Consider the following 112305-nt stretch of genomic DNA (forward strand, 5'->3'; position numbering starts at 1 on the left):
GTTCGAGGATCCGCATCCGCACGAGCTGGTCTCCCGGCAGCGCACCGATCCGGTGGCTGACCGGGACCGACAGGTCGACCGCCGCGGCAGCGGTGCGGAACTCCCGTTCGAGCTCCCAGAACGCTGCGAGCGGATCCTCGCCGAGGTGGTCGAGGCCGCGGGTGGCCTCGACCTCGGCGGGCGGCTCCTGACGCAGGAGCATCGCATAGCGCGCTCCCCCGCCGACCAGGTGGTTGACCAGCTCCCGATTCGACCAGTCCGCGCAGCCGCTTGCACAGTCGAGGTCGTCCTCGGTGGTGAGCGTGAGCGCCGCAGCCCAGCACGCTTCGGCGCGGTCGAGATGGACGGCGATGACGGGATCGAGCATGCCCTGATTCTCACACGCGGTCCACGCACCGGCCACCCGTTCTCGTCTGCTGGGAACTTGAGCGAAAGCTGTGGGTTTCCTGGCGATTCCGCGCTATGTTGCACTCACGAGCACACCGATGTGAGGAGCCCTCCATGGTCACGGCAAGCGCCGCCGCCGACTATCTGCCTCTGGCCAATGCCCCGGTCCTCTGGATCCTCGCGATGGCCGTCATGGGCGTCGTCGTCATCCAGTCGCTCATCTACATGAACGCGGTGCGGAAGAACGCCGAGTCCGCCGGAATGACCCAGGCCGAGGTGACGACGGCCTTCCGCGCCGGCGGGGTCGCAGCGATCGGACCCTCGCTCGCCGTGGTCCTCGTCGCCGTCGCCCTCCTCCCCCTCTTCGGCACTCCCCCGGTCATCGTCCGCGTCGGCCTCATCGGCTCGGCCGCCACCGAGGTCGCCTCCGCCTCGATCGCGGCCGGGACCATGGGCGCGAACCTCGGCGATGAGACGTTCACCCGCGGCGTCTTCGTCGTCGCCCTCATGGCGATGAGCCTCTCGGGTGCCGGTTGGATGCTCTCGACCCTCATCCTCACCCCGATCTTCAAGCGCAGCTCCCACAAGCTCGAGAAGGTCAACCCGGCGCTCATGTCGATCATCCCCGGAGCCGCCCTGCTCGCGGCCTTCGCCGCCCTGACGTTCCGGGAGATCCCCAAATCGCCGACCCACATCATCGCGATCGCCGCCTCCGCGGTGGTCATGTCGATCTGCCTCATCCTCGCCCACACCCTGCGCCAGTCGTGGCTGAAGGAATGGGCGCTGGGGATCTCCGTGCTCGCCGGACTCATCGCCGCCTACTTCGCCCACTACGCCGGTCTCGGCGTCGCCCCGAGCTGAGGAGAGCACCCATGCCTGCGATCATCACCTCTCCCTCGCATGAGGCCTTCGAGGCCACGACGACGAAGTGGGGGTCGATCACGCTCTTCACCGGCTTCCTCATCGCCACCTCGGTGCCCTTCTACCTCCTCTTCGTCGCGCAAGCCGACATCAGCGTCGGCGACATCCTCGGCGCCTTCCTCGCGGTCTTCGCCGTCTACGGCGTCTTCTACGTCGTCGAACCCCTCACCTACTTCCCCATCCTCGGCCCGGCAGGCATGTACCAGGCGTTCATGATCGGCAACGTCGCCAACAAGCTCCTGCCCTCGGCGATCGTCGCCCAGGACACGATCGGGGCGAAGCCGGGCACCCGCAAGGGCGAGTACGCGGCGACGATGGCGATCTGCGGGGCCGCCCTCATCCACGTCTTCTCCATGGTCCTCTTCGTCGGAGTGCTCGGCACCTGGCTGGTGACGATCATCCCCGAGAACATCACGCTCATCGCCCAGCTCTACATCCTCCCGGCGATCCTCGGCGGCGTCACCGTCCAGCTCATCGTCTCGATGAAGCAGGTGAAGTCGACGATCGTCGCCCTCGCCGTCGCAGCCCTCGTCATCCTCGTCCTCATTCCGGTCGTCCCCGTCCTCGCCCCCGGTGACGTCGCTATCGTGGTCATCGTGACGATCATCATCACGTGGTTCACGAGGAACAAGGCGGTCACCGACGCCCGATCCGGCGACGACGCCGTCGGCATCAACTGACCCGCCCCGACACCCAACCGAGGCGAAGAGACCCCGCACCGAAGAGACAAGGACACCATGTCGCTCAACCCCCGACTGCGCACCGCGATCACCGACACCCTGCCCGAGGCGGTCGACGACTACAAGGACTTCCACCGTTCCCCCGAACTCTCGATGCAGGAGATCGAGACGTCTCGGGCGATCGCGGACTTCCTCTCCGACCTCGGACTCGTGCCGCAGGCCTTCGGCGGCACCGGTGTCGTCGCCGTGATCGAGAACGGCGAGGGTCCCGTCGTCGCCTACCGCGCCGACACCGACGGTCTGCCGATCGCCGAGGACACCGGACTCGACTACGCCTCGACCGCCGAGGGCGTGCTGCCCGACGGCACGGAGACCGCGGTCATGCACGGCTGCGGTCACGACACCCACATCACCGTCGGCCTCCACCTCGCCCGGGCGCTCACCGAGCACCGCGATGCGTGGTCGGGCACTGTCGTCCTCCTCTTCCAGCCCGGCGAGGAGACCGCGGCCGGGGCGAAGGCCATGCTCGACGACGGACTGTGGGACCAGGTCGTCAATCCCGAGGTCGTCTACGGTCAGCATGTCTGGCCCGGTCAGGCCGGTGACGTCTACGTCTCCTCGGGCACTGCGATGGCGATGTCCGATTCCCTCAAGGTCACCGTGCTCGGCAGGCAGGCGCACGGCTCGCAACCGGAGAACGCGATCGACCCGATCGTCCTCGGCGCCTATATGATCACCCGCCTGCAGTCGGTCGTCTCCCGGGAGATCTCCGGCCGCGACACCGCCGTCGTCACCGTCGGGACCTTCCACGGCGGGCTCAAGGAGAACATCATCCCCGATTCCGCGGTTCTCACCCTCAACATCCGCACCTTCGACGAGGACGTCCGAGCCACCGTCCTCGACCGGGTGAGGCGGATCGTGGAGGCCGAGGCGCAGGCCTCGGGAGCCCCGGAGCCCCTCATCGAGGAGATGCACTCGTTCCCCCGCTGCTACAACGATCCCGATGCGACCGCCGCGTTCGTCACCGCCGCCGAGGCGGAACTCGGTGCCGCACACGTCCACGTCGTGCCCGCCGTGACCGGCAGCGAGGACTTCGGGGCCTTCGCCGATGCCCTCGGCGTGCCCTCGGTGTACTGGTTCTTCGGCGGGTACTCCCCGGAGCGACTCAACGAGGACGAACCTCCGGCAGGCAACCACTCCCCGCACTTCGCCCCCGACGACGTGCCGACGACCCTGGAGACCGGTCTGCGGGCCGCGCTCACCGCCGTGCTCAGCCGGGTCGGGAAGTGACCGGCATGGACGAGCTGCGCTGGATGAGCACCCGGGAGCTCGCTGCCCGGATCGCTGCGAAGGAGATCTCCGCCAGGGAGGCGCTTGCCGATCAGCTGCGCCGCATCGACGAGGTCAACCCGGCGATCAATGCCGTCGTCACCCGCGATGACGACCGGGCAATGGCCGAGGCGACCGCCGCGGACGAAGCACTGGCCGCAGGCACGGCGCGAGGACCCCTCCACGGGGTGCCGATGACGCACAAGGACACCCACGACACCGCGGGCATGCGCACGACCTGGGGCTCGCCGATCTTCGCCGACCGGGTGCCGGAGGCCGATGCGCTCATCATCGCGCGGCTGCGCGCGGCAGGGGTGATCACCTCGGGCAAGACGAACGTCCCCGAGTTCGCCGCCGGCTCCCACACCTTCAACCCGGTCTTCGGCACCACCCGCAACCCCTACGACCTCACGAAGTCCGCCTCCGGCTCCTCCGGCGGGGTCGGGGCGGCACTCGCCGCAGGCATTCAGGCCTCCGGGGACGGTTCCGACATGGGTGGGTCGCTGCGCTCCCCCGGTTCGTTCAACAACGTCGTCGGCTTCCGCCCCTCGAACGGCCGGATCCCGCACACGCGCCCCGGCAACCCGTTCGCCTGGCTGGCCCAGAGCGGGTTCATGGCCCGCACGGTCTCCGATGTCGCCCTGCTCATGAGCGTCGGCGCGGGCCCGGAACCGGGCGCACCCGCCTCGCTGCCCGAACCCGGATCCGTCTTCGACCAGCCCGTCTTCCGCCTCGGCGCCGAGGACGAACCGTCCCTGTCCGGGGTCCGCATCGGCTTCAGCCCCGACCTCGCAGGTCTTCTCCCCCTCGAACCCGAGGTGCGCGCGATCGTCGCCGACACCGCCGCCGTCTTCGCCGATCTCGGCGCCGACGTCGATGACACGATCCCCGACCTGCGTGATGCCGACGAGGTCTTCACCGTCCGCCGCGCCCTCGACTTCGTCGGTTCGTGGGGAACGCTGCTCGAGACTGACCGCGAGCGGATGAAGGACTCCGTCGTGTGGAACATCGAGGAGGGACTGCGGCTCACCGGCGCCGAGGTGGTCTCCGCCGAGTCCGCCCGGGCCCGGTTGAGCGAGGAGGTCGACGCGTTCTTCGCAGACCACGACGTCCTCGTCCTCACGACCTGCCAGGTGCTGCCGTTCGACATCGGCATCGAATACCCCACGGAGATCGACGGGGTGCCCATGGAGACCTACCTCGACTGGATGCGGGCGCTGTGCCTGATCTCGGCGACCGGGTGTCCGGCGATCTCCGTGCCCGCCGGCTTCTCGGCCTCGGGACTGCCGGTCGGCGTCCAGCTCGTCGCCCGGCCCGGTGATGACGTCCGCCTCCTCGAGGTCGCCCACGCCTTCGAACAGGCGACTCTGGTGGCGCAGCGCCACCCCGACATCCCGGCCGTGTCCGTCGGAGGGGAATGAGAACGGCCCGTGCGGGGCGCGCAGCGAGGTTCGGCTTGCCTCAGCACTGTTTGCCGAGCCTTCCCACACTGGAATGATTCCAGAAATGGTGTCAGGCTAGTCTTGAAGCAGGCGGCATCCCGTCGCCGGCCGCAGTCATTAGGAGTCGCACATGCACATGAGCCCCGCAATGCAGAAGGTCCTCGGCGAGCAGGTCACGCTCGAGCTCGAGGCCTCGATGGTCTACCTCCAGATGTCGATCCAGCTCGACGATCAGGATCTGCCCGGCATGACCCGGTGGATGCGTGCGCAGTCGGAGGAGGAGCAGGTCCACGCGGCCAAGTTCATCCAGCACTGCGTCGACCGCGGATTCGCCCCGCAGATCGGCGACATCGCTGCCCCGAAGGTCTCGGGATCGCGTCCTCTCGACTTCTTCAAGGCCGCCCTCGCCCATGAGGAGAAGGTCTCCGAGTCGATCCGCAACATCTACCGCACCGCTCAGACCGAGGGCGACATCGACGTCCTCCCGCTGCTCAACTGGTTCATCGACGAGCAGGTCGAGGAGGAGGCGAGCATCTCGGAGATCATCGGCCGCCTCGAGATCGTCGGCGACAGCGGTTCGGGTCTGCTCTCGATCGACAATGCGCTCGGTTCGCGCCACCCGGACATCACCGCCGAGAGCGAGTGAGCTCCTGAGTCCACGGCCGGTCCCCGCTTCGGGGGCCGGCCGTTTCGCATTCGGTGGGAGTTCCCTGTGTGCGGAATGATTTCAAAGTTGAGTGTGTTTGACTCAATGTACAGACTCTCTGAGAAAGGATGCTCATGGCCACTCGCTTCGACCCGATCCGCGATCTCGACCGCTTCTTCACCGAGGTCACCCGGAATCCGAACTCGACGACCCTGCCGATGGACCTCTACCGCGACGGCGAGGTCTTCGTCGCCCAGATCGACATGCCCGGGGTCGACCCGGCGAGCATCGACGTCGATGTCGAGGATCGGACCCTGACCGTGCGTGCTCAGCGCACCTCGCCGGTGGGTGAGAAGGACGTCAAGTGGCTGACCCGTGAGCGCACGACCGGCACTTACGCCCGTCAGCTCACCCTGGGCAACCGCGTGGCCCTCGACCGGATCAGCGCCGACTATCAGGACGGCGTGCTCACGCTGACGATCCCCGTCGCCGAGGAGGCCCGTCCCCGCAAGATCAACGTCAACCACCAGGCCCCGAAGGAGACCGAGGTCGTCGAATCGACCGAGGTCATCGAGACCGAGGAGCGGACCGACTGAGTCCCCCGTCTCCGGATGCCCGGCGGGGCCGCACGATGTGCGGCCCCGCTTCGCATGTCCGCGGGCCCACGGCTCAGAGCCTGTCGAGGACGTAGGCCAGGCACATGTAGGGCAGGTCGACGGTGCCCGAGATCGGGTGCTCCTCGCTGAGGTAGCCGCGCAGATTGGTCTCGACGCGCTCCCTGATCGTCTCGTCCGACCGCAGCCAGTACGAACGCGTGCGCGCGAGGTCGACGATGCCGTCGACGTCGAGCGGGGTCGCGAAGTCGACGACCGCCCTCTCCCGCAGCGCGAATCCGGCGGGTGCGGGCACGTAGGCGGGACGGTAGACATCGCCGGCGTGCATGATCCGGCTCAGCCGCAGCACCCAGTCGACGCGGACGTCGAGCTGATTGATGAGGATGACCAGGCGACCTCCGGGCCGCAGAATGCGGGCGATCTCCTCGGCAGCCGCCGCCTCGTCGAACCAGTGCCAGGCCTGAGCGACCGTGACGACGTCGACGCTGCCGGCGGCAAGACCCGTGTCCTCGGCGGTGCCGAGCCGATACGGTGCGGGGTTGCGGGACAGGGCGGGTCCGTCGGGATCGACGGCGACCACCTCGGCACCGAGGTCGAGCAGCTGCGCCGAGAGGATCCCCGTGCCCGCTCCTAGGTCGCAGACACGCAGCTCGGACCACTCCCAGCCGAGGAGGTCGAGGGCGGCCTGCGGGTAGCCAGGGCGCACCGCATCGTAGCGATGGGCCTCACGGGAGAAGTTCGTCCCGTGGACGGCCCGAGCCCGCGGTCTGACCATGCGGCTTCACTCCCCTGCTCATCCACCCGCGTTCTGCGGGCCTGTCTCGGCATCCCACTCTAGCGGTCGCGCTCCCCCGTTGTGACTAGGATGGGAGGACCGGCAGAGACCACCGCCGACACCTCGGCGAGAAGGAGCATCGATGACCTCAACCCCCGATCTCGAGTCCGAGCTCGAGCAGGCCTCACGTGCGTACGAGGAGTTCGCCTCCCGCGGACTGGACCTCGACATCACGCGCGGCAAACCCGGCAGTGAGCAGCTCGATCTCTCCGATGCGCTGCTCGGCCTGGTCACCGGGGACGATGCGCGCACACCGAGCGGGGTCGACGCCCGCAACTATGGCGGCATCGACGGAATCATCGAACTCCGGGAGCTCTTCTCCCCCCTGCTCAAGGTGCCCGCCGATCAGCTGCTGGCCGGGGGCAACGCGTCCCTGACCCTCATGGGGCAGGCCCTGACCTTCGCCCTCCTCCACGGCACTGCGGTCGACGGCACCCCGTGGGGTGCGGGACCGCACAAGCTGCTGTGCCCGGTTCCCGGCTACGACCGCCACTTCACGCTCGCCGAGTCCCTCGGCTTCGAACTCCTCTCCATTCCCATGGACGACGAGGGGCCGATCGTCGCCGAGGCGCAGCGCCTCGCCGAGGACCCCAGCGTCAAGGGCATGTGGCTCGTGCCCATGTACTCCAATCCCACGGGCATCACGATCACCGAGGAGCGCGCCGCCGAACTCGCCGCGATGCCGGCGGCAGCGCCCGATTTCACGCTGCTCTGGGACAACGCATACGGCCTCCACCATCTGCGGGAGACGCACCCGGAGCCCGTGGACATCCTCAGCCTGTGCGCCGAGGCGGGACATCCCGAGCGCCCGTGGATCTTCGCCTCGACGTCGAAGATCACCCATGCGGGCGCGGGCGTGTCCTTCTTCGGCGCCGGCCCGGAGACGATGCGCTGGTTCATCGCGAACCTCGGCAAGATCGCGATCGGCCCGGACAAGGTCAACCAGCTGCGCCATCTGAGGTTCTTCGGGGATGCCGACGGCGTCGTCGCCCACATGCGCAAGCACGCCGAGATCATCGCCCCGAAGTTCGACGCCGTCCTCGACGCCCTCGAACAGGGCCTCGGCAGCACGGAGCTTGCGACGTGGACGAAGCCCGACGGGGGTTACTTCATCACCCTGACGACCCTCGAGGGCACGGCGGAGAGAATCGTCAAGCTCGCTGCCGAAGCAGGCGTCAAGCTCACCCCGGCAGGGGCGACCCATCCCTACGGGATCGACCCGGCCGGCAACGTCATCCGCATCGCCCCGACGATGCCGAGCCTCGCCGAGGTCGAACTCGCCGCCGAGGGCCTCGTCGCGTGCGTCAAGCTCGCGAGCTACGAGAAGCTGCTGGCCGGATAGGACCTGGCTGCGACGCGAAGGGCACCCGGCCAGGCCGGGTGCCCTTCGTCGTGTGCGGATCTGCGCCGGAACTGCGCCGGTCGCGGTCCTCAGTACTCGTAGAAGCCGCGTCCGGACTTCACGCCGAGCAGGCCCGCATCGACCATGCGGGAGAGGAGGACCGGCGGCTTCGCCGCGGGGTCGCCGGTCTCGGTGTAGATGCTCTCGGCGGCGAAGAGGCAGGTGTCGATGCCGACGAGGTCGGCCAGGGCGATCGGACCCATCGGGTGCGCACACCCCTTGACCATTCCCGTGTCGATGTCCTCCTTCGTCGCCAGCCCCGCCTCGAGCATCCTGATGGCCGAGCACAGGTACGGGATGAGGAGGGCGTTGACGATGAATCCGGGCCGATCGGAGGCCTGGACGGGGGCTTTGCCGAGGACCTCGGTGACGAACGTCGTCGCGGTCTCGGCGACCTCGGGGTCGGTGAGCACCGAGGAGACGATCTCGACGAGCGGCTGCACGGGCGCCGGGTTGAAGAAGTGGATCCCGAGGACGCGTTCGGGCCGCGAGGTGGCCTGGGCGAAGCGGATGATCGGCATCGACGAGGTGTTCGAGGCGAGGATCGCGGTCGGGTCGGTGACGACCTCGTCGAGTTGGGCGAAGATCGCCTTCTTGATGTCCTCGTTCTCGCTCGCGGCCTCGATGACGAGCTGCCGGTCGGCGAGATCGGCGATGTCGGTGGTGAACCGCAGACGCGACAGCGCCGCTTCTGACTCGGCGGCCGAGAGCTTGCCCTTCTCAACGGCCTTGGCCAGGGACTTCTCGATCCGGGCGCGACCGGCGGCAACCGCGTCGTCGCTGACCTCGGAGACGATGACGTCGCAGCCGGACTTCGCGAGCACCTCGGCGATGCCCGCCCCCATGAGCCCGCTGCCGATGACGGCGGTGCGTGCGATGACCATATCGTTCTTCTCCTCGTTGTTCTCAGACTCTGCTGTGTGCGCAGACTCTGCTGTGTGCGGTGCTGTCATGAGGCCAGGAACCACGACGACGAGCGGATCGCCTTCATGGCCTCGCGGCGGCGCTCCCCCGGCAGCGTCTGGATGTAGACCTGACCGTCGAGGTGGGCGATCTCGTGCTGGATCATCTGCGCGAAGACCTCATGTCCTTCGATCTCGACCGGATTGTTCTCCGCATCGACACCGCGGGCACGGGCGAACTCCCACCTCGGGGTGGGGAAGAACAGCCCGGGCACGGACAGGCAGCCCTCTTCGATGTCGCGCAGCTCGCCGCCGACCTCGACGATCTCAGGGTTGATGAGATACCCAGTGCGCCCGTCGAGGTCGTAGCCGAACGCCCGCAGCCCGACCCCGATCTGCGGGGCCGCGACCGCGGCGCGGCCGTCGGGCAGGGAGGTGTCGACGAGGTCCTGGGCGAGAGCGGCCACGGAGTCGTCGAAGACCGTGACGGGGGCGCTGGTGCTGCGGAGCACGGGGTCGCCCCACAGGCGGATCTCGCGCTCAGCCACCGATGACCGCCACGAGGTCGCCGCCCTCGAGCTGAGACACCGAGTCGATCGCGACCCGGGAGACGGGTCCGGCCACCGGGGCGGTGATCGAGGCCTCCATCTTCATCGCCTCGATCGTGGCGATGACGTCACCGGCGTCGACGGTGTCGCCGACTCCGACCTGGAGCGTGACGACGCCCGCGAACGGGCTCGCGACGTGACCGGAGTTCGTCGCATCCGCCTTCTCCGCGGTCTTGACCTCGGATTCGATCGCCCGGTCGCGGACCTGGAGGGGACGCAGCTGACCGTTGAGGGTGAACATCACCGAGCGCATGCCGCGTTCGTCGGTGTCGCCGATCGCCTGCAGGCCGATGAGGAGGTTCTTGCCCTTCGACAGCTCGACCGTGTGCTCATCGCCCGAGGTCAGACCGTAGAGGTACTCGGAGGTCTCGACGACGGAGAGGTCGCCGTAGCTTGAGCGCATACGATCGAACTCCTTCGTCGGTCCCGGGAAGAGGAGTTCGTTGAGCTTCGCCTGACGCTGCGGGCCCGGCTCGGCCAGGGCGGCGGCATCCTCGGCGGCGAGGTCCTCGACGACGGGCTTGTGCGTGCGACCGGCCAGGGCCTTCGTCCGGAACGGCTCGGGCCATCCGCCGGGAGGATCGCCGAGGTCGCCGGAGAGGAAGCCGATGACCGAGTCGGGGATGTCGAACCTGTCCGGATTCTCGGCGAACTCCGCGGGGTCGACTCCGGCGCCGACGAGGTGGAGGGCGAGATCGCCGACGACCTTCGACGACGGGGTGACCTTGACGAGGTGGCCGAGGATGTCGTCGGCGGCTTCGTACATCCGCTCGATCTCCTCGAACCGCTCCCCCAGACCGAGTGCCACGGCCTGCTGGCGCAGGTTCGAGAGCTGCCCGCCGGGGATCTCATGCCGGTACACGCGACCCGTCGGTCCCGGCAGGCCGGATTCGAAGGGCGCGTAGACCTTGCGCACCGACTCCCAGTACGGTTCGAGGTCCTGGACGGCGGTCAGGCTCAGCCCCGTATCGCGGTCGGTGTGTTCGAAGGCGGCGACGAGGGCCGAGAGACTCGGCTGGCTCGTCGTGCCCGCCATCGCCGCCGAGGCGGCATCGACGGCATCGGCACCGGCGTCGGCGGCCGCGAACAGGGTCGCGAGCTGACCGCCTGCGGTGTCGTGGGTATGGACGTGGACCGGGAGGTCGAAGTTCTCCCGCAGGGCGGTCACGAGCTTGGCCGCGGCAGCCGGGCGGAGCAGACCGGCCATGTCCTTGACCGCGAGCACATGCGCACCGGCGCCCACGATCTCCTCGGCCAGCCGGAGGTAGTAGTCGAGGGTGTAGAGCTCCTCGCGCGGATCGAGGATGTCCGAGGTGTAGCACAGGGCCACCTCGGCGATCGTCGTGTCCGTCGCGCGCACGGCTTCGATGGCCGGTCGCATCTGCTCGATGTCGTTGAGCGCATCGAAGATGCGGAAGACGTCGATGCCGGTGCGGGCAGCCTCGTCGACGAAGGCGTCGGTGACCTGGGTGGGGTACGGGGTGTAGCCGACGGTGTTGCGACCGCGCAGGAGCATCTGGAGGGCGATGTTGGGGATCGCCTCCCGCAGCTGGGACAGGCGCTCCCACGGATCCTCGCCGAGGAAGCGCAGAGCCACATCGTAGGTGGCCCCGCCCCAGGCTTCGATGCTCAGCAGCTGCGGGGTCATCCGGGCGACGTGTCCGGCGACGGCGAGGAGGTCGCGGGTGCGCACGCGGGTGGCGAGCAAGGACTGGTGGGCGTCGCGGAAGGTGGTGTCGGTGACAGCGAGCGCCGTCTGCTCCCGCAGCGCGCGGGCGAAGCCCTCGGGACCGAGCTCGAGGAGGCGGTCACGGCTGCCGGCGGGCGGGGCCTGTGCGAAGTCGATCTCCGGCAGCTTCTCAGCGGGACGGAGATGGACCTTCGCCTCCCCGTGCGGCCGGTTGACGGTGACGTCGGCGAGGTAGTCGAGGACCTTCGAGCCGCGGTCGGCGCTCACCCGGGCGTCGAGGAGCTGCGGGCGCTCCTCGATGAACGAGGTCGCGATGTCCCCGGCGATGAACGCATCATCCTCGAGTACGGCCTGGAGGAACCCGATGTTCGAGGACACGCCGCGGATGCGGAACTCCGCGAGCGCCCGGCGGGCACGTGAGACGGCCTGGGCGAAGGTGCGGCCACGGCATGTGAGCTTGACGAGCATCGAGTCGAAGTGTGCGCTCACCGAGGCACCGGCGTGGACGGTGCCGCCGTCGAGGCGGACACCGGCGCCGCCGGCCGACCGGTAGGCGGTGATCGTGCCGGTGTCGGGACGGAACGAGTTCGCGGGATCCTCGGTGGTGATGCGGCACTGGAGGGCGGCGCCCTTGATCCGCATGTCCTCCTGGCGCAGGCCGAGATCGGCCAGGCTCGCCCCGGCCGCGATGCGCATCTGGGAGGCTACGAGGTCGACGTCGGTGATCTCCTCGGTGACGGTGTGCTCGACCTGGATGCGCGGGTTCATCTCGATGAACACGTGCTTGCCCGCCCGCGGGCCCTCGGTCTCGAGGAGGAATTCGACGGTGCCGGCGTTCTGATAGCCCAGCGCCTGCGCGAACTTCAGCGCATCCGAGTGCAGGGCCGCAGCGATCTCGGGATCGAGATTGGGCGCCGGGGCGATCTCAATGACCTTCTGGTGGCGCCGCTGCAGGGAGCAGTCGCGTTCGAAGAGGTGGATGGCATTGGAGTCGTTGTCGGCGAGCACCTGGACTTCGATGTGCCGGGGACGCTGGACGGCCTGTTCGATGAAGACCGTCGGATCGCCGAAGGCGCCTTCGGCTTCGCGCATCGCGGCCTTGAGCGCATCCTCGAGCTGAGAGGCTTCGGCGACCCGGCGCATGCCGCGTCCCCCGCCGCCGGCGACGGCCTTGACGAAGAGCGGGTACTCCATCGACTCGGCGTCGGCGAGGAGCTGGGCGACGTCGGCCGAGGGCTTCGTCGAGTCGAGGACCGGGATGCCGGCGGCACGGGCGGCACCGAGGGCCTGGACCTTGTTGCCGGCGAGTTCGAGCACATCAGCGGCGGGCCCGATGAACGTGATGCCGTTCTCGGCGCACGCGCGGGCGAGATCGGGGTTCTCGGACAGGAAGCCGTAGCCGGGGTAGACCGCGTCGGCACCGGACTCCTTGGCCACCCGGATGATCTCCTCGACGCTGAGGTACGCCCGGACGGGGTGGCCCTCCTCGCCGATCATGTAAGCCTCATCGGCCTTCATCCGGTGTTCGGAGTTGCGGTCTTCGTAGGGGAACACAGCGACGGTGGAGGCACCGAGCTCGTAGGCCGCGCGGAACGCGCGCACCGCGATCTCTCCGCGATTGGCCACAAGGACTTTAGAGAACATCTGTGTTACTCGCTTCTGTATCGATCGCGCAGGCGCGATGCGTCGACGGGCTGTCGAGAGACAACTCTACTCAGTGACCTGTGCCACGGAATGCAGGGGGTCCCCGTTCGGGTGGGCACCCCCTCCTCGGCGTGGTCGGACCTGCCCGATGAGGGCGGATACGTTACCGTAGGAGGGTGCTTGTCCTCAGTATCAGCAGTCTCAAGGGCGGCGTCGGCAAGACGTCGGTGACTCTCGGTCTCGCCTCGGCGGCCTACAACCGCGGCATCCCGACGCTCGTCGTCGACATGGACCCGCAGGCCGACTCGTCGACGGGACTCGATGTGCCGACCTCGACGAAGGTCGACATCGCCGACGTCCTCGCGGCGCCGAAGTCGCAGAAGATCCTCTCGGAGGCGATCATCCCCTCGGGGTGGGTCGGCGACAAGATGGGTCACCTCGATGTCATCTCCGGCTCCCCACGGGCCGCCGAGTTCGACCGCCCCTCGCTCTCCGAGCGCTACCTGCGGCGGCTCGAGGATGCGCTCAGCCGCATCGCGAAGGGCTACCGGCTCGTCCTCATCGACTGCCCGCCGAGCCTCAACGGGCTTACCCGCACCGCCTGGACGGCGAGCAGCCGGGTGGCCGTCGTCACCGAGCCGAGCCTCTTCTCCGTCGCCGCAGCCGACCGCGCCCTGCGCGCGGCCGATGAGCTGCGCCAGCGCGGCACCTCGCAGATCCAGCCGCTCGGTCTCGTCGTCAACCGCGTCCGGGCCGGATCGACCGAGCACGACTACCGCATCGCGGAGATGCGCGAGATGTTCGGTCCCCTCGTCCTCAATCCCCCGCTGGCCGAACGTGCGGTCATGCAGCAGGCCCAGGGGTCGGCTCGACCCATCCATTCGTGGCCGGGCAAACCCGCCGAGGAGGTCGCCTCCTCATTCGACGCCCTCCTCGAGCGGGCGCTGCGTTCGGAGAACATCCGCGGACGCAAAGCCGCGAAGCAGCAGTGACCTCGAACTGAGTCCCGTGGCTGGGCCGCGGCGGACGGGCTCACTCCGGCAGCGCATGACGGCCACCACGACCACGTTGCGACAGCGAAGGCCCCCTCCATTCGGAGGGGGCCTTCGTCGTGGTCTGACTGGTGCGGCTCAGCCGAGCTTCTGCGCCCGACGCTGAGCGAGTTCGTCCATCGCGAAGACCGTCGAGTCGTCCTCGGGGAGGCGTTCGCTGGGAAGTTCGGAGAGGCTGCCCTCGACTTCGTTCCACACCCGGCCCACCGCGATGCCGAACACGCCCTGGCCGCCCTGGAGGAGGTCGACGACCTCGTCGGGGGATGTGCATTCGAAGACGCTGGCGCCGTCGGACATGAGGGTGATCTGGGAGAGGTCCTCGACGCCGCGGGAGCGGAGGTGGTCGACAGCGGTGCGGATCGACTGCAGCCCGACGCCGGTGTCGAGGAGGCGCTTGACGATCTTGAGCACGAGGATGTCGCGGAAGCTGTAGAGGCGCTGGCTGCCCGAGCCGGTGGCGTTGCGGATCGAGGGGGTGACGAGGTCGGTGCGCGCCCAGTAGTCGAGTCGACGGTAGGTGATGCCGACGACCTTGCACACGGTGGGACCGCGGTAGCCGGCCTCCTCATCGAGGACGGGCAGATCGTCGTCGAACAGGAGACCCTGTGCCGCGGACGGCAAGGGCGTCGACTCGACGCTTTCGTGACTTGAGCGGTTCACACCGACTCCTCCTTATAGTCCCTGGGGGAAGTGAGGTCGCGTTGTCGGGCAGAGAATGAAGCCATTCTACCGCTCTTCGCAGCGAACCTACAGTGGGATTCAACAACTCCAAACTATTCTGCCCGGGTCGCGGCGACAAACACCCGAAGGTAACGATTCGCGCGTGTCGCCGTTACCGCAGTATTCGAACACTGCCCATGAGCGTCACGGCACCGTCATTTTGCGGAGTCGGGAGTGGTTCCGTCCTCGGTCTCCTCGGTCGGCTTCTTCGGCTTCGCGGAGGTGAGCAGCTTCGTCTTCACGGTCGAGGCATACGTGTCGACGTACTCCTGACCTGAGAGCCGCATGATCTCGTACATGATCTCGTCGGTGATCGACCGCAGCAGGAATCGGTCGACGGGCAGGCCCTCGTACCGGGAGAAGTCCATGGGCGAACCGAAGACGACGCCGACCCGGCGGAACTTCGGGATGAGACGACCGGCCGGCTGGATCTTGTCAGTGCCGATGATCGCGACCGGGATGACAGGTGCCCCGGATTCGAGGACGAGACGGGCGATGCCGGTCCGGCCCCGGTAGAGCTTGCCGTCGGGCGAGCGGGTGCCTTCGGGGTAGATGCCCAAGGAGTTGCCTTCGCGCAGCACCTTGAGGCCGGCTTCCAGCGAGGCCTGGGATCCCGATCCGCCGCCGCGGTCCATGGGCAGCTGGTTGTTGAGCTTGAAGAACCAGCGCGTCACCGTGCCCTTGATGCCGCGGCCGGTGAAGTAGTCCTTCTTCGCCAGGTAGACGACGGGCCGGGGGGCGAGCAGGGGGACGAAGATCGAGTCCATGAAGTGCATGTGGTTGCCGGCGATGATCGCCGGGCCCTCCGGCGGCAGGTTGTCCAGGCCCCGCACCCACGGACGGAAGAGGATCCGCAGGATGGGTCCGGCCACGACCCGTTTGAGAAACCAGTAGAACACGCGCACCCTTCCATGTCACGACGCTTGGACGTCCCCGGTCATCATATATCCATCTCGGCGCGTCTCGGACCGTCGACGGCGATGCCGCGAAGCCCCGATCGTGGGATGCTGGGAGCATGGAGATCGACTTCGCACCGCTGCCCGCACCGCGCTCCGCGTACTCCCGGATCGCCCCCGACGCCGAGGTCGCGGTCCTCTTCCTCCACGGCATCACAGGTTCGCCGGCCGCGTGGCATCCCATCGCCCGCGCCCTGGCCGCCGAAGACCTCAGCGTCAGCGTTCCCCTCCTCCCCGGACACGGCGGTTCCTGGCAGGAGCTCGCGGCGACGACATGGTCGGACTGGTTCTCCGCCGCCGAGGCGCAGCTGCGCCTGCTTCAGGCCGACCATGACCGCGTCGTCGTCGCCGGGCTGTCGATGGGCGGGGCGCTCAGCCTCGCCCTCGGCACCCTGCCGCAGCCGCCTGACGAGATCGTCGTCGTCAATCCCGCGCTCTTCGTCGACTCCCCGCTCACTCCGCTCCTTCCCGTCCTCAAGCGGTTCGTGCCCTCGGTCGCGGCGATCGGCAACGACATCGCCCACCCCGGGCGGGACGAGTTCGCAGGCGATCGGACTCCGGTGGCCGCGGTCGCCTCCCTCGCCTCGGCGCTGAAGGATCTGCGCACCGACCTGTGGGAGATCTCCTCCCCCGTCACCGTCCTCGTCTCCGGCCGGGACAATGTCGTCGGGCCCCGCAGCCTCCGGGCCCTGCGCGCCGGTCTCGTCCGCCCCCCGCGCATCATCGCCCTGCGCCGCAGCCGTCACGTCGCGACCCTCGACTTCGATGCTCCGCTCATCGCCGAGGCGGTCGCCCGGGCCGCACGCATGCCGGATGCGGTGCCCGGCGGGCGCTCGGGCGGGGAATAGACCGACGTCGGAGATTGCTGATGAATGACATGAACGACGACGCGGACCGCGAGGACTGGCGCGATCACGTGCCCGAATCCGAACGCCTCGGCGACTCCTCGAAGGTCAGCGACAGCCATTGGGACGACCTCGTGGCGCAGATTTCCGAACCCGACGCCGCGATGAGCGAGATGCCCGTCGAGGAGATCCGGGACCGGCTCGAGGCGACGGAGCGGTGGCAGCCGGAGCCTGCCGCCCCCATCGGCTGGCGCACGGCGCCTCCGACGTTCGTCCTCTCCGTGCTTGCGACCTTCGGCGCCGTCGTCCTCCTCATCATCGGGGCCATCTTCTTCCGCCCCCTCCCGACGTGGTTCCTCCTCGTGGGACTGGCCGTCGGCATCGGCGGAGCCGTCGGGCTCTTCTTCCACCTGCCCGGGCAGTCGAAGACCGAGGGCGGCGACAGCGGGGCCTCGGTGTGAGCTCGTGTCAGGGGCGGATGGCAGACTGCTAGCCATGTCCTCTCCGGCCACCCCCTTCGATCGCGCCCCGCACGGTCTCGAGCACACGCAGCTGTCCTTGGCCGACATCGGCACACCCCTCTACGAGGTCACGTTCGTCGTCGTCGACCTCGAGACGACCGGCACCCGGGCGGGATCATCGGAGATCACGGAGATCGGCGCGGTCAAGCTGCGCGGCGGCGAGGTCATCGGCGAGTTCCAGTCCCTGGTCAAACCCGAGCATTCGGTCATCTCCCCGTTCGTCGCCCAGCTCACGGGGATCACGCATGCGATGGTCGACGACGCACCGTCGATCCGCTCGGTGCTCCCGAGCTTCCTCGAATTCGCCGTCGGTGCGGTGCTCGTCGCCCACAACGCTCCCTTCGACATCGGCTTCCTCCGCTCGGCCTGCGAACGCCTCGACTACCACTGGCCGCAGCCGCAGGTCCTCGACACCGTCACCCTCTCCCGTCGGGTCCTCGGCCGCGACGAGGTGCGCAACCACAAGCTCGGCACCCTCGCCGCGCACTTCGGCACCGAGGTCGAACCCGACCATCGCGCGCTCTCCGACGCCCGCGCGACCGGAGAGGTCCTCCACCGGCTCCTCGAGCGCTTCGGCGGGTTCGGCATCACGACCCTCGAAGAGCTCGCCACCGTGCGCCAGTCCGGGTGGGCCAAACGGCAGGCGAAGGCCCACCTGGCCAAGGGAGTGCCCGCCGAACCGGGCGTCTACATGTTCCTCGACGGGACGAGGCGGGTCCTCTACATCGGCAAGTCGGGCAATATGGCCAGACGCGTGCGCGGGTACTTCAACGCCTCGGAGAACCGGGGGCGGATGGCGGAGATGGTCACCGCCGCGCAGGAGGTCACGTGTCTGCCGTGTGCGCACGTCCTCGAGGCCGAGGTCCGCGAGGTCCGACTCATCGGCGAACTCGCGCCCCCGTACAACCGGCGCTCGAAGAACCCCGAACGCAATTCGTGGGTCGTCCTCAGCGACGAGGAGTTCCCTCGGCTCTCCGTCGCCCGGTCGACCTCGGCGCTTGAGCGTTCACCCGCACCCCCGCTGGGGCCGTTCCGCTCGCGGAAGTCCGCGCAGGCGGTCAAGGACCTCCTCGAGACGCTCTTCCCCGTCAAACGGTGCACGGCGAAGGTCACCGTGGCCACCCTCGACCGCCATCGGGCGTGCGTGAGCGCTCAGGTCGGTCAGTGCGGGGGCCCGTGCGCGGGAGTGCACGATCCCGAGGTCTACCGGGAGCGCATTGCCGGTCTCGTCGGCGCTCTGAGCGGTGACTTCTCATCGCTGCGCGCACACAGCGGCGACCGCATGGCCCGGCTCGCCGCCGAAGCCCGGTACGAGACCGCCGCGGAGGTCCGGGACGGCATGCGCACGGCGCTGGCCACGGCGTCCCGCGCGGAGACCGTCGCCCGCCTGGCCGCGGTCGAGGAGATCCAGGCGTGGGCACCGGGCAGTGAGAGCGGTGTCGATCTCGTCGTCATCCGGCACGGGAAGCTCGCCGCCGCCGCGCACCGGTCGACGACCGCGGGCTTGGACTCCGGGTTCGCGGCACTGACCCCGACCGCAGAATGGGTGCCGGCACCGGGTGCCGTCCCGGGGCCGAACGACCCGCTGCCGGAGGAGACGAGGATGCTCGCCCAGTGGCTGGAGTCAGCACAGCTGTGGTCGACGACCGGGGCATGGTCGATGCCGCACCGGGGCGCGGCCTTCCACGCGCAGGCCTCAGGCGCCGTTCGCCTCGGCGATGCGACGTGAGACCGTGACGAGCTGATCGAGCTTGGCCGCACCGAGGCCGGCATCGACGGTGTCCTCGGCGATGCGCAGCTTCGCCGCCACCCGCTCCGTGAACGATCCGACGCCGGATTCGTCGGCGGCGACGAGCGCTGCTGCGGCGTTGATGAGGACGATGTCGCGCACCGGGGACTTCTCCCCGGCCAGCACCGAGCGCATGATCTTCGCGTTGTCGGCCGGACCTCCGCCGCGCAGGTCGTCCTTCGTCACCCGGTCGAAACCGAGGTCGAGGGCGTCGAACGTCGTGTGCTCGACCTCGCCGTGCCGCACCTCCCAGACGTCGTTGACGTCGGTGTTGCTCAGCTCGTCGAGTCCGTCCCGGGAGCGGAAGACGACCGCCTGATGACCGCGCTTGGCCAGGGTGCCGACGACGAGCGGAGCCATCTGGGCGTCGGCGACCCCGATCGCCGTGTGCCGGGCGCGTGCCGGATTGGTCAGCGGTCCGAGGATGTTGAACGCCGTCGGCACGCTGATCTGGCGGCGCACGGCGGCGACGAACTGCATCGAAGGGTGGAAGACGTTGGCGAAGCAGAACGCCAGCCCCACCTCGGCGGCGACGATGCCCGTCTGCTCAGGGGTGATGTCGAATCGGACCCCGAGAGCCTCGAGGACGTCGGCGGACCCCGACGCCGAGGAGGTCGCCCGGTTGCCGTGCTTGACCACGCGCTGACCGGTGGCGGAGATGATCATCGCCGCCGTCGAGGAGATGTTGGCCGTCTTCGCACGGTCGCCGCCGGTGCCGACGATGTCCACGGAGTCCTCGAGCCCCGGCAGCGGCACGGCGTGCTCCATCATCGCGGCGACGAGACCGGCGATCTCGGCGACGGTCTCCCCCTTGGTGTGGTGGGCGGCGAGGAACGCGGCCATCGTCACATCGGGGACCTGGCCGGACATGATCTGGTCCATCGCCCACGAGGCCTGCTCCTCGGTGAGGTCCTGGCCATGCATGAGGGTCATGAGGAGGTCGGGCCAGTTCGCGGCGACGTCCGTCCCGGTCGAGGCGGTCCCGGGGAGGGCGGTCTCCGGGGCTGTCGTACGCGGTGCTTCCGTCATGGCCACGAGCTTTCGATCTGGGGAACATCCACCGCCTCCCAGCAGGGAAGCGGACCTTACCTGCGGCATCCTATCGTGAGTTCGACACGCGGGGTGGACATCACAGTCCGGTGAGATTGCGGCACCAATCCGCGGTTTTCGCTACATCGTGTAGAAATTTCTCCTCCGAAACCTGGGTAAAAGGTGAAAACTCACCCCGAGACGGGTAATAATGGTGGGGTGTCAACTGCCACTGCATCCCAGACAGCGCCAGCACATCCGGTAGTCAATCGCCCGAATGTGACCACGGTGGGCTTCATCGTGTTCCTCGCGAGCGACCTGATGTTCTTTGCCGCGCTCTTCGCCATGTACTTCACCATTCGATCCGTCGTGCCGGGTCTGTGGGACACGCAGACCGAGCTGCTGAACGTTCCGTTCGCGCTCGGCAACACCATCATCCTGGTGTCGTCGTCCTTCACCTGCCAGATGGGCGTGTTCGCAGCCGAGAGGTTCCGCCCGCGGCGGACCGGCGGGCTGTTCAACATCGCCAAGTGGGGCATGATCGAGTGGTTCTACCTGACGTTCCTCCTCGGGGCGGTCTTCGTCTCGGGACAGGTCATGGAGTATGCAGAGCTCGTCCGCGAGGGCCTGTCGATCAGCACCGACGGCTACGGCTCGGTCTTCTACCTGACCACCGGATTCCACGGTCTCCACGTGACCATCGGACTCATCTGCTTCCTGCTCGTCATCGGACGCGCCTACGGAGCGAAGAAGTTCGGTCACCACGAGGCGACCTTCGCGATCTGCGTGTCCTACTACTGGCACTTCGTCGACGTCGTCTGGATCGGCCTCTTCGGCGTCATCTACCTCCTGCAGTAGTTCGCGCCGGGCCACCGGCCGCACGGACACTCGAAACTTCAAGCAAAGGACCAACACGTGAAGCTATTAGCAGATCGCCGCAGGCACCCGATGGCACTCGTCGTGCTGCTCCTCGTGGGCCTGCTGCTGACCGGCGGAGCGTACGCACTCTTCACCCAGACCTCGAGCGCGAATGCCTCCACGGCGGCCAGCGCATCCGACATCGAAGAGGGCAAGAAGCTCTTCGCCGCGAACTGCGCGACGTGCCACGGCCTCAACGCCGAGGGCTCCAAGGCCGGACCCGGCCTCATCGGCGTCGGTGCGGCAGCAGTCGACTTCCAGGTCGGCACCGGACGCATGCCCCTGCAGGCCAACGGCCCGCAGGCCCGTGTCAAGGAACCCCAGTTCAACGATGAGCAGACCGCTCAGCTCGCGGCCTATGTCGGTTCGCTGGGACCGGGACCGGCGATCCCGGAGGCACAGTACCTCGATCCCAAGAAGGGCGACCCCGCTGCCGGCGGCGGCCTCTTCCGCACCAACTGCGCAATGTGTCACAACGTCGTCGGCGCCGGCGGCGCCCTGACACGCGGCAAGTACGCGCCGAACCTGTCCGAGGTCTCGCCCAAGCACCTCTACCAGGCGATGCAGACCGGACCTCAGAATATGCCCATCTTCAACGACGCGAACCTCACTCCCGAGGACAAGCGAGACATCATCTCGTACATCCGGGAAGTGTCGGAGAACCCCTCCCCCGGCGGATTCAAGCTCGGATCCCTGGGACCAGTGGCTGAGGGCCTCTTCATCTGGTTCTTCGGACTCGCCGCAGTCATCGGCATCACCGTATGGCTCTCCTCGAGGGCGAAGTGAGTCCGCAGTTGTCGTTCACCTACCATCACGAGATTAGACGGGGAAATTCATGACCTCGAAAGAGCACTCCGGCGGCGGCAGCCAGCTCGAGGAGCTGAACGGGTTCACCAACCCTGGCCTGCCTGAGCACAAGCCGCGACTGACCGACGCCGACCCGCGTGCCCAGAAGGTCGCCGAGCGCCAGGTGGCGCTGTGGTTCATCGCTTCGATGATCGGCACGATCTGGTTCATCGTCGCGTACTTCCTCTTCCCGCTGGGAGAGTCGATGGAGAGCATCCGCATCCACACCATGATGGTGGGACTCGGTGCGGCCGTGGCGATGTTCAGCCTCGGCGCCGGTGCGGTGCTGTGGGCGAAGAACCTCATGAGCGATCATGAGGGCATCGATGAGCGCCATGACATCAACGGCAGCGAAGAGGATCAGGCGATCGCGCTCGAGATCCTCCACCAGGCCAAGGAGGAGTCGGGCATCGCCCGTCGTCCGCTTCTGCGCAACACGCTCATCGCCGCTCTCGCGATCGCACCCCTGCCGGCGATCCTCGTCTTCCGCGACCTCGGCCCGCTTCCGGGCGATGCGCTGTTCAAGACCCTGTGGGGCGAGGGTGTGCGACTCATCCGCGACCCGGGCGGCATCCCCTCCCCTGATTCGGAGCGTCCGATCAAGGCTGAGGACGTCACGATCGGTTCGGCCTTCCATGTCCTTCCCTCCGGCATCGGCGATGACACGAACGAGGGTCATGCGCTCGACGAGAAGGCGAAGGCCGCTGTCCTCCTCATGCGCATCGATCCCAAGGAGCTCAAAGAGGATCCTGCTCGCGCCGACTGGTCGTACGACGGCATCGTCGCGTACTCGAAGATCTGCACGCACGTCGGCTGCCCCGTGGCGCTGTACGAGCACCAGACTCATCACCTGCTCTGCCCGTGCCACCAGTCGACGTTCGACGTGACCGAGCACTGCAAGGTCATCTTCGGCCCGGCGAAGCGCCCGCTGCCCCAGCTGCCCATCACCGTGGACAGCGAAGGCTACCTGGTCGCGCAGTCGGACTTCCCTGAGCCCGTCGGACCTACGTTCTGGGAGATCAACCACCCATGAGTACTTCACAGCCCACCACACCTGTCGGGAAGCTGGCGGACTTCACCGAATCCCGCGTCGGTGCTTCCAAGCTCGTTCGCGAGTTCGGACGCAAGATCTTCCCCTCGCACTGGTCCTTCATGCTCGGCGAGGTCGCCCTCTACAGCTTCGTCATCGTCGTGCTCTCGGGCACCTTCCTCACGTTCTTCTTCCACCCTGCGATGGGTGAGCTCCACTACGAAGGTCCGTGGGTTCCGCTGCGCGGAGTCGAGATCTCCGAGGCGTACAACTCGACCCTGGCGATCTCGTTCGAGATCCGCGGCGGTCTGTTCATCCGTCAGATGCACCACTGGGGCGCACTGCTCTTCGTGGCGGCGCTCAGCCTCCACATGCTGCGCGTGTTCTTCACCGGTGCCTTCCGGAAGCCGCGTGAGCTCAACTGGGTCGTCGGCGTCTTCCTCGTCATCCTCGCCATGGCTGCCGGCTTCACCGGCTACTCGCTGCCTGATGATCTGCTCTCCGGCAACGGCCTGCGCATCATCGACGGCATCCTGAAGTCCCTGCCGCTGGTCGGAACGTACATCTCGTTCTTCCTCTTCGGAGGCGAGTTCCCGGGCATCGACATCGTGTCGCGTCTCTACACGCTGCACATCATGATCGTTCCCGCGCTGCTCATCGCCCTCATCGGCATCCACCTGATGTTCGTCGTCGTGCACAAGCACACGCAGTGGCCGGGCGCCGGACACACCGAGAAGAACGTCGTGGGCGAACCCGTCCTGCCGACCTTCGCGGCCAAGGGCGGAGGGTTCTTCTTCCTCATCTTCGGTCTCATCTCGGTGATCTCCGCACTCTTCACGATCAACCCGATCTGGAACTACGGACCGTACGACCCCTCCCCCGTCTCCGCCGGCACGCAGCCGGACTGGTACATCGGCTGGGCGGACGGATTCCTCCGCATCGTTCCGGGCTGGTTCGAGTTCTACATCGCCGGTTGGCCGATCTCGTTCAACATCAACAGCTCGGTCATCGTCCTCGGCGGTGTGTTCGGTGCGATGTTCATCTACCCGTTCTTCGAGGCGTGGCTGATGAAGGACAAGCGCGAGCACCACATCCTCGACCGTCCCCGCAACAACCCCACACGCACCGCCATCGGTGTGGCAGGCATCATCTTCTACTGCAACATGTGGGCTGCGGCCTCGGGCGATATCATCGCGGTGTTCTTCCAGATGTCGCTCAACGACATGATCTACATCTTCCGGACGCTCTTCTTCCTCGGACCGATCATCGGCTACATCGTCACGAAGCGCATGTGCCTGGCTCTGCAGCGCAAGGACCGCGAGGTCGCTCTGCACGGTCGGGAGACGGCGAACATCATCCGCCTCCCCCACGGTGAGTTCCTCGAGCGTCACGAGGCGCTCCCGCCGAACAAGCTGTGGAAGCTCACGGCATTCGAGTCGCCGCAGTACGTGCCGGCCGCGCCGAACGCCGACGGCAAGATCACGAAGCTCGAGAAGTTCCGTGCGCGTCTGTCGAAGTTCTTCTTCGAAGATCGCGTCGCACCGGTGACGAAGACCGAGCTCGAGGCCTCGCATCACGACCACGACGCTGTCGAAGGTTCGGATGCGAAGTCGATCAGCCACTGATCGTCCCGCTCTGATGGTCACCTGACTATCGCCGGCTCGTCGAGGGCCCCAGCACACTGTGCTGGGGCCCTCGACGCATCTGTGGGTGGTCTCGGCCGACAACGTGCGCGACCTCGCCCTCGACGTGCAGGAGCTCGCCCTCGACGTGCAGGAGCTCGCCCTCGACGTGCAGGAGCTCGCCCTCAACGTGGACCCACTCTGTCTCTCTCCGCACCGACCACCCTGAGCACCACGTCCTACCCTTGCAAGGGTAGTTTTCCGCGCCGAAGCGTCGTCGCGCTGAGCTTCACCGAGGTTATCGGGCTACAGGTGCGTTATGACCTTCGTTGCCTAAGCGTCGCAGGCACCCTCGCGTGCAACGTGCGTCTGCACCGCCGGCCGGCGCCAGAGAGCATTCTCGAGATAGATCGCATTCCCCCGTCTCGAACGATCACGGCAGGAGTGCATCCCGAGCACACACCACCCTGAGCTCTACGTCCTACCCTTGCACGGGTGGTTCATCGCGGTAGAGCGCCGTCGTACTGAGCTCCACCGAGGTTGTCTCGCTACGCGTGCGTGTCGTCTGTGGGGTCAATGTTCGTCCGTCGTTCAACGGCTGTCCGCCGCCGAAGGGTATGAACGCCCACGCCCGGCCAGAGTTCGCACACGATGGAGCTATGTTGCGTGCAGCATCTCCGAAACGCCAGTGGCAGAGAGGCACTCTTCACCAGCGGCCTCAGAGCAGAGCGGATAGGTCGTCGACGGTCATGCGTCGAACGGGCCCGTAGCGGTGGGCCGTCATGGGTCAGAGTGATGGGCGTGCGGTCGTTGAGTCCGTTGCTGTACCCCAGAACGGGTTCTCGGTGCGATTCTGCGGGCGCGTTCAGTTCCCCCACCGCAGCGCACTCATGGTTAGAGCTAGGTCCTACGTGTGCACGGGTGGTTTATGCGGCTCCAGCGCGGTCGTATGAAGCTTCACCGAGGTTGTCCCGCTAACGGTGCGTTGTCGCGCTTCAGGTGGTTTGTCGGGCTCCGAGTGTGTTCTGCGCTGTGTCGCCGTGCATTACGTAGACGTAATGGGCCGACGCGGCAGCTCGCAATTGTGGTTGCGTACGTCGACATCGGCTGGGGTGGTGCGAGTTCTGGGCGCCCACTGTGGCGGGCGGTGCTGATTGATGACTGGCGGGTGTATGCCGTGGGTTGGGCGCGTGGGATGAATGCAGTGAGGCCCGGACTCTCGGAAGAGTCCGGGCCTCGAAATCTGCGACGTCAGCGACGTCTCAGGAGCGTGAGTCGATCAGTGGGCGAAGCCACCGCGATCGTGCTCGTACGAGATGCCGATCAGAGCGACGATACCGAGCACCGCGCCGAACGGGAAGATCCACCATCCCATGGCGATGCCGTAGAACGAGACCGCACCGGCACCGGCGCAGACGATCGGCCACCAGCTCCACGGGCTGAAGAACCCGTAGTCGGCGTCGGCATCGGAGATCTCGGCCACGTCGTTGTCCTGCGGCTGGCGGCCGACACGACGGTCGGTCAGCCACAGGTAGGTGCCGATCATGATCGACATGACTCCGACGAGCAGCAGCGCCGGGAACCCGACGAGCTCGTTGAAGTTCGTGACGAACCCGTAGACCACTGCCATGGCCATGAAGAACAGGCCGCAGTAGATGAAGACGTTGATCGAAGCTTTCACTTGGCGGTACCTCCGGCAAGCTGAGGTTCGGCGTGGCCGTGGCCGGCGTATTCCAGAAGCTCAGGGTGGTTGACGTCGAATGCCGGGCGCTCCGAGCGGATGCGCGGCAGCGAGGTGAAGTTGTGGCGCGGGGGCGGGCATGAGGTCGCCCATTCGAGCGAACCGCCGTAGCCCCACGGGTCGTCCACGGTGACCTTCGGCGCCTTGCGGGCCGTGATCCACACGTTCCAGAAGAACGGCACCATCGACAGGCCGAGGATGAGCGAACCGACGGTCGAGACCTGGTTCATCCACGTGAAGCCGTCCTGCGGCAGGTAGTCCGCGTAGCGACGGGGCATGCCGTCGACGCCGAGCCAGTGCTGGACGAGGAAGGTGCCGTGGAAGCCGATGAAGAGGATCCAGAAGTGGATGTGGCCGAGCTTCTCGTTGAGCATCCGGCCCGTCCACTTGGGCCACCAGAAGTAGAATCCGGCGAACATCGCGAACACGACCGTGCCGAAGATGACGTAGTGGAAGTGCGCGACGACGAAGTACGAGTCCGAGACCGACTGGTCGAGCGCCGGGCTGGCGAGGATGACACCCGTGAGACCGCCGAAGAGGAAGGTCACGAGGAAGCCGATCGCCCAGACCATGGGAGTCTCGAACGTGATCGAGCCTCTCCACATCGTGCCGATCCAGTTGAAGAACTTCACACCTGTGGGAATCGCGATGAGCATCGTCATGAAGGCGAAGAACGGCAGCGCCACCACGCCGGTGACGTACATGTGATGGGCCCACACGGTCACGGACAGGGCCGCGATCGAGATCGTCGCGAACACGAGCTCCTTGTAGCCGAAGACGGGCTTGCGGCTGAAGACAGGGATGATCTCCGTGATGATGCCGAAGAACGGCAGAGCGATGACGTAGACCTCTGGATGTCCGAAGAACCAGAACAGGTGCTGCCAGAGTATGGGTCCGCCGTTGCCCGGACTGAACACGTGGGATCCGAGTATGCGGTCGGAGGCGAGCACAAGCAGAGCCGCGGCCAGAGGCTGGAAGGCCATGAGCACGAGGATGCCGGTGATGAGGACGTTCCAGCTGAAGATCGGCATGCGGAACATCGTCATGCCCGGAGCGCGCATCGTGATGATCGTGGTGATGAAGTTGACCGAACCGAGGATCGTGCCGAAGCCCTGCAGCGCGAGGCCGAGGACCCAGAGGTTGCCTCCGGCGCCTGGTGTGAATGTCGTATTGCTCAATGGCGCATACGCCGTCCAGCCGAATGCTGCCGCACCCTGCGGGGTGAGGAAGCCGGAGAGGGCGATGAGGCTGCCGAAGAGGTAGAGCCAGAACGCGAAGGCGTTGAGTCGGGGGAACGCGACGTCGGGCGCGCCGATCTGCAGCGGCATGATGACGTTGGCGAAGCCGGCGAACAGCGGTGTCGCGAACATCAGCAGCATGAGCGTGCCGTGCATCGTGAACAGCTGGTTGTACTGCTCCTTCGTCTCGACGATCTGCATGCCGGGCTCGAAGAGCTCGAGGCGGATGATCAGAGCCATCACGCCGCCGACGCAGAAGAAGAAGAACGAGCCGATCAGGTACATGTACCCGATGGTCTTGTGATCGGTCGACGTGATCCAGTCGACGATGATCTTGCCCTTGCTCCGGGGAACCACCGGAGCGTCAAGAGCCGCCTGGTCTGTCATGGCGGTCATTCCTCTGCACCTTCTTTCGGGTACCAGTTGCGATCGTATTCGGGCCCGAGCTGACCGGTGTTGCCCTCGTCTGCCAACGACTTCGTGTACGCGTCGAATTCGGCCTTGGAGACGACCTTGACGTTGAAGAGCATCTCCGAGTGGTACTCACCGCAGAGTTCAGCGCACTTGCCGACGTACTCGCCTTCCTTCTCGGCACGCAGGAACAGGCTCTGATCGTGGCCGGGGATCATGTCGCGCTTCTCGAGGAAGGCGGGGACCCAGAAGGAGTGGATGACGTCACGCGAGTGCAGCTTGATCTCGAGGTCGGTGTTGACGGGCAGGTAGAGGGTCGGAGCCTTCTCACCCGGCTTCTCGGTGCCGTCGAGGTTGACCTGCGTGCCCGCGTAGTAGACGTCCTGATTGACGTAGTTGAAGTCCCATGCCCACTGCTTGGCGGCGACCTCGATGACCTGCGCGCCGGGCGTCCGGTCGTCGGTGGTCTTGGCCATCACCTGGACGTTCTGGAAGAAGAATCCGAGCACGAGGATGACGGGCGTCACCGTGAACAGGATCTCGATCGGCATGCTGTAGCGCATCTGCACCGGCAGACCGCGATCGTTCTTGCGGCGGCGGTAGGCCACGATCGCCCACAGGATGAGGCCCCAGACGATGAGGCCGACGATCATCGAAGCGATCCACGCTCCGTTCCACAGGGCGGTGTAGGCCTCCGTGTGGTTGGTCGCACCCTTCGATTCGAGTGGGAAGAATCCGTTGGCAATCTGCTCTTTCGTGCATCCGCTAAGGAGCGCCGGCAGAGCCAGGGCGCCCAGAATGCCGAGCCGCTTCGCCCAGGACCGTCGCGGTCCTGACTGATTCGGAGAATCCACGTGCAGCCTTTCACAACCATCTTCGCCCTTCGGCAGGCCGAAAGACGAACTCGTACTTTGTCATCTAACAGACTACCGCTACACACGGTAGAAATTCACATGCAGATGTTCATTTGTTGAGAATTAGCTGAGCGCGATTGCCCCGGAGCGCGGATTCAAGCCGCGCAGCGTACTTGAGACCGCTGATCTCCGACACGCCGAGGGTGGCCAGATGTGGTGTCTGCCACTGTGTGTCGATGAGCCACTCCCCCTCATCCGCCGAGGTGACACCGCCGGAGGGGTCGTCGAGGAGGCCGACGAGGTGGGCGAGGGCGGCCTTCGAGGCGTCGGTCTCACGGTGGAACATCGACTCGCCGGCGAAGAGGGAGCCGATCGCCACGCCGTAGAGTCCGCCTGCGAGGCGTCCGTCCTTCCACACCTCGACCGAATGCGCCCAGCCGTGGGCGTGCAGGGAGGTGTAGAGGTCGAGGATCTCCCGGGTGATCCAAGCACCGGCGCGGGAGGGGTCGGCGCACGCCCGGATGACGTCGTCGAAGGCTGTGTCGACGGTGAAGTCGAAGGCGCGCATCGACTTCCGCAGGCTCTTGCTCACCCGCAGGTCCCCGGGCAGGAGCACCCCGCGGCGGCGCGGCGCCCACCAGCCCATGCGTCCGGTGCCGCCGCGTCCGATGCCCATCGGGAAGAGACCGGCCCGATATGCGGAAAGGACCTGGGGTTCCGACGCCGTCGAAGTGACGGCGCGCAGATCCTCCAGGTCCATTTCGCTGTGTGTCAGCGGGCGCTAGACGGAAAGACTCAGTGGAACGAGTCGCCGCATGCGCACGATCCGCCCGCATTGGGGTTGTCGATCGTGAAGCCCTGCTTCTCGATGGTGTCGGAGAAGTCGATGGTCGACCCGTTGAGGTAGGGAACGCTCATCCGGTCGACGATGACCTCGACGCCGTCGAAGTCGCGCACGGCATCGCCGTCGAGGAAGCGCTCGTCGAAGTAGAGCTGGTAGATGAGTCCCGAGCAGCCGCCGGGCTGCACTGCCACACGCAGGCGCAGGTCGTCGCGGCCCTCCTGCTGGAGGAGGCTGCGGACCTTGTCCGCGGCCTCGCCCGAGAGCTCGACCTCGTGCGTGGCGGTGGCTTCGTTCGTCGCTGTCATTGCTGCTCCTTATGTGGTCTTGGGCCCAAGGCTACACCGCGTTCAACATGTGCGGTGCGCAGGCTATTCCCAACTGCCTCTCCCGGTTGCGGGAGTTCCCCGGCGACACCCGTCACCGGGCCGCTGCTCCCGTCACCGGGCGGCGCCCCCGCGCCCAAGGGCGTCGAGCAGGAGCGCCTCGGCGACGATGGCGGCTCTGAAGTCGGGCAGGTACAGGGACTCGTTCGCGCTGTGCGCCCGGGCATCGGGATCCTCGACCCCGGTGACGAGGATCGAGGCCTGCGGGAAGACCTCGAGGAGGTCGGCGATGAACGGGATCGACCCGCCCAGGCCCATCGTCGTCGACTCCGTGCCCCACGCCTGAGTGAGCGCCTCACGGGCGACGGAGACGACGGGATCGTCCAGGTCGGCCTGCCATGGGCTGCCGCCCTCGGTCTCCCCGATCGTCAGCGTCGCCCCGAAGGGCAGGTTCGCCTCGAGGTGCTTCGTCACCGCCGCCACGGCGTTCTCCGGGGTGTCGCCGGGGGCGAGGCGGATCGAGAGCTTGGCCCGCAGGCTCGGCTGCAGGGTGTTCGAGGAGACGTCGACGTCGGGGATGTCGAGGCCGATGACGGTGATCGACGGCTGCGACCACAGACGCGAGGCCAGGGTCCCGGTGCCGATCAGCTCGGTGCCCTCGAGCACTCCCGAGTCCGCCCTGACCGTCGCCTCCTCGTAGTCGATGTCCGTCTCAGGCGTGGACACGAGGCCCTCGACGGCGACCGAGCCGAACTCGTCGTGGAGGCTCGCGAGCACCTTCGTCATCGCGAGCATCGCATCCGGCACGACTCCCCCGTACATGCCCGAATGCACCGCATGGTCGAGCGTGGAGATCTCGAACTCGACCGCGCACATGCCGCGCAGGCTCGTCGTCAGAGCCGGCACCCCCGCCGCCCAGTTGCCGGAGTCGGCGACGACGATGACATCGGCTGCCAGCCTGTCGCGGTAGCGGTCGAGGAAGTTCCGGAAGCTCGGGCTGCCGGCCTCCTCCTCGCCTTCGATGAAGAGACGCACCCCCACGCCGAGGCGGTCGGCAAGCAGCCGCAGAGCCGTGAGGTGGACCATGATGCCGGCCTTGTCATCGGCGGCTCCCCGACCGTAGAGCCGGTCGCCCTTCCGCGTCGCGGTGAACGGCTCCGTCTCCCACGCCTCGGCGCGGCCGGGAGGCTGGACGTCGTGGTGGGCGTAGAGGAGGACCGTCGGAGCTCCGGCAGGCGCCGGCACCGAGGCGACCACGGCCGGGTAGCCCGGCGTCCCGTCCTCGGTGGGGGCGGTGAGGATCTCCGCCTCGATCCCGAGTTCGCGGATCAGCCCGGCGACCGCCTCGGCGCTGGCGGTGACGTTCGCGGGATCGAAGCTCGGCCAGGCGACCGAGGGGATCGCGACGAGGTCGCTCAGCTGGTCGAGGACCTCGTCGAAGATCTCGTCGACCTGGGAGTGGAGGTGGGCAGCATCAGGTGCGGAAGTCGATTCGCTCATGGTCCAACGGTAGTATTCATTCCGTGTTCGGAAGCAAGAAGACTCACGAGGACAACGACTCCTCCCCCAAGACAGACAACGATTCCACGGAGGCGGAGGCGTCGACTCGTGATGCCGAGGCGAAGAAGGGCCGCCCGACTCCCAAGCGGAGTCAGCAGGAGGCCGTGCGCCGTCAGCCGCTGGTCTCGAAGGATCGCAAGGTCGCGAACCAGCGGGCCAAGGATCAGCAGCGCAAGGAACGCGACCGCGCCCGCATCGGCATGATGAACGGGGAGGAGAAGTACCTCACCCGCCGCGACCGCGGACCCCAGCGCCGCTACGTCCGCGACTACATCGACGCGCGCTTCTCGATCGGCGAACTCTTCATCCCTGCCGCGATCCTCATCCTCGTCGTCGCCTTCACCCAGCCCGTGGCGATCCAGCAGTACTTCACCTACGCGGTGTGGGGTCTCCTCGCGCTCGTCATCCTCGACGGCTTCATCCTCAACTACATCCTCAAGGGGCGCCTGCGCGCGAAGTTCGGCACCGTCGAACGCGGCATCCCCTTCTATGCGGTCATGCGCAGCGTCCAGCTGCGGCCGCTGCGCATGCCCAAGCCGCAGGTCAAGCGCCGCCAGTACCCCGAGTGAGCAGGCGGGTCTCCTGGTCGCGGATGATGCGTCCGGGCCAGAAGGGACCCGAGTAGATCATCTCCGAGTAGACCTGGACCAAGTCGGCGCCGGCGGCGAGACGGGCAGAGACGTCGCGTCCGTCGCCGATGCCGCCGACCGAGACGACCGTGAGCTGATCGCCGACCGTGGCCGTGACCAGCCGGAGCACCTCGAGGGACCGTTCGGCCAGGGGACGTCCGGAGATCCCGCCCGCCTCGTGCTTCGCGAACGCCGCTTCGGCTCCGGTGAGCACACTGCGGTCGATCGTCGTATTGGTCACGATGAGCCCGTCGGCACCCGCGCGCGCTGCGAGGTCGCAGATGTCGACGACGTCGTCGTCGCTGAGGTCGGGGGCGATCTTGACGAGCAGCGGCACGTGTCCCAGCGTCGACCGCGGAGCCGTCGCCACCTCGGCGGCGGTGTCGCGGACCGCGGTGATGATCGGCTCGAGGGCGGCCACCGACTGCAGGTCGCGCAGACCCGGAGTGTTCGGTGAGCTGACGTTGATGACGAGGTAGTCGGCGAGGGCGGCGAGCTCACGGGTCGAGGCGACGTAGTCGGCGACCGCATCGGAGGCGGCCACGACCTTCGTCTTGCCGATGTTCACCCCGACGATCGGTCGCTTTCCGGCAGGCAGGGAGTCGATCGCCTTCCGCGCCCGGGTGATGTTGAACGACGCCTGACGCGCACCGTCGTTGTTGAAGCCCATTCGGTTGAGCAGGGCGCGGTTGCGCAGCAGGCGGAAGAGCCTGGGCCGGTCGTTGCCCGGCTGGGCGTGCGCGGTGATCGTGCCGACCTCGATGTGTCCGAAGCCGAGCGTCGAGAGCGCCCGAATGCCGACGCCGTTCTTGTCGAAGCCGGCGGCCAGACCCACCCGGTTGGGGAACGGCAGGCCGAGGACGTCGACGCGGTCACGGGTGCCGCGGGCGAAGATGAGGCGCATCAGCCGGGAGAGTCCGGGGATCCGATCGAGGGTGCGCAGCGCGGTGAAGGAGACGTGGTGGGCGCGTTCGGCGTCCATGTGGGCGAAGACGAGAGAGAAGATGAGTCGATACACGCCCTCAACAATAGGACAGTCCCCGGTGTGGGAGACGGCCGCATCCACCTCGGCGAGCGAATTGGGACTAGGATCGAAGGCAACGCTCAATGACGAAGAAAGGGAACACATGCCCGGTGCCTCCACCCCCTCCAGCTACGCTGCGACGAATCCGACCAAGTCAGGCGATTCCGTCCTCGTCCTCGGCGTCGCCGACGGGTCCGTGCTCGGACTCGATGCGACCAAGGCCGTGCGCGCAGCCCTCGACGACGCCGCGAAGGCGATCGAGTTCACGGGGAAGGCGGGTGCGACCGTGCGCATTCCCTCCCCGAAGGGCGTGAGCGCCGACAGCGTGCTCCTCGTCGGCCTCGGATCCTTCGACCCGTCGACCGACGGCGATGCCGTCGCCGACCGCGAGGCCCTGCGCCGCGCCGCCGGCACCGCGCTGCGGGCCCTGACCGGTGCCTCCTCGATCGCGGTGGCCCTGCCGGTGGCGTCGGCCGAGGATGTCGAAGCCGTCACCGTGGGCGCCGGCCTGGGGGCGTACCGCTTCCTCGCCTACCGCACCGGCGACGACGACACGGTGCCCGGCCCCGTCACCGTGCTCGGACCCAAGGGCAAGGCGTACACCAAGGCCCATGCCGAGGGCGTCGTCATCGCCGAGGCGACCAACCGCGCCCGTGACCTCGTCAACACTCCCCCGCTCGACCTCTACCCCGAATCGTTCGCCCAGACCGTCAAGGACCAGGCGAAGTCGCGCAAGGTCAAGGTCACCGTGCTCGGCGAGAAGGAACTCGCGGCCGGCGGCTACGGCGGTCTCATCGGCGTCGGTCAGGGCTCGACCCGCGGACCCCGCCTGGTCAAGGTCGAATACAGCCCCAAGGGGGCCACCCGCCACCTCAGCTTCGTCGGCAAGGGCATCACCTTCGATTCCGGCGGACTTTCCCTCAAGCCGGCCGCGAGCATGGAGGACATGAAGTCCGATATGGCCGGCGCCGCAGCCGTCGTCGAAGCCGTGTTCGCGATCGCCGACCTCGGACTGCCCGTCAAGGCCACCGCGTGGCTGCCGCTGGCGGAGAACATGCCCGGCTCCTCGGCGCAGCGTCCCTCCGATGTGCTCACGATGCGCAGCGGCAAGACCGTCGAGGTGACGAACACCGATGCCGAGGGCCGCCTCGTCCTCGCCGATGCCCTCACCGACGCCGACGCGGAGAACCCCGACCTCCTCATCGACGTCGCCACCCTCACCGGGGCGCAGATCGTGGCGCTGGGCAACCGGACCTCCGGTGTCATGGGCGCCGAGGCGGTGCGCACGCAGGTAGCCGAGCAGGCGAAGCTCGCCGGTGAGGACATCTGGCCGATGCCGATCCCCGAGGAGATGCTCGCAGGCTTCGACTCGACCGCGGCGGATCTGAAGAACTCGGGACCGCGTCCCGGCGGCATGCTCGCCGCAGCCGCGTTCCTGCGCGAGTTCGTCGGCAAGGACACCGCCTGGGCGCACATCGACATCGCCGGACCCAGCTTCAACACCGGCTCGGCGTTCGGCTACACCCCGGTCGCCGCCACCGGCGCTGCTGTGCGCACGCTCGTGCAGCTCGCCCGGGACGCCGACTGAGACACGTTCGATGCGGGAGTGACGCTCCCCACCTGTGGCGCAACAGACACTGTGTGCTTTCGCGCCTGACGAGAAAAGTGGAAAGATAAGAGGGATAGCTGCCTGAGGCAGGCTTGACCCCAGCTACGAGGAGTAATCCGTGAGTGACTCATTGACCTACGACCTTGTCGTCCTCGGCGGCGGAACCGGCGGCTATGCCGCGGCTCTGCGCGCGGCAGAGCTCGATATGAAGGTCGCTCTGATCGAACGCGACAAGGTGGGCGGAACATGCCTGCACCGCGGCTGCGTGCCGACGAAGGCCCTCCTCCACACCGCTGAGGTCGCCGACTCGGCCAAGGAGTCCGAGACCTTCGGTGTCGACGCCGAGTTCAAGGGCATCGACATCGACAAGGTGCTCGAGTACAAGACGAACGTCATCAACCGCAACTACAAGGGCCTGCAGGGACTCATCAAGGCCCGCGGAATCGACACCTACCTCGGCGACGGCAAGCTCGTCGGCAAGGACAAGGTCGAGGTCAAGGGAGCGGACGAGACCTACACACTCACGGGCAAGAACATCCTGCTCTCGACCGGGTCGACCTCGAAGACGCTCGGCCTCGACGTCACCGACCGCGTGCTCACGAGCACCGAGGCCCTCGAGCTCAAGACGGTCCCGAAGTCGGTCATCGTCCTCGGCGGCGGCGTCATCGGCGTCGAGTTCGCCAGCGTCTGGAAGTCCTACGGCGCCGACGTCACGATCGTCGAAGGCCTGCCCCACCTCGTGGCCAATGAGGACGAGTCGATCTCGAAGGCGCTCGAGCGCGCGTTCAAGAAGCGCAAGATCAACTACAAGCTCGGCGTCATGTTCAAGGGCGTCGAGGAGACCGCCGACGGAGTCAAGGTCACTCTCGAGGACGGCACCGTGCTCGAAGCCGAGTACCTCCTCGTCGCCGTCGGCCGCGGACCCGTCACCGAGGGCTTCGGCTACGAAGAGCAGGGCATCCCGATGGACCGCGGATTCGTCCTCGCCAATGAGCGCCTGCACACCGGCGTCGGCAACATCTACGCCGTCGGCGACATCGTCCCCGGCCTCCAGCTCGCCCACCGCGCGTTCGGTCAGGGCATCTTCGTCGCCGAGGAGATCGCCGGGCTGGGCCCCGTGCCGATCATCGAAAGCGGCATCCCCCGCGTGACCTACTGCGAACCGGAGATCTTCTCCGTCGGACTCTCGGCCAAGCAGGCCGAGGAGAAGTACGGTGCGGACAACGTCGAGACGCTCGAGTACAACCTCGGCGGCAACGGCAAGTCGGTCATCCTCAACACGACCGGCTTCATCAAGGTCATCCGTGAGAAGGACGGCCCCGTCGTCGGCATCTTCGGCATCGGCGCTCGACTCAGCGAGCAGGTCGGTGAGGCGCAGCTCATCGTCAACTGGGAAGCGTTCCCGGAGGAAGTCGCGCAGCTCATCCACGCGCATCCGACGCAGAATGAGGCCCTCGGCGAGGCTCACCTGGCCCTCGCCGGCAAACCCCTGCACTTCCACTCATAAGATCCGAGGAGACGAAAGATATGTCGAATTCCGTGCAGATGCCGGCTCTCGGAGAGTCGGTGACCGAAGGTACCGTCACCCGGTGGCTGAAGTCCGTCGGCGACGAGGTCGAGGTCGACGAACCGTTGCTCGAGGTCTCGACCGACAAGGTCGACACCGAGATCCCGAGCCCCTTCGCCGGTGTGCTCGAGAAGATCCTCGCCGACGAGGACGATGTCGTCGAGGTCGGAGGCGACCTCGCCTACATCGGCGACGGCAGCGGCTCGGCCGAGGCCGAAGTCGCCCCCGAAGAGGAGCCGGCGAGCGTCGAAGCCGGCGCGACCGAGGAGCCCACGGGCGCCGACGAGGCCGCACCGGCCGAGGAATCTCAGGCCGAGGAGACCGCGCAGCCCTCGCCGTCGGAGCAGCCCGCCGAGTCGTCGGCCGCCGATTCCGGTGAGGGCACCGAAGTGACGATGCCCGCGCTCGGCGAGTCCGTCACCGAGGGAACCGTGACCCGCTGGCTCAAGGAGGTCGGTGACGAGGTCGAGGTCGACGAGCCTCTCCTCGAGGTCTCGACCGACAAGGTCGACACCGAGGTCCCCTCCCCCGTGGCCGGCATCGTCCAGGCCCACCTCGCCGAGGAGGACGAGACCGTCGACGTGGGAGCCCCGCTCGCGCGCATCGGCTCGGGCGCCCCGACCGAAAGTGCTCCGGCCAAGGACGAGGCTCCCGCCGAGGCGGCCCCCGCCGAGGAGGAGCCGAAGCAGGAAGAGCCCGCCAAGGAGGAGCCTGCCAAGGAGGAGCCCAAGCAGGAATCGGCACTCGCCGAGAAGCCAGCCGAGGCGCCGAAGCAGGAGACCCAGGCCCCGGCAGCCCAGACTGCACCGGCCGCCCAGGCGGCACCCGCTGCCCAGGCGGCACCCGCCGCACCGGCGAAGTCGGAATCGGCTGCCGCTGACACGGTGGGTGAGAACTCCGCATACGTGACGCCGCTCGTGCGTCGCCTCGCCCGGGACGAAGGCGTCGACCTCTCGACCGTCACCGGCACCGGTGTGGGCGGTCGCATCCGCAAGCAGGACGTCATCGCTGCGGCCGCGAACCGCCCGGCCGCCGCCTCGGCGCCTGCGGCATCCGGTGAGGCGAAGAAGCCGTTCACGCTCGAGATCCCCGAGGAGGCTGCGAAGCTGCGCGGCACCACGGAGAAGGCCTCGCGCATCCGGCAGACCATCGCCAAGCGCATGAGCGAGTCCCTCGAGGCCTCCGCACAGCTGACCCAGGTCATCGAGGTCGACATGAGCCGGGTGGCGAAGCTGCGCAAGGCGAGCAAGGACGCGTTCCTGTCCAAGCACGGCGTCAAGCTCACCTACCTGCCGTTCTTCGCGAAGGCGATCGTCGAGGCGCTCAAGCAGCACCCGAAGGTCAATGCGCAGTACGACCTCGAGACGCAGGAGATCACCTACTTCGACCACGAGAACCTCGCGGTCGCTGTGGACACTCCGCGTGGTCTGCTCGTGCCCGTCGTCAAGGACGCCGGTGACCTGAGCATCGCAGGCCTGGCCAAGGCCATCGACGATGTCGCCGATCGGACGCGCAACAACAAGATCATGCCCGACGAGCTGTCCGGCGGAACCTTCACGGTGACGAACATCGGCTCGGTGGGTGCGCTCTTCGACACGCCGATCATCAACCAGCCGCAGATGGGCATCATCGGCACCGGTGCGATCGTGCGCCGTCCGATCGTGGTCAAGACGGCCGACGGCGAGGAGTCCATCGCGATCCGCGACATGGTCTACCTGCCGCTGACCTACAACCACCAGCTCGTCGACGGTGCGGATGCGGGACGCTTCCTGCAGACGATCAAGGCCCGCCTCGAAGACGGCAACTTCGAGGCCGACCTCGACCTCTGAGGCAGCCCTAACACTGCAGCACCCGTTGGGGGCCGGTCATCCGACCGGCCCCCTTCGGTCATTCACTCCTCGACCACCTCGGCGATCTTCCACACTCCCGAATCGAGGGTGAGGGTGAAGACGACGTCCCGGGCCTCGAAGCTCCTCTTCTCCCCGTCCGCCGTCGCGCTCGTCGACATCCGTGCCGCGGCCGTGACCGTGGACGCGCTGCGCTCGCGCACCTGCACATCCTCGACCGTGATCGCATAGGTCCCACCGGCGAACGCTGTGAGGTCGATGAGCTCATCGGCCAGTGCTGCCGAGGACCCCGGCACCGTCAGTGCCGCCAGGCCCTTCGCATCGCCGGCACCGAGAGCGCGGGCCCGGGCAGCACAGAGTTCGCCGAGGCGGTCCCCGACGTCCGCATCCGACAGCGCCTCCGCGGTCGACGGCGAGGGCGCCGCTGTCGGCGGTCGACCCTCGTCGTTCTCGGGCGAGGCTCCCCCGTCGGTTCGGGTCCCGGCGATCGGCTCCGCCGACGGTGCCTGAGAGTCCGACCACGCACGGGTGATGAGCAGTCCGCCGATGAGGACCACGACCATCGCCGCGGCGATGCCGACCGTCGTCAGGGTGCGGGCACGGAGCCGTTCGCGCACGAAGTCCCTCACGCGCGACCACGCAGCGGTCGGTGTCGTGGCCCCGATTCCAGGCCGACCACGGGTGCCACGACCCTGTGGCCCGTGGTCGGCGCGGGAGTCCCCTGCGCCGCTGCGTGACCGAGCGCCCGACCCGTTGCGTCGCCGCCACGGCGAGTTCTTCACCGCGGCCTCCCGGAGTGCCGCAGGTCCCGACGCGGCGGCACCACCGCCTGCCGCGACTCGTGACGCTGCACCTGCGGCTGTCCGGTCGGGCGCTGTCGACCCCGGCCCTGGATTCGACGGCGCCGGTGTCGCCCGCAGGCGAGCCGTGATCGCCTGCGCCGGATCGAGGTCCCTGGCCGCAGGCACCAAGGGCAGCGGGGTCGGCGCCGGCAGCAGGCTGAGCTGAGGCACCACCTCGGCGAGGACAGCGGTCAGAGCGATGTCCGCACCCGTGCGCGGCGGCGGGACGTCGTCGAAGAGGCCGGCCACGAGACCGCGCAGCTGAGGACTGCAGGAGGCGAGGGCGACGTCGACGGGCAGCAGCGACTCACTCCACGGCGAGCCGTGCGCGGCATGGTAGATGAGCTCGCCCACCGCGCGACGCACCGAGGTCTCCAGCGGATGCCGCACTCCGGGAATGATGCGCGGCCGGCCCTCCGCGTCGAGGCCGAGGCAGGCGAGACCGAGGCGGGCGCTCGGGTCGTCGACGCGCGCGAGTTCATCGGCGAGGCCGCGCACGAGGGTGTGGATCTCGGATTCGGTGAGACCGTGGAAGGCGCGGACGACGTCGAGGACGAACCCGCCGGGCAGGGGCTCGACGAGGAGGACCGAGACCTCCCCGGTCGGCAGGAGCACCTCGGCGGTGCCGAGGGCCGCCTCGCTGCCAGTGTCGAAGCCGTCGTTGACCACGCCCCACACGGACTCCCCGGTGTCGTCCCGGAGGCGGTGGACCACCTCGGCGATCGTGGCTTCGTAATGCCATGTCATAGTCCGTCATCCCCATCGATGAACGATAACTGCAATCAATGTACTTAGATAGTGATTGATGACGTTTGATATGTCAATGACGAGGCTCGGGAAAGGTGTCGAGGGTCATGTTCTGCGCAATTGAACACCCCGAACAAGGGGCATATTGTGGTGGCATGCCACTGGCCACAGAGATTCTCGGGTTCGCACCGGCATTTTCGGACTACCGCCGAACGTGGGACCTGCAGAAGAAGTATCACGAAGACGTGCTCGCCGGGACGCGGGAATCGACGATCCTGCTCCTCGAACATCCGCCGGTCTACACCGCCGGCAAACGCACTGAGGACCACGAGAGGCCCACCGACGGCACCGAAGTCGTCGACGTCGACCGCGGCGGCAAGATCACCTGGCACGGGCCCGGACAGCTCGTCGCCTACTTCATCTACCGACTCAACGATCCCAAAGAGGTCCGCCTCTTCGTCGCCCAGCTCGAGGACTCGATGATCCGCCTCCTCGGCGAATACGGGATCGAGGCGACGACGGTCGAAGGACGGGCCGGGGTGTGGATCCTCGGCGACGGAACCCGCCGCGACCGCAAGATCGGCGCCATCGGCATCCGCATCCACGAAGGCGTGACCATGCACGGTCTGGCCCTCAACTGCAGCAACGACCTCGGCGCGTACTCCTCGATCATTCCCTGCGGGATCACCGACGCCGACACCACGACCATGAGCGCCGAGCTCGGACGCACCGTGACCCCGGAAGAGGTCGCCCCCCGGCTCGACGAGATCCTCCACGAGACCATCACCGCTTAGGAGAACCGACGTGACGATCGCACCTGAAGGCCGCCGCATGCTCCGTGTCGAGGCACGGAACTCGGAAACGCCGATCGAGGAGAAGCCCGCCTGGATCAAGGCCAAGGCCCACATCGGACCCGAATACACCTCGCTGAAGTCCCTTGTGCGCAAGCAGGACCTCCACACCGTGTGCGAGGAGGCGGGCTGTCCCAACATCTTCGAATGCTGGGAGGACCGTGAGGCGACCTTCCTCATCGGCGGCGAGCAGTGCACGAGGCGCTGCGACTTCTGCCAGATCGACACGGGCCGACCCGCGGACTTCGACGCCGACGAACCCCGCCGCGTCGCCGCCTCCGTGGGCGAGATGGGTCTGCGCTACTCGACGATCACGGGCGTGGCCCGCGACGACCTGCCCGACGGCGGCGCCTGGCTCTACGCCGAGACGGTGCGTCAGATCCACGACCTCGACTACGTCGACGGCCGCGGCACCGGCGTCGAACTCCTCATCCCCGACTTCAACGCCAAGCCCGACCAGCTCGCCGAGGTGTTCTCCTCCCGCCCCGAGGTGCTCGCCCACAACGTCGAGACGGTTCCGCGCATCTTCAAGCGCATCCGTCCCGCCTTCCGCTACGAGCGCTCCCTCTCCGTCATCACTCAGGCCCGGGAGGCCGGCCTGATCACGAAGTCGAACCTCATCCTCGGCATGGGCGAGACGAACGACGAGATCATCTCCGCCCTCCAGGACCTCCACGACGCCGGCTGCGACATCATCACGATCACGCAGTACCTGCGCCCCTCCCCCCGGCACCATCCGGTGACCCGGTGGGTCAAGCCCGCCGACTTCGTCATGCTCCGCGACGCCGCCGAGGAGATCGGGTTCCTCGGGGTCATGTCCGGGCCGCTCGTGCGCTCCTCGTATCGTGCCGGTCGCCTCTGGGCGACGGCGATGCGCCACCGCGGCGAGGAGATCCCCGCGCATCTGGCCCACCTCGACAAGCACACGCCCGCCCGCCAGGAGGCGCAGGCCGTCGTGGATATGTTCGGCGGTGGCGAAGAGGTAGACTTGACTGCTGAGCAATGAGTGGTCCCGGACATGCGTCCGGGCGCCCGCCGGCCCGTCAAGAGCAAGTGAGAGAATGAGCGAAGAACCGCGCAAGGGACTGTTCCGCCGCAAGCCCAAGGATCCGAACAAGAAGCCGGGCCGTCTGGCGCAGATGCGCCAGGTCTACGACCTCGCGGCCAAGCACAACAAGGCGACGCCGTGGCTGCTCGCCGCCGCGATTCTCGGTTGCACCCTCGTCGGTCTCATGGCCGGACTCGTCTTCGGCGGCGCGGTCTTCACGACCATCCTCGGCCTCATGGTCGGTCTCCTGCTCGGCATGTTCATGCTCGGCCGCTTCGCCGAGACCGCAGCGTTCGCGCAGATGGAAGGCCAGCCCGGCGCGTTCGGCGCCGTGCTGAACACCGCTCGCCGCGGATACCTCATGGACGAGAAGCCGATCGCCATCGACCCGAAGAGCCGCGACATCGTCTTCCGCTCGACCGGTCGCTCCGGTGTCGTGCTGCTCAGCGAGGGCCCGAAGGCGCGCAGCGCGAAGCTGCTCGCCAAGGAGAAGAAGCGCCACGAGCGCATCCTCCCCAACGTCCCCGTGCACACCCTCCAGGGCGGCAACGAGGACGGACAGCTGCAGATGAAGCAGGTCGTCTCGACCGTGCACAAGCTCCCCCGCAAGCTCAACCGCGCCGAGGTGCTCGCCGTGCGCAACCGCCTCTCGGCGCTGGGCACCCAGGGTTCGCGGCCGCCGATCCCCAAGGGCATCGACCCGAACAAGGCCCGCCCCAACCACAAGGCGATGCGCGGACGCTGATCCGCTGGACGCTGCTCCGCACTGGTTGCGACATCGGCCCCGACTCGATTCGAGTCGGGGCCGATGTGCGTTCGGTGCGTTTCTGTTGCCGCCGAGGTGGTGAGCACGGGCCGCGTGGCGGATGGGGAGCTGAGCGGCGAAGTGCGTCAGAGGCTGAGTGCGTCAGCGGCGGAGGATGACGGTGCGCGCTGCGAGGTCGTGGAGACCGCGGTGGTCGCGGTCGAAGATGAGCGCCGGGAGGACGAGGACGACGAGGGCGGTGCGGATGAGCGCGGGCAGGAACCCGGGCACCCGGCCGTCGAGACGGCGCACCTCGATGCCGAAGAGGCGGTGGCCGACGGTGTAGCCGAGCATGGAGACGAGGAGGATGTTCTCGATCGCGAAGATCGCGGGGGCGAGGAACGGGTTGTTCCAGCCGATCGCGCCGGCGATCGCCAGGCACATGAACCAGTCGACCATGAGGGCGAGCAGACGCCGCCAGGCGGGGGCGATCGAATGCCGACCGGTCTCTGGCAGACCGAGCCTGCGTCCGGGCCAGTCGCCCTCTTCCCTGTTGATCTGTGGGCCCTGCAGCCAGGACCCGAGGTCGTCGCGATTGATCACCCTGCCAGCCTACCGAAGGCGGCGTGGGAGAATCCTCAGGAAACATCCGCGAAACATGACCGTCATCACGGCTTCACTTCTCGACTACTAGGATGGACGGTGGTCAGGGTCAACCGACCACTCGTCTAACTAGGAGACCTAAGTGTTCTCGTCTGCTGAAGAACTCGTCAACTACATTGCGGAGAACGACGTCCGTTTCGTCGATGTCCGCTTCTGCGACCTGCCCGGTGTCGTCCAGCACTTCAATCTGCCCGCCGCCTCGTACGGCGTGGACGAGATCACCGAAGGCCTCCTCTTCGACGGGTCCTCGATCACGGGATTCCAGGGCATCCACGAGTCCGACATGAAGCTGCTCGCCGATGTCGCCTCGGCGTTCATCGACCCATACCGCGAGGCGAAGACGCTCGTGGTCACCCACTCCATCGTCGACCCCTTCACCGACGAACCGTACTCGCGCGATCCCCGCCAGGTCGCGGCGAAGGCCGAGAAGTACCTCCAGTCGACCGGGATCGCCGACACCGTCTACTACGGCGCCGAAGCCGAGTTCTACATGTTCGACTCGATCCGCTACCAGAACTCCCCCGGCCACAGCTTCTACGAGATCGACTCGGTCGAAGCGGCCTGGAACACCGGCGCCGACGAGCCCGGCGGCAACCTCGGCTACAAGACGCCGTACAAGGGCGGCTACTTCCCCGTCTCCCCGCAGGACAAGTTCGCCGACATCCGCGACCAGATGTCGATGACGCTCGAGACCATCGGCTTCGAGATGGAGCGCGCCCACCACGAGGTCGGCACGGCCGGTCAGCAGGAGATCAACTACAAGTTCAACACCCTCCAGCATGCCGCCGACCAGCTGCTCGACTTCAAGTACGTGGTGAAGAACACCGCCGACGAGTACGGCAAGACGGTGACGTTCATGCCCAAGCCGCTCTTCGGCGACAACGGATCGGGCATGCACTGCCACCAGTCGCTGTGGAAGAACGGCGAACCCCTGTTCTACGACGAGAACGGATACGCGGGCCTGTCCGACCTCGCCCGCTGGTACATCGGCGGTCTCATCGAGCACGCTGGTGCCGTGCTCGCGTTCACGAACCCGACGATCAACTCCTACCGTCGCCTCGTGCCCGGCTACGAGGCACCGGTCAACCTCGTCTACTCGGCTCGCAACCGCTCGGCGGCGATCCGCATCCCGGTCACGGGTTCCTCGCCGAAAGCCAAGCGCCTCGAGTTCCGTGTGCCCGACCCGTCGTCGAACCCCTACCTCGCATTCTCCGCGCAGCTCATGGCCGGCCTCGACGGCATCCGCAACCGGATCGAACCGCCGGAGCCGATCGACAAGGACCTCTACGAGCTGCCCCCGGAGGAGGCCAAGGACATCAAGCTCGTCCCGGCGTCCCTCGACGAGGCGCTCGACGAGCTCGAACGCGACCACGACTTCCTCACCGCCGGTGACGTGTTCACGCCCGACCTCATCGAGACGTGGATCCGCATCAAGCGCGAGAACGAGATCGACGTCGCGCGGCTGCGTCCGACCCCGACCGAGTTCGAACTCTACTTCGGGGTGTGAGCCGACACCTCACCGTGCTGCGAAGCCCAGGTGAGGGAATACAGTGGGGGCGTCACGGGTTCCACCCGTGGCGCCCCTGCCGTGTCCACGGACGGGGGCTGAGGACCACCTGCTGCGAGGACGGACTATGACGCATTTCGATCTGCTGGTCATCGGCACCGGTTCGGGGAACATGTTCCTCGACGACCGCTTCGCCGATCTGAGCATCGCGATCGCCGAGGAATGGCACTTCGGGGGCACCTGCCTCAATGTCGGGTGCATTCCCACGAAGATGTTCGTCTACCCCGCGACCCTGGCCGAGCAGGCCGGCCGCGGCGGCCGCTACAACGTCGACACCGCGTTCTCCGGCGTCGACTGGACGAGCCTTCAGGACAGGATCTTCTCCCGCGTCGACGCGATCGAAGCCGGCGGACGGGCCTACCGCAGCGGCGACCGGCAGCCGAATGTCACCGTCATCCCCGAGCACGTCCACTTCACCGCCGAGAAGACCGTGCGCACCGCCTCGGGTGAGGAGGTCACCGCCGATCGCATCGTCATCGCCGCCGGGGCCTCCCCCATCCTCCCGGAGGTCCCGGGTCTCGATGCCGCCCGCGTCGACACCCCGGGCTATCCGATCGTCACCTCGAACTCGATCATGCGTCTGCCGCAGCGTCCTGCGAGCCTGGCCATCGTCGGGTCCGGGGTCATCGCGATGGAGTTCGCACACATCTTCGCAAGCTTCGGCACCGAGGTGACCGTCATCGCCCGCAGCCCCCGACTCCTGCGCAGCATCGACGGGGAGGCCTCGGCCGAGTTCACCCGCCTCTTCACCGCAGACCACAACGTCATCCTCGGTGCGGAGGCGACGTCGTTCCGCGTCGGCGAGGGCTCGGTGGAGGTCACGCTCGAACCCAGCGGCCGGGTCGACGAAGTCGACGTGCCGAACTCCGTGACCGCCGAGGTCGTCCTCGTCGCGATCGGCCGCGAACCCAACACCGAAGGCCTCGGGGTGGCCGAGGTCGGCTACGACGTCGACTCCGAGGGCCGCCTCGTCGTCGACGAGTTCCAGCGGGTCTACTCCGGGGCTGCCCCCGTCCCCGGGGTCTTCGCCCTCGGCGACATCAGCTCCCCGTTCCAGCTCAAGCACGTCGCCAACCACGAAGCCCATGTCGTCGGCGACAACCTCCACGCCGACGTCCTCGCAGGTTCTCCCGGCTCCGCCGCGCTCGACGGCCTGCGCAGAACCAATCACCATGCCGTCCCCGCAGCGGTGTTCACCTCACCGCAGGTCGCGACCGTGGGGATGACCGAGGACGAAGCGCGCGCAGCCGGGCATGACGTCACCGTCAAGGTCCAGAACTTCTCCGACGTCGCCTACGGTTGGGCGATGGCCGACGACCCGGGGATCGTCAAGGTCATCGCGGATCGCGCCACCCGCCGCATCCTCGGCGCGCACATCGTCGGACATGAGGCGACGATGGTCATCCAACCCCTCATCCAGGCGATGGCCTTCGACCAGCCCGCCGACGAGGTGGCCCGTGGGCAGTACTGGATCCACCCGGCCCTGCCCGAGGCCGTCGAGAACGCTCTGCTCGGACTCGACTTCGCCGACCGGTGAGCATCGCCCGGCGGGTCGCGCATCGCCCGCCGCGGGGCATCGCCTGCCGTGCGGACAGGGCGTTCAGAACTCGTAGAAGCGCTGCTCCATGACCGCACGGGCGTGGCGAGTCGCCCGCAGGTAGTCGTCCTCGAGCTCCCGGCCGGCCCCGGCGGGGTAGCCGAGGAGCCGGGCGGTGGCTTCGAGCTCGGAGTGTTCGTCGGGCAGCGCTTCGGCTGTGCGGCCGCGGAAGAGCATCACAGCTGAGCGCACGTCGGTGGCCAGCTGCCAGGCGGCGGCGAGTTCCGCGGCATCCTCGGCGGGGATGAGCCCTGCCTCGGCGGCGACCATGAGCGCCGGCAGCGTCGAGGTCGTCCGCAGTCCCGGCACCGAGTGGGCGTAGCGGAGCTGGAGGAGTTGGACGGTCCATTCGACATCGGAGAGGCTGCCGCGACCGAGCTTGAGATGGCGGCGCTTGTCGGCTCCCTTGGGCAGGCGTTCGTCCTCCATCCGCGCCTTGAGGGTGCGCACCTGGGTGAGCGCCTTCGTCGGCATCTGCGACGGATAGCGCAGCGGGTCGATGAGGGCGGTGAAGTCCGCGGTCAGAGAGTCGTCACCGGCGACGGGGCGGGCGCGCAGCAGAGCTTGGGCCTCCCACGGTTCGGACCACTTCGCATAGTAGGACTGGTACGAGGCGAACGTGCGCACAAGCGGGCCGTTCTTGCCCTCGGGGCGCAGGTCGGCGTCGAGGTCGATGCCTTTGGCGCCTTCGCTCGCCTTGAGGCGCGAGGTCAGCTGCAGGGCGACCTTGTTCACGTGCTTGCTCAGCTTCGCCCGCGCCTCGGCGTCGAGACCCTCGTCGTGGGCACGGTAGACGAACATCGCATCCGCGTCGGAGAAGTAGCCGATCTCCCGCCCGCCCCAGCGGCCCATCGCGACGACGGCGAAGTCGTAGGCGGGGATCGTCTCGTCGTCGAGGTCGAGACGCACGGCCTGCAGTGCCCCGGACACGGCGAGGTCCATGAGATCGGAGAGGTCGCCGGGGACCTCCGCCCGGTCGCCGACGTCGAGGACGTCGCGCAGGGCGATGCGGAGGAGTTCGCGCGAGTAGGTCTCGCGGATCCGAGAGACGGCGGACCCCTGGTGGCGGGAGAGCAGCCCGTCGATCTCGGCTCCGAGGACCTCGGGATCCCGGGCTGCGAGACTCCGGTAGTCGTCGAGCCAGGCGACCGCCGCCGGTTGGCGCAGCAGCAGCTCCGTGGCGTAGCCGGAGAGCGTGAGCACCTCGGCGACGGATTTCGCGGCCAGTCCCGAATCGCGGAGCATCTTGAGGAACCAGCCCGACGAGGACAGGGAGTCGGTGAGGCGACGGAACGACAGGAGCGCGGCATCGGGGTCGACCCCGTCGGAGAACCAGTCGAGCAGGGCGGGCAGGACCTGCTTGATGACCAGTGCGGTGCGCGACATGCCCGTCGTCAGCGATTTGATGTGGCCCAGCGCGCCCTGCGGGTCGTGGTAGCCGAAGGCCCGCAGCCGGTCGGCGGCGGCCTGCAGGCTCGTGCCGCGGTGGTGGGCGTCGACGACGGCGCCGTGGACGCCGACTGCGGCGTCGAGGATGGGCCGGTAGAAGATCTGGTCGTGGAGCCGGGTGACCTGCTTCGAGTAGTCCCGGCGGGTCTCCTCGAGGCGCGCGCCGGACCGGGTGCCGGAGGAGAACACGGAGCGGGCGAGCATCCGCAGCTTCGCCTCGTCGTCGGGGATGAGCGCGTTGCGCAGCATCCGCGGGATCTGCACCCGGTGCTCGACGACGCGCATGAAACGGTAGGCGGCGGAGAACGCGGCGGCGTCGTCCTGTCCGATGTAGCCGTGCTCTCCCAGAGCGGCGAGGGCGAGAAGCGTGTTCGGGGTGCGGATCTCATCATCGCTCTGTCCGTGGACGAGCTGGAGGAGCTGGGCGGAGAACTCGACGTCGCGCAGTCCTCCGCGTCCGAGCTTGATCTGTCGGGGCGCCTCGGCGGCGGGGATGAGGTCGACGACGCGGCGTCGCATCGCCCGGATTCCGTCGATGAAGCCCTCCCGACCGGCCGCCACCCACACCTGCGGGCCGAACGTGTCGGCGAACGCCTCCCCGACCTCGGGGTCCCCGGCGACGGGTCGGGCCTTGAGGAGCGCCTGGAACTCCCAGTTCTTGGCGATGTCGGAGTAGTAGTGCTCGTATTCCGACATCGTGCGCACGAGTGCGCCGGCCTTGCCCTCGGGCCGCAGGGCGGTGTCGACCTCCCACAGCGCGGGTTCGGCACCGGGATCGGAGAGGATCGCTCGCATCCGCTGGGCCATCTCCGTGGCCACCCGGCGCTGCTCGTCGCTCGAGTCGGAGGCGAGGACGAAGACGACGTCGACGTCGGAGACGTAGTTGAGCTCCCGGGCACCGGTCTTGCCCAGGGCGATGACGGCGAGGCGGACCTCGCCGGTCGGGTCGAGCTCAGCCCGCGCTATCGCCAGCGCCGCCTCCATCGCGGCCGCGGCGAGGTCGGAGAGGACGGCGGTGACGAGGTCGACGATCTCCTCCGGCGATTCCGCGAAGAGGTCATCGGCCATGAGGCGCAGAAGCACGTCGCGGTACGCGCGGCGCAGGCGGGCGATCCCGTCGGTGCCGATGTGCTCGGCGCGGGGGGCGGAGGTGTCGGCATCGGCGCCGACGGCCCCGAGCAGGGTGTGCCGCAGCGCGCTCGCGGAGGCCTGCGGGGTGGAGATCATCAGGTACGGGGCCTGTTCGAGCAGGAGACCCAGCGAATCGGGATGGCGCACGAGGTGGTCGACCATCGCCTCGGAGGTGCCGAGGACGCGCAGCAGTCGGGCGAGCAGCGGACGGTTGAGGTCGTCCCCGCTCACGGGCCCCGGGCCGCTGGCCCCGGCCGCTGCGACGAAGGCGGCACCGTCGTCGTCGGTCTGCTCGAGGACGCGGAGGAGGCCGAGGGCCGCCTGCTGCGGGTCGGGGGTGGCCTCGACGAGGTCGACGAACCGGGAGTCGGTGGCCAGCGGCAGCCCGAGGACACCGTCGATGTCGTCGAGGAAGCGATTCGCCGAGGCGGAGGCGGCAGGAGTCCTGGAGGTGATCCGAGCCATCGGTCTACATCGCGGAGAAGTGCTTGCTGAGCTCGTAAGGCGTCACCTGCGCCCGGTACTCCGTCCACTCCTGGCGCTTGTTGCGCAGGAAGAAGTCGAAGACCTCCTCACCGAGGGTCTCGGCTACGAGGTCGGAGCCCTCCATGATCTCCAGCGCTTCGGCGAGGCTGGCCGGCAGCGCACGGATGCCCATGGCCCGGCGTTCGGTGTCCGAGAGCAGCCACACGTTGTCCTCGGCCTCTTCGGGCAATTCGTAGTCCTCTTCGATGCCCTGGAGGCCGGCGGCGAGCATGAGCGCGTAGGACAGGTACGGGTTCGCCGAGGAGTCGAGGCCGCGGTACTCCACCCGAGCCGAGGACGATTTACCCGAGTTGTACTGCGGGACCCGGACGAGTGCCGACCGGTTGCGGTGGCCCCAGCAGATGTAGGAGGGCGCTTCGTGGCCGGTCCACAGCCGTTTGTAGGAGTTGACGTACTGGTTCGTCACCGCGGTGATCTCGGCCGCATGGTGGAGGAGGCCGGCGATGAACTGGCGTCCGGTCTTCGAGAGCTGGTAGGTCGCCCCGGGTTCGAAGAAGGCGTTGTTCTCCCCTTCGAAGAGGGAGACGTGGGTGTGCATGCCGTTGCCGGGATGGTCGGGCATCGGCTTGGGCATGAAGGAGGCGTAGACGCCCTGGGCGATCGCGACCTCCTTGATGACCGAGCGGAAGGTCATGATGTTGTCCGCCATCGTCAGCGCATCGGCGTAGCGGAGGTCGATCTCGTTCTGACCTGGCCCAGCTTCGTGGTGGGAGAACTCGACGGACAGCCCCATCGCCTCGAGCATCGTCACCGCTGAACGCCGGAAGTCGTTGGCGGTCCCGCCGTTGACATGGTCGAAGTAGCCGGCGGTGTCGACGGGCACGGGAGCACCCACCGAACCGTTGCCGGAGTCGAGGTTGCCGGAGCGGAAGAGGTAGAACTCGATCTCGGGGTGGACGTAGAAGGTGAAGCCCTTCTTCGCAGCGGCCTCGAGCGTGCGCTTGAGGACGTTGCGGGGATCGGCCTTCGCCGGCTCGCCGCCGGGGACGTGGATGTCGCAGAACATCCGACCCGTCGGTTCGGTCTCTCCGCGCCAGGGCAGAAGTGAGAACGTCGACGGGTCCGGCTTGAGGACCATATCGGCCTCGTATACCCGGGAGAGCCCTTCGACCGCCGAACCGTCGAAGCCGATGCCCTCGGAGAACGCCCCCTCGAGTTCGGCGGGCACGATCGCCACCGACTTCAGCCCGCCGAGGACGTCGGTGAACCACAGCCGGATGAACCGGACCTCACGGTCCTCGACGGTGCGGAGGACGAACTCTTCCTGCTTCGACATCGATCAGCCGTTCCACTTCTCGTCGGCTTCGTTCCACTCCTCATTGCGCTTCTTAGCCTGCTCGAGGGCGTCCTTGGCCTCGGCTTCGGTGTTGTACGGGCCCATCCGGTGGGTCCAGTCGCTGACGAGCCCCTGTTCGACCTCGCCCGTCGCGGTGTTGAAGTACCACTTCGAGTTCGCTTCGTCGATATCCTTGAACAGTCCCATGGCCAGCCTTCCGTCGTTCGTGTCGTGGTGCCCTGACGGTGTCAGCTTACCGGTTCGCAGGCCTCCTGCCAGGGGTGATCGCCGAGGTGTCGGCCCTGATCGGTGCATGTGAGCTCCGTACCGGGGCAGTCTCCCCCTCGACCAGTCCCGAGAGACTCAGAAGTGTACGTTTCCGTAATTTTTCGCATCGTGGACAACCGATTCCGCAACATTCGCCACGAAATGGGCACGTAAAGGTTTGCCTCCCAGACCTTCAGACGCTTAGAGTGAGATGTACCCTCGACCGCTGCCCCGCACGGTCGGACCTGCCCCGGTCACGGGGCGCCATGAGAGAAGGAATCCAATGCGCATTTCAGTGCCCACAGAGGTCAAGAACAACGAGTTCCGGGTCGCCATCACCGCTGCCGGCGTCCACGAGCTCGTCTCCCGCGGCCACGAGGTCACCGTCCAGGCCGGAGCCGGCGAAGGCTCATTCATCAGCGACGACGAATACACCGCAGCCGGCGCCACGATCGCTCCCGACGCCGCGAGTACGTGGGCCGCCGGTGACATGGTCCTCAAGGTCAAGGAGCCCATCGCCCAGGAGTACGGCTTCCTCCGCAAGGACCTCATCCTCTTCACCTACCTCCACCTCGCCGCCGACGAAGCACTGACGAAGGCGCTCATGGAGGCCGGCACCACGGCCATCGCGTATGAGACTGTGCAGCCCGACGGCGGCGGCCTGCCGCTGCTGGCCCCGATGTCGGAGATCGCCGGTCGCCTCTCGACCCAGGTGGGCGCGCACAGCCTGCTCAAGGCCGAAGGCGGCCGCGGCGTGCTCCTCTCCGGCGTGCCCGGCACCGACAAGGCCAACGTCGTCGTCATCGGCGCCGGTGTGGCCGGCACGAATGCCGCCCGCATGGCGCTCGGCCTCGGTGCCAACGTCGAGGTCATCGACATCAACATCCCGCGCCTGCGCCAGATCGACGAGACCTTCAACGGTGCGATCGCGACGAAGGTGTCGAACAAGTACGAGATCACGAAGTCCCTGTCGACGGCCGATCTCGTCATCGGCTCGGTCCTCATCCCGGGCAAGAAGGCCCCCAAGCTCGTCACCGACGACATGGTCGCGGGCATGAAGGCCGGCTCCGTGCTCGTCGACATCGCGATCGACCAGGGCGGCTGCTTCGAGGGCTCGCACCCGACGACGCATGACGACCCGACCTACGTCGTCCACCAGTCGATCTTCTACTGCGTCGCGAACATGCCCGGCGCTGTGCCCAACACTGCGACCGCCGCGCTGACGAACGCGACCCTGCCGTTCGCCGTCAAGCTCGCCGACCAGGGCTGGCACAAGGCCCTGTCGAACGACGCCGGTCTCGCCCGTGGGCTCAACACCCACAACGGTCACGTGACGAACGACAACGTCGCCGAGGCGTTCGGCCTCGAGGCCGTCTCCGTCGCGCACGCGCTCGCGAACTGAGTCAACCCCGACCGGCTGGTTCACGCTCGGTAGCGGGCCCAGTCGTCGCGAACTGAGGCGCCAGTCGCTGCGGGCGCCGGCTTAGGCTCCGGTCGCAGCCGGCGCCTGAGCGCATACCGCACCGTGGGCGTCTGTTCCTCCCCCTGCACGGGGATGAACAGACGCCCACGGTGCGCTTCGCATTCCTTCGCCGAGGTTGTGCCGCTTCACGTGCACAGTGGTGCCGCGGATGCGCTTGCGCGCTCCGGGTAGGACGTATCGCTTTAGGGATGAAGTGCCACTGCAGGGAGGACGTGAGAGAAAGCGTCCCCGCGGGGACGTCGGCAGGGCCGAGCACGTCCCCGCCGCGGAGGGCAAAACGTCCCCGCGGGGACGTCCCAAGGAGGTGTGTGCCGGAGGCCCTAGGTCTGCTCGCGCATCGTCGTGTGCCGGAAGTGCTCCTCAATCAGCTCCGCGATGAAGGCGCCACCTCGACCTTTTCATCGGAGATCGCCCACTCGCGCTCCCCGATCCGATTGCCACCCACACCAGAGAACAATGTGATCTCTTCCCGGGGGTACCGTCCGAGGGCTGGCTATTCCCGTGCCTCCGACCTGGCCGACCCCGTGGCTTGCAATAACTCAACCGGCGACTCCGCCCGCTCGGCGTCATCATCTCCGAGTTGCAGAACACCGCCCGATTCCGCCTCGCAAGCGCAGTCCCCGCCAAAGTCCTCGCGGACATGCTCGATTTCAGCGTCGCAACCTTCGGGAACTTCGCTCGCTCTCCGGCAGCACCCACGACGACTACTCCGCGCTTCGCGCGTCAAACATCACCACGCGATCACCGTGAGATGATCTCGTCATGCCTGTTGAAGTCGTTCCGTACTCGGAAGCGTGGCCCACGCAGTTCGCGAACGTCGCGGGCGACTTGAGCCGCACGCTAGAGACGCTGCCCGTCGTGTCGATCGAGCACGTCGGCTCCACCTCGGTGCCGGACCTAGCAGCGAAACCGATCCTCGACATCGACATCATCGTGAAGCGGCAGCACGTCGCCGCGGCGCTATCTGCTCTCGCAACGAAAGGTTACGTTCACCGCGGCGATCTCGGCGTGACAGATCGAGAGGCGCTGGAAGCACCGGACGAACATCCGCCACGGAACGTCTACGTCTGCGTGGATGGGACGCTGCATCTGCGCAACCATCTGGCCGTCCGTGACATCCTTCGACGCCGCGCAGACTTCCGTGAGAGATACGGAGCAGTGAAGGTGGAATTGGCTCGCGACCCCGAGATAGACATCACCACCTACATCGCCAAGAAGTCAGATGTCCTCCAGGACGTCCTCGCGGCTTCCGACCTCTCCGACGAAGAGAAAGCGCTGATCCTCAAGCTGAACACGTCGACACGAGCATCGGCGACGCCGGAATAGTACCTACCTGGATAAGGCGCATCCACCGGTAGAACGTCCCCGCGGGGACGTCTACAGGGCCGCCGCCGTGTACAACCGCGAACGACTGCCGTGCGCAACGCCGAACGATCAGTGTCGACGGTCGATGCCGCCTACCGGCTTTCGCGCATCGTCGTCGACCGGAAGTGGTCTTCGCACAGTCGCCCGGCCGCCGCGGCGTCACCGGCGGCGATCGCCTCGACGATCGCGGCATGGTCGATGACCGCACGGTCGAAGAGCTCGTGCGAGAAGGGGTCGTGCCGGAAGCCGGCGTTGATCCGCGTGTCGATGTCGATGGCGATGCGCACGAGCTCGGGGTTGTGACCGGCCCGGGCGATGGCGAAATGGAATCGAGCATCAGCGGTGCGAGCGGCGCTGGCCTCAGGCTGTTCGGAGTAGGCCGCCGCCAAGTCGTAGAGCTCATCGAGTTCGTTGTCGGTGCGCCGCAGCGCCGCGGTGGCTGCGAGGCTGTTCTGGAAGACGGCGCGCGCGTCGAGGAGGTTGCGCCGTTCGGCATGGAACTCCTCGATCCGTCCGGCCATCGGAGCCAGGGTGGCCGGGGCTGCGCTCGCGACGAAGGTGCCGCCGCCGCGACCACGTCGACGTTCGACGACGCCGAGGCGCTCGAGGCGCTCGAGCGCTGCCCGCACACTGGAGCGGGAGACCTGCAGGTCGGCGGCCAGTGCCCGTTCCCCCGGCAGCAGCGTGCCTTCCGGCAGGGCGCCGACGGCGATGCCGGAGAGGATGTGGTCGGCGATCTGCTGCGGGGCGCTGGTGAGGCTGACGACCTCACTGAGTCCGGAGAACTCCTGGCCGGGCAGATCCGAATGCTCGCTCATCGCACCTCCAGTCGCGGTCCCATAGTCTCGTCATCGGTTATGTCCATTCCGAGTCTATGCTTTCCGGTCGCCGGGCTCGGACCCCGGCCGTGCGCGCCGGTGGAATATCGGTGCGCCGGGGCTCTAGAATCGTGACCATCATGACAGCCCATCCTCGTCTCATCACGCCCGGAACGCTCTCCCCCGAACGTCACGTCCCCGCCTCGATCACCCGTCCCGAGTACGTCGGGCGCGCCGACGCCGACGAAGGGCGCGGCGGCAACCACTACACGCCCGAGGAGATCGAACGGGTGCGCACCGCAGGAGGCATCGCGGCCAACGCGCTCGCCGCCGTCGGTGAGATCATCGCCCCCGGGGTCACGACCGATGAGATCGACCGGGTCGCGCACGAGTACATGGCCGATCACGGTGCCTACCCGTCGACGCTGGGTTACCGCGGATTCCCGAAGTCCGTGTGCACCTCGGTCAACGAGGTCATCTGCCACGGCATCCCCGATTCGACGGTGCTCGAGGACGGCGACATCGTCAACGTCGACATCACCGCCTACATCGGCGGCATGCACGGGGACACGAACTACACGTTCGCCGTCGGCGAGATCGATGAGGACTCGCGCCTGCTCATCGAACGCACATGGGAGGCGACGATGCGCGGCATCAAGGCGGTGCGTCCGGGGCGGGAGATCAACGTCATCGGCCGCGTCATCGAGAAGTACGCGAAGCGCTTCGGCTACGGAGTCGTCCGCGACTACAGCGGCCACGGCGTGGGGCGGGAGTTCCATTCCGGGCTCATCGTCCCTCACTACGATGCCGCGCCCGCCCACGCCGAGGTGATGGAGCCGGGCATGATCTTCACGATCGAACCGATGCTCAACCTCGGCACCGAGGCGTGGGATGTCTGGGACGATTCGTGGACGGTCGTGACGAAGGACCGGAAGCGCTCCGCCCAGTTCGAGCACACCCTCGTCGTCACCGACACCGGTGCCGACATCCTCACCCTGCCCGACCCCGCCTCGGCGATCGCCGGCGGCCCGCTGCCCAAGGATTCAGATGACTGACGACACGCCGGCCCGCTTCGCCATCGGCATCGACATCGGAGGCACCGGGATCAAAGCCGCCCTCGTCGACACCGAGACCGGTCAGCTCGCGTTCAAACGCGTCCGAGTCCTCACCCCGAAGCCGAGCACTCCGGATGCGGTTGCCGATGCCATCGCCGAGGTGGTCGAGCTCCTCGTCGCCCGTGCCCTCGAACTCGAGGTCGTCGCCGACCGCGCGGTCCTCGACGCTCTGCCACTGGGCTGCGGTTTCCCTGGGGTCGTGCTCGATGACGAGGTCCACTTCGCGGCGAACCTCGACAAGTCATGGATCGGATCGAACATCCAGGCGATCCTCCGTGACCGCATGGGTCGGCAGTTCTTCATCATGAACGACGCCGACGCCGCGGGTCTGGCGGAGATGGTCTTCGGAGCCGGACGGAAGTATCGGAAGAAGACCGTGCTGCTGACGACTCTGGGCACGGGCATCGGGACGGCGCTGTTCACGCAGGGGCGTCTGGTGCCCTACACCGAGCTCGGCCACATCGAGATGAACGGCCGCGACGCGGAGACCCAGGCGGCGGAGTCGGTCAAAGTCCGTGAGGAGCTCGAGTTCGACGAGTGGGCTGGTCGCCTGCAGCAGTACTATTCGCAGGTCGAGCTGCTCGTCGCCCCGGACCTCATCATCGTCGGCGGCGGCATCTCGAAGCGCCACGACGAGTTCCTGCCGCTCATTTCCACTCGGGCCGTGATGTGCCCGGCGAAGATGTTCAACAACGCCGGCATCGTCGGTGCCGCGATCCTCGCCGTCAACGACGGCAAACCGCGAGTGCGGAAGGGCCTCGGCTGATCGTCACACCAGCCATGTGACTGTTCAGACAATCACGTGACCGGTATTCTGGTCACATGAAATTCGATGAGCCCTTCGGAGGGCTGATCACCGGTGCACGCGGCGCGGTGCTCGCTCTCCTCCTGCGGACCGGCGCCCACCCAACAGGTCGCAGGGTTCATTCGCTTCTCGACGGTGACCACAGCCTGTGGTCGGTGCAGCAGGCGCTCAGAGCCCTCGTCGAGCTGGGAATCGTCGAGCAGACCGCAGTCGGATCGTCGATCACCTACTCGATCAACGAAGACCATGCAACAGTGCCCTCGCTGCGCGGGCTCGTCGATCCCATAGGCATGCTGACCAGGGTCATCGAAGCACACATCGAGACGAATGCTGTCGACGCGGTCGTTCTCTTCGGTTCGACTGCCACCGGAGAAGCGAGCACCGACAGTGACATCGATCTTGCCGTCATCGGCTCCAGTGACTGGGACGAATCCGGTCGTCTGGCTCAGCGCGTGCACGCCGGCATGGGCAACTCGTGTGACGTTCTCGTCTTCACACCGGAAGAGTTCGACGCGGCAGTCAAACGAGGAGAACCCATCGTCAGGGATATCCTTCGTGACGGCATTACGCTCGTCGGTGCTCTCCCCCACCGCGAGCCGCGGGTCGGCTGACAACGCTCAGAACAGCAGAATTCCGCTCGGCTATTCCTGCGCAAGGCGCAGGAATATCTGGACTCGGCGGAGGACAACCTCGTTCTGGAACGCCTCACCGTTGCCAGCGGTGACGCCGTACATGCCGGTATCTGTGCCAAAGACGCTGTCGTCACTGCGCTTTCAGGCGCGACAGGAAAGACGAAGGACCATTCTCGCGCAGCCCGAGAACTGCGAGATGTGCTTGGGGGCCGATCCGTTGCCGCCGACGCCGAGCGGAGCCTGCGACAACTCGTTTCCGCGAAGAGCGAGATCGAGTACGGAACCGGTCTCATGTCTGAGGCAAAAGCGGAGACGCTGGTGCGACGGGCGCGCACCCTTGTCTCGACGGCGAAGGACATTGTGGTGCTGCGGCGCTGACCATGGCCTACAGGGCCTCGGCTGAGGCCTGCGGCCCGAAAGTAAGGGAGGACAGGCCACCGATACGCCGGGTTCTGTCATCGAGTCGGTTGCCCTTCTCGATTGACGGCCATCTATCTGGGACCGATGTCACCACCGGCCTCGAGCGATCCACCCGACGGCTCGGCGAGCAGCCTCGAACGCCGTCTGTCTGATCTTGCTCCGGATGGGGTTTACCCAGCAGCACCGGTCACCCGGCACTCTGGTGGTCTCTTACACCACCGTTTCACCCTTACCCCGCGACCGAGGTCGCGTGGCGGTCTGCTTTCTGTTGCACTTGCCCGCGGGTTGCCCCGGGTGGGCGTTACCCACCATCCTGCTCTGCGGAGCCCGGACGTTCCTCAGCCTTGCGGCCGCGACCGTCTGGTGACCTGTCCTCTCAGGTCAGTCTACCCGTGCGCGACACTGGGCACTGATCCGGCCCGGCGCTCGTGACGAATCCAACAGGCGACCGTCACGACGCGGGTCAGGCCCGCCGAATACGATGGAGTGGTGAAGATCCTCCTCCCGCCGTCCGAAGGCAAGACTCCCCCGGTCACCGGTGACCCGCTCGACCTCACGGCGCTCTCCTCCCCGGATCTCACCGCCAAACGCAAGCAGGTCCTCGGGGCCCTGAAGAAGGTCTCCAAACGCAAGGACGCGCTCACCGCACTCGGTGTCGGGGCATCTCTCGCCGAGGATGTCGCCCGCAATGTCACGATCGACTCCCAACCGTGCGCTCCCGCCCTGCTCACCTACACCGGCGTCCTCTACGAGGCGATGGGCGCCGCCGACCTTGTGGCCGCGGCCGAGACCGATGCGGGAACCGCCGCTCGACTGCGCGATGTCCATGTCTTCTCCGCCGTCTTCGGTCAGGTCGCGGGCCTCGACCCCATTCCCGCCTACCGCCTGGCGATGAAGACCGACCTCGGTCAGCTCGGGCGCCTCTCGACGTGGTGGAAGCCGATCCTCGCGAAGTCCTTCGCCGTCGACCCGGCCGAGGTCATCCTCGACTGCCGGTCAAGTGACTACCGTGCGGCCTGGCCGGGCCCGAACACCCAGGTCGTCACCCTCGGCGCGGTCAAGGACACCGGCACCAAACGCAGTGTCGTCTCGCATTGGGCGAAATTCTACCGCGGTGAGTTCGTCGGCAGGCTCCTGCGCGATGACCGCGGACTCCCGGACACCATCGATGACCTCGTCTCCCGGGCCGGCGAGCACTACGAGGTCGAATTCGCAACCGGAACCGCCTCACGGCCGGCAGCGCTGACGATCGTCCTCCGCGACTGAGCCCTGCTCAGCCCGCCGCTCCCACCGATCGCAGCCCACCGCCTGCGACTATGACCGGCGCAGCAGCACCGCTTCGCACTCCTCGCACGCGTGGACCTCGTTGACGTCCTCGGCCAGCCACGCGTGCCACGTCATCCCGCTGATCTCCTGACCGCAGGCCTGACAGTTCGGGCCCGTGAGCACCGCCGCCCCGGGACCGCCCTGGGCGACATTGCCTTCGAAACGGCGGACGAGGTCGGGCGGCAGATCCGCTTTGAGCTGTGACTCCTGGCTGCCGAGTTCGTCGAGTTCACCGGCGAGAGCGGCCTTCCGGTCCTTGATCCCTGTCTGGACGGTCTTGCCTTCGGCGGTCACCTCGGAGATGCTCGCCTCGACCCCGGCGAGCTCCGTCTGCGCGGTCTCGAGCCTCTCCATCGACTCGAGCTCGGTCTCCTCGAGTTCGGCGACCTTGCCCTCGTGGGCGGCGATCTCCTCCTGCAGGTGGACGAGGTCGCGACTGGTCAGCCCGGTGCCGTCGTTGAGTTCGGCGGTCTTCTTCGCGATCTGCGCGTTCTGCTTCTCGATCGCGGCGCTCAGCTCAGCGTTCTCGGTCTCCAACCCGGCGATCACCTCGGCGACGGAGGACTTCTCCTCACCGAGGGCCTTGTGGCGGCCGATGAGCTCCTGGAGCTTCGGGGCGTCTGCCGGGTGGTCGTGTTCGTGCCGCAGCGCCCGGGAGCGGGCGGTGAGGTCGATGAGCTCGAGAAGTGTGGAGCGCTGAGCGTCGGTGAGGATCATGGTCGGATCCCTTTCAGTAGCGTTCGACCCAGGGATCGGTGTTGACGGCGGAGGACTGGAGGGCGACGGAGAGCCCGCGGTCGGCGAACGCGGTGTCGAGGGCATCCCGGGCCGCTGCCAGCCACACGGATTCCGACGCCCAGTGGGAGACGTCGATGAGCTGCGGTCGGGCCTGTCCGCGGTTGGCGGTGTCGAGGGCCTCCGTGGCCGGATGATGACGCAGGTCGGCGGTGATGTAGACGTCGGCTCCGCTCGCGCGCACCGCGTCGAACAGGGAATCGCCGGCTCCCCCGCACACGGCGACGCGCGTGACCTCGGCGGCCGGGTCACCGCCGATGCGCACACCTGTCGTCGTCGGCGGGAGCCGTTCGGCCAGCGTCCGGGCGATATCGCGCACCGTGCTCACATCGCCGAGGTCGCCGACTCTCCCGATCCCGCGACCGGAGCCGTCGGGGTGGGGCACCAGCGGCTGGGACTCGGTGATACCGGTGAGGGCGATGAGGACGTCGGAGACCCCGCCGAGGGCGGAATCGGCGTTCGTGTGGGCGTTGAACTGGGCGATGCCGTTCGTGATGAGAGTGTGGACCGCCCCGCCTTTGAGACTGCCGGCACTCACCGATGTCACGCCCCGCAGGAGCAGCGGGTGGTGGGTGAAGAGGAGGTCGGCGCCGAGGACGACGGCTTCGGCGATGACGGCGTCGGTGGGGTCGAGGGCGAGGAGGATCGAGCGCACCTCGGCGTCGGGATCCCCGACGGCCAGTCCCACGGTGTCCCAGTCCTCGGCCAGGTCAGGCGGCCACAGGGAGTCGAAGACGTCCACGCATTCTCTCACCGTCGGATACCTCATAGGCCCACCCTAGTCGATGGGCGCCGGCGGGTCGGCGGGGAATCTTCTCACCGAGGTCGTCGACCGCTAGATTGTCACCATGACCACTGATGCGTCACCGACGACGCCCATCCGCCCTGTCTCCTCGACCGTCGCCGACATCGTCCGCCGCAGCGCGGGACGCTTCGGGAACCGCACCGCTATCGAGTTCGCCGACCGCATCTGGTCGTATGCCGACCTCGATGCCGCTGTCACCGGAGTGGCCCGTCATCTGCGGGAGCTCGGCGCGGTCAAGGGCGATCGGATCGCCGCCTACGGGAAGAACTCCGACCTCTTCGCCCTGCTCTACCTCGCCTGTGCCCGGGCCGGCTTCATCCATGTGCCGGTGAACTTCCAGCTCAAGGGCGATGAGCTCGACTACATCCTCGGCAATTCCGGGGCGGAGGTCGTCTTCGCCGACGACGATCTCATCGATGCCGTGACAGCCACCGACAACGGGGCGGCCGCCCAGGTCCGCGCGTTCACCGATATCCTCGCCCCCGCCTCGGCGCCGGACATCGCACCGGTCGGAGACGGCGAATTCGACGTGTACGACGACGATGTCGCCCAGCTGCTGTACACCTCGGGGACCACCTCGGCGCCGAAGGGTGCGGTGATGACGCATCGTGCGCTCGTCCACGAATACCTCTCGTGCCTGACCAGCCTCGACTTCGCCGCCACCGACCGGGTCGCGCATGCCCTTCCGCTCTACCATTCCGCTCAGATGCACGTCTTCCTCATCCCCAATCTCGCCGTCGGGGCGCACAACATCATCGTCCCCGCCCCGGTCCCCGATCAGCTGCTCGCCCTCTTCGAGGAGCGGCAGATCACCTCGTTCTTCGCCGCTCCCACGGTGTGGGTGGCGATCGCGAACAGTCCGGAGCTGCACACCCGGAACCTGGACAGCCTGCGCAAGGCCTACTACGGTGCCTCGATCATGCCCGGACCCGTGCTCGCAGCGCTGCGGGAGCGGCTTCCGGACCTCGGCTTCTACAACTGCTTCGGCCAGTCCGAACTCGGCCCGCTGTGCACGGTGCTGCGTCCCGACGAGCACGATGAGCATCCCGGATCGGCCGGACGTCCGGTCCTCTTCGTCGAAGCCCGGGTCGTCGATGCCGCCGGTGACGATGTCGCAGACGGTGACCTCGGGGAGATCCTCTACCGGTCCCCGCAGCTGTGCTCGGGATACTGGGAGCGTCCCGAGGCGACCGCCGAGGCGTTCGACGGCGACTGGTTCCACTCCGGGGATCTCGTGCGCCGGGATGCCGAGGGCTTCGTCGAGGTCGTCGACCGGGTCAAGGACGTCATCAATACCGGCGGGGTGCTCGTGGCCAGCCGGCAGGTCGAGGATGCGATCTTCGCGATGGACGGTGTCGCCGAGGTCGCCGTCGTCGGCATGGCCGATGAGAAGTGGATCGAAGCGGTCTCCGCGTTCGTCGTGCTCAGGGACGATGCCGGTGACATCGCCGAGGCGGACGTCATCGCCCATGTCAAGGATCGGCTGGCAGGGTTCAAGGTGCCCAAACGGGTGTCCTTCGTGTCCGAACTGCCGAAGAATTCGGCGGGCAAGATCCTCAAACGCAGCCTCCGTGAGGCGTGAGCGTCCTCGCATACACTGCACTAGGGCCAGAACGCTGGCAGCACGAGCGCAGGAAGGGTGCGGATGAGGACTGAGGACAGCACCAGAGGATGGCCGTGGCGCATCCACGGTGACGGGAAGACGATCCGGCCCGGGGAGATCGTCCTCCCCGAGGAGCGGATGACGTGGCCGCGGACGATCGGCATCGGCGCCCAGCATGTCGTCGCAATGTTCGGCGCGACGTTCCTCGTCCCCCTGCTCACCGGCTTCCCGCCGTCGACGACCCTGTTCTTCACCGCGATCGGCACTCTCCTCTTCCTCCTCATCACGAAGGGGATGATGCCGTCCTACCTCGGTTCGTCGTTCGGTCTGCTCGCCCCCATCGGGGCGGTCACCGGGTTCGCGGCCACCTCGGGCGAGAAGCTCGAGTCGAACGCGATGGCCCTCGCCCAGGGCGGGATCATCTCCGTCGGCGTCACCCTCGCCCTCGTCGGCCTCGTCGTCCACTTCGCGGGAGTGCGGTGGATCGAGGTGACGATGCCGCCGGTGGTCACCGGCTCGATCGTCGCTCTCATCGGACTCAACCTCGCCCCGGCCGCTTGGGGGTGGGTGCAGGAGGCGCCGCTGACGGCGGTGATCACGATCGCTGCGATCATCGTCTCCTCCGTGCTCTTCCGAGGCATGCTCGGCAGACTGTCGATCCTCATCGGCGTCCTCGTCGGCTACGGAGCCGCGCTCATCCAAGGGGAGGTCGACTTCTCGACGGTGGCCACCGCGGCGTGGGTCGGCCTGCCGACCTTCCACGCCCCCGCCTTCGACCTCGGCTACCTGGGTCTGTTCCTGCCCGTCGTCCTCGTCCTCGTCGCCGAGAACATCGGTCACGTGAAGTCGGTGGCGGCGATGACCGGTCGCGACCTCGACGGCCTCACGGGGCGCGCGCTCTTCGCCGACGGACTCGCCACGACCATCGCGGGCGCCGGCGGCGGTTCGGGCACGACGACGTATGCCGAAAACATCGGCGTCATGGCGGCGACGAAGATCTACTCGACCGCCGCGTACTTCTGCGCGGCGATCATCGCCCTCATCCTCAGTCTGCTGCCGAAGTTCGGGGAGATCATCGCGACGATCCCACCGGGAGTCCTCGGTGGGGCCGCGACCGTGCTCTACGGGATGATCGGCCTCCTCGGCGTGCGCATCTGGGTGGAGAACCGGGTCGACTTCTCCAACCCGATCAACCTCAACACCGCCGCCGTTTCCCTCATCGTCGCGATCGCGAACTACACGTGGTCACCTGCGGGACTCGAGTTCGCCGGCATCGCCCTGGGCACCGCCTCGGCGATCGTCATCTACCAGGTGATGACGCTCATCGCCCGGTGGCGGGGCACTGCCCCAGTCCCCCGATCCGGCGCCGAGGCGGGGGAACCGGAAGTCACCGACCGGCGTTAGTCTCCCGGTCGGGACGTAGGATCAGCGTCCGGCGTTGAAGACGGTCTGGATCTCCGCGATCTTCCCGCCTTCGAATCGCAGCCAGGTGGCGGCAGGAGTCGACGGTCCGGCGCTGGTCGTCACCACCGACCAGGTCAGGGCGTTGTCATCGTCGGCGAGCTGCACGGCGATGTCGTCGGAGGTCGTCATCGCGCCCATCTCGGTCAGGCCTTTGACGACGTCGTCAGCGCCAGATGCCTGGGCGACGGGGCCGGAGAACGTGACATCGGGGGTGACAAGAGAAGCGAGCGTGTCGGCGTCGCCCTTGGAGAGCGCGGTGTGGAACTGTGCTGCGAGATCTGCGGTGGCCATGAGCGTTGTCCTCCTGAGCGGGTGGTGCACGGAGGTGCGGGGAGTCCCCTCGCACCTGGTGCGATCATGGCAACTTCTCCTGCCGATGACAACAGCTCGGCCGCACTCTCTGCGTTTTGCCAGCGCTGTCGACGAGGTCGATGTGCGCGAGGTAGCCTCGGTCCATGGTCACTCTGTCTGCGCGACTGACGGCGATCGTCGATGCACTGCCGTTGCGGGAGGGCATGCGCGTCCTCGAGATCGGGGGTGCTCCTGGGGCCGCGGCCCGGGCGGTCTCCCAGCGGATCGGGAACGGTCATATCCTCGTCATCGATCGCTCGGCGAAGGGCACGGCCCTCGTCGAGGCTCATGCCGCCGAGGAGATCGCCGCCGGCCGTCTGCGCGTGCGGTGCGTTGCGACTGAGGATTTCGCTCTCGTCCCCGGTGAGAAGCCCTTCGACCTGGCTTTCGCGGTTCGAGTCGGCGCTCTCGACGGGCGTCATCCGAAGGCCGGCGTCCGTGCCAGGCAGCGCATCGCTGCGGCGCTGACTCCGGAGGGCAGGCTCTTCGTCGATGGCGGGACCCCGGTGCGGGAGGTCGACCTCACGGACGCCCGCCGAGCATGAGAGCGGTGGTCGGCTAGGACCGGCGATGCTCCTCGATGTCGTTCGGCGGCAGGTAGTGCAGGAGCCTGTCCTGGTTGACTTCGAGGTTCTTCCGGTCCCAGTCGGCGAGGTCGGCGGCCCGCGCGTAGGTCTCGTCGAGGAAGGTGAGCAGAGTCCCTTCGGGGTCGTCCGAGGTGCGGACCTCGGAGTAGGGCAGGATGTACTCGCCGAAGGACTTATCGAAGCCGCCGGCACTGAGAGTGCCCTCGTAGTAGCCGTCAGGTGCCGGATAGGCGTAGGCGTAGAAGGAGCCTTCATCGCTGCCGCCGGACCAGAAGCCCACGGCGACGTTCTCACGGTCTTCGGCTTCGGCCATCACCCAGGGAGGGCAGTTCGGAGGCGCCGAGGTGCTCGCCGGGGCAGGCCGTCCCGAGTACCGGGTGCAGGAGAGGTCCATCGACCCCCAGAACAGTTGGACGGGGCTGGCCTTTCCGGCGAAACCGGCCCGCCAGTAGGCGAAGACCTTCTCGATCCGCTGCAGCTGCCGCCACCAGGCGCGGACTGCATCCGGATCGTATTCGCGTGGTGTGGTGTCCTCGGCGAAGGGGGTGGCCTGGGGCAGTTCGTTCGGCCATGCCCACACCGTGCATCCGACGCCGAGCTTGAGCAGGGCGCCCATGACGGCGTGGTAGAAGTCGGCGATCGACTGCGGTTTGAGGTCGACGGTTTCGATGTCGCCGGTGTCGGCGCGCAGGACGAAGCGGCTGTCGATGAAGTCGAACTCGGCGTCGAAGGTGCGGTTGCTCTGATGCATGAGGATCTGCGTGCGCAGGCCACGGGCACTGATGTCGTAGGTGACGTTCCACCAGTGGTTGATCAGGGTCGTCGAGACGAGTTCGATCTTGCCGACGATCTGCAGCCATTGGTGCAGGCTCTCCCGGGTGCCGGTCCAGTCGTCGACGCGCAGCTGCGGCCATGCGGTGTCTGTAGCCATCGCTCACCTGTTCTCTTCGTGTGCAGTACGAGTGACGGCACGGGGATTTTCGATCAACTTAGAAGCTGCGCGCTCACCCGTCAAGCATGTGGGCTTCGGCTCTGAGCGCCGGGCACACAGTCAGCTACGTGTCGCTCGTGCCGACCCGGGTGCCAGGGTGAGTCCCAGGTGCCCGGCTTGTGCTGCTTTGGCTTTCTCCGCCTCGGCGGCGCTGATGAGTTCTCGCCGGGCGAGGATCTCGATCCCTGCGTGGATCTCGGCGATCACGCGGACGCGCACTCTCGCCGGGATCTTCGCCACAGCCCGAGAGAGCCGCTGTATCGGGGTCTGCTGCGTTCTCCGGCGTGCGCGCACGGATGCGAACCAGCAGATGAGACCCATGGCCAGACCACAGGCGACGCCGACACCACCGATCCAGCCGTTGATCGGCATCCCCGTCGCCGCTGCTGCCGCAATCGCGATGAGGGCGAGCAGCGCTGGGACGAGGTAGAGGACGGCGACGATGCGCGACCCGCCGCCATCGTCCGAATGACCGGAGTCAAGCAGAAGATCGATCGCAATGAGAACCGCGGCTGCACCGAAGCAGAGTCCGCCCCAGCCGAGTTCGACGACGTCGCCGTCACCGCGCAATACGGGTCCGGCGATGAGCGCCAGACCGAACACGTGCAGTACTATTCCGCCGACGAAGGTGATGAGGATCCAGACAGCGGTGAGTATCCGCAGAAACGGCGGGGTCCCGGGTGGTCTCATCGCATGCAGCGTACTCGGGGGCGCAATCTGCGCATACGCGAGCGCAACGTCTTTGGTTCCGGCCCAGGCACTGCCTTCGAGCCTCCACCAATCGAGAAGATCCCAGGTGCTCGCCGACTCGGCGATGACGACCGTCGCAGACTTCCTCGTCATTCGCTGCTTGGCCATGGATGACATTCAATCACGCGGACTCTCGAGAGTGGTCCGATTGGTGGGCCCAGAGGGACTCGAACCCCCGACCCTCTCGGTGTAAGCGAGATGCTCTAGCCAACTGAGCTATAGGCCCCAACGTGCGAGTTCAGTATGCCATAAGCGCCAGTGCCCACCGAAACCGCCTCGGCCGTCCGGTCGACACCACCTCAACGCTCTGCACGGGAACCATCCACATCGTCCGGATCAGATGAACCCGCACCCGTCTCCTCCAAGCCGGAGTCGGTCGATGTCCCTCCACCTCGGGAGACGAGCAGATTGACGAGGAATGCCACACCCACGCCGATGAGCAGCGGGAACGCCATGGGAACGTCGACGAGGAGGACGAGGATGAGGAGCACCGCGAGCGGTCGCTTCCATCCGACGGCCGTGGTCGCGGCCATGCCCGTGGCCATGGCCGCACCGATCGCGAGCCCAGGCACAAGGACGGCGACGGCACCCCCGATGGCTGCACCGATGAAGACGAGCGGGAAGAACTCACCGCCGCGCCAACCGCTGACCAGACACAGAGTGAGGGCGGCGATCTTCGCGACGGCGACGACGAGCAGGGCCGACCAGTCCCCGGCCTCGGTGAGCATCTGGAGATCGTGGAGCTCGTGGTGGCCGGAGAACCGCACGAGCGGAACGACGGCGGCAAGGGCGGCGAAGAGGACCGTGCCGAGAGCGATGACGATCCACGGGCGGCGGATCCGTGACACCGCACCGTCGATGGCGTGGTGGAGACCGCGGAAGAGAAGGCCGGCCAGCGCCGCCATGACGGCGATGCCGATGAGCCACGGATCGAAATACGGCAGGTCGACCGCGGGCAGCGTGATGGTCGCTCCCCCGGTGTCGGGAGTGAGCCTCATGAACGCGAGGAAGGCGAAGAAGCCGGCGAAACCGGCACCGAGCTGGAGGATCTTGCGCGGTCCGAGCTCATCACCGTCGATGGCGGCGGCTCCCGGGGGTGATCCGTAGAAGCCGCCGAGCGCACCGGCGCTGCCCGCCTCGCCGATCGTGCGACGCATCGCCACGTCCTCACCGATCAGGTGGGCGACGATCGTAGAGAGCTGGGCGACGACGGCGACGATGCCCGCCTCGGGACCGACGGCACCGCCGAACGCGACGGCCACGATTGCGGCGAGAGCAGTGGTGAGGACGGCACGACGTGGGAGGCCGGCAGGGTCACCGGACTGTCTGAGCAGCGTCTGGAGGTCTTCGCTCGGCGCCGCCCGGTCGAGGACGATGAGCAGGGCCCCGCCGAGGAGGATCGTCGTGACGATCTGCAGCGTCGTATTCGTCCCGAACAGCTGTGCACCGGTGTCCCAGATGACCGACTGCAGTGCGGTCATTCCCGTGAAGGTCAGTGCCGCGACGAGTCCGGCGATCCCGCCGTAGACGATCGCGAGCACTGCGAGGCGCGGAGTCACTCCCGGCAGCACCCTCACTCACCGTCCGCGATCGACGCCTCATGGCGGTGCCGGCCGACGAGGCGGGAGAGCTCGGTGGCGAAGAGCCCGAGGAAGACGAGGTCGAAGACTAACACCGCGGAGACGAGGAGTCGCCCGACCTGTCCGATGGCGACGATGTCGCCGTAACCGGTCGTCGTCATCGTCGTCAGGGTGAAGTAGAGGGCGTCGATGCGGGTCTCGATGCCGTCGAACTCGTGGGGATTGTTCGCCGAGACGACGAAGAAGATCGCGGAGAACGTGGCTGCCACGAGCACGAACGTCAAGACGAGCAGGGGCAGGTTGGTATCGGTGCGACGCACACGCAGAAGAGCGAAGCCCAGCGCCAGCAATGCGATGACTGTCGCGATCAGCCGTCCGATCGCGCCCATCTCCGCTTCGGCCAGCGGCACGGTGAAGTAGAGCGCGAGAACGGCGACGGGACCGAGGACGATGCTCAGCCTGCGGACGGTGCCCGACCTCAGCAGTCTCGTCCATGTGCTGCGGTTGTCGGACCGCTCACCGGGGGATGCGGGGCTCACAGCATGATTGTACGGCTCCGGCTGTCTCGGTCCCCGGCACGAAACCCGAGGTGACGGGAACTGTCAGTTAGTCTCGCGCAGGATCCCGGCGGCCACCTCGGCGAAGCGCTCACCGGCGTTCTCATCGTCGATCGCGAAGAGCACACGGTTCTGCTCGATCGCGACCGCCCCCAAGGCGTATGCCATCGCCCCCGCCGAGGCGGTCGCCCCCAACCGCTCCGGGCGCAGCGCCGCCGGGGTGACGTCGGACGGGGCGATCGAATACCCGAGCATGACGATCTCGGCCCCGTCGCGGAACCGCAGGAGGACGTCGCGCAGCGCCAGCACCGTGACGAGCGGATCGGCGGTGACGGGGCAGCGGGCATCGACCTCGGCGCAGATCCGGGTCGCGATGAGGACGAGGAGATCCTGTTTGTTCTTCACGTGCCAGTAGAGCGCGGAGGGCTGGACATCGAGCTCACGGGCGAGTCTGCGCATCGAGAGATCGCCCAATCCGTAGCGCGAGAGCACGTCGAGTGCGGTCGTCGTGATGCTCTCAGCACTGAGCGGCAATGAGACGTTCCTTTCATTTTGCGACCGAGGGCGCACTCGATTTCTCAGAACGCGTTCCCCTCGCTATAGTAGTTGCTGGTCACGGGATATGGCGCAGGTTGGTAGCGCGCCTCGTTCGGGACGAGGAGGTCGTGGGTTCAAATCCCGCTATCCCGACCAAGTGAGATCTCGGGTCATCGCAGTGCGATGGCCCGAGATTTTTTCATCTTCGCCCCGCCGGGTTGAGGCAGCAGCCCTCAGCTCAATGGATTCGCCGCCCACGCAGAGTACTCGGCCGCATGTGTCGCTGAGTTGAGACTTCTCACCCAGTCGTTGACTTCCTCGTCCGGGATACTCGCATCGATAGGCTGAAAGACGACGACCGCCTGAGGCCAGCGCGTGAAGAAACCCTGCGCTTTGAGCGCGAGCATAGCCGTCATCGTCGCGTCCCACACGGCTCTCGACAACCGCCCAGTCTCTGCATTCTGGTTTCGAGCCGCCGTCCATTCCGCAGCCAATCGGGCGTTGGCCTCCTCCAGTGGATCGGGCGCGAGATCGCTGGAGAAAAGCGCCCAATCGCCGATGTAGAACCGATAGTACGCATCGTAGCCGGGGTCCTCGGCAATGAGGTTCTCATAGAACCGTCGCTCGTTGGCGCCGGCAACGAGCGACGAGCCCATGTCATCGGTGTACACACCCACCCCGGTCACTTCACTGGTGGCAGACGACGTCAATGCGCGAAGGGACTCGACGATAGCGGGCTGGAGCAATCGAGCGAAACTCCGGACCCACTCGTCCACCTCGCCTGCAGCGGTCCCGTGCGCCCAGGTCCCCGGTTCGGCTCCCCTGTGCGTCACGGTTCGGGATCGTCCTCCCGTGCGAAGGCGATGGCGATGAGCCGACGCAGCACCGCCTCGTCGATGTCCTCGAGCTTCTTCACGTACACGCATCCCGCGCCCTCGGTGTACGTCCCCAACTGGGGCAGCAGCGCCGCCCCTTCGGGCAGGTCCTTGAGCCCGTAGAGGGAGAGCTGCGCCTTCCGCGGTGAGAACGCCGTCTTCGGCCACACCCCGTGATTGCGCGGGTTGACCGGCGACCGGTACTGATACTCGCCGTAGCCGACCATCGACGGCCCCCACATCACCGGCTCGACCCCGGTCACCTCGGTGAAGATCTCCGCAAGCCGCAGACCGTCGATCCGGCGCTTCTCCGGGGTCGCCGATGCGATGAACTCACGGACGTCCGCCTCGGTCGGTTTCGTCTTCTGCTCAGCCATGAACCGATTATCGCCGAGGCGCCCGCCCCTGTCAGCAGGTCCGCGCGGTCACTTTCTGCCGAAGGTCTTCTCGATGATGTCGAGCAACGCAAGCGCCTCGTCGTAGTCACCGCGCAGCGCCCAATACGGCAGATCGAAGACCTGACCGGATTCGAAGGCGGGGACACGGTTGTAGGGCACCTGATCCCGGAGCGCTGCGACGTTCATCTTCGGCGAGTTGAACCCCACGACGAAGACGGTCTCGCTCCGCAGCACCTCGGGCAGCGTCTCGAGCGAGGGACCGAACATGTCACCGCCGGCGACATAGGGTTCGATGTCGTTCTCTTCGAACAGAGGCGCTGTGACGAACCCGAGAGGCGCAAGCTCCGCGGACAGGCTCTTGCCCTCGATGAGGATGTACGGCGTCTCGGGCTTGTCGAGCGTGAGGAACGAGACCTCACCGGCCGGAACGTCGATCGCGGCCTTCACCTGGGCGACCTTGTCCTCGTAGGCCGTGACGAAGCCGTCGTAGGCGTCCTTCTTCCCCAGCACGTCTGAGGCGATGAACGAGAACTGGTCCTGCCACGTCTGCTTGTCCCCCGAGACGAGGATGGTCGGGGCGATCTCCGTCAGCTGGTCGTAGGCGTCGGCGGCATGTTTGGCCGGGAAGCCGATCCCGCCCGCGATAATGAGGTCGGGATCGGCGTTGACGATCGACTCGAGGTCGAAGCCGTCGTTGCTCCAGGGCAGAAAGGTCGTCCCCTGCGTCTTCGCCTTCTCCGCCCAGAACTGCGAGTACGTCCCCGCGGTGTTCGTCACCTCCGGCGTCGTCGCCACGACCGGCGCGTCGAGGTCGTAGAGGTAACCGGCGAGTGCGTAGTTGAGCACGACGATTCGCTGCGGATCCGCAGGCACCTCGACCGTGCCCTGTTCCGTCGTCACGGACCGTGTGGCCCCGTCCGACCCGGGTGTCGGCGAGTCATCGGCGACGGATTGTCCCGAACATGCGCTGAGCAGGAGGAGAGACAGGGCGGCGAGCACGGCGGCCGCCGCTCGACGCAGGGACGGATGGAACAGACGGAACATGGGCACCTCGGACGCGGATCGGCTGACTAGAATCGGTAACGAAGCACAGCCTAACCAAACCTTCGGACCCGATGACGACAAAGGCGACATGACTCTTCGACCAGCCCGACAGACCCCGCTGTGGGCACCGTCCTCCGGAAGCCCCGTGTCGTTCACCGGCCACGACTTCCATACCCACGACCATCCCCTTCTCGTCCACGTCGTCAGCGGATCCGTCGTCATCGACATCGCTCGCCGAGGCGATCATCCGGACCAACGGATCGTCGCCGACGCCGGAACCGGGGTGTGGCTGGGCACCGGCGTCGAGCATGCCGTGGCCGAGAACCGCGACAGCATCCTCATCGGCCCCAGACTCTCCCCCGGCACACAGCCGCCCAACGGGTGCCTGCGGATCTCCCGCTTCCCGGAGCTCCACGACCTGACGCTGCGCATCCTCGCTGCCTCGCCGCGCTCTGCGGAGGACAAGCATGTCTTCCGTGTACGCCTCGATGCCCTGCTCAACGGTCTGGTCGAGCAGACGTTCGCACTCCCCCAGCCCTCCCATCGCACGGTCGCGGAGATCGTCGAGAGCCCTCTGGCTCTCGTCCTGCCCCTGGGCGAGGTCGCCCGCGCGCACGCGCTCAGTCCCCGCCACATCGAACGGCTCTTCCGCGCCGACCTCGGCCTCAGGTTCGTCGAATGGCGCACCCGGGCCCGACTCAATCGCGCCCTTGCGCATATCCGCGCCGGCGCGACCCTGCGGTCTGCGGCCCGGGCCGTCGGCTATGCCAGTGCCGACGGTCTCATCAAGGCCGCCCAGCGCCGGACCGGCCTCGACCGTGAGGTGCTCGTCGCTGACTTCGTCGGCGCCCTCGAGGCCTGGCACCGCTGACTCCGCTCAGACAGCTCGCATGAGCCGCCGCGGGATTCGGCGCTGTGCGCTCACGCGCCCGGCAGCCAGTCCGTGCCGTCCTCGACCCGGTAGATGAGGTTCGTGCGGGTGTGCGCGACTGCGGGATAGCGGGTGAGGTAGTCGAGGACGAAGGCTTGGACCGCCTCGGTGTCGGGGGCGACGATGTGGAGGAGATAGTCGTCGGCACCGGCCATGTGGTACATGCGCACCACCCCGGGGAACTGCGGGGCCGCCTTCGTGAACGCGTCGATCTGAGCCCGGTCGTGCTGAGCGAGTCGGATCGAGATGAGGGCCTGCAGGGGAATGCCGAGCGCCGAGGTGTCGATGTCGACGCTGTAGCCGCGGATGACTCCGTTCGACCGCAGCCGTTTGAGCCGCAGCGACACCGTCGACTCCGAGATCCCGACGGCCGCGGCCAGAGCGGCACCCGAAGCTCGAGCGTTCTCACTCAGCGCCGCGAGCAGCCTGCGGTCGACATCGTCGAGTTCGATCTTCTGCGACATCGTCTCAGTCGTCTCCTCATCATGGTAGAGCGAGCATAAGTGCTGACGGACGTAGGTCCTGGCCGAAGTCTACGTCGACCACGCTCGGCCGCCGCATCGAGCGTTTCGCCATCTCAGGGGGTCACAACGACCGACCTCCCGGTCCCCGCCGCAGTCGCTGCATCGACGAAGAGTCCGACCCGGTCGGCCAGACGCTCGAGCAGCGCACCGAGCTCTGCGGAGGTGTGTGCGGTGCCGAAGACGTAGAAGTCGGGTCGGACGACGACGATCGGCGCCCCGAGACGCCGGAACCACCGCACATACTCGGCATCGATGTCATTGGCGCTCACCTCGGAGTCGAGGACCGCTTGGCTCAGATGCACACGCTGCATGCCGAGGGCTCGCGCGATCGACTGCTGTCGCTCGTCGAGATCGTCCAGGAAGTCCTTGCGCCCGGACAGCACCGTCCATCCCGTGCCGAGCAGATCATCGGCGAGACCGTCGACACCGCCGCGCACGACGCGGGCCTGCAGGCCGAGGCGACCGAGGACATCGGTACTCATCCCGCCGTCGAGGATCCCCTCCTCGAGCCACGGGAAGACCACCGGCGGCACTTCGCCGGCGAGGAACGCCGCATCCCGGGCAGCGGCTTCGTCCGGGTCGGCAGTGCAGATGACGCGCCCGAGATGCATGGATGCCTCGATGAGTTTGCGGGCGTGGGGGCGTCGTTCGACGGTGTAGGAGTCGAGCAACGCATCGGGCGCGCGCCCGGAGAGCACGAGATCGAGCTTCCAGGCGAGGTTCGCGGCATCGCGCATCCCCGAGCACAGTCCCTGACCCATGAACGGCGGCATGAGGTGAGCGGCATCGCCGAGCAGGAGCATCCGGCCCTTGCGGAAGGTCGAGGCGATGAGCGACCGGAAGGTGTACACCGTCTTGCGCATGAGCGTGGAGTTCTCCGGGGTGACCTTCCACTTCGAGAGAAGCGACCAGACGTTCTCGTCCTGACGCATCTGTTCGGGGTCCTCGCCCTTGTGGAGCATGAATTCCCACCGCGCGGTGTGCCGACCCAACCAGCGGAACGCCGAGGTGGGACGCTTCGGATCGCAGATCTGCGCGGTGTCCTGCATGTCGATCTCCATGTCGGGATCGTGCGGCTCGATGTCGGTGACCAACCACTGCTCCTGGAACCCGAGATCCTCCCATTCGATGCCGGCCTGGGTCCGCACCAGGGAGTTCGCGCCATCGGCACCGACGACATAGCGCGCTGTGATCGTCTTCTCCTCACCCGTGGGCACGAGCTTGCCGTCGATCCGCTCCAGTCTGCGCACGTGCACTTCGACATGGTCGCCGCGATCGACCACGGTCGAGACCTCCCAGCCCAGGTCGATGTTCACGCTGGGATGACGGCGCACCGCCTCGTCGACGGCCTCCTCGAGTTCGGGTTGGAACATGAAGTAGTCCGACTTCCACCCCGAGGGGTTCGGCGAGTCCCAATCGAAGTGGATGAGCACCTCGCCGTCGGCGTTGACCAGGTTGTAGTCGGGCAGAGGAATCGCCTGCAGCCGGAACGTCTCCATGGCCCCGATGGACTGCAGGATCCGCATAGCCTCGTGGTCGAGGTGACCGGCACGGGGCAGACGGTAGGTCTCAGGCCAGCGTTCGAGTACCGCCACGGAATGCCCCCGCTGCCCGAGATACGCCGCGAGCACCTGTCCGGCCGGTCCGTACCCGACCTGGATCACATCGACATCGACGTCAGTCATGGATCAGCTGTCCTGTGAGTTCATTCGCCTGGCCGGTCCCGGTCAGCTCCGTCGCGGCGGCCAGACGTTCGAGCAGCCCGCCGAGGTCGGCCGAATCCTTCGCGAGGCCGAAGACGTAGTAGTCGGGGCGGACGATGACGATCGGCGCACCGACCTGGGTGAACCACCGCGAGTAGTCGGCGTCGATGTCGACGATGCTGTTCTGCGAATCGAGCTCTGCCTGACTGACATGGGCATGGCGCATGCCGAGTGAGTCGATGATCGCCCGCTGCTCCGCACTGAGCTCATCGAGGTAGTCCGCCCGCGAGGACAGCAGCGTCCACCCGGTGCCGAGGAGATCATCGGCCAATCCGTCCCTGCCGTCGATCGCCACCCTGGCCTGCAGGCCCAGCCGGCCGACGACCTCGGTGCTCTCGCCGCCGTCGAGCACGCCCTCGTAGAGCCACGGGAACACCGCAGGCGGGACCTCCCCGGCGAGGAACGCGGCATCGCGAGCGGCCACCTCGTCGGGATCGGACATGCACACGACCTTGCCGAGGTCCATCGACGTCTGGATGAGGGCTCGAGCGTGCGGGCGACGTTCGATGGTGTACGCATCGAGCAGCGCATCCTCGGCGCGCCCGGTCAGGACGAGGTCGAGCTTCCATGCGAGGTTGACCGCGTCCCGGATCCCCGAGGACAGACCCTGCCCCATGAACGGGGGCATGAGATGGGCGGAGTCGCCGATGAGCAGGGTGCGCTCACGGCGGAAGGTCGAGGCGATGAGGGACCGGAAGCCGTAGACCTTCTTCCGCACGATCGTCGCATTCGACGAATCGACTCCCCACCGCGAGAGCAGGGACCAGATCGTCTCATCCTGGGCCATGACCTCGGGGTCCTCCCCGTCGAGGAGCATGAACTCCCAGCGCGCGGTGTGCCGACCGAGCCAGCGGAAGAGGGAGACGGGGCGGGCCGGATCGCAGATCTGACCGGCATCGGGCATGTCGATGACCATGTCCCGGTCGTGCGGTTCGATGTCCGTGACGAGCCAGTCCTCCTCGAAGCCGAGGTCCTCCCATTCGATGCCCACCTGCCGGCGGACGAACGAGTTCGCCCCGTCGGCGCCGATGAGATACCGGGCGGTCACGGTCTTCTCCGCCCCTGTCGGCCTCAGCCCCTCCGCGGTCTTCTCGAGTTGCCGCAGGCGCACCTCGACGTGGTCGGGATGGTTCGTCACGCCGATCGCCTCCCAGCCGAGCTCGACGCTGACGCTGGGATGCCTGCCCACCGCCTCGAGCACCGCCTCCTCGAGTTCCGGCTGGTAGAAGAGGTAGTCCGACTTCCACCCCGAGGGCGTCGGGGCATTCCAGTCGATGTGGAGCAGCAGCTCGCCGGCGGCATTGACCCAGTCGTAGTCGGGGATGGGAATCGCCTGCAGGCGGAAGGTGTCCGTCGCCCCGATCCCCTGGAGGATCCGCATGATCTCATGGTCGAGGTGGCCTGCCCGCGGCAGCGGATAGGTTCCCGGCCATTTGTCGAACGCGGCAACCGAGTGCCCCTGCGCCCCGAGCAGTGCGGCATGCACCTGTCCGACGGGACCGAATCCGACCTGAATGACATCGACATCGACCATGGTTCAACTCCTCCTCGAGCTGGATCATTGCGCTCATCCTATTAAGCATAATGATTATGCTTGTTGACGATAGCAGACCCGATTGCGCGGTCAAGTGATTCGTCGATGGGAATTCTCCGAGACCGGATCGGCAGATCCTGCGACGCAGATCACTTCTCTCGGAGTCCGATTCACGATTCTTTCGCCGATTGCGCTGATCCAGAAGAACCTTGATGGAACCTTGCCCCTCATGGGAGGAACCGGATTGAATTCGGTCATGACCTCACTCCACCCCGAAACCCTCATGGTCCACGGCGGCATGGACGGCCTCACCGAGGCGGGCGTCCACGTCCCCGCAATCGACCTTTCGACGACGAACCCGGTCGGCGACATCGACACCGGCGGCGAATCCTACGAATGGCTCGCCACCGGCCATCCCCTGCGCGAAGGCGACTCCGCCGTCTACCAGCGACTGTGGCAGCCCGGCGTGGCCCGGTTCGAGACGGCCCTGGCCGAACTCGAACACGCCGAGGAGGCCGTGGCCTTCGCGACGGGCATGGCCGCCCTCACCGCAGCGCTGCTCGCCGCCGTCAACGCGGGCACCCCGCACATCGTCGCCGTCCGCCCCCTCTACGGCGGCAGCGACCACCTCCTCGACTCCGGTCTGCTCGGAACCACCGTGACGTGGACGACACCGGAGGCCATCGCCGAGGCGATCCAGGACGACACCGGTCTCGTCATCGTCGAGACCCCGGCCAACCCCAGCCTCGACCTCGTCGACCTCGACGCCGTCGTCGCCCAGGCCGGAGGCGTCCCCGTTCTCGTCGACAACACGTTCTCCACCCCCGTCCTCCAGCGTCCGCTGCGCCACGGTGCCGTCCTCGTCCTCCACAGCGCGACGAAGTACATCGGCGGCCACGGCGATGCCATGGGCGGCATCATCGCCACGAACTCCGAGTGGGCGATGCGGCTGCGCCAGGTCCGCGCGATCACCGGGGCGCTCCTCCACCCGATGGGCGCCTACCTCCTCCACCGCGGACTGCGGACACTCGGCGTGCGGATGCGCGCCGCTCAGTCGACGGCCGCGCAGCTGGCCGAGAGGCTCAGCGCCCATCCGGCGATCGCGAAGGTCCACTACCCCGGGCTCGAAGGCCACGACCCCCAGGGGCTGCTCGGACGTCAGATGTCGGGTCCCGGCGCGATGATCGCCCTCGAGGTCGCCGGCGGCTACGAGGCCGCCCGCGACTTCGTCGAGCACTGCCGCCTCGTCGTCCATGCCGTCTCCCTCGGCGGCGCCGACACCCTCATCCAGCACCCTGCCTCGCTGACGCACCGCCCGGTGACCGCCGAGGCGAAACCGGGTGACGGACTCGTCCGCCTCTCCGTCGGCCTCGAACACGTCGACGACCTGGCCGAAGACCTCTTCTCCGCCCTCGACTCCGTCCGCGCCGCCGCCTGAGCACAGATCCAGCGCGGCCGCCGGTCGCACTCCCGCGTCGCCGCTGATCCGTTTACGGCTCGGCGGCGACGCTGTCCCATCCCCCGCTGTTGACATTGACGCAACGTCAACTTCTAGGGTGGTGGTCATGGACTGGTCCATACAGGAAACAGCGCGGCTGACGGGGACGACGAGTCGAACCCTGCGTCACTACGACGCGATCGGCCTTCTGCCCCCGTCCTCACGGACGGCGAACGGCAACCGGCACTACGACGAGGCGAGCCTCGTGCGTCTGCAGAGGATCCTGCTGCTGCGGGATCTCGGACTGCCGCTCACCCGGATCGCCGAGGTGCTTGAGAGCACCACGGATCCGGTCGCCGCCCTGACGGACCATGTGCGTGCGCTCGGACGCGAGCGAGCGCGCCTGACGAGGCAGATCCGAGCCGTCACCGCGACGATCGAGAGAGTGAAAGCAGGTGACCCTCTCATGGCAGAGGAGATGTTCGATGGCTTCGACCATCGGGAGTACGAAGACGAGGTCCGGCAGACGTGGGGAGACCGCGCCTATGAGACCTCACAGAAATGGTGGACGGGACTGTCCGCGCCCGAACGCAGCGACTGGCAGTCCCGTGCGGCAGCTCTGGCCGATGACTGGACCCAGGGCGCCGAGGCGGGGGTGACCCCGGACTCGCCCGAGGCGCGGGATCTGTCCCGCCGGCACATCGAGTGGCTGTCCTCGGTGCCCGGGACTCCGGCCTCGGATCCCGCCGGCGACACGGACGGCTACGTTCGGGGGCTCGCAGAGATGTACGTCGCCGACCCCCGGTTCGCCGCCACCTACGGAGGCGAGCAGGGAGCGCAGTTCGTCCGCGATGCGCTCGTGTCCTACCTCGACGCGAACTGAGTTCGGAGGCGGTGAGCCCAGTCCCCGCTGAGTCAGTTCAGCACTGCTGGGTCAGGACTGCTGCGCCAGGGCCTGCCGGATCTTCTCGGCGGGCCCTGCCAGCGTCGCCGCGTCGTGCATGGGGACCCGATCGGAGATGTCGAAGTCGGCCATCGACGTCGTCGGCCACACATGGATGTGGACGTGCGGGACTTCGTAGCCGACGATCATCATCCCGATCCGATCGCAGTCGAACGCTGCCTTCTGCGCCCGACCGATCCGGTGGGCGACGTTCATGAGGTGGTCGAGGAGTTCCTCGTCGAGGTCGGTCCATTGCGAGATCTCCGCCCGGGGCACGACCATCGTGTGGCCGGCCGTGAGCGGGGAGACGTCGAGGAACGCCACGCACTGCTCGTCCTCGTAGACGAAGGTGCCCGGGATCTCCCCGTCGATGATCTTGGTGAAGATGGTGGCCATGGTGCGGTCCTCCTCAGTCGGTGGCGGCGGCGATGCGAGCCTCGATCGCGAAGTCACGGGTCTGCGTGCGTGCGACCTGACGGCCACTGACGATCGTACCGCCGGAGGTGATGACGAACACACCGCGTTCGGCCACGCCGTGCTCCTCGTCGAAGACGCCATAGGCCCGCGCGACCTTGCCGTGGGGCCAGAAGTCCGAGCCGAGCGGCAGGGTGACCCCGCGTTCGTCACCCCACGCCGCAAGCGTGTACTTCGAATCCGCGCTCACCGCGATCACGGTGAGCGCGTCACCTGCGGCGTCGGCGTCGTCCTGCACCTCCTGCAGGGCACGGATCTCATCCCCGCACACGGGCGAGAACGCATACGGCAGGAACGCGAGGATCACCGGCCCCCGCTCGGCCGCCTCGGCGAGGTGGAGGAACCGTCCGTACTGATCGGACAGGGAGAAGTCTGGAGCCCGATCACCGGGCCCGAGGATCATGAATAGTTCTTCTTGCCGACGAGGCGGAAGCCCGCCCAGTCCTCGGCCGCGCTCACGGTCGAGGTCACATGCATGCCGGCGGTCGGGGCGGCCTCGGAGATCTCGGCCGGGGTGATGTGGCCGGGGCGGTTGGCCTTCGGGGTGAGCAGCCAGACGACGCCGCCGTCCTTGAGGGTCACCTGCGCATCGACGAGGCCGTCGATGAGGTCGTCGTCATCGGCCCTCCACCACATGAGGATGACGTCGAACACGTCGTCGACGTCCCCGTCCGCGATCTTCTCTCCGATGATGGTCTCGATCGCCTGGCACAGCTGGAGGTCGACGTCGTCGTCGTAGCCGATCTCCTGCACGTAGTCCCCTGACTCGAGACCGAGGTTCTGTCCCAGTTCGGCCGCCAGGGTGGGGGTGGACGATGTCCTTTCAGAAGCGGAGTTGCTCATGCTCTCATTGTTCCGCCCCAGGCCCCGGGGCGCAAATGTCGGCGCGCCCCGATCCCACCAGCACGGATGGGAATGCGGCGCCTGCCGACCTCAGTCAGAGAGATCACAAGCAGACGGGTGAGCGAAGACGGCGCGCGCGTACTACGCTGATGAGTGAATCCGGTGGACTCCGGGACCGATCTGATCCGATCCGATCCCCCTACCCCCGGGCAGAACGCGGCCTGACCACCAGTGCAGGTCGTGGAGCGAAGAGAGGACCACACCGTGGACAATCGGAATCAGGGCGGACCGATACTCAACGGGCTGCCGAGCCAGGTGCCCGACATCGATCCGGAGGAGACAGAGGAGTGGTTGGCCTCTCTCGACTCCCTCATCGACGAAGGCGGCCGCACTCGCGCCCGCTACGTCATGCTGCGGATGCTGGAGCGCTCCCGGCAGAAGCAGATCGGTGTGCCCAGCCTCACGGCCACCGACTACGTCAACACGATCGGCCCGGAGAACGAGCCGTGGTTCCCCGGTGACGAAGAGGTCGAACGCCGCTACCGCCGCTGGAACCGCTGGAACGCCGCGATGGTCGTCCACCGCGCCCAGCGCCCCGGCATCGAGGTCGGCGGCCACATCTCCACCTACGCGTCCTCGGCGACGCTCTACGAAGTCGGCCTCAACCACTTCTTCCGCGGCAAGGACCATCCCGGCGGCGGCGACCACATCTTCTACCAGGGCCACGCCTCCCCCGGCATGTACGCCCGCGCCTTCCTCGAAGGGCGGATGAGCGCCGAGGAGCTCGACGGCTTCCGCCAGCAGCAGTCCCACCTCATCGACGGCAAGCCCGCCGGACTGCCCTCCTACCCGCACCCGCGTCAGCTCGAGCACTTCTGGGAGCACCCGACGGTCTCGATGGGTCTGGGCCCGATGAACGCGATCGCGCAGGCCCAGTTCGACAAGTACCTCCACAACCGGGGCATCAAGGACACCTCCCAGCAGCAGACCTGGGCCTTCCTCGGCGACGGTGAGCTCGACGAACCGGAGAGCCGCGGCATGCTCCACGTCGCCGCCTACGAGGAGCTCGACAACCTCAACTTCGTCATCAACTGCAACCTGCAGCGCCTCGACGGACCGGTGCGCGGCAACGGCAAGATCATCCAGGAGCTCGAAGCGTACTTCCGCGGAGCAGGCTGGAACGTCATCAAGGTCGTGTGGGGACGCGAATGGGACGCCCTGCTGGCCAAGGACCGCGACGGTGCGCTCGTCAACCTCATGAACGCCACCCCCGACGGCGACTACCAGACGTACAAGGGCGAGTCGGGCGGCTTCGTCCGCGACAACTTCTTCGGCCGCGACCCGCGGACGAAGGCGATGGTGGAGAACTACACCGACGAGCAGATCTGGCAGCTCAAGCGCGGCGGCCACGACTACCGGAAGGTCTACGCCGCCTACAAGGCCGCGTTCGAGCACACCGGTCAGCCGACCGTCATCCTCGTCAAGACCGTCAAGGGCTACTCGCTGGGACCGCACTTCGAGGCGCGCAATGCGACGCACCAGATGAAGAAGATGACGATCGACGACCTCAAGCTCGCCCGCGATCACTTCCAGATCCCGATCTCGGACAAGGAGCTCGAGGAGAACCCGAAGCTGCCGCCGTACTACCACCCGGGTCCCGACGCTCCGGAGATCAAGTACCTCCAGCAGCGGCGCGCGGAACTCGGCGGCTACTCGCCGGAGCGCCGCAGCACCTACGTCGACCTCGCCCTGCCCGGCGACAAGGCCTACGAGGCCGGCCGCCGCGGATCGGGCAAGCAGACGATCGCGACGACCATGGGCTTCGTCCGCGTCCTCAAGGACCTCATGCGCGACAAGGAGTTCGGCAAGCGCATCGTGCCGATCATCCCCGACGAGGCCCGCACCTTCGGCATGGACTCGTTCTTCCCGACGGCGAAGATCTACAACCCGCACGGGCAGAACTACATCTCCGTCGACCGCGACCTGTTCCTCGCCTACAAGGAGGCGATGGACGGTCAGCTCCTCCACGTCGGCATCAACGAAGCCGGCGCGACGGCCGCGCTGACGGCGGTCGGCACCTCGTACGCCACGCACGGGCAGCCGATGATCCCGTTCTACATCTTCTACTCGATGTTCGGCTTCCAGCGCACCGGCGACTTCTTCTGGGCCGCCGGCGACCAGATGGCCCGCGGATTCGTCCTCGGCGCCACCGCCGGTCGCACGACGCTCGTGGCCGAGGGTCTCCAGCACGGCGACGGACATTCGCACCTGCTGTCCTCGACGTACCCGTCGGTGATCTCCTACGATCCGGCCTACGTCTATGAGATCTCCCATATCGTCAAGGACGGTCTGCACCGCATGTACGGTCCTGACGACGGCCGGGATCCCAACGTGCTGTACTACCTGACGATGTACAACGAGCCGATGGTCCAGCCGGCCGAACCCGAGGACCTCGACGTCGACGGCCTGCTCCGCGGCATGTACCTGCTCAAGAAGGGGCCCGACAACGGCGGCCCGAAGGTCCAGCTGCTGGCCTCGGGCGTCGGTGTGCCGTGGGCGCTCGAAGCCCAGGAGCTCCTCGACAGCGATTGGGGCGTCTCGGCCGATGTGTGGTCGGTGACCTCGTGGACCGAGCTGCGCCGCGACGGCCTCGCCGCCGACGATGCGCGCCTGCTCAATCCGGACGCCGAACCGCGCATCCCGTACGTCACGGAGAAGCTCCTCGAGGGCGAAGGCCCCGTGGTGGCGACCTCGGACTTCATGCGTGCCGTGCCCGACCAGATCCGCCAGTACGTGCCCAACCACTTCACGTCGCTGGGCACCGACGGCTACGCGATCTCGGACACCCGGCCCGCGGCCCGTCGCTACTACCTCGTCGACGGTCCCTCGATGGCCACGCAGGCGCTCATCTCGCTGGCCGACACCGGAGTGATCCCGATCGCCAAGGCCGCCGAGGCGGCGAAGAAGTACCAGCTCGACGATCCACGTGCGGGCGCCTCCGGGTCGACGGAGGGTGCCGGCGCCTGAGCCCCGAGCACTGAGGCCACCGCGCTGAGCCATGTGCTCAACCGGATGCGGCCGGAGTCACTGCGACTCCGGCCGCATTTGTCCTTTCTCACCGAAACTTGTGCGTTTCTGACAAGCGGATTGTCGCCGAGGCCTTAAGCTGGAGTCCATGAGTTCCGACACCGAGACGCTGCGCCGCCGCGCTGAGACGGGACGACGCCTGCGCGCAGGGGTCGGAGTCCTCTCCACCGTCACCCTCCAACGCCTCGACGCCCGCCTGCCCTGGTATCGCTCGATGGCGCCGTCGGACCGGTCGTGGGTCGGCCATCTCGCCCAGTCGGGCATCAGCTCGTTCATCGACTGGTATCGGCAGCCCGACACGGATCTGCGGGTGGTCAGCGAGATCTTCAAGTCCGCGCCCCGCGACCTCATCCGCGCCATCAGCCTCCAGCAGACGCTGCAGCTGCTCAAGGTCGTCGTCGAGGTCGTCGAGGAACGGGTGCCCGACATCGCCCGCACCGCCGAGCAGTCGGCGCTGCGCGAGGCCGTGCTCATCTACTCCCGCGAGATCGCCTTCGCCGCCGCCGACGTCTACGCCCGGGCCGCCGAGGCCCGCGGCAGCTGGGACGCCCGGCTCGAGGCGATGGTCGTCGACGCCCTCGTCCGCGGGGACTCCGTCGACGAGCTCGCCAGCCGCACCGCGGCCTTCGGCTGGCAGTCGGAGGAGCCGGTCACCGTCCTCGTCGGACGCGCCCCGCAGCGCTCGGCGAAGAAGGGCGTCGACGTCATCCGCCGCAAGGCCCGCAAATGGGCCGAGGACGCCCTCGTCGGCGTCCACGACAATCGTCTCCTCATCGTCCTCGGCGGAGTGAGCGACCTCGACACCGCCGTCGAGGACCTCTCCGACTGCTTCGGTCCCTCCGAGGTCATCGTCGGACCCAGCGTGCCGAGCCTCGCCGAGGCGGCCACCTCGGCGAAGGCGGCGATCAGGGCGCTCAAGGCGGCCACCGCCCGCCCCGACTCCCCCCGCCCGGTCAAGGCCGACGAACTCCTCCCCGAACGCGCACTCGCCGGCGACGCCGTGGCCCTGAGCGAACTCATCTCCCGCTACTACGAACCGCTGACGACCGGCACCGGTCAGCTGCTCAAGACCGTGAGCGCCTACGTCGAATTCGGGTCCTCGCTCGAGGCCACGGCCAAGGCGCTGTCCGTCCACCCCAACACCGTGCGGTACCGGCTGCGGAAGATCACCGAGGCGATCGGCCTCGACCCGACCGTGTCCCGCGACGCCTTCGTCATCCACATCGCCTTGGTGTACGGGCGACTGTCAGATGCCGGGCTATTGTCGTCTCGCGACAAAACGCCGTGACCGACTTGGTCCATCCGTTAGATTGAACAGCGACATCGAACGAAAAGAGAACTGAGTGCTAGTCATCACCTGCCCGGGCCAGGGCGCCCAGAAGTCAGGCTTCCTCGCCTCCTTCCTTCAGCTGCCGACGTTCGCAGCACAGATCGATGAACTCTCCGATGCCTCCGGCATCGACCTGCGTCTGCACGGCACCGAATCGGACGACGAGACGATCAAGGACACCGCACTCGCACAGCCGCTGCTCGTCGCCGCGGCCATCGCCTGCGCGGCCGAACTCGGGGTGACCCCCGACATCGTCGCCGGGCATTCCGTCGGGGAGATCGCGGCCGCGCAGATCGCCGGCATCCTCTCCCCCGCCGATGCGATGCGCTTCGTCGCCGTCCGCGGCACCGGCATGGCCGAAGCCGCGGCTGCCACGCCCACCGGCATGTCCGCCGTCGTCGGCGGTGAGCCCGCAGACGTCCTCGCGGCGATCGCGGACGCCGGTCTCACCCCCGCCAACGTCAACGGCGGCGGCCAGACCGTGGCCGCAGGCTCCCTGCCCGACCTCGAGACGCTCGCGGAGAATCCGCCCGAGCGCGCCCGCGTCATCCCGCTGCCCGTCGCCGGTGCCTTCCACACCGAGTACATGGCTCCCGCTGTTCCCGCGCTCACCGAGACCGCCGCCTCACTGAGCGTGAGCGACCCGACGACGCCGATCCTCACGAACGCCGACGGTTCGGTCGTCACCGACGGCAGCGCCTACGTCGATCTCCTCGTCTCCCAGGTCACGAACCCGGTGCGCTGGGACCTGTGCCAGGAGACCCTGCTCGCCCAGGGTGTGACCGGGCTCATCGAACTCGTCCCCGGCGGCACGCTCACCGGCATCGCCCGCCGCGCGATGAAGGGCGTCGAGACGTTCCCCATCAAGTCCGCCGCCGATCTCGACGGTGCGCGTGAGTTCGCAGCCGCTCACGCCGGAGCAGAAGGATGACCACCATGCCCACACTCAAGACGGCCGAGCTCGGCCGGTTCTCGAAGATCGCCGGGATCGGCGCCTACCGTGCCGAGAACCTCGTGACCAACGACGACATCGCCGGTCCCATCAACTCCTCCGACGAGTGGATCCGCCAGCGCACCGGCATCGTCACCCGCCGCCGCGCGAGCAAGGACGTCGGCGTCCTCGAGATGTGCGAAGAGGCAGCCCTTGAGGCGATCGCCTCGGCGGGGCTCAAGCCCGAGGACATCGGCGGCGTCATCATCTCCACGGTGACCTTCCCCTACTTCACCCCCTCGGCCGCGGCGGCCCTGACCGACCGCATCGGCACCGGCCCGGTTCCCGCCTGGGACATCAGCGCCGCGTGCGCCGGGTACTGCTACGGCATCGCCCAGGCCGACGCCCTCGTGCGGGCGGGCACGATGGACAATGTGCTCGTCATCGGTGCGGAGAAGCTCTCCGACGTCATCGACCCCACGGATCGGTCGATCTCCTTCATCCTCGGCGACGGCGCCGGCGCCGTGGTCGTCACCTCGGCCGATGAGCCGGGAATCTCGAAGACCGTGTGGGGGTCGAAGGGCGAGAACTGGTCGACGATCCGCATGACCGATTCGCTCATGGACGTCCGCGACGACCGTGACCTGCCCTTCCCGACCCTGCGTCAGGACGGTCCCACCGTCTTCCGCTGGGCCGTGTGGGACGGTGCCGAGGTGGCGAAGAAGGCACTCGAGGAATCGGGTGTCGAGGCCGCCGACCTCGCCGCATTCATCCCCCACCAGGCGAACATGCGCATCATCGACGAACTCGCCAAGCAGCTCGGTCTGCCCGAGTCCGTCGTCATCGCCCGTGACATCGCCGACAACGGCAACACCTCGGCGGCGTCGATCCCGTTGGCCACCGAACGCCTCCTGCGCGAGCAGCCCGAACTCTCCGGCGGGCTGGCCCTGCAGATGGGATTCGGCGCTGGCCTCGTCTACGGCGCACAGGTCGTCCGGCTCCCCTGAGACCGCGCATGCGCGGAAAACCCTCCGCGGATGTCCTAAGATATTCGGCGGGACACTCGTCGATATGGTTCCGATCCGACCGGGGAACTCCCGGTTGTCTTAAGAAAGTAGGAAAGAAATGGCATTCACCGAAGCTGAAGTCCTCGCCGGACTCGCAGAGATCGTCAACGAAGAGACCGGCCTGGCCGTCGAGGCCGTCGAGCCGAGCAAGTCGTTCACCGACGACCTCGACATCGACTCCATCTCGATGATGACCATCGTCGTCAACGCCGAGAAGAAGTTCGGCGTGAAGATCCCGGACGACGACGTCAAGGACCTCGTCACCGTTCAGGATGCCGTCGACTACATCAACAAGGCCCAAGAAGCCTGAACCGCTTGGACGCACACGGCCCGTCCACCGACGGGCCGTGTCCCACACTATCGACGAGGTTTTGACCATGACACCAAAAGTTGTCGTCACCGGTATCGGTGCGGTGACACCCTTGGGCGCCACGGCCGAGGAGACCTGGCAGGCACTGCTGGCCGGTCAGTCCGGCGTGCGCACCCTCGACAACGACTGGGCCGAGAAGTACCGCCTGACAGTCGACTTCGCCGCCACAGTCGACCCTGAGGTCGTTCCCGAGAAGCTCAAGCGCGTCCAGGCCAAGCGCCTCGACCCCTCGAGCCAGTTCGCCCTCATCTCCGCCCGTGAGGCGATGGAGGACGCCGGGCTGACCGAGACCGACCCCGACCGCACCGCCGTGTCCTGGGCGACCGGCATCGGCGGCGTGTGGACGCTGCTCGATGCGTGGGACACGCTCAAGGAGGAGGGTCCGCGCCGCGTGATGCCGCTGACCGTCCCGATGCTCATGCCCAACGGCCCCGCGGCCGCGATCGGCATGGAGTTCAAGGCCCGTGCCGGTGTGCAGACGATGGTCTCGGCCTGCGCGTCGTCGACGGAGAGCCTCGGCCACGCCTACGACCTCATCGCAAACGGCGACGCCGACATCGTCATCGCCGGCGGTTCGGAGGCGGCGATCCACCCGATCACGCTGGCGGCGTTCAACTCGATGCAGGCGCTCTCGCGCCGCACGGATTCGCCCGAGACCGCGTCGCGTCCCTACGACGTCGACCGTGACGGCTTCGTCATGGGCGAAGGCGCCGGTGCGCTCATCCTCGAGACCGAGGAGCATGCCAAGGCCCGGGGGGCGAAGATCTACGCCGAGGTGGCCAGCTGGGGCATCTCGAACGACGCCTACCACATCACCGGCAACGAGCCCGAGGGCAAGTACGCGCTGCGGGCGATGGAGGAGGCGCTCGAGGCCGGCGGTCTCACCCCCGCCGACATCAAGCACGTCAACGCCCACGCCACGTCGACCCCGGTCGGCGACATCCCCGAGTCCGTGGCGATCGCCGAACTCCTCGGCGATCATGTCGAGGACACGCTGGTCAGCGGCACGAAGTCGATGACCGGTCACCTCCTCGGCGGTGCCGGTGCGGTGGAGGCGATCTTCACCGTCAAGGCGCTGCAGACGCGCACGGCTCCCCCGACGATGAACATCACCGAGGTCGATCCCAAGGTGGCCATCAACATCGTCCGCGACACCCCTGCGGAGCTGCCTGAGGGCGACATCGCGGCCCTGTCGAACTCCTTCGGGTTCGGCGGTCACAACGCGGTGGTCGCGTTCAAGTCGGTCTGATCCGACAGCCGATCACCGAGGGCCCCAGCGCGTGCGCTGGGGCCCTCGCCGTGTCTGCGCTCAGCGCTGTGCGGGCGACTGCGTGTCGAGCGTCGTCCGGTACTCCACCCAGGCGCGCGCAGCGTCGCTGAGTCCGTCCGTGGTCAGTTCGCCCGAGCGGAGGAACGCCGTGGTCCGGTGGCTGCTCATCTCCGCCCGCACCGCTTCGGGGTCGCCTGTGCGCACGAGTTCGGCGAGCCGGCGGTGCCGGGCCGCCCGGTCGGCCAGGCTCTCTGCGGACGCCCTGGCGCGACGGTTGAGCTGCATGAGCAGCCCCAGCGGGTAGAGGATGGTCTCGAAGGCCGCGGTGAGCCGCGCGTTGTCGGCGAGGGCGATGAACGCGCGGTGGAAGTCGAGGCTGTCGGGCACGCAGGCCGCTTCGTCGCCGTTCGCCGCTCCGCGTTCGAGGGCGTCGACGGCGGTCATGAGCCGCTCGACCCGGGCCGGTGGGGCGGGCACGCCGAGGTCGACGGCGAGGTCCTCGAGATGCTCGCGCAGGGTGATGATCTCGTAGGCGTCTTCGAGGCTGAGGGTGACGACCCGGGTGCCGGCGCCGGGCACATGGGTGACGAGTCCGTCGTGTTCGAGGTCGCGCAGCGCCTCCCGCAGGGTGGCACGGCCGACGCCGAGTTCGTCGGCCAGGGTCTGTTCGGAGATGTGCTCGCCGAGGGCGAGCTCACCGCGGAGGATGCGGGCGCGCAGGGCCTCGAGCGCCAGGGCCACGGCGCTGGCCGGTCCCCCGATAGTCGTGCCGACGCGGCGTCCGCGTCCCGCTGTCGTCCTCATGGGGCCTCCGTCGTCTCCAGTGCCCGGTGCGGGACGATGACCGGGCGACCGGTCACCGGATCGGTGAGGATCGCACTGTCGATCCCGAAGACGTCCCTGATGACGCTCGGCGTCAGTGTCGACTCCGCGGGGCCTTCGGCGGCGATCCGACCGTCCTGCACGGCGATGATGTGGTCAGCGTAGCGCACAGCCATCCCGAGGTCGTGGAGGACCAGGATCACCGTCATGCCGCGGGAGCGCTGGAGGGCGGTGACGGTCTCGAGGACGTCGATCTGGTGGGCGACATCGAGGTAGGTCGTCGGTTCGTCGAGGAGGAGCAACGACGGGGATTGCGTGAGGGTGAGGGCGATCCACGCCCGCTGCCGTTGGCCGCCGGAGAGCGTCCCGAGCCCCCGTTGTCCCATGTCAGCCAGTCCGGTCGCCGCCAGCGCCTCGTTGACGATCCGTTCGTCGGCCGCCGACCACTGGTCGTACCAGCGCCGGTGCGGGTCCCGCCCCCGGGAGACGAGGTCGGTGACGGTGAGGTTCGCCGGAGCCTCGGGGGCCTGGGGCAGCAGTGCGACGTCCTGGGCGAAGGCGCGCGGTCGGATGCCGGAGATCTCCGCGCCGTGACGGAGGACCGAACCAGTGCGCTCCTGCAGCCGGGCGAGCGTGCGCAGCAGCGTCGACTTCCCAGAGCCGTTCGCCCCGATGATCGCCGTGGTCCGATCCGCGGGAATGGTCAGCGAGAGGTCGTGGAGGATGTCCCGACCGCCGAGGCGGACCCCGACATGGTGGAGTTCGAACGCCGGATTCGTCACAGCGTGTCCTTTCCCCGGCGGACGAGCAGCCAGATGAGGAAGGGCGCGCCGACGACCGCGGTGATCGCGCCGGTGGGCAGGAGGATGGGTGAGGCCAGGGTGCGGGCGAGCAGGTCGCTGCCGAGGACGATGGCGGCCCCGATGAGCGCCGAGGCGGCCAACGGCGGGCGTGGAGCGAGGGCTGCGCGGTGGGCGATGTGCGGGGCGACGAGGGCGACGAACCCGATCGGTCCGGCCACCGCTGAGGCCAGAGAGGCGAGGACGACGGCGATGAGGAGGAGTCCCCCACGGCTGCGCGCCACATCCTGACCGAGGGCCGAGGCGAGGTCCGCACCGAGGTGGAGCCCGGGGATCCTCGTCGAGGCCGGCACGAGGATGACGGTGACGACGAGGAGGGTGAGACCGGCGAGGACGACTTCGACGGGGCCGCGTCCGTTGAGGGAACCGGCGAGCCAGACGTTGGCCCGGGCCGCCTCGTCGATGCTTGCGGTGATGAGCATCCAGCTCGTGAGTCCGGAGAACAGCGCCGAGGTGCCCACCCCGATGAGCAGCATCTGCAGGCCGCCGCCGGAGGCGGTGCGGAGGATCGCTGCGACCGTGAGTGCGGCGAGCAGTCCGCCGGCGACGGCTGCGACGGAGGTTCCGAGACCGGCCAGGAGGGTCGGCATCGCCGAGGCTGCGGCTCCGGTGCCGCCGAAGACGATGACGGCGACCGCTCCGGCGCCGGCGCCGGCGGTGACGCCGAGGAGGTCGGGACTGGCGAGGCCGTTGCGCGTCGTCGTCTGCACGATCGCCCCGGAGAGGGCGAGCATCGCCCCGACGAACAGCCCGAGGAGCGTGCGGTTGGCCCGGAGTGTGAGCACGACGAGCTCCTCCTGCGGGGTGCCGGTGCCGAGCAGGGCCGCCAACACCCGGCCAGGGCTCACGGTGATCTCACCGATGCCGAGCGAGAGGAGCGCAGCGGTGAGTGCGGTGAGTCCGGCGATGAGCGTGACCGCAACGGTCCGGGGTGACCACCGCAGCGACACGGGCCCGGCGCGCAGGGCCTGCGGGGCCGTCAGCCTCGGCGGGGCGCTCATGACCGGCTCCGGAAGAGGCGGACGACGAGGACGAGGAAGACGGGCCCGCCGATGACTCCCAACACGATGCCCACCGGCAGTTCGGCAGGGGCGACGAGGACCCGACCGAGGATGTCGGCGCCGAGGACGAGGGCGGCGCCGAGCACGGCGGAGAGCGGCAGGAGCCTTGCGTGGCCGGGTCCGACGAAGCCGCGGGCGATGTGCGGGGCGACGAGTCCGACGAAGCCGAGGGAACCGACGAGCGCGGTGGCACCGCCGACGAGGAGGGTGACGCTGAGGAGTCCGATGAGCTGCACGGGCAGCAGTCGCCGGCCGAGGGAGCGGGCGGTGTCGGCACCGAGGGCGAAGGCGTCGAGGGATCTCGCTTGAGCGGCCACGAGCACCGCCCCGGCGAGCATGAGCGGGGCGACGACGGCGAGGGAGTCGAGGCCGCGGCCGCCGGCGAGGGAACCGACGGTCCAGAAGCGGTAGACGTCGAGGGCCGCGGCGTGGAGGAGCAGGATGATGCCGGTGACGGCGGAGAGCAGGGCCGAGACGGCCGCTCCGGCGAGGACGAGGGAGGCCGGTGAGGCGTCCCGGCGCCGCCCGGCGAGCACTCCGATGATCAGCACGGCACTCGCGCCGAGCGCAGCACCCAGGTAGGCGAACCGCAGGTACTCTGCGGGTGTGGCGAAGCCGAGGACGCTGATGCCCACGACGACGGCCAGTGAGGCTCCGGCCGTGACGCCGAGGAGTCCGGGGTCGGCGAGCGGATTGCGCGTGTGCCCCTGGATGACGACGCCGGCGACGGCCAGGGCCGCTCCCCCGAGGAGGCCGTTGAGGGTGCGGGGAATGCGCTGTTCCCAGACGATCGCCGCGGCCTCCGCGGTGCCCTGACCGGTCAGGGCGGCCGCGACCGTCGGCAGGTCGAGGGATCGGGCACCGATGAGCACGCTCAAGCCGACAACGGCTGCGAGACCGAGTGTGCAGAGAACCAGTGACCGGTCGGGCGGACCCGGGCGCACCGTCGCCGGGGCGGGCGCGAGGACGCCTGTGGTCACAGTGTCTTGAGCAGCTGTTCGATGACGGTGAGGTTGTGTTGGGCGGTCAGGGCCGCGCCTTCGTGTGTCTGCTTGTCTCCGCGGGTGACGTTTCCGTCCTGGAAGGCTGGCAGCTGCTTGACGAGGCTGTTGCCCTGGAAGTCGTCCCACACCTGCTTGTCGTTGATGAGGGCGACGACGGCGTTCGCATCGGCGAAGCCCTCGACGGTCTGTTCGGGACTGAAGGCGACCTCCTTGCCGTCGATCGCGTCCTGGAACGCCTTCGAGGGGGTGGCGCCGAGGTCGCGGAGGTTGATGGAGAGCAGCCGGTTGGGCCGGACTTCGAGGCTTTCGCCGTTGTAGCTGAGCGGGACGAAGGTGTTCTCGCTGAGGACGGGCCCGTACTGGTCCTTGAGCGCCGAGACTCGCGTGGAGTACTCCTTGATGAGCGTCTGTGCGCGATCCTCGGTGCCGGTGGCTGCCGCGACGAGTTCGAGGTCGTCCTGCCAGGTGCTCGTGCTCTGGTCGCCGATCGCGATGACCGGGGCGATGGCCTCGAGCTCGGCCCGGATGGGTTCGACGTCCTCGGCGCGGGAGACGATGAGGTCGGGGGCAGCGCCGATGATGGCCTCGAGGTTGATCTCGTCGGCGAGGAAGAGCTCTTTCGCACCCTTCTGTTGGGCCGCTTCCAGGGCGTCGGCCGTCGGGGAGGTGAGGTCGAGGGATCCCTTCTCCTCGTAGGGGTAGCCGGTGAGCGGAAGCCCGAGGGAGAGGACGATGTCGAGGTCGCGTCGTCCTTCGAGGACGACGACGGAGTCGATATCGGTGGGCACCGACACCTGGCCGAGCGTGGTCTCCACGGTCCTCACCGATCCTGTGGTCGACTCGGCCGCGGCGGTACCGCAGCCGGTGAGAAGGGCAGGAACAAGGGCGAGGGCGGCGATCATCCGCGGCGTCATAGTCATGGAAGTTATCCTAACCTTACCCAGTCGACTGTAAAGATGACGCTCGTCACACGACGACAGCGGGCGCGTCGGAGGCGATGACGTGCCCGCTGTCGGTGGTGCGGATAAGGGTGCCCGGACGGGCGGAGGCTCAGCCGACCTTCGTCAGCCAGCGCACGGGTGCGCCTTCACCCGCATGGCGGAAGGCGTCGAGTTCTTCGTCCCAGGCTTCGCCGAGGGCCAGGGCCATCTCGTGGGCGAGCTTCGCGGGGTCGCCGCCGGCGCGTTCCATGACGGAGCGGATCCGGTCCTCGGGGACGAGGATGTTGCCGACGGAGTCGGTGACGGCATGGTAGATGCCGAGGTCAGGGGTGTGGCTCCAGCGTCCGCCGTCGACGCCGGCGGAGGGTTCCTCGGTGACTTCGTAGCGCAGCGAGTCCCATCCGCGCAGGGCGGATGCGATGCGGGAGCCCGAGCCTGCGGGCGCGCGCCAGCAGACTTCGGCGCGCACCAGGCCGGGCGCTGCCGGCTGGGGTGTCCAGTCGAAGCGTGCCTGTGCACCGATTGCCCCGCCCGCTGCCCATTCGATGTGCGGGCAGAGCGCGCGAGGTGCTGAGTGGACGAAGAGTACGCCCTGTGTCATATCCATTGTGTGCCTCCTACCTCGGATACGTCTTCCCCAACGACCCGAAAGGAGGTACACCGCTCATGATAGTGCACGATGAGGTGTGAGCCAAGTAGCGAAATGCCTGTTCACGTGGGGTTGCGGGCAACCAAGCGTATCGACACCGTGGCAGGCTGACCGCTTACCCTCACCGTCCCGACGAGTGGCTCCTGACCGCCAGCACGATCCCGGTTCCGGCCGCGACAAGTGCGGCGATTCCCGCGATGGGGAAGATCACCTCGGCGGGGCCGCCGTACACGTTCGCGTCGCGCTCCATGCCTGCGATGGTGCCGGTCGCAACGGCAACGCCGAACAGCGGGATGAAGACTGCCAGGGCTATATAGGATCCCAGTCGTGTTCTGGTCATAGGAGATCTGCTTTCACTCGGGAGTCAGGGGAACTACAGGAGCCTATTCGAGACGGGCGGTCGGTCGCAAAACGTCGATAGTCCATCTGCTCTTCACCTACGCGACCCCGGATAGCACATGGTGCAAGTCTTGCCGCGTCTCTCGACGATGCACGAGCCGCGAGGTGTAGGCGGAGAGGGCGAGAGCAGCCCGGAGTAGACAGGCAGACTCGCGGAATGTCTGCAAGAGGAGCCGCCTGCGGCTTGGAGCTATGTCATCGATTTGAGAAAAGAGTCGACCCATTGCCAACATTCAATCACGACAACGCAGCAATACCAGCCTCATCAGCACCACACTCATCGGTCCCAGCAGACGCACAATCAGAACGAGTGATGGCAAAACCCCTGCCGCCAGCCGGAACGACTCATCCGCCCCTTCCGCCCCAAGGGCTGATACGAAATGATCGCGCGATATACGGATAGGCGAAAGCGCAGACTATCGAAAACGGTACGATCAACCAGAACGTCGCATCAATACGTGAAAACACCAGCCAATTCAAAATGAATCCCAAAGTTACACAAACCGACAAGTAAATCAGAAAGAACCAATACCACTTCATCTTTACACGCGAGCACCTGTTCATAAAGTACCCTCATCCCCTTCTTACGTTTCGCCCAGAACCTTGAGTAAAACAATTCCGAGAGACACTGAACCTATAATCTGAACTGGCCGCTATCGTTTGACAATCTTCATAACTGAAGAGCTGAACCCGAGGTGGGGTGCACAGCATTCAGGTTGACGCACGCCACGGCCTGGGTGTCTCGGTCGGCGGGTCAGTGGATGAGGATCTGCGTCGCCGTCGTCGACTGCCACTTCATCGTCATCACGAGCTGCGATTCGTACATCGAGACGCATCCGGCGGTCTTCATCGAGGCGGTATTGGCGTGGAGGAAGATCGCTGAGCCCTTCCCTGGTGTGCGTGCCTCGTTGTAGCCGATGACCTGTGCATATTTGTAGGGCTTCGGCTGGTAGAGCGCCTCGCCTCGGTAGCCCTTCGACTTCCGCTGCATCGTGTTGTAGCCGCCCTTCTTCGTCGCCTTGCCGTCGACCCACACATGATCGCGAGTGACCTTCGTCCACGACTTCCTCAACCCCGGGTTCGACGCGGTTCCGAAGCCGTTGCGCATCCAGAAGACGCCTTTCGGCGTCTTGCCGTCGCCTTCGCGCTTGTTCGCCGTGGTCCCGGCGTAGCCGAGTCTCGCGCCGTAGGGTCCCTTGTCCCGGATGTAGCGCTTGCCGGACTTGCGGCACAGGTAGACGTCGGCTTTGAGCGTCGAGCGCTGCTTGACCTCGATGACCTTGCCAGCGGCGACCGCACGGTTCTTCTCGACACCGGTGCAGTAGGCGGTCTTCGCCGAGGCGGGGGCGTCGCCGGGCATCGGCGCGAGGCCCAGTCCTGCTCCGAGAGCGAGGACCGAGGCGGTGACGACGAGGCGTGTCAGGGCAGTGGGGATCGACACAGAGGTCTCCTGGGAGTGGGGATGGCGCACGAGGCGCTGCCGGCAACGGCGGGGACCGCGTCCAGAGCAGACAGTGCCCCCGGTCGGACTTGAACCGACGACCAAAGAATTATGAGTTCCCTGCTCTGACCAGCTGAGCTACGGGGGCGAGCCGAGACCAGAGTAGCACCGGAGGTCGTCTGCCTCCGATTCCGGTCGGATCGCGTCCCGGTGGCGGGAGCTCAGCCCGCCGAGGTGGTCGGGGAGATCCGGGTGAGCACGCTCCTAGCCGCATCGACGCACGTGTAGCGCTCGGTGGTGATGTAGACGTCGTACTCGGTCTGACCGTCGCTGCCCGGATCATTGCGCTTCGAGGCGGCGACGAGGCCCGACCAGTCAGGTCCGACGACGACGACGCCGTGCTCCTTGCGCATCGGATCGGAGGCGTCGACGACTCCCCCGCGCACCCCGGGCACGGGCGGAACCGTGAACCCGCCGGAGATCATCGCGGTGAGTCCGACGGTGTCGCGGATGCGCTCGTAGCGGTCGTAGGTGGCCTGCGAGAACGTCGTCTCCTCACCGAAGACCCCGAGCGTGATCGTCGCAGCCCCCGAGGCCAGGGCCCGTTCTTCGAGGGCGGCGATCTGGGCGATGAGCAGTTCGCGGTTCATCACCAGGGGTTCGCGTCGCAGCCCCTGCGCGATCGAGTACGGGGTGCCGAGCGCCGGCAGGTTCCGCGAATGGTGATCGGCGAGTCCGTCCTCGACGGGCGGTGCCACGGGTGCGGGTTCGCGGGTGGCCCGCCCGAAGTACGGTCCCGACATGAATCGGGCACCGAGCGCCTGCACCCGGTCGAGGTCGTCCTCGGTCGTCACACCCTCGGCGAGGATGACAGCCCCCGTACGTTCGAGGTGGGCGTGGAGGAGACGGTTGAGTTCGGCGAGCTGCGCGTTGCACTCGACGGTGAGGACGTCAGGGTGGAGGCCGACGACGGAGGGGTTGACGAGCGGCACGAAGGACGTGCTGCGCAGGTCGGGACCGACCGAGGACATGCCGACTCCCCAGCCCATCGACCTTGCCTGCCGGACCGAGCGGAGCACCGAGGCCGGCGACGAGGACACCCGGGAGGCGTCGAGTTGGAGGATGACGGACCGGTCGGGTTCGGCGGTGCGGTCCTCGAGGGTCGCGAAGGACTCCTCCTCGGCGTGGAGGAAGAGGCGGTTGGCGTTGGGCAGGCCGGCCGCCTCGGCGGTGCGCAAGGCGGTGGCCCGCAGCGAGGCGTCGATGTCGCCGATCATGTCCGAGGCATGCATGGCCTCGCGCAGATTCTCCGATTCCGCATGCCCGAGGGCGGGGTCGCCGACAGGGGCCTGGAGCACCTGGTAGCCGATGGTGTCGAAGGTGAACGAGTCGACCACGGGTGCGAAGTAGGTTTCGATCCCTCCGGACCGCACCAGCTCCTCGAGATCAAGGTCCTGGTCGTTCGCCGTCTGGGCCACCGTCTGTCCTTCCCTGTGGGTTCGTGCGTTCACAGTCTTCCACAACGGCACACCGACGATTGTCTGAATTCGGTAACATTATTCCGCTCAGAGCTGAGGCCCACGACCTCTCCTGACCTCGGCGATCCCGACGATCCCCGCCACGGAGACGACAACGGCGATTGACGCGAATGCGGTGACGAGACCGAGGTCCCACCCGCTGATGGCGACGATGGCGAAGGCGAGGGCGGTGATGATCGCCAGGCCCATCGAGGTGCCGATGCGCTGCCCCGTCTGCAGCACTCCGCCGGCGGATCCCGCGTACTTCAGCGGGACCTCCTGGAGGGTGAGCGTCTGGTTGGGGCTGATGACCATTCCCTGGGCGAGGCCGACGAAGCTGAGGGTGAGCAGCAGCCACCATTCGCTGCCGATGCCCCGGGAGAGGAGGCCGACGACGAGGGCGGAGGAGAGCAGGCCGAACAGGCAGGTGACGATGCCCCAGACGACGAGCTTGCGCCCGAACTGGAAGACGAAGCGTCCCGAGATGTCGGCGGAGACGGCTGAGAGCAGGGCGGCGGGCAGACCGATGAGGCCGGCAGCCAGGGCGGTGTGTCCGAGTCCGCGCTGCATGTACATGGCCACGAGCACCCACACGCTCGTCACACCCATGAAGTAGAGGGCGATGATGATCGAACCGCTGCTGAAGCTCCGGATCGAGAAGAGATCGAGATCGACCATGGGGAACCGGCCGCGGGCAGCGTATGCGCGCTCCCACCGTGTCCACCACCAGATGACGCCGAGGCCGATCGGCAGCGCCACCCAGACGAACCAGCCCACGGACGATTCGACGAAGGGCAGGAGGACGAGGAGCACACCGAGTCCGAGGAGGATCACCCCGACCGGGTCGAGGTCGTGGCGGTGGCGTCTGGCCGGGTCAGCGTCTCCCGCCGAGGCGGCCGCCGCCTCGGCGTCGGGACCGGGATCCGTCCCCCGCTCCCCCGCTGCGGCTGCCGCATCCTCCTCGACGGGGTCGGGGTCGGCTCCGGCGACGGGATGCCAGGCGGTCTGCGGCAGCCAGGTCTTGGCGAATATCGCGGCGAGGATCGCGAAGGGGACGTTCACGAGGAAGGAGGCACGCCAGCCGAGGTCGTCGCCGAAGACGGCGATGAAGACGCCGCCGAGCACGGGCCCGATGGCCACGGACAGCCCGACGATCGTGCCCATGAGTCCGAAGGCGCGGCCACGCTGGGGACCTTGGAAGTACTGCTGGAGGAGGCCGACGACCTGCGGGTTGAGCAGGCCGGAGCCGAATCCCATGAACACGCGGGCGATGTTGAGGGTGAGCGGTTCGGGGGCGAGTCCGGCGACGAGGGAGGAGAGGCCGAAGAGGCTGACGCCGAGGATGAAGAGCTGCGCGCGACCGAAGACGTCGCCGGCGCGGCCGGCGGCGACGAGGACGACGCCGAAGGACAGTGCGTAGCCGGTGAGCACCCACTGCAGCGCCGAGGTCGACGCGCCGAGGTCGGCGGCGATCGCGGAGAGGACGACGTTGATGATCGACACCGACAGCAGGGACATGAAGAGCGGGACGAGGGCGACGAGGAGGATCCGCTTCTGCACCTGAGTCATTCCGCCGCCTGCCGCCATTCCCTCACCTCTCGTCGTCATCGCAGGCGCGACGTCATCGTCGGGCCTGCTCTGGCGATGATAGTCCCTGATCGCCGACACAGCGGCAGGTGATCAGCGGTTGACCGTCAACCCGCCCTGCGGCATCGTGCTCTCACCCACCGGCATCTTCGCGATCGGCACTGTCGTCGCGTTCTTCGCCTGGAAGCGCAACCGCCGACGGGATGCCGAGCGCCGGACAGCGACGGGCACTCAGACCCAAGCCTGAGTGCCCGCGGCGTCTCACACCGGGTAGCCGGTGACCGGGCCCTCCCAGTTCGGCTTCCACCCGAGGGCGGGAGCGACGTGCTCGGCGAAGGACTGGAGCACGTGGAGGTTGTAGTCGACGCCGATCTGGCTGGGGATCGTGAGCATCACGGTGTCCGCGGCCTCGATCGCCGGATCGGCCTTGAGCTGCTCGATGAGCACATCCGGTGCCGCGGCATAGGTCTTGCCGAACGTCGAGCGGGTGTCGTCGATGATGCCGATCTGGTCGCTGTCCTCCCGGGAGCGGCGACCGAAGTAGAGGTCGTCGAGATCCGTGGTGATCGGGAAGATGCTGCGACTGACCGACACCCGTGGGGTCCAGTCGTGTCCGGCTTCCTTCCAGGCGTCGCGGAACTTGTCGATCTGCGCCCGCTGGAGGTCGCCGAAGGAGTCGCCGGTGGCCTCGGTGAGCAGGGTCGAACTCATGAGGTTGACGCCCTGCTCGGCTGCCCACTCCCCTGTCGCCGCCGTGCCGGCACCCCACCAGATGCGCTTGTCGAGACCCGGAGCGTAGGGTTCGATCGCCAGCCGCGCGCCGGGACCGAACTGCGCCGGATCGGCCGGGGCGACCTTGTCGCCGCGCACCGCGTCCATGAACTTCCCGAACTTCGCACGGGCGATCGTCGCACCCTTGGCGTCGTCGGCGTCGAGGTAGCCGAACGACTCCCAGCCCCGTTCGGCCGGCTCCGGTGATCCCCGGCTGACGCCGATGGCCACCCGACCGTCGGAGAGGAGATCGAGGGCCGCCGATTCCTCGGCGAGGTAGAGGGGGTTCTCATAGCGCATGTCGGAGTTATAACACTCGACGACCTCCCTCCTACTTCCTCGTCCGGGCAGCGCGGAGACCGTTGAGGATCACTATCACCTCGGCGATCTCGTGCACCAGCACCACCGCGGCCAGCCCCAGCACGCCGAACAGGGCCAGCGGCAACAGGGCGGTGATGATCAGCAGCGACAGGATGATGTTCTGATTGATGATGTGCCGACCGCGACGGGCGTGGTCGAACGCCCGCGGGAGGAGCCGCAGGTCGTGGCCGGTGAAGGCGACGTCGGCGGACTCGATCGCGGCGTCGGAGCCGGTCGCGCCCATCGCGATGCCGATGTCCGCGGCGGCCAGGGCGGGGGCGTCGTTGATGCCGTCGCCGATCATCGCGACCGAGCCGTGCCTGCCCAGTCCGCTGATCGCGGCCGCCTTGTCCTCCGGGCGCAGCTCGGCGCGCACGTCCTCGATCCCGGCCTGCGCGGCCAGCGCCCGGGCGGTGCGGGCGTTGTCGCCGGTGAGCATGGTCATCCCGACGCCCTGGGCGGCGAGGGTGCGGACCACCTCGGGGACTTCGGGTCGCAGCTCGTCGCGGACGCCGATCGCGGCGACCGGGACGTCGTCGCGGTGCACGATCACGACGGTCATGCCCTGCTCCTCCAGGCCGGCGACCTGGTCCTTGAGCGTCCCGGCGTCCAGCCAGCGGGGGCTGCCGACGGTGACCCGGGCCCCGTCGAGGGTGCCCTCGATGCCGTGCCCGGCCTGCTCGGTGACCTCCAGGGCGGCGGGGGCTCCGGGTGCGGCGGCGGTGATCGCGGCGGCCAGCGGGTGGGTGCTGTGCTGCTCCAGGGATGCCGCCCAGGCCAGGGCCTGCGCCTCGGTCACGCCGTCGGCGGTGAGGACGGCGGTGACGGCGGGCTCGTTGCGGGTGAGGGTGCCGGTCTTGTCGACGGCGACGTGGCGGATCACGCCGAACCGCTCGAACACGGCACCGGACTTGATGATCACGCCGAATCTGCTCGCCGAGCCGATCGCGGCGACGACGGTCAGCGGGACGGAGATCGCCAGCGCGCACGGCGACGCGGCGACGAGCACCACGAGGGCTCGGGTGATCCACAGCTCCGGGTCGCCCAGCAGCGAGCCGATGATCGCGACGAGGGCGGCGAGGATCAGCACGCCGGGCACGAGCGGCCGGGCGATGCGGTCGGCCAGGCGGGCACGGTCGCCCTTCTCGGCCTGCGCCTGCTCCACCAGCTCCACGATCGTGGTCAGCGAGTTGTCGGTGCCCGCTGCGGTCGTCTCGACCTCCAGGGCACCGGCGGTGTTGATCGCCCCGGCCGACACCGCGTCGCCGGGCTCGACCTCCACCGGGATCGACTCCCCGGTGATCGCCGAGGTGTCCAGGCTCGACCGGCCCGTCCGGACGATCCCGTCGGTCGCGATCCGCTCACCCGGACGCACGAGCATCAGCTGACCAACGGCCAGATCCTTCGCGGCGACCTCCACGGGCGCGCCGTCCTGCCGGATGGTCGCGGTCTCCGGGACCAGCTTGAGCAGCGCCCGCAGCCCGCCGCGGGCGCGGTCCATGGCCTTGTCCTCCAGCGCTTCGGCGATGGAGTACAGGAACGCCAGCGCCGCGGCCTCCTCGACGTAGCCGAGGATGACCGCGCCGACCGCGCTGATCGTCATCAGCAGCCCGATGCCCAGCTTGCCCGTGAACAGCTTGCGGATCGCGCCGGGCGTGAACGTCGACGCACCCAGCAGCAGGCCGATCCAGAACGCCACCAGCGCCGGGATCTCCGCACCCGTCCATTCCAGGACCAGGCCCGTGCCGAACGCTACGCCGGAGAACACCGGGACCATGATCCCGCGGTCACGCCACCACGGACGCTCCCGCTCCTCCTCGGCCTCCTCGCCGACCCGGGTCTCCGGCTCGTCGCAGCCGCACGCCGCGCTCACGCGCCCGCTCCCGTCCCACAGCAGCCCGGCACCGTGCACTCGGCGTCCACGCACGGCGCGTGCTCGTCCACGGCCAGCGTCACGTCCACCAGCGCCGTGAGCGCCGCCGCGAGGTGCGGGTCGGCGATCTCGTAGCGCGTCTGCCGACCCTCGGGCTCGGCGACTACGATCCCGCAGTCGCGAAGACAGGTCAGGTGGTTCGACACGTTGGAGCGCGTCAGCTCCAGCTCGCGCGAGAGCACGGCCGGGTAGCTCGGCCCGTCCAACAGGGTCATCAGGATCCGGGAGCGCGTCGGGTCCGCCATGGCCCGGCCGAGCCGGTTCACGACGTCGAGGCGAGAAGCAATGGTCAGCATGCACTGAACTATACAGCAGGCACTGACCTATTGTCACTCTGTGGAGTTCTGCCGCACGCGCTCCGCGCGCTTGCCCTCGGGAGCTGGGGTCACCTCCGCCAGCGGGGCCATGTCGGCATCCCGCGGCCCCTCCACGTCTCCGCCAGGCCGACGATCCAGCGGGCGGAGGCGAAGAGGGCGTAGCCGGCACTGGCGAGACCAGCGCTGACCACGAGCCAGCGCCCGATGCCGAGCCACACGCTCCCGTCCACGTCCAGCGCCCACTGAGCACCCGTGATCAGGCCCGCTACGGCCATCCAGACGCCCGCGACCAGCATCGCGAGCGGCACGAGCGCGAGGAGCATCGCGGCGGCGGCGCTCCAGAGCTGGCGCGCCTCGACCTTCGCCGTCGCGGCGATGACCCTTTCGGCCCGCTCGTTCGCGGCGTCGAGGTTCGCCGTCATCGTGGCCGAGGCCTCCCCGGCGACCTGTTCGACGGCCTTCTGCACGCGCTCCTCGGTGCGCTTCTCGATCCGCTGCACGGCACCGCCGACCCTGCTCACGAGCGCCCTGCTCTCGTCGGCCTGTGCCTTGAGCGCTTCACATGCTGCGGTCGTAACTGTGTGATTCCTCTGCGCTTCGACGATCAAGCTCTGCGAGGCGCTCTTCAGCTTCTCGCCGTCGAGACTCTGCGCGAATTCGCCGAGCGTGCTCGCGATCTCGCTCTGCCTGCTCGCGATACTCGCGATCCTCTCGGACACGTCGCTGGAGGGCGAGGAGGTCGACGGCGGGGCCGTGATCCGCTCCAGCCGCCTCGTCGTCTCCTCGTCCATGACCTTCACGAACCCCGCGAGCTTCTTCTGCTGCTCGGCCAGCCGGTCGAGCCTCGCATTCTGCGCCTCGACGGCGGCGAGGATCGAGGTCAACGCCTCCATCGTCTCCGGACTGCCGAGCTGCTGCCGCTGCTCGTCCTGCGCGTTCTGCTGCTTCAATCGATCGAGCGCTGCGCTCATGGTCCTGCTCCTTCTGCTGCTGGTGGTAGTCGAAGAACGCCTGCGCGCCCTCCGGGGTGAAGTCCGCAGAGAGGGCGCTCGTGCGCTTGCGGCGCTCGGCGCGCCCGGACTCGCCGCGGCGGTCCTCGATGTAGAGCGTCCACGTCTCCTTGCCGACGTTCTTGCCCCGCTTGCTGACGGCGGTGTGCAGGCGCATCCGCGGCACCCGCTCGTCGTCGCCGAGCCGCTGGTTCTGCTCCTCGATCACCGCTTCGAGACCGGCCTTATCCACCGCGCGGGGATCGGCCAGGGCTGCGCTCATACGGTCGCCCATCTCACGGTCGAGCCCACCCTCAGCGAAGTCCTCGCGGCGCAGCTCCCAGTCCTTCGGCGCGTGCTCCAGCCGCTTCACGACCGAGAGGCCGTGCTCGCGCATCAGCTCGTCGTTCGCCGACTGCACGCCCCGCTGGTTCCCGGCCTTGCGGTCGTGGAACGTGCGGTAGTCGCTGAGCGCCTTCCCGGTCCGGTTGTTGTGGTTGATGACCAAGATGTGGTTGTGCGGCTTGCGGCCACGTCCATCCACATGCGTCAAGACGAGGCAGTCCGAATCCGGGTGCATCCTCTTCGCCAGCAGGTAGCCCAGATCATTCACCCGCTGCACGTCCTCCGGGCTCTTCGGGTCGAACTCCTCATCGCTGAAGCTCTGCCTGTAGTGCAGCGCCTCGACGTCGCGCTTCGTGTGCTGCGTGAGCGCGCGGGCGCGCGCCGAGAACGCTCCCGGGCCTCCCGGCACGTCGCACGTGACCGCGACCCCGCGCTCGTCCTCCTTGCCCCGGATGTAGCGCTCCGTGTCCGCGGCGCTCGTGCTCGGGCTGTAGTGCGTGGTGCTCATGAGACCGTCCGATCACCGAGCAGGGCGCGGACCTCGCGCAGCAGCTCGATCAGCTCGGGCACCTCCGCCGACAGCGCCACCGCCTCACCGGCCCGTGCACGGCGGTCCAGGTCGTTGACGTTGATCGCCAGCGGGCGCACCTGCGCGGCCAGCTCCCGGGCGTCCGCCGAGGCCTGCGCGCGCGTCTCGACCCCGAGCAGGCGTGCGGCCACGGCGGCGTCCAGCTCCTCGCTCCGAGAGGCGTGCAGGGCATCGCGCACGACGCTCCGCACCCACGTGCTCGGAGCCAGCCCGAGCCGCTTCGCACGAGTGCGCAGCGCCCCGAGCGTGGCGTCATCGAAGCGGGTATCGAGCCGCCCGCCGCTGCCACGACGACGCTTCGCGCCGCCGTGACTCTGCCGCACAACCTCCGCATCAGCCCGACCGGTGCTCACCGGGGAGTCGGCCTGCTGCTCCACCTGTACGCCAGAGTGGCAAGCAGTAGCCCCGTCGGACACATCGCTGGCGCTCGTGCCCTCCGTGGCTGCTTGCGAGGGGGCTCCGCCCCCTTCGATCCCCTGGAAGTGTCCATCGAGCTCGGTGCTCATGCCGCACCTCCGATCAGCGCCATCGGCACGTCTGGGCTGCGCACCGCGAGACCGCCCAGCAGCTCGGCGACCGCGCCGTCCGCGTCGTGTTCCGCCGAGGTCTCGGGACCGTAGGTCAGTTCCCGCGACCCGGCGTTCTGGTGGTACGCGTTGCCGTACATGCCGGGCGTGTGCGCGGCGGCCGGAACGCTGCACTGGTGCCACTCGTAAGGCTCGATCTTCCCGATGTGCTGCACGAGGTACCGGTTGATGTCATCGGCGCGGAAGACCTTCACCACGGACGCCAGGCGACGGATGAACTGGTCCAGCGCCTCGTCCACGTTGCCCTTCTGTCGGGCGTAGTAGAAGAACTCGACGGGTTCGATGGTGGCCGTGATGACGATGAGCCGCGGGGCCACCTCCCCCTTGTTCCTGTAGCGAGCCTTCGCCGGAGAAGCGTTGAACGGATCGAGCAGCAGCAACCAGTCGTTCGCGTCCATCGCCGAGGCCCGCAGATCGTCGAGCAGCAGCACTTCCTCCCCGCGCCAGTCATCGAGCGGGTTCCCCGTCGCGGCCCGGTAGACCTGCCACCGCTCGCCGTGGGCGTTCACCGAGTCGAGCGCTGCCGTGATGAAGTCCGTGGCGAACCGCGTCTTGCCGATCCCGGCATCCCCGTGGACGAACACCACGTGCGTCGAGAACTCCCCGGCGCGGAGCTTCGCCGCCGCCCGGTACGCGCGGCGCTGGCCGTAGGCCGACAGAGCGTCGTCGATCTCCCGCTGATGCCGGGAGTAGATGTCGAACAGCTCATCGGTGAGCATGATCTGATCGCGCGTGACCTCTCCCTGGAGCACGCGCTCACGCATGTCCTCGAAATTCTGGGCGACGACCTTCTTCTTCACGTGCGCGCGACCCTTGAGCCACGTCTCCCGGCGCTGGGCATCGATGCCGAGGTAGTCCGGCCCGCGCACCGTGGCGACCTCCGACGGCGCGTACTGGTGCTTGTCCGCGTACTTCACGTGCGTCAGATACGACAGCATGTTGTCGAAGGCGTACCGCCCGCGACCGGGCTTCTCGACGTACTGAGGCTCGACGCCGATGCCGAACGCGAGCCGATCCAGCGGGGCGCTTTTCGCGCGGCTGGCGAACTTGATGACCGCGTGCAGGTGCTCGGGCTTCGGCTCGACCACGAGCGCCTTCTCCGTGTCGCTCCAGACCTCGCGCTCGTCCTTGTCGTGCACGATGCCGTAGGCCTCGATGACCTCGCAGCCGATGGCCTCGAGCCGCTGCACCACGTAGGCGAGGATCGTCTCGGCTCCCTGCCGGAGCAGCGCGGCACCGTTCGCGTCCTCGGCGGCCCAGGTCCAGTACGACGGATCGAGGTACTGCGTGAGCCCGATGCTCGTCGGGTTGTTCTCCTGCTTAGCCACGGCGACTACCCCCACCGTGGGAGGCGCGACGACTCTCAGAGGGAGTCCGGCGCCTAAATGACCCCCTATTGACCCCCAAATGAGACCCCAAATGATCCCGCGTGGCCGCGTGACGGAGCGAGCGCAGAAACGCCTTCTGACCAGGCGTGTTGTTGCAAGGCGCGGCAATCGACAAGCCCTTGCCGCGCCCGTAGGAACGAATGAGGGTCTCAGAACTCTTGGAGTTCACGACGACGGGCATCCCGCCTTCGGCGGGTGCCAGGCCAGGCCCTCCGGGCGGGGTCAGGTCGGCGGGAGCGGTGCTGGGGTTGCGGGCGTCGGTTCGCATCAGCGACCACCGCCCTTGCGGTAGCGCTTGATGACGGCCTGATGGGTGACGCCGAGGGCGTCGCCGATCCTGACCCAGGTCACCCCGTCGGCGCGAGCATCGGCGACGGCGATCTCGACGGCCTCCTCCAGCACGGAGCGAAGCACGCCGAGGTCGTAGAGGCGGGCCTCCGCGTCGGCGAGAGCGGGATCGCCCAGACGCCAGTGGAACGCCTCGACGTGATCGAGGGCGGCAGCATTCGCAGTCATCAGCGACCACCGCCCATCACGGAGGCGACGGCGGCGCGCTGACGCGGGGTCAGCGGCGTGTTGGCCAGGCGCTCACCGGCACGGCGACCGGCGGCACGGGCGACGGCGATGACGGGATCGAGCCCATCAGACTGCGGAACGGGGGTCGAGTCCTGGGCGATCCCAGGACGGTCCAGCGCGGAAGCGCGGGGAGCGTCGATAACGACAGACATCGGAAGACCTCAGACATGAGTGTGCTTCCGGTTCCCCGCCACCGTAGTTGGGCTGTTTGACCGGCTACTCATCCGGGAGCAGAACCCCGCGCTTCAAAGTCGCGGCCCCGGTGGGATCTTCTTGTCTGTAACCATTCTCCCATGACTCGACTCACCATTGCAATGACGAGTCGAGCCATGAGTCAGTCGCGTCTCGGCTCTATCCGAATGAGATCGGGGTCGAACTTCACGTGACCAGGAACGATGGGCTCGATGGTCACCGTCACCAGTTCGTCCACGAGCATCCGGCGACGGTCCACGTCCAACTCCTTCCACTTCGACTCGACCACCTCGCGGCGCTCCGCGGTGCCGACCGGCTCGTCAACGTCCGCGAGCAGCTTCGCCGCCACCGACACCGATCGGTCGAGCAGCTCCGCGTCGATCTCGTCGATGCGAGCCTTCACGTCGTTGATCGCCGCGGTGATCTCCAGCACGGGCTGGTGGATGTCGCGCAGCAGCGGGCTCAGCTCCTTGACGCGCTCGGCCAGGGCGTTCCGCTCGGTCAGCAGCTCTTCGCGGTCCGGCCCAGCGTCTTCCTGCGGCATCACGAGGTCGTGCACGTCCGCCGAGGACAGTCGGGTGAGCACCGCCTCGGTGACCATCGCGTCGACGGGCTCGCGCTGGCGGGTGAGGTGGAACTGCTCACCGCAGCGGTACGTCGGCTGCTTGCGGCTGTTCGTCCCTGAGACGAGCGTCGCGCCGCACTTCCCGCACAGCCCGATCGTGGACAGGAGGTACTTCGGTTGGTTGCCCTGCCTCGCCGACCTCCGCACGTTGTCCTCCAGCTTCGCCACCGCAGCCCGCCATGTCTGTTCGCTGACGATGGGCGGGAACCCCTCGCCCTGCACCGGGTACAACTCGCCCGAGTCGTAGTGCTTGATGTAGCCAGCGTAGAGCGGATTCGCCAGCAGGTACCGCACGGCATCGACGGAGAACTCCGACCCGCGCGCGGTGAGGTGTCCGGCCTTGTTCAGGTCCTCGCGGATGCGACGGATTGACAGCGACGGCTCGCCGAGGAACGCGTCGAAGGCCCGCCGAACCGCGTTGGCCTCTTCCTCGATCAGCTCGCCCTCCCGCGTCCAGCCGAACGCCTTCCAGGTGGACGCCGGTATGCCCTCGGCACGTCGGCGCTCGTTCGACCGGATCTGACGCTCGGCCTTGCGACGTGCCTCGAACCGGGCGAGAGCGGCGAGCATCGTCGCCCGGAACTCGCCGTCCGCCGTCGAGAGGTCGATCTCGCCGTCCACCGTGACGACCCGCAAACCGAGGTCGATCAGCGTGTTCAAGTCCTTCGTGCTGCGCAGCAAGCGGTCCATGTCCACGGCGACGACCATCGAGAACCGACCCGCCCGGGCGTCGTTCAGCATCTCGGCCCACCGAGTGCCAGCGCGGCGCTTCTTCGTCGCCGACACCGCGTTGTCGTCGTAGACCTCGACGACCTCCCAGTCCTTCGCCTCGGCCAGCGCCCTGATCTTCCGCAACTGGGTCTCGACAGTCCACCGGTCGCCCTTGCGGTCCAACGAGGCGCGGACGTACGCCGCCACCTCGTTCGTCTTCCTCAGCGATACCAGTTCGACCATGCAACCAAGCTTACGTCAACGAGTGTTGCAACCTCGATATGTGCTACCGCATGTCGATGACGCCGGTGCCGACCTCGATGTTCTTCGTCCGGGCGGCGATCGCGCTGAGCAGCGGCATGGGCGAAGCGGCCTGCTTCGCGAAGTGGTGGACACGGAAGTATGCGCCGTTGACGCCGATCTCGTCGGCCCCCACACCGATCTCCACGGCCTGCTGGAGTGCTTCCTTCGCGCCGTACTCTCCGGGGGCGCTGCCGGGGCCGTAGTGGCCGAAACTGAGGAATCCGAATGCCTTCATACTCACGACAACCGGGTCGGGCCATCAGTTATTCCGTCAAGTGAGAGCGGAATGCCGATCACCAGGAACGATGAGCTGGGACCACGACGGTGCCACGACTGAATGTGTGTCTGCCCGGGAACGACGAAGGCCCCGTCGCGGACGACGGGGCCTTCTCCTGCTCCCCCGGCTGGGCTCGAACCAGCGACCCTTCGATTAACAGTCGAATGCTCTGCCAACTGAGCTACGGAGGAATGTGGCAGCGACCTGCGCACGAGAAAACAGCATAGCAAAGGTCCGACCACCCCGGCAAAACGAGGGCGTGTGCATTGGCTCACATGCACGCATCCGACCTCCGGGTTGCCCCACCTCGGCGGGATGGGAATCCGCACATTCGCCCGAATCTGAGGGTCTTCTCGGCTACCGCGCGGTACGATCGGTGGAGACCCCGAGCCCATCCCCGACGGAAGCAGCACACGTGACGATAGTGGCCATCGCCCTCGCCGTTCTGGCAGCCGTGGCCCTCGCGCTCGGGGCCCTCTACCAGCATGACGCGGTGGCCGATCAGGACAACTCCCACAACGGCCTGAGCTGGGAGCACTTCAAGGAGCTGCTGGGCAACCGGAAATGGCTGCTCGGACTCTTCATCTTAGGACTCGGCACCCTGGGCAACTTCCTCGCACTCGCGCTCGCCCCCGTCATGGTCGTCCAGCCGATCGGCGCGTTCTCCCTCATCGTCTCCGTCCTCCTCGGCGTCCGCTACCGAGGACTCAAGGTCAACCGCCGCCTCGTCCAGTCCGTCGTCTGGTGCACCCTCGGCGTGACCGTCTTCGTCGCGCTCTCGGCGACGACGGCACGGACGCAGGTCCACCTCGGCGCCGATGCCATGCCCCTGGTGTGGATCACCGGGATCATCGTCGTCATCGGCCTGGTCATCATGATCTTCTTCAAGCATGCGCCCCAGCTCGTGCTCATCACCGCCGCCGGCCTGCTCTTCGCGTGCGTGGCGACCAACGCCCACCTCGTCAGCGTCCAATTCCTGCGGGCAGGCATCGAGAACGTCACGTGGCAGAACGTCGTCGCCCTCATCGCCGCCGCCGCCTTGGGCTCGTGGTACGTCCAGAACGCGTATGCGGCCGGCCCGCCGGAGATGGTCATCGCCGGGCTCACCGTCGTCGACCCGATCGCCGCGGTCATCCTCGGCTCCGTCGTCCTCGGCGAGGCGAAGGAAGCCCCCTTGTGGCTCATCATCGTCATCACGATCACAGGATTGGTCGCGTGTCTCGGGGTCGTTGTATTGTCTCGGTATCATCCCGATGTCCGAGACCGCGAGAACGCCCGCCGCGACGCCCGCAGAACAGACCAGCTGACCGACACCGAGGAGTGTTGAACCCTGTCCGCACAATCTCCCACCCCCGCACGCCGCATCCTCATCCCCACCGAGACCTACGCCCCTGAGGTCAACGGAGCGGCGAAGTTCGCCGAACGACTGGCAGCGGGACTCGCCGCTCGCGGCAACGACGTCCACGTCGCGTGCCCCTCGGCCACAGGCACCCCCTCGGTCTCCGTCGAGAACGGCGTCACCGTCCACCGGCTGACCTCCCACCGCTGGATGCTCCATCCGACGTGGACGATCTGCATGCCGTGGGAGACGAAGCCGGAGATCGCCCGTCTCCTCGACACCCTGCGCCCCGACATCGTCCACACCCAGGCGCACTTCGTCATCGGCCGCTACGCGTTCTCCGAATCGATCCGCCGCGGCATCCCCGTCATCGCCACCAACCACTTCATGCCCGAGAACGTCCGCCCCTACCTGCGCGCGCCCAAGCCCCTCATCGACGGCGGCACGGCCCTGGCCTGGTGGGACCTGCGGAAGAAGTTCCAGTCCGCGGACTTCATCACGGTGCCCACGCAGCTCGCCGCCGATCTGCTCACGCAGAACGGCTTCACCTCCCCCATCCGCGCGGTCTCCTGCGGCATCGACCTCGAACGCTTCTCCCACCTCCAGGATGAGGAGCATGCGCCGGGCCTCGGTGACGGCGACGCCCCACGGGTGCTCTTCGTCGGCCGTCTCTCGGCGGAGAAGCACGCCGACGACATCGTCCGCGCCGTCGCGAAGACCGACCCGGCGCTCGGCCTCGAGGCCGACATCGTCGGCGGCGGCGACCAGGAGGAGCCGCTCAAGGCGCTCGCCGCCGAACTCGGCATCGCCGACCGCATCCACGTCCTCGGCAAGGTCAGCGACACCGAGCTCATGGACGCCTACGCCCGGTGCACGTTCTTCTGCATGCCCTCGACCGCCGAGCTCCAGTCGATCGCCACGCTCGAAGCACTGGCCTCCCGCAAACCCGTCGTCCTCGCCGATGCGGTGGCTCTGCCGCACCTCGTGCGCGACGGCGTCAACGGCTACCTCTTCCCGCCCCGCGACATCGACGCCCTCGCCGACCGGTTCACCCGGATCTGCACGCAGACCGACGCCGAACGCGCGGCCATGTCCAAGGCCTCCCTCGACGTCGTCGCCGTCCACGACATCGAGTACACCCTCGACACGTTCGAATCGATCTACGCCGAGGTCATCGCCGGCGCCGTCGACTCCGCCGCCTGAGCGGTCCGGCTCAGGACCGCCGCCCGAAAGACTGAGCTCAGCGCCGCCGCCTTAGAGACGGGATTCAGGGACTCGGTGCGGTGCCGTCGGCGAACGTCGAGGCGTCCGCGGCTGTCGGTGGCAGGAACACGCTCGGTTCCCGCCGCAGCTGCGCGAAGTCGACACCGTCGACGAGGTCGTCGATCGTCGCCCACGGACGATCCCCGAGGTCCACTCCCCCGTCGCCGCCGAGCGACCGCCACACCCACGCGTAGACGTCCGCCGTGCTCCAGCCGAGCGCGGTGAGTTCTTGGGCGGTGACAGCGCCGTCGCGTTTGGCCAGCCTCGCCCCGGATTCGCCGAGGACGAGCGGGACATGCAGCCACGACTGCTCCGCGGCGCCCAGCAGTCCGCCGAGGTGGGCCTGCCGGGGCGCCGATGACGCGAGGTCGTCGCCCCGGACCACTTCGTCGATGCCGCTGGCGGAATCGTCGACGACGACGGTGAGGTTGTAGGCGTACACACCGTCCCCGCGACGCAGCACGAAGTCATCGACCGGGGCCGTGATCGTCCCGAGCAGACCGTCGGCGACGGTGATCTCCGCGTTCTCCGTACGCAGGCGCAGCGCCGGCTGCCTGCCTGCGGCAGCGAGCTCGGCACGTCTGCGGACTCGCTCTGCCTCGCCGAGGCTGCGACAGGTTCCCGGGTACGCTCCGGGCGGCGCATGGGGTGCCGAAGGAGCCTGTTGGATGTCCCGGCGCGAGCAGTAGCACTCGTAGACGAGTCCCGCCGCGGACAAGGTCTCGACGGCCGCGGCGTAGCGGTCGAGGCGCTGCGATTGGACGAGGGGCTCCTCGTCGGGGACGACGCCGAGATCGGCGAAGACCCTCAGCTGCGCCGCGGCCGCCCCGGCCCGCACCCGGTCGAGGTCTTCGATGCGCCAGAGGAAGCGCCTGCCGGTCTGACGGGCTCGGGCATACGCGAGCAGACCGGTGCGGATGTTGCCGATGTGGAGGTCACCGCTGGGGCTGGGAGCGAATCGGCCGGCCGGCCCGCTCACTTCGCCGACACGAGGTCGGCGTACTGCGGGAAGCGTTCGAGATAGTCCTGAACGTACGTGCACTGCGGCACGATCGTCCCGCCCTCGGCCCGGATCTCGTTGAGCGCGAGGGTGACGAGGGTGCGGGCGAACCCGCGCCGGGAGTACTCCTCGGAGATGATCGTGTGCTGGAGCTCGAGCGCACCGGACTCGGTCTGCCGGTAGGCGAGGAATCCGATGAACGCCTCATCGTCGGCGCTGAAGAGCTCGAAGCGGTCCCGGTCGCGGTTGCGTCGCATCGTCACCGGGGTGGCACTGAGTTCGGGTTCCATCCTCACGTCCTCATCATCGCACGGGTGCCGTCGTCAGTCCTTCGCCCTCGACGTCGGCTGTGGTCTTGCGCTGCAGCCTGCGTTCGAGCCACCGTGCGAAGCCGGCGACGATCATGTTGATGACGATGAACAGCGCGGCCCCGACGATGAACGTCGGCAGGAGGTTATTGTACTCACGGCCGATGAGGTTGACCTGGTAGAGCAGGTCCTGATAGGTGACGATGTAGCCGAGCGCCGAGTCCTTGAGGAGGACGACGATCTGGGCGATGATAGTGGGCATCATGGCCCGCAGGGCCTGCGGCATGAGGACGAGGCTCATCACCTGGCTCGGGCGCAGCCCGATCGCCATCGCAGCCTCCCGCTGTCCTTTGGGCACGGCGAGGATGCCGGCGCGGATGATCTCGGCGAGCACCATCCCGTTGTAGAGGGTCAGGCCGATGACGACGGACCAGAAGGGTCCGATCGTCTTGCCGAAGAGGAGGAACGTCGCGAAGATGAGCAGGAGCACGGGCACGCCGCGGAAGAACTCGAGGACGATCGTGCCCGGGACCGAGATGAT

At 67.6% G+C, this 112305-nt stretch carries 108 protein-coding genes, 4 tRNA genes, 1 other RNA gene and 1 pseudogene (2 of these 114 cut by a window edge); 48 read left to right on the top strand and 66 right to left on the bottom strand.

The genetic code is table 11. The features are described 5' to 3' along the window. Nucleotides 1-367 carry the 5' portion of a maleylpyruvate isomerase family mycothiol-dependent enzyme gene (locus AAHA49_RS04880; RefSeq protein ID WP_342037420.1) on the bottom strand. Its footprint begins 200 nt before the window's first position, so only the first 367 of its 567 coding nucleotides appear in the window; its start codon is at nucleotides 365-367; its stop codon lies beyond the left edge, outside the window. A 134-nt stretch (nucleotides 368-501) separates the two neighbouring features. Here AAHA49_RS04880 and AAHA49_RS04885 point away from each other — a divergent pair, with 134 nt between their 5' ends. The 6 genes from AAHA49_RS04885 to AAHA49_RS04910 all read left to right on the top strand — a co-directional run bounded on the left by AAHA49_RS04885 (nucleotide 502) and on the right by AAHA49_RS04910 (nucleotide 6001). Further along, nucleotides 502-1248, top strand: a complete 747-nt coding sequence (locus AAHA49_RS04885) for a DUF5058 family protein (RefSeq protein WP_342037421.1) — start codon at nucleotides 502-504, stop codon at nucleotides 1246-1248. Nucleotides 1249-1259: 11 nt separating this feature from the next. Then, nucleotides 1260-1988: a hypothetical protein gene (locus tag AAHA49_RS04890; protein ID WP_342037422.1), complete on the top strand. Its 729-nt coding sequence runs from the start codon at nucleotides 1260-1262 to the stop codon at nucleotides 1986-1988. Between the two features lie 57 nt (nucleotides 1989-2045). Next, a complete protein-coding gene (locus AAHA49_RS04895) occupies nucleotides 2046-3278 on the top strand; it encodes an amidohydrolase (RefSeq protein ID WP_342037423.1) in 1233 nt (410 codons plus the stop codon). Between the two features lie 5 nt (nucleotides 3279-3283). Then, nucleotides 3284-4738, top strand: a complete 1455-nt coding sequence (locus tag AAHA49_RS04900; RefSeq protein ID WP_342037424.1) for an amidase — start codon at nucleotides 3284-3286, stop codon at nucleotides 4736-4738. Nucleotides 4739-4889: 151 nt separating this feature from the next. Further along, a complete protein-coding gene (locus tag AAHA49_RS04905; protein ID WP_342037425.1) occupies nucleotides 4890-5405 on the top strand; it encodes a ferritin in 516 nt (171 codons plus the stop codon). Between the two features lie 134 nt (nucleotides 5406-5539). Further along, nucleotides 5540-6001, top strand: coding sequence for an Hsp20/alpha crystallin family protein (locus tag AAHA49_RS04910; protein WP_339391662.1), 462 nt, complete (start codon nucleotides 5540-5542; stop codon nucleotides 5999-6001). 73 nt (nucleotides 6002-6074) lie between these two features. Here AAHA49_RS04910 and AAHA49_RS04915 read toward each other — a convergent pair whose 3' ends face one another. Then, nucleotides 6075-6794: a class I SAM-dependent methyltransferase gene (locus tag AAHA49_RS04915; RefSeq protein WP_342037426.1), complete on the bottom strand. Its 720-nt coding sequence runs from the start codon at nucleotides 6792-6794 to the stop codon at nucleotides 6075-6077. 142 nt (nucleotides 6795-6936) lie between these two features. Between AAHA49_RS04915 and AAHA49_RS04920 the strand changes: the two genes are divergently transcribed. After that, entirely contained in the window at nucleotides 6937-8196 is a 1260-nt protein-coding gene (locus AAHA49_RS04920) for an aspartate aminotransferase type Ic (RefSeq protein ID WP_342037427.1), read from the top strand. An 89-nt stretch (nucleotides 8197-8285) separates the two neighbouring features. Here AAHA49_RS04920 and AAHA49_RS04925 read toward each other — a convergent pair whose 3' ends face one another. The 3 genes from AAHA49_RS04925 to AAHA49_RS04935 form a co-directional block, all read right to left on the bottom strand. Continuing rightward, entirely contained in the window at nucleotides 8286-9140 is an 855-nt protein-coding gene (locus AAHA49_RS04925) for a 3-hydroxybutyryl-CoA dehydrogenase (RefSeq protein ID WP_342037428.1), read from the bottom strand. Nucleotides 9141-9205: 65 nt separating this feature from the next. Then, entirely contained in the window at nucleotides 9206-9706 is a 501-nt protein-coding gene (locus AAHA49_RS04930; protein WP_339391666.1) for a peptide deformylase, read from the bottom strand. Then, nucleotides 9699-13100 (bottom strand): pyruvate carboxylase, encoded by a 3402-nt coding sequence (locus tag AAHA49_RS04935; RefSeq protein ID WP_342037429.1) that lies wholly within the window; start codon nucleotides 13098-13100, stop codon nucleotides 9699-9701. Before AAHA49_RS04935 ends, AAHA49_RS04930 begins: the two co-directional genes overlap by 8 nt. A gap of 176 nt (nucleotides 13101-13276) precedes the next feature. On the opposite strand from AAHA49_RS04935, the gene AAHA49_RS04940 reads away from it, so the two are divergent. After that, a complete protein-coding gene (locus AAHA49_RS04940) occupies nucleotides 13277-14092 on the top strand; it encodes a ParA family protein (RefSeq protein ID WP_339391668.1) in 816 nt (271 codons plus the stop codon). Nucleotides 14093-14230: 138 nt separating this feature from the next. On the opposite strand, the gene AAHA49_RS04945 is transcribed toward AAHA49_RS04940, so the two are convergent. Both AAHA49_RS04945 and AAHA49_RS04950 read right to left on the bottom strand, forming a co-directional pair. Then, complete coding sequence (locus AAHA49_RS04945; protein WP_095375580.1) at nucleotides 14231-14812, bottom strand: MerR family transcriptional regulator; 582 nt, start codon at nucleotides 14810-14812, stop codon at nucleotides 14231-14233. Nucleotides 14813-15027: 215 nt separating this feature from the next. Beyond that, complete coding sequence (locus AAHA49_RS04950; protein ID WP_342037430.1) at nucleotides 15028-15771, bottom strand: lysophospholipid acyltransferase family protein; 744 nt, start codon at nucleotides 15769-15771, stop codon at nucleotides 15028-15030. A gap of 116 nt (nucleotides 15772-15887) precedes the next feature. Here AAHA49_RS04950 and AAHA49_RS04955 point away from each other — a divergent pair, with 116 nt between their 5' ends. Genes AAHA49_RS04955 through AAHA49_RS04965 form a run of 3 tightly spaced genes read left to right on the top strand, consistent with a single transcriptional unit; the run spans nucleotide 15888 to nucleotide 18923 of the window. After that, complete coding sequence (locus AAHA49_RS04955) at nucleotides 15888-16676, top strand: alpha/beta hydrolase (RefSeq protein WP_342037431.1); 789 nt, start codon at nucleotides 15888-15890, stop codon at nucleotides 16674-16676. Nucleotides 16677-16696: 20 nt separating this feature from the next. Further along, the gene (locus AAHA49_RS04960; protein ID WP_342037432.1) at nucleotides 16697-17134 is read left to right on the top strand and encodes a hypothetical protein; all 438 of its coding nucleotides are present in this window, start codon (nucleotides 16697-16699) and stop codon (nucleotides 17132-17134) included. Between the two features lie 34 nt (nucleotides 17135-17168). Next, nucleotides 17169-18923, top strand: a complete 1755-nt coding sequence (locus tag AAHA49_RS04965; RefSeq protein WP_342037433.1) for a DEDD exonuclease domain-containing protein — start codon at nucleotides 17169-17171, stop codon at nucleotides 18921-18923. Here the strand turns inward: AAHA49_RS04965 and trpD are convergent. Next, entirely contained in the window at nucleotides 18891-20012 is a 1122-nt protein-coding gene (gene trpD / locus AAHA49_RS04970) for an anthranilate phosphoribosyltransferase (protein WP_095375585.1), read from the bottom strand. The two genes, AAHA49_RS04965 and trpD, sit on opposite strands and share 33 nt — an antisense overlap. A gap of 219 nt (nucleotides 20013-20231) precedes the next feature. Here trpD and ctaE point away from each other — a divergent pair, with 219 nt between their 5' ends. From ctaE to AAHA49_RS04995, 5 genes are all read left to right on the top strand, one after another. Further along, the gene (gene ctaE / locus AAHA49_RS04975) at nucleotides 20232-20870 is read left to right on the top strand and encodes an aa3-type cytochrome oxidase subunit III (protein WP_438501752.1); all 639 of its coding nucleotides are present in this window, start codon (nucleotides 20232-20234) and stop codon (nucleotides 20868-20870) included. 57 nt (nucleotides 20871-20927) lie between these two features. Next, a complete protein-coding gene (gene qcrC, locus AAHA49_RS04980) occupies nucleotides 20928-21716 on the top strand; it encodes a cytochrome bc1 complex diheme cytochrome c subunit (protein WP_342037434.1) in 789 nt (262 codons plus the stop codon). Between the two features lie 49 nt (nucleotides 21717-21765). Next, nucleotides 21766-22809 carry a cytochrome bc1 complex Rieske iron-sulfur subunit gene (gene qcrA, locus AAHA49_RS04985; RefSeq protein ID WP_009375716.1) on the top strand — a complete coding sequence of 348 codons (1044 nt, stop codon included), beginning with the start codon at nucleotides 21766-21768 and terminating at the stop codon, nucleotides 22807-22809. Next, nucleotides 22806-24431: a cytochrome bc1 complex cytochrome b subunit gene (gene qcrB / locus AAHA49_RS04990; protein ID WP_342037435.1), complete on the top strand. Its 1626-nt coding sequence runs from the start codon at nucleotides 22806-22808 to the stop codon at nucleotides 24429-24431. The genes qcrA and qcrB overlap by 4 nt, the downstream gene beginning before the upstream one ends. Nucleotides 24432-24516: 85 nt before the next feature. Continuing rightward, a complete protein-coding gene (locus AAHA49_RS04995; protein WP_342037436.1) occupies nucleotides 24517-24657 on the top strand; it encodes a hypothetical protein in 141 nt (46 codons plus the stop codon). Nucleotides 24658-25707: 1050 nt separating this feature from the next. On the opposite strand, the gene AAHA49_RS05000 is transcribed toward AAHA49_RS04995, so the two are convergent. From AAHA49_RS05000 to AAHA49_RS05025, 6 genes are all read right to left on the bottom strand, one after another. After that, a complete protein-coding gene (locus AAHA49_RS05000; RefSeq protein ID WP_342037437.1) occupies nucleotides 25708-26109 on the bottom strand; it encodes a cytochrome c oxidase subunit 4 in 402 nt (133 codons plus the stop codon). Further along, nucleotides 26106-27803, bottom strand: a complete 1698-nt coding sequence (gene ctaD / locus AAHA49_RS05005) for an aa3-type cytochrome oxidase subunit I (RefSeq protein WP_339391677.1) — start codon at nucleotides 27801-27803, stop codon at nucleotides 26106-26108. Before ctaD ends, AAHA49_RS05000 begins: the two co-directional genes overlap by 4 nt. Further along, the gene (gene ctaC, locus AAHA49_RS05010) at nucleotides 27800-28672 is read right to left on the bottom strand and encodes an aa3-type cytochrome oxidase subunit II (protein ID WP_137826136.1); all 873 of its coding nucleotides are present in this window, start codon (nucleotides 28670-28672) and stop codon (nucleotides 27800-27802) included. The genes ctaD and ctaC overlap by 4 nt, the downstream gene beginning before the upstream one ends. 109 nt (nucleotides 28673-28781) lie before the next feature. Then, the gene (gene aat, locus AAHA49_RS05015) at nucleotides 28782-29432 is read right to left on the bottom strand and encodes a leucyl/phenylalanyl-tRNA--protein transferase (protein ID WP_137826135.1); all 651 of its coding nucleotides are present in this window, start codon (nucleotides 29430-29432) and stop codon (nucleotides 28782-28784) included. Between the two features lie 35 nt (nucleotides 29433-29467). Continuing rightward, nucleotides 29468-29821: a HesB/IscA family protein gene (locus AAHA49_RS05020; RefSeq protein WP_339391679.1), complete on the bottom strand. Its 354-nt coding sequence runs from the start codon at nucleotides 29819-29821 to the stop codon at nucleotides 29468-29470. 132 nt (nucleotides 29822-29953) lie between these two features. Further along, a complete protein-coding gene (locus tag AAHA49_RS05025) occupies nucleotides 29954-31339 on the bottom strand; it encodes a dipeptidase (protein WP_342037438.1) in 1386 nt (461 codons plus the stop codon). 23 nt (nucleotides 31340-31362) lie between these two features. On the opposite strand from AAHA49_RS05025, the gene AAHA49_RS05030 reads away from it, so the two are divergent. Continuing rightward, a complete protein-coding gene (locus AAHA49_RS05030) occupies nucleotides 31363-31968 on the top strand; it encodes a DUF3043 domain-containing protein (RefSeq protein ID WP_339391681.1) in 606 nt (201 codons plus the stop codon). Here AAHA49_RS05030 and AAHA49_RS05035 read toward each other — a convergent pair. Continuing rightward, a complete protein-coding gene (locus tag AAHA49_RS05035) occupies nucleotides 31943-33046 on the bottom strand; it encodes a quinone-dependent dihydroorotate dehydrogenase (RefSeq protein WP_342037439.1) in 1104 nt (367 codons plus the stop codon). The two genes, AAHA49_RS05030 and AAHA49_RS05035, sit on opposite strands and share 26 nt — an antisense overlap. Before the next feature lie 109 nt (nucleotides 33047-33155). Between AAHA49_RS05035 and AAHA49_RS05040 the strand changes: the two genes are divergently transcribed. The 3 genes from AAHA49_RS05040 (at nucleotide 33156) to sucB (ending at nucleotide 38057) form a co-directional block, all read left to right on the top strand. After that, the gene (locus AAHA49_RS05040; RefSeq protein ID WP_342037440.1) at nucleotides 33156-34640 is read left to right on the top strand and encodes a leucyl aminopeptidase; all 1485 of its coding nucleotides are present in this window, start codon (nucleotides 33156-33158) and stop codon (nucleotides 34638-34640) included. A gap of 139 nt (nucleotides 34641-34779) precedes the next feature. Continuing rightward, nucleotides 34780-36168: a dihydrolipoyl dehydrogenase gene (gene lpdA, locus AAHA49_RS05045; RefSeq protein ID WP_342037441.1), complete on the top strand. Its 1389-nt coding sequence runs from the start codon at nucleotides 34780-34782 to the stop codon at nucleotides 36166-36168. Between the two features lie 20 nt (nucleotides 36169-36188). Beyond that, entirely contained in the window at nucleotides 36189-38057 is a 1869-nt protein-coding gene (gene sucB / locus AAHA49_RS05050) for a 2-oxoglutarate dehydrogenase, E2 component, dihydrolipoamide succinyltransferase (RefSeq protein ID WP_342037442.1), read from the top strand. Between the two features lie 62 nt (nucleotides 38058-38119). On the opposite strand, the gene AAHA49_RS05055 is transcribed toward sucB, so the two are convergent. Next, the gene (locus tag AAHA49_RS05055) at nucleotides 38120-39664 is read right to left on the bottom strand and encodes a hypothetical protein (protein WP_342037443.1); all 1545 of its coding nucleotides are present in this window, start codon (nucleotides 39662-39664) and stop codon (nucleotides 38120-38122) included. Nucleotides 39665-39819: 155 nt separating this feature from the next. Here AAHA49_RS05055 and lipB point away from each other — a divergent pair, with 155 nt between their 5' ends. From lipB to AAHA49_RS05070, 3 genes are read left to right on the top strand one after another with little or no spacing between them, the layout of a single operon-like run. Further along, the gene (lipB, locus tag AAHA49_RS05060; RefSeq protein ID WP_339391687.1) at nucleotides 39820-40458 is read left to right on the top strand and encodes a lipoyl(octanoyl) transferase LipB; all 639 of its coding nucleotides are present in this window, start codon (nucleotides 39820-39822) and stop codon (nucleotides 40456-40458) included. Between the two features lie 10 nt (nucleotides 40459-40468). Next, nucleotides 40469-41521: a lipoyl synthase gene (gene lipA / locus AAHA49_RS05065; RefSeq protein WP_339391688.1), complete on the top strand. Its 1053-nt coding sequence runs from the start codon at nucleotides 40469-40471 to the stop codon at nucleotides 41519-41521. 55 nt (nucleotides 41522-41576) lie between these two features. Beyond that, a complete protein-coding gene (locus tag AAHA49_RS05070; protein WP_339391689.1) occupies nucleotides 41577-42308 on the top strand; it encodes a DUF4191 domain-containing protein in 732 nt (243 codons plus the stop codon). 162 nt (nucleotides 42309-42470) lie between these two features. On the opposite strand, the gene AAHA49_RS05075 is transcribed toward AAHA49_RS05070, so the two are convergent. Then, a complete protein-coding gene (locus tag AAHA49_RS05075) occupies nucleotides 42471-42911 on the bottom strand; it encodes an RDD family protein (protein WP_342037444.1) in 441 nt (146 codons plus the stop codon). 142 nt (nucleotides 42912-43053) lie between these two features. Here AAHA49_RS05075 and glnA (AAHA49_RS05080) point away from each other — a divergent pair, with 142 nt between their 5' ends. Together glnA (AAHA49_RS05080) and AAHA49_RS05085 are read left to right on the top strand one after the other, a co-directional pair. Further along, entirely contained in the window at nucleotides 43054-44478 is a 1425-nt protein-coding gene (gene glnA, locus AAHA49_RS05080; RefSeq protein WP_342037445.1) for a type I glutamate--ammonia ligase, read from the top strand. A 127-nt stretch (nucleotides 44479-44605) separates the two neighbouring features. Continuing rightward, a complete protein-coding gene (locus AAHA49_RS05085) occupies nucleotides 44606-46075 on the top strand; it encodes a mycothione reductase (protein ID WP_342037446.1) in 1470 nt (489 codons plus the stop codon). A 63-nt stretch (nucleotides 46076-46138) separates the two neighbouring features. Here AAHA49_RS05085 and AAHA49_RS05090 read toward each other — a convergent pair whose 3' ends face one another. From AAHA49_RS05090 to AAHA49_RS05100, 3 genes are read right to left on the bottom strand one after another with little or no spacing between them, the layout of a single operon-like run. Beyond that, nucleotides 46139-49180, bottom strand: coding sequence for a bifunctional [glutamine synthetase] adenylyltransferase/[glutamine synthetase]-adenylyl-L-tyrosine phosphorylase (locus AAHA49_RS05090; RefSeq protein ID WP_342037447.1), 3042 nt, complete (start codon nucleotides 49178-49180; stop codon nucleotides 46139-46141). Nucleotides 49181-49184: 4 nt separating this feature from the next. After that, a complete protein-coding gene (gene glnA, locus AAHA49_RS05095; RefSeq protein WP_342037448.1) occupies nucleotides 49185-50537 on the bottom strand; it encodes a type I glutamate--ammonia ligase in 1353 nt (450 codons plus the stop codon). 3 nt (nucleotides 50538-50540) lie between these two features. Beyond that, nucleotides 50541-50744: a hypothetical protein gene (locus AAHA49_RS05100; protein WP_339391695.1), complete on the bottom strand. Its 204-nt coding sequence runs from the start codon at nucleotides 50742-50744 to the stop codon at nucleotides 50541-50543. A gap of 343 nt (nucleotides 50745-51087) precedes the next feature. Between AAHA49_RS05100 and ald the strand changes: the two genes are divergently transcribed. After that, the gene (gene ald, locus AAHA49_RS05105; RefSeq protein WP_339391696.1) at nucleotides 51088-52206 is read left to right on the top strand and encodes an alanine dehydrogenase; all 1119 of its coding nucleotides are present in this window, start codon (nucleotides 51088-51090) and stop codon (nucleotides 52204-52206) included. 843 nt (nucleotides 52207-53049) lie between these two features. Further along, the gene (locus tag AAHA49_RS05110; protein WP_342037449.1) at nucleotides 53050-53613 is read left to right on the top strand and encodes a GrpB family protein; all 564 of its coding nucleotides are present in this window, start codon (nucleotides 53050-53052) and stop codon (nucleotides 53611-53613) included. 131 nt (nucleotides 53614-53744) lie between these two features. On the opposite strand, the gene AAHA49_RS05115 is transcribed toward AAHA49_RS05110, so the two are convergent. Continuing rightward, nucleotides 53745-54470: a FadR/GntR family transcriptional regulator gene (locus AAHA49_RS05115; protein WP_342037450.1), complete on the bottom strand. Its 726-nt coding sequence runs from the start codon at nucleotides 54468-54470 to the stop codon at nucleotides 53745-53747. 140 nt (nucleotides 54471-54610) lie between these two features. Here AAHA49_RS05115 and map point away from each other — a divergent pair, with 140 nt between their 5' ends. From map to AAHA49_RS05135, 4 genes are all read left to right on the top strand, one after another. Next, nucleotides 54611-55525, top strand: a complete 915-nt coding sequence (map, locus tag AAHA49_RS05120; protein ID WP_339391699.1) for a type I methionyl aminopeptidase — start codon at nucleotides 54611-54613, stop codon at nucleotides 55523-55525. Continuing rightward, nucleotides 55518-56351, top strand: a complete 834-nt coding sequence (ppgK, locus tag AAHA49_RS05125; protein ID WP_342037451.1) for a polyphosphate--glucose phosphotransferase — start codon at nucleotides 55518-55520, stop codon at nucleotides 56349-56351. Before map ends, ppgK begins: the two co-directional genes overlap by 8 nt. Before the next feature lie 194 nt (nucleotides 56352-56545). Further along, nucleotides 56546-57001, top strand: a complete 456-nt coding sequence (locus AAHA49_RS05130; protein WP_342037452.1) for a nucleotidyltransferase domain-containing protein — start codon at nucleotides 56546-56548, stop codon at nucleotides 56999-57001. A 36-nt stretch (nucleotides 57002-57037) separates the two neighbouring features. Further along, on the top strand, nucleotides 57038-57400 hold the full coding sequence (locus AAHA49_RS05135; RefSeq protein WP_342037538.1) for a hypothetical protein: 363 nt from the start codon (nucleotides 57038-57040) through the stop codon (nucleotides 57398-57400). A gap of 47 nt (nucleotides 57401-57447) precedes the next feature. On the opposite strand, the gene rnpB is transcribed toward AAHA49_RS05135, so the two are convergent. Then, an RNA gene (gene rnpB, locus AAHA49_RS05140) (RNase P RNA component class A) lies at nucleotides 57448-57814 on the bottom strand. Nucleotides 57815-57931: 117 nt separating this feature from the next. Between rnpB and AAHA49_RS05145 the strand changes: the two genes are divergently transcribed. Beyond that, entirely contained in the window at nucleotides 57932-58708 is a 777-nt protein-coding gene (locus AAHA49_RS05145) for a YaaA family protein (protein ID WP_342037453.1), read from the top strand. Between the two features lie 48 nt (nucleotides 58709-58756). Here the strand turns inward: AAHA49_RS05145 and AAHA49_RS05150 are convergent, their stop codons facing one another. Then, a complete protein-coding gene (locus AAHA49_RS05150; protein WP_342037454.1) occupies nucleotides 58757-59485 on the bottom strand; it encodes a zinc ribbon domain-containing protein in 729 nt (242 codons plus the stop codon). 13 nt (nucleotides 59486-59498) lie between these two features. Further along, nucleotides 59499-60332, bottom strand: a complete 834-nt coding sequence (locus tag AAHA49_RS05155; RefSeq protein WP_342037455.1) for a Nif3-like dinuclear metal center hexameric protein — start codon at nucleotides 60330-60332, stop codon at nucleotides 59499-59501. A 79-nt stretch (nucleotides 60333-60411) separates the two neighbouring features. Between AAHA49_RS05155 and AAHA49_RS05160 the strand changes: the two genes are divergently transcribed. After that, nucleotides 60412-61950 carry a fatty acyl-CoA synthetase gene (locus AAHA49_RS05160; RefSeq protein ID WP_342037456.1) on the top strand — a complete coding sequence of 513 codons (1539 nt, stop codon included), beginning with the start codon at nucleotides 60412-60414 and terminating at the stop codon, nucleotides 61948-61950. 63 nt (nucleotides 61951-62013) lie between these two features. After that, nucleotides 62014-63375, top strand: a complete 1362-nt coding sequence (locus tag AAHA49_RS05165) for a uracil-xanthine permease family protein (protein ID WP_342037457.1) — start codon at nucleotides 62014-62016, stop codon at nucleotides 63373-63375. 21 nt (nucleotides 63376-63396) lie between these two features. Here the strand turns inward: AAHA49_RS05165 and AAHA49_RS05170 are convergent, their stop codons facing one another. Further along, complete coding sequence (locus AAHA49_RS05170) at nucleotides 63397-63726, bottom strand: nuclear transport factor 2 family protein (protein WP_342037458.1); 330 nt, start codon at nucleotides 63724-63726, stop codon at nucleotides 63397-63399. Nucleotides 63727-63890: 164 nt separating this feature from the next. Between AAHA49_RS05170 and AAHA49_RS05175 the strand changes: the two genes are divergently transcribed. Next, a complete protein-coding gene (locus tag AAHA49_RS05175; RefSeq protein WP_342037459.1) occupies nucleotides 63891-64331 on the top strand; it encodes a methyltransferase domain-containing protein in 441 nt (146 codons plus the stop codon). A gap of 13 nt (nucleotides 64332-64344) precedes the next feature. Here AAHA49_RS05175 and AAHA49_RS05180 read toward each other — a convergent pair whose 3' ends face one another. The 6 genes from AAHA49_RS05180 to AAHA49_RS05205 form a co-directional block, all read right to left on the bottom strand. Beyond that, nucleotides 64345-65304: a DUF5996 family protein gene (locus AAHA49_RS05180; protein ID WP_342037460.1), complete on the bottom strand. Its 960-nt coding sequence runs from the start codon at nucleotides 65302-65304 to the stop codon at nucleotides 64345-64347. Between the two features lie 120 nt (nucleotides 65305-65424). Continuing rightward, a complete protein-coding gene (locus AAHA49_RS05185) occupies nucleotides 65425-66222 on the bottom strand; it encodes a hypothetical protein (RefSeq protein ID WP_342037461.1) in 798 nt (265 codons plus the stop codon). A gap of 41 nt (nucleotides 66223-66263) precedes the next feature. Further along, nucleotides 66264-66340 (bottom strand) — tRNA-Val (locus AAHA49_RS05190). Between the two features lie 73 nt (nucleotides 66341-66413). Continuing rightward, on the bottom strand, nucleotides 66414-67673 hold the full coding sequence (locus tag AAHA49_RS05195; protein WP_342037462.1) for a chloride channel protein: 1260 nt from the start codon (nucleotides 67671-67673) through the stop codon (nucleotides 66414-66416). Nucleotides 67674-67687: 14 nt separating this feature from the next. Then, complete coding sequence (locus AAHA49_RS05200; RefSeq protein ID WP_342037463.1) at nucleotides 67688-68233, bottom strand: ion channel; 546 nt, start codon at nucleotides 68231-68233, stop codon at nucleotides 67688-67690. Nucleotides 68234-68296: 63 nt separating this feature from the next. Then, entirely contained in the window at nucleotides 68297-68785 is a 489-nt protein-coding gene (locus AAHA49_RS05205; RefSeq protein WP_342037464.1) for a TetR family transcriptional regulator, read from the bottom strand. Nucleotides 68786-68867: 82 nt separating this feature from the next. Between AAHA49_RS05205 and AAHA49_RS05210 the strand changes: the two genes are divergently transcribed. Continuing rightward, nucleotides 68868-68944, top strand: a tRNA-Pro gene (locus AAHA49_RS05210). A 77-nt stretch (nucleotides 68945-69021) separates the two neighbouring features. Here the strand turns inward: AAHA49_RS05210 and AAHA49_RS05215 are convergent. The 3 genes from AAHA49_RS05215 to AAHA49_RS05225 are packed head-to-tail and all read right to left on the bottom strand — an operon-like array spanning nucleotide 69022 to nucleotide 71105. Beyond that, complete coding sequence (locus AAHA49_RS05215) at nucleotides 69022-69714, bottom strand: DUF4303 domain-containing protein (protein WP_342037465.1); 693 nt, start codon at nucleotides 69712-69714, stop codon at nucleotides 69022-69024. Then, complete coding sequence (locus AAHA49_RS05220; RefSeq protein WP_342037466.1) at nucleotides 69618-70040, bottom strand: DUF1801 domain-containing protein; 423 nt, start codon at nucleotides 70038-70040, stop codon at nucleotides 69618-69620. The genes AAHA49_RS05215 and AAHA49_RS05220 overlap by 97 nt, the downstream gene beginning before the upstream one ends. 48 nt (nucleotides 70041-70088) lie before the next feature. After that, nucleotides 70089-71105, bottom strand: coding sequence for an ABC transporter substrate-binding protein (locus AAHA49_RS05225; RefSeq protein WP_342037467.1), 1017 nt, complete (start codon nucleotides 71103-71105; stop codon nucleotides 70089-70091). Nucleotides 71106-71193: 88 nt separating this feature from the next. On the opposite strand from AAHA49_RS05225, the gene AAHA49_RS05230 reads away from it, so the two are divergent. Further along, on the top strand, nucleotides 71194-71976 hold the full coding sequence (locus AAHA49_RS05230) for a helix-turn-helix transcriptional regulator (protein ID WP_342037468.1): 783 nt from the start codon (nucleotides 71194-71196) through the stop codon (nucleotides 71974-71976). A gap of 50 nt (nucleotides 71977-72026) precedes the next feature. Here the strand turns inward: AAHA49_RS05230 and AAHA49_RS05235 are convergent, their stop codons facing one another. The 3 genes from AAHA49_RS05235 to mhpA (AAHA49_RS05245) form a co-directional block, all read right to left on the bottom strand. Then, nucleotides 72027-72500, bottom strand: a complete 474-nt coding sequence (locus tag AAHA49_RS05235; protein ID WP_339391718.1) for an Lrp/AsnC family transcriptional regulator — start codon at nucleotides 72498-72500, stop codon at nucleotides 72027-72029. A gap of 113 nt (nucleotides 72501-72613) precedes the next feature. Then, nucleotides 72614-74245, bottom strand: coding sequence for a bifunctional 3-(3-hydroxy-phenyl)propionate/3-hydroxycinnamic acid hydroxylase MhpA (mhpA, locus tag AAHA49_RS05240; protein WP_342037469.1), 1632 nt, complete (start codon nucleotides 74243-74245; stop codon nucleotides 72614-72616). Continuing rightward, the gene (gene mhpA / locus AAHA49_RS05245) at nucleotides 74238-75857 is read right to left on the bottom strand and encodes a bifunctional 3-(3-hydroxy-phenyl)propionate/3-hydroxycinnamic acid hydroxylase MhpA (RefSeq protein WP_342037470.1); all 1620 of its coding nucleotides are present in this window, start codon (nucleotides 75855-75857) and stop codon (nucleotides 74238-74240) included. Before mhpA (AAHA49_RS05245) ends, mhpA (AAHA49_RS05240) begins: the two co-directional genes overlap by 8 nt. 256 nt (nucleotides 75858-76113) lie before the next feature. On the opposite strand from mhpA (AAHA49_RS05245), the gene AAHA49_RS05250 reads away from it, so the two are divergent. Beyond that, entirely contained in the window at nucleotides 76114-77295 is a 1182-nt protein-coding gene (locus AAHA49_RS05250) for a trans-sulfuration enzyme family protein (RefSeq protein ID WP_342037471.1), read from the top strand. Nucleotides 77296-77422: 127 nt separating this feature from the next. Further along, nucleotides 77423-78178 carry a MerR family transcriptional regulator gene (locus tag AAHA49_RS05255; protein ID WP_342037472.1) on the top strand — a complete coding sequence of 252 codons (756 nt, stop codon included), beginning with the start codon at nucleotides 77423-77425 and terminating at the stop codon, nucleotides 78176-78178. 51 nt (nucleotides 78179-78229) lie between these two features. Here AAHA49_RS05255 and AAHA49_RS05260 read toward each other — a convergent pair whose 3' ends face one another. From AAHA49_RS05260 to AAHA49_RS05270, 3 genes are read right to left on the bottom strand one after another with little or no spacing between them, the layout of a single operon-like run. Continuing rightward, nucleotides 78230-78634: an HIT family protein gene (locus AAHA49_RS05260; RefSeq protein WP_342037473.1), complete on the bottom strand. Its 405-nt coding sequence runs from the start codon at nucleotides 78632-78634 to the stop codon at nucleotides 78230-78232. 13 nt (nucleotides 78635-78647) lie between these two features. Next, nucleotides 78648-79115, bottom strand: coding sequence for a redoxin domain-containing protein (locus AAHA49_RS05265; RefSeq protein WP_342037474.1), 468 nt, complete (start codon nucleotides 79113-79115; stop codon nucleotides 78648-78650). After that, nucleotides 79112-79555, bottom strand: a complete 444-nt coding sequence (locus AAHA49_RS05270; RefSeq protein WP_339391725.1) for a DUF3052 domain-containing protein — start codon at nucleotides 79553-79555, stop codon at nucleotides 79112-79114. The genes AAHA49_RS05265 and AAHA49_RS05270 overlap by 4 nt, the downstream gene beginning before the upstream one ends. 264 nt (nucleotides 79556-79819) lie before the next feature. On the opposite strand from AAHA49_RS05270, the gene aceE reads away from it, so the two are divergent. The 6 genes from aceE (at nucleotide 79820) to fabF (ending at nucleotide 87589) form a co-directional block, all read left to right on the top strand. Next, complete coding sequence (gene aceE / locus AAHA49_RS05275; protein ID WP_342037475.1) at nucleotides 79820-82582, top strand: pyruvate dehydrogenase (acetyl-transferring), homodimeric type; 2763 nt, start codon at nucleotides 79820-79822, stop codon at nucleotides 82580-82582. A gap of 148 nt (nucleotides 82583-82730) precedes the next feature. Next, a complete protein-coding gene (locus AAHA49_RS05280) occupies nucleotides 82731-83930 on the top strand; it encodes a PucR family transcriptional regulator (RefSeq protein WP_342037476.1) in 1200 nt (399 codons plus the stop codon). 55 nt (nucleotides 83931-83985) lie between these two features. Further along, a complete protein-coding gene (locus tag AAHA49_RS05285) occupies nucleotides 83986-84903 on the top strand; it encodes an ACP S-malonyltransferase (RefSeq protein ID WP_342037477.1) in 918 nt (305 codons plus the stop codon). Between the two features lie 5 nt (nucleotides 84904-84908). Further along, nucleotides 84909-85910 (top strand): beta-ketoacyl-ACP synthase III, encoded by a 1002-nt coding sequence (locus AAHA49_RS05290; RefSeq protein ID WP_339391729.1) that lies wholly within the window; start codon nucleotides 84909-84911, stop codon nucleotides 85908-85910. A gap of 118 nt (nucleotides 85911-86028) precedes the next feature. Beyond that, nucleotides 86029-86280, top strand: a complete 252-nt coding sequence (locus tag AAHA49_RS05295; protein WP_009375612.1) for an acyl carrier protein — start codon at nucleotides 86029-86031, stop codon at nucleotides 86278-86280. 67 nt (nucleotides 86281-86347) lie between these two features. Then, a complete protein-coding gene (gene fabF, locus AAHA49_RS05300; protein WP_342037478.1) occupies nucleotides 86348-87589 on the top strand; it encodes a beta-ketoacyl-ACP synthase II in 1242 nt (413 codons plus the stop codon). Between the two features lie 60 nt (nucleotides 87590-87649). Here fabF and AAHA49_RS05305 read toward each other — a convergent pair whose 3' ends face one another. From AAHA49_RS05305 to AAHA49_RS05355, 11 genes are all read right to left on the bottom strand, one after another. After that, the gene (locus AAHA49_RS05305; protein ID WP_342037479.1) at nucleotides 87650-88414 is read right to left on the bottom strand and encodes a GntR family transcriptional regulator; all 765 of its coding nucleotides are present in this window, start codon (nucleotides 88412-88414) and stop codon (nucleotides 87650-87652) included. After that, complete coding sequence (locus AAHA49_RS05310) at nucleotides 88411-89214, bottom strand: ABC transporter ATP-binding protein (RefSeq protein ID WP_342037480.1); 804 nt, start codon at nucleotides 89212-89214, stop codon at nucleotides 88411-88413. Before AAHA49_RS05310 ends, AAHA49_RS05305 begins: the two co-directional genes overlap by 4 nt. Continuing rightward, nucleotides 89211-90293, bottom strand: coding sequence for a FecCD family ABC transporter permease (locus tag AAHA49_RS05315; protein WP_342037481.1), 1083 nt, complete (start codon nucleotides 90291-90293; stop codon nucleotides 89211-89213). Before AAHA49_RS05315 ends, AAHA49_RS05310 begins: the two co-directional genes overlap by 4 nt. Next, on the bottom strand, nucleotides 90290-91333 hold the full coding sequence (locus AAHA49_RS05320; protein WP_342037482.1) for a FecCD family ABC transporter permease: 1044 nt from the start codon (nucleotides 91331-91333) through the stop codon (nucleotides 90290-90292). The genes AAHA49_RS05315 and AAHA49_RS05320 overlap by 4 nt, the downstream gene beginning before the upstream one ends. Further along, complete coding sequence (locus tag AAHA49_RS05325; protein WP_342037483.1) at nucleotides 91330-92277, bottom strand: ABC transporter substrate-binding protein; 948 nt, start codon at nucleotides 92275-92277, stop codon at nucleotides 91330-91332. The genes AAHA49_RS05320 and AAHA49_RS05325 overlap by 4 nt, the downstream gene beginning before the upstream one ends. Before the next feature lie 130 nt (nucleotides 92278-92407). Continuing rightward, on the bottom strand, nucleotides 92408-92899 hold the full coding sequence (locus tag AAHA49_RS05330; protein ID WP_063250473.1) for a DUF3145 domain-containing protein: 492 nt from the start codon (nucleotides 92897-92899) through the stop codon (nucleotides 92408-92410). Between the two features lie 169 nt (nucleotides 92900-93068). Then, entirely contained in the window at nucleotides 93069-93287 is a 219-nt protein-coding gene (locus AAHA49_RS05335; protein WP_342037484.1) for a hypothetical protein, read from the bottom strand. An 813-nt stretch (nucleotides 93288-94100) separates the two neighbouring features. Next, a complete protein-coding gene (locus AAHA49_RS05340; RefSeq protein ID WP_342037485.1) occupies nucleotides 94101-94787 on the bottom strand; it encodes a hypothetical protein in 687 nt (228 codons plus the stop codon). A gap of 74 nt (nucleotides 94788-94861) precedes the next feature. Beyond that, a tRNA-Ile gene (locus tag AAHA49_RS05345) sits at nucleotides 94862-94935 on the bottom strand. A 73-nt stretch (nucleotides 94936-95008) separates the two neighbouring features. Then, entirely contained in the window at nucleotides 95009-96265 is a 1257-nt protein-coding gene (locus tag AAHA49_RS05350; protein ID WP_339391738.1) for an EAL domain-containing protein, read from the bottom strand. Nucleotides 96266-96352: 87 nt separating this feature from the next. After that, nucleotides 96353-97873: an MFS transporter gene (locus tag AAHA49_RS05355; protein ID WP_342037486.1), complete on the bottom strand. Its 1521-nt coding sequence runs from the start codon at nucleotides 97871-97873 to the stop codon at nucleotides 96353-96355. A gap of 118 nt (nucleotides 97874-97991) precedes the next feature. Here AAHA49_RS05355 and AAHA49_RS05360 point away from each other — a divergent pair, with 118 nt between their 5' ends. After that, on the top strand, nucleotides 97992-98138 hold the full coding sequence (locus AAHA49_RS05360) for a hypothetical protein (protein ID WP_342037487.1): 147 nt from the start codon (nucleotides 97992-97994) through the stop codon (nucleotides 98136-98138). 14 nt (nucleotides 98139-98152) lie between these two features. Here AAHA49_RS05360 and AAHA49_RS05365 read toward each other — a convergent pair whose 3' ends face one another. From AAHA49_RS05365 to AAHA49_RS05420, 12 genes and pseudogenes are all read right to left on the bottom strand, one after another. Beyond that, complete coding sequence (locus AAHA49_RS05365) at nucleotides 98153-98962, bottom strand: LLM class flavin-dependent oxidoreductase (protein ID WP_342037488.1); 810 nt, start codon at nucleotides 98960-98962, stop codon at nucleotides 98153-98155. Nucleotides 98963-98993: 31 nt separating this feature from the next. Beyond that, nucleotides 98994-100895 carry a heavy metal translocating P-type ATPase gene (locus AAHA49_RS05370; protein ID WP_223399776.1) on the bottom strand — a complete coding sequence of 634 codons (1902 nt, stop codon included), beginning with the start codon at nucleotides 100893-100895 and terminating at the stop codon, nucleotides 98994-98996. Next, nucleotides 100892-101251: a Cd(II)/Pb(II)-sensing metalloregulatory transcriptional regulator CmtR gene (gene cmtR / locus AAHA49_RS05375; protein WP_223399569.1), complete on the bottom strand. Its 360-nt coding sequence runs from the start codon at nucleotides 101249-101251 to the stop codon at nucleotides 100892-100894. Before cmtR ends, AAHA49_RS05370 begins: the two co-directional genes overlap by 4 nt. A gap of 89 nt (nucleotides 101252-101340) precedes the next feature. Further along, nucleotides 101341-102243, bottom strand: a complete 903-nt coding sequence (locus tag AAHA49_RS05380) for a hypothetical protein (RefSeq protein WP_342037489.1) — start codon at nucleotides 102241-102243, stop codon at nucleotides 101341-101343. A gap of 409 nt (nucleotides 102244-102652) precedes the next feature. Beyond that, nucleotides 102653-103114 (bottom strand): annotated as a pseudogene (locus tag AAHA49_RS05385) (relaxase/mobilization nuclease domain-containing protein); the annotation flags it as partial. Continuing rightward, nucleotides 103111-103701 carry a hypothetical protein gene (locus AAHA49_RS05390; RefSeq protein ID WP_342037490.1) on the bottom strand — a complete coding sequence of 197 codons (591 nt, stop codon included), beginning with the start codon at nucleotides 103699-103701 and terminating at the stop codon, nucleotides 103111-103113. The pseudogene AAHA49_RS05385 and the gene AAHA49_RS05390, both read right to left, overlap by 4 nt. Next, nucleotides 103698-105110 (bottom strand): Rep family protein, encoded by a 1413-nt coding sequence (locus AAHA49_RS05395; protein WP_342037491.1) that lies wholly within the window; start codon nucleotides 105108-105110, stop codon nucleotides 103698-103700. The genes AAHA49_RS05390 and AAHA49_RS05395 overlap by 4 nt, the downstream gene beginning before the upstream one ends. A gap of 327 nt (nucleotides 105111-105437) precedes the next feature. Continuing rightward, nucleotides 105438-105686, bottom strand: coding sequence for a hypothetical protein (locus tag AAHA49_RS05400; protein WP_094426308.1), 249 nt, complete (start codon nucleotides 105684-105686; stop codon nucleotides 105438-105440). Then, nucleotides 105686-105898, bottom strand: coding sequence for a hypothetical protein (locus tag AAHA49_RS05405; protein WP_342037492.1), 213 nt, complete (start codon nucleotides 105896-105898; stop codon nucleotides 105686-105688). Before AAHA49_RS05405 ends, AAHA49_RS05400 begins: the two co-directional genes overlap by 1 nt. A 182-nt stretch (nucleotides 105899-106080) precedes the next feature. Continuing rightward, on the bottom strand, nucleotides 106081-107517 hold the full coding sequence (locus tag AAHA49_RS05410; protein WP_342037493.1) for a recombinase family protein: 1437 nt from the start codon (nucleotides 107515-107517) through the stop codon (nucleotides 106081-106083). Nucleotides 107518-107560: 43 nt separating this feature from the next. After that, nucleotides 107561-107812, bottom strand: a complete 252-nt coding sequence (locus tag AAHA49_RS05415) for an LLM class flavin-dependent oxidoreductase (RefSeq protein ID WP_342037494.1) — start codon at nucleotides 107810-107812, stop codon at nucleotides 107561-107563. Between the two features lie 160 nt (nucleotides 107813-107972). Continuing rightward, nucleotides 107973-108045: transfer RNA gene (locus AAHA49_RS05420), tRNA-Asn, on the bottom strand. Between the two features lie 224 nt (nucleotides 108046-108269). Between AAHA49_RS05420 and AAHA49_RS05425 the strand changes: the two genes are divergently transcribed. After that, nucleotides 108270-109181, top strand: coding sequence for a DMT family transporter (locus AAHA49_RS05425; protein ID WP_342037495.1), 912 nt, complete (start codon nucleotides 108270-108272; stop codon nucleotides 109179-109181). A gap of 42 nt (nucleotides 109182-109223) precedes the next feature. Beyond that, nucleotides 109224-110396: a glycosyltransferase gene (locus AAHA49_RS05430; RefSeq protein ID WP_342037539.1), complete on the top strand. Its 1173-nt coding sequence runs from the start codon at nucleotides 109224-109226 to the stop codon at nucleotides 110394-110396. 64 nt (nucleotides 110397-110460) lie between these two features. On the opposite strand, the gene gluQRS is transcribed toward AAHA49_RS05430, so the two are convergent. The 3 genes in view from gluQRS to AAHA49_RS05445 are tightly spaced (at most 13 nt apart) and all read right to left on the bottom strand, a layout consistent with a single transcriptional unit that may run on beyond the window. Next, nucleotides 110461-111435, bottom strand: a complete 975-nt coding sequence (gene gluQRS / locus AAHA49_RS05435) for a tRNA glutamyl-Q(34) synthetase GluQRS (protein WP_342037496.1) — start codon at nucleotides 111433-111435, stop codon at nucleotides 110461-110463. After that, nucleotides 111432-111746, bottom strand: coding sequence for a GNAT family N-acetyltransferase (locus AAHA49_RS05440; protein WP_342037497.1), 315 nt, complete (start codon nucleotides 111744-111746; stop codon nucleotides 111432-111434). Before AAHA49_RS05440 ends, gluQRS begins: the two co-directional genes overlap by 4 nt. A 13-nt stretch (nucleotides 111747-111759) precedes the next feature. Beyond that, nucleotides 111760-112305, bottom strand: the 3' portion of a protein-coding gene (locus tag AAHA49_RS05445) for an amino acid ABC transporter permease (protein ID WP_342037498.1). The gene runs 297 nt beyond the window's last position; only the last 546 of its 843 coding nucleotides appear in the window; the start codon falls outside the window, past its right edge; its stop codon occupies nucleotides 111760-111762.

Source organism: Brevibacterium ammoniilyticum, from assembly GCF_038429965.1.
Lineage (GTDB): Bacteria > Actinomycetota > Actinomycetes > Actinomycetales > Brevibacteriaceae > Brevibacterium > Brevibacterium ammoniilyticum.

Excerpts from the sequence above, each read along its gene's own strand:
- AAHA49_RS04885 (WP_342037421.1), top strand. The coding sequence starts at position 502 with ATGGTCACGGCAAGCGCCGCCGCCGACTATCTGCCTCTGGCCAATGCC.
- AAHA49_RS04890 (WP_342037422.1), top strand. The coding sequence starts at position 1,260 with ATGCCTGCGATCATCACCTCTCCCTCGCATGAGGCCTTCGAGGCCACG.
- AAHA49_RS04895 (WP_342037423.1), top strand. The coding sequence starts at position 2,046 with ATGTCGCTCAACCCCCGACTGCGCACCGCGATCACCGACACCCTGCCC.
- AAHA49_RS04900 (WP_342037424.1), top strand. The coding sequence starts at position 3,284 with ATGGACGAGCTGCGCTGGATGAGCACCCGGGAGCTCGCTGCCCGGATC.
- AAHA49_RS04905 (WP_342037425.1), top strand. The coding sequence starts at position 4,890 with ATGCACATGAGCCCCGCAATGCAGAAGGTCCTCGGCGAGCAGGTCACG.
- AAHA49_RS04910 (WP_339391662.1), top strand. The coding sequence starts at position 5,540 with ATGGCCACTCGCTTCGACCCGATCCGCGATCTCGACCGCTTCTTCACC.
- AAHA49_RS04915 (WP_342037426.1), bottom strand. The coding sequence starts at position 6,794 with ATGGTCAGACCGCGGGCTCGGGCCGTCCACGGGACGAACTTCTCCCGT.
- AAHA49_RS04920 (WP_342037427.1), top strand. The coding sequence starts at position 6,937 with ATGACCTCAACCCCCGATCTCGAGTCCGAGCTCGAGCAGGCCTCACGT.
- AAHA49_RS04925 (WP_342037428.1), bottom strand. The coding sequence starts at position 9,140 with ATGGTCATCGCACGCACCGCCGTCATCGGCAGCGGGCTCATGGGGGCG.
- AAHA49_RS04935 (WP_342037429.1), bottom strand. The coding sequence starts at position 13,100 with ATGTTCTCTAAAGTCCTTGTGGCCAATCGCGGAGAGATCGCGGTGCGC.
- AAHA49_RS04955 (WP_342037431.1), top strand. The coding sequence starts at position 15,888 with ATGGAGATCGACTTCGCACCGCTGCCCGCACCGCGCTCCGCGTACTCC.
- AAHA49_RS04960 (WP_342037432.1), top strand. The coding sequence starts at position 16,697 with ATGAATGACATGAACGACGACGCGGACCGCGAGGACTGGCGCGATCAC.
- AAHA49_RS04965 (WP_342037433.1), top strand. The coding sequence starts at position 17,169 with ATGTCCTCTCCGGCCACCCCCTTCGATCGCGCCCCGCACGGTCTCGAG.
- trpD (WP_095375585.1), bottom strand. The coding sequence starts at position 20,012 with ATGACGGAAGCACCGCGTACGACAGCCCCGGAGACCGCCCTCCCCGGG.
- qcrA (WP_009375716.1), top strand. The coding sequence starts at position 21,766 with ATGACCTCGAAAGAGCACTCCGGCGGCGGCAGCCAGCTCGAGGAGCTG.
- qcrB (WP_342037435.1), top strand. The coding sequence starts at position 22,806 with ATGAGTACTTCACAGCCCACCACACCTGTCGGGAAGCTGGCGGACTTC.
- ctaD (WP_339391677.1), bottom strand. The coding sequence starts at position 27,803 with ATGACCGCCATGACAGACCAGGCGGCTCTTGACGCTCCGGTGGTTCCC.
- aat (WP_137826135.1), bottom strand. The coding sequence starts at position 29,432 with ATGGACCTGGAGGATCTGCGCGCCGTCACTTCGACGGCGTCGGAACCC.
- AAHA49_RS05020 (WP_339391679.1), bottom strand. The coding sequence starts at position 29,821 with ATGACAGCGACGAACGAAGCCACCGCCACGCACGAGGTCGAGCTCTCG.
- AAHA49_RS05025 (WP_342037438.1), bottom strand. The coding sequence starts at position 31,339 with ATGAGCGAATCGACTTCCGCACCTGATGCTGCCCACCTCCACTCCCAG.
- AAHA49_RS05040 (WP_342037440.1), top strand. The coding sequence starts at position 33,156 with ATGCCCGGTGCCTCCACCCCCTCCAGCTACGCTGCGACGAATCCGACC.
- sucB (WP_342037442.1), top strand. The coding sequence starts at position 36,189 with ATGTCGAATTCCGTGCAGATGCCGGCTCTCGGAGAGTCGGTGACCGAA.
- AAHA49_RS05055 (WP_342037443.1), bottom strand. The coding sequence starts at position 39,664 with ATGACATGGCATTACGAAGCCACGATCGCCGAGGTGGTCCACCGCCTC.
- lipB (WP_339391687.1), top strand. The coding sequence starts at position 39,820 with ATGCCACTGGCCACAGAGATTCTCGGGTTCGCACCGGCATTTTCGGAC.
- AAHA49_RS05070 (WP_339391689.1), top strand. The coding sequence starts at position 41,577 with ATGAGCGAAGAACCGCGCAAGGGACTGTTCCGCCGCAAGCCCAAGGAT.
- AAHA49_RS05085 (WP_342037446.1), top strand. The coding sequence starts at position 44,606 with ATGACGCATTTCGATCTGCTGGTCATCGGCACCGGTTCGGGGAACATG.
- AAHA49_RS05090 (WP_342037447.1), bottom strand. The coding sequence starts at position 49,180 with ATGGCTCGGATCACCTCCAGGACTCCTGCCGCCTCCGCCTCGGCGAAT.
- glnA (WP_342037448.1), bottom strand. The coding sequence starts at position 50,537 with ATGTCGAAGCAGGAAGAGTTCGTCCTCCGCACCGTCGAGGACCGTGAG.
- AAHA49_RS05100 (WP_339391695.1), bottom strand. The coding sequence starts at position 50,744 with ATGGGACTGTTCAAGGATATCGACGAAGCGAACTCGAAGTGGTACTTC.
- ald (WP_339391696.1), top strand. The coding sequence starts at position 51,088 with ATGCGCATTTCAGTGCCCACAGAGGTCAAGAACAACGAGTTCCGGGTC.
- AAHA49_RS05110 (WP_342037449.1), top strand. The coding sequence starts at position 53,050 with ATGCCTGTTGAAGTCGTTCCGTACTCGGAAGCGTGGCCCACGCAGTTC.
- AAHA49_RS05115 (WP_342037450.1), bottom strand. The coding sequence starts at position 54,470 with ATGAGCGAGCATTCGGATCTGCCCGGCCAGGAGTTCTCCGGACTCAGT.
- map (WP_339391699.1), top strand. The coding sequence starts at position 54,611 with ATGACAGCCCATCCTCGTCTCATCACGCCCGGAACGCTCTCCCCCGAA.
- ppgK (WP_342037451.1), top strand. The coding sequence starts at position 55,518 with ATGACTGACGACACGCCGGCCCGCTTCGCCATCGGCATCGACATCGGA.
- AAHA49_RS05150 (WP_342037454.1), bottom strand. The coding sequence starts at position 59,485 with ATGATCCTCACCGACGCTCAGCGCTCCACACTTCTCGAGCTCATCGAC.
- AAHA49_RS05155 (WP_342037455.1), bottom strand. The coding sequence starts at position 60,332 with ATGAGGTATCCGACGGTGAGAGAATGCGTGGACGTCTTCGACTCCCTG.
- AAHA49_RS05160 (WP_342037456.1), top strand. The coding sequence starts at position 60,412 with ATGACCACTGATGCGTCACCGACGACGCCCATCCGCCCTGTCTCCTCG.
- AAHA49_RS05165 (WP_342037457.1), top strand. The coding sequence starts at position 62,014 with ATGAGGACTGAGGACAGCACCAGAGGATGGCCGTGGCGCATCCACGGT.
- AAHA49_RS05170 (WP_342037458.1), bottom strand. The coding sequence starts at position 63,726 with ATGGCCACCGCAGATCTCGCAGCACAGTTCCACACCGCGCTCTCCAAG.
- AAHA49_RS05175 (WP_342037459.1), top strand. The coding sequence starts at position 63,891 with ATGGTCACTCTGTCTGCGCGACTGACGGCGATCGTCGATGCACTGCCG.
- AAHA49_RS05180 (WP_342037460.1), bottom strand. The coding sequence starts at position 65,304 with ATGGCTACAGACACCGCATGGCCGCAGCTGCGCGTCGACGACTGGACC.
- AAHA49_RS05185 (WP_342037461.1), bottom strand. The coding sequence starts at position 66,222 with ATGGCCAAGCAGCGAATGACGAGGAAGTCTGCGACGGTCGTCATCGCC.
- AAHA49_RS05215 (WP_342037465.1), bottom strand. The coding sequence starts at position 69,714 with ATGCGTGTACGTGAAGAAGCTCGAGGACATCGACGAGGCGGTGCTGCG.
- AAHA49_RS05220 (WP_342037466.1), bottom strand. The coding sequence starts at position 70,040 with ATGGCTGAGCAGAAGACGAAACCGACCGAGGCGGACGTCCGTGAGTTC.
- AAHA49_RS05225 (WP_342037467.1), bottom strand. The coding sequence starts at position 71,105 with ATGTTCCGTCTGTTCCATCCGTCCCTGCGTCGAGCGGCGGCCGCCGTG.
- AAHA49_RS05230 (WP_342037468.1), top strand. The coding sequence starts at position 71,194 with ATGACTCTTCGACCAGCCCGACAGACCCCGCTGTGGGCACCGTCCTCC.
- AAHA49_RS05235 (WP_339391718.1), bottom strand. The coding sequence starts at position 72,500 with ATGTCGCAGAAGATCGAACTCGACGATGTCGACCGCAGGCTGCTCGCG.
- mhpA (WP_342037469.1), bottom strand. The coding sequence starts at position 74,245 with ATGACTGACGTCGATGTCGATGTGATCCAGGTCGGGTACGGACCGGCC.
- mhpA (WP_342037470.1), bottom strand. The coding sequence starts at position 75,857 with ATGGTCGATGTCGATGTCATTCAGGTCGGATTCGGTCCCGTCGGACAG.
- AAHA49_RS05250 (WP_342037471.1), top strand. The coding sequence starts at position 76,114 with ATGACCTCACTCCACCCCGAAACCCTCATGGTCCACGGCGGCATGGAC.
- AAHA49_RS05255 (WP_342037472.1), top strand. The coding sequence starts at position 77,423 with ATGGACTGGTCCATACAGGAAACAGCGCGGCTGACGGGGACGACGAGT.
- AAHA49_RS05260 (WP_342037473.1), bottom strand. The coding sequence starts at position 78,634 with ATGGCCACCATCTTCACCAAGATCATCGACGGGGAGATCCCGGGCACC.
- AAHA49_RS05265 (WP_342037474.1), bottom strand. The coding sequence starts at position 79,115 with ATGATCCTCGGGCCCGGTGATCGGGCTCCAGACTTCTCCCTGTCCGAT.
- AAHA49_RS05270 (WP_339391725.1), bottom strand. The coding sequence starts at position 79,555 with ATGAGCAACTCCGCTTCTGAAAGGACATCGTCCACCCCCACCCTGGCG.
- AAHA49_RS05280 (WP_342037476.1), top strand. The coding sequence starts at position 82,731 with ATGAGTTCCGACACCGAGACGCTGCGCCGCCGCGCTGAGACGGGACGA.
- AAHA49_RS05290 (WP_339391729.1), top strand. The coding sequence starts at position 84,909 with ATGCCCACACTCAAGACGGCCGAGCTCGGCCGGTTCTCGAAGATCGCC.
- AAHA49_RS05295 (WP_009375612.1), top strand. The coding sequence starts at position 86,029 with ATGGCATTCACCGAAGCTGAAGTCCTCGCCGGACTCGCAGAGATCGTC.
- fabF (WP_342037478.1), top strand. The coding sequence starts at position 86,348 with ATGACACCAAAAGTTGTCGTCACCGGTATCGGTGCGGTGACACCCTTG.
- AAHA49_RS05305 (WP_342037479.1), bottom strand. The coding sequence starts at position 88,414 with ATGAGGACGACAGCGGGACGCGGACGCCGCGTCGGCACGACTATCGGG.
- AAHA49_RS05315 (WP_342037481.1), bottom strand. The coding sequence starts at position 90,293 with ATGAGCGCCCCGCCGAGGCTGACGGCCCCGCAGGCCCTGCGCGCCGGG.
- AAHA49_RS05325 (WP_342037483.1), bottom strand. The coding sequence starts at position 92,277 with ATGACTATGACGCCGCGGATGATCGCCGCCCTCGCCCTTGTTCCTGCC.
- AAHA49_RS05330 (WP_063250473.1), bottom strand. The coding sequence starts at position 92,899 with ATGACACAGGGCGTACTCTTCGTCCACTCAGCACCTCGCGCGCTCTGC.
- AAHA49_RS05335 (WP_342037484.1), bottom strand. The coding sequence starts at position 93,287 with ATGACCAGAACACGACTGGGATCCTATATAGCCCTGGCAGTCTTCATC.
- AAHA49_RS05355 (WP_342037486.1), bottom strand. The coding sequence starts at position 97,873 with ATGACTCAGGTGCAGAAGCGGATCCTCCTCGTCGCCCTCGTCCCGCTC.
- AAHA49_RS05365 (WP_342037488.1), bottom strand. The coding sequence starts at position 98,962 with ATGCGCTATGAGAACCCCCTCTACCTCGCCGAGGAATCGGCGGCCCTC.
- cmtR (WP_223399569.1), bottom strand. The coding sequence starts at position 101,251 with ATGCTGACCATTGCTTCTCGCCTCGACGTCGTGAACCGGCTCGGCCGG.
- AAHA49_RS05380 (WP_342037489.1), bottom strand. The coding sequence starts at position 102,243 with ATGAGCGCAGCGCTCGATCGATTGAAGCAGCAGAACGCGCAGGACGAG.
- AAHA49_RS05390 (WP_342037490.1), bottom strand. The coding sequence starts at position 103,701 with ATGAGCACCGAGCTCGATGGACACTTCCAGGGGATCGAAGGGGGCGGA.
- AAHA49_RS05400 (WP_094426308.1), bottom strand. The coding sequence starts at position 105,686 with ATGACTGCGAATGCTGCCGCCCTCGATCACGTCGAGGCGTTCCACTGG.
- AAHA49_RS05405 (WP_342037492.1), bottom strand. The coding sequence starts at position 105,898 with ATGTCTGTCGTTATCGACGCTCCCCGCGCTTCCGCGCTGGACCGTCCT.
- AAHA49_RS05410 (WP_342037493.1), bottom strand. The coding sequence starts at position 107,517 with ATGGTCGAACTGGTATCGCTGAGGAAGACGAACGAGGTGGCGGCGTAC.
- AAHA49_RS05415 (WP_342037494.1), bottom strand. The coding sequence starts at position 107,812 with ATGAAGGCATTCGGATTCCTCAGTTTCGGCCACTACGGCCCCGGCAGC.
- AAHA49_RS05440 (WP_342037497.1), bottom strand. The coding sequence starts at position 111,746 with ATGGAACCCGAACTCAGTGCCACCCCGGTGACGATGCGACGCAACCGC.